The sequence below is a fragment of the Couchioplanes azureus genome (genome assembly GCF_014648355.1).
Classification (GTDB): domain Bacteria; phylum Actinomycetota; class Actinomycetes; order Mycobacteriales; family Micromonosporaceae; genus Actinoplanes; species Actinoplanes azureus.
In genome coordinates this window covers 399,744-514,109 of sequence record NZ_BMQY01000004.1, presented here as the reverse complement: position 1 = coordinate 514,109, position 114,366 = coordinate 399,744, and the positions used below count along the sequence as shown (strand labels likewise).

General features: G+C 73.6%; 100 protein-coding genes and 1 riboswitch (3 of these 101 only partly in view). Of the genes, 56 read left to right on the top strand and 44 right to left on the bottom strand.

Translation table 11 applies throughout. The annotated features are described in order from the left end of the window. From IEY99_RS17465 to IEY99_RS17440, 6 genes are all read right to left on the bottom strand, one after another. Positions 1-102: the beginning of a bifunctional 5,10-methylenetetrahydrofolate dehydrogenase/5,10-methenyltetrahydrofolate cyclohydrolase gene (locus IEY99_RS17465; RefSeq protein ID WP_189204427.1), read on the bottom strand. It extends 783 nt beyond the left edge of the window; only the first 102 of its 885 coding nucleotides appear in the window; it begins with the start codon at positions 100-102; its stop codon lies beyond the left edge, outside the window. Between the two features lie 15 nt (positions 103-117). Then, positions 118-199, bottom strand: a riboswitch (ZMP/ZTP riboswitch). A gap of 60 nt (positions 200-259) precedes the next feature. After that, positions 260-1,144, bottom strand: a complete 885-nt coding sequence (locus IEY99_RS17460; RefSeq protein ID WP_189204425.1) for a DUF1616 domain-containing protein — start codon at positions 1,142-1,144, stop codon at positions 260-262. A 5-nt stretch (positions 1,145-1,149) separates the two neighbouring features. Next, on the bottom strand, positions 1,150-4,017 hold the full coding sequence (locus tag IEY99_RS17455; RefSeq protein WP_189204423.1) for a putative glycosyltransferase family protein: 2,868 nt from the start codon (positions 4,015-4,017) through the stop codon (positions 1,150-1,152). A 301-nt stretch (positions 4,018-4,318) separates the two neighbouring features. Next, positions 4,319-5,710, bottom strand: a complete 1,392-nt coding sequence (locus tag IEY99_RS17450; RefSeq protein ID WP_229798851.1) for a glycosyltransferase family 2 protein — start codon at positions 5,708-5,710, stop codon at positions 4,319-4,321. Then, complete coding sequence (locus tag IEY99_RS17445) at positions 5,707-6,672, bottom strand: glycosyltransferase family 2 protein (RefSeq protein WP_189204421.1); 966 nt, start codon at positions 6,670-6,672, stop codon at positions 5,707-5,709. The genes IEY99_RS17450 and IEY99_RS17445 overlap by 4 nt, the downstream gene beginning before the upstream one ends. Positions 6,673-6,741: 69 nt before the next feature. Then, positions 6,742-7,755, bottom strand: a complete 1,014-nt coding sequence (locus tag IEY99_RS17440; RefSeq protein ID WP_189204419.1) for a glycosyltransferase family 2 protein — start codon at positions 7,753-7,755, stop codon at positions 6,742-6,744. 758 nt (positions 7,756-8,513) lie between these two features. On the opposite strand from IEY99_RS17440, the gene IEY99_RS17435 reads away from it, so the two are divergent. The 5 genes from IEY99_RS17435 to IEY99_RS17415 all read left to right on the top strand — a co-directional run bounded on the left by IEY99_RS17435 (position 8,514) and on the right by IEY99_RS17415 (position 13,233). Then, the gene (locus IEY99_RS17435; protein ID WP_189204417.1) at positions 8,514-9,449 is read left to right on the top strand and encodes a sulfotransferase family protein; all 936 of its coding nucleotides are present in this window, start codon (positions 8,514-8,516) and stop codon (positions 9,447-9,449) included. A gap of 79 nt (positions 9,450-9,528) precedes the next feature. After that, positions 9,529-10,443 (top strand): glycoside hydrolase family protein, encoded by a 915-nt coding sequence (locus IEY99_RS17430; RefSeq protein WP_189204415.1) that lies wholly within the window; start codon positions 9,529-9,531, stop codon positions 10,441-10,443. A gap of 495 nt (positions 10,444-10,938) precedes the next feature. Continuing rightward, positions 10,939-11,289, top strand: a complete 351-nt coding sequence (locus IEY99_RS17425; protein ID WP_189204413.1) for an S-adenosylmethionine decarboxylase — start codon at positions 10,939-10,941, stop codon at positions 11,287-11,289. Positions 11,290-11,292: 3 nt separating this feature from the next. Next, positions 11,293-12,144: a hypothetical protein gene (locus tag IEY99_RS17420; protein ID WP_229798849.1), complete on the top strand. Its 852-nt coding sequence runs from the start codon at positions 11,293-11,295 to the stop codon at positions 12,142-12,144. Between the two features lie 111 nt (positions 12,145-12,255). Continuing rightward, entirely contained in the window at positions 12,256-13,233 is a 978-nt protein-coding gene (locus IEY99_RS17415) for a serine/threonine-protein kinase (protein WP_189204410.1), read from the top strand. A gap of 19 nt (positions 13,234-13,252) precedes the next feature. On the opposite strand, the gene IEY99_RS17410 is transcribed toward IEY99_RS17415, so the two are convergent. Together IEY99_RS17410 and IEY99_RS17405 are read right to left on the bottom strand one after the other, a co-directional pair. Next, complete coding sequence (locus IEY99_RS17410) at positions 13,253-14,122, bottom strand: universal stress protein (RefSeq protein ID WP_189204408.1); 870 nt, start codon at positions 14,120-14,122, stop codon at positions 13,253-13,255. Further along, positions 14,119-15,579, bottom strand: a complete 1,461-nt coding sequence (locus IEY99_RS17405) for an amino acid permease (protein WP_189204406.1) — start codon at positions 15,577-15,579, stop codon at positions 14,119-14,121. Before IEY99_RS17405 ends, IEY99_RS17410 begins: the two co-directional genes overlap by 4 nt. Before the next feature lie 331 nt (positions 15,580-15,910). Between IEY99_RS17405 and IEY99_RS17400 the strand changes: the two genes are divergently transcribed. From IEY99_RS17400 to IEY99_RS17370, 7 genes are all read left to right on the top strand, one after another. Continuing rightward, positions 15,911-16,261, top strand: coding sequence for an STAS domain-containing protein (locus tag IEY99_RS17400; RefSeq protein WP_189204405.1), 351 nt, complete (start codon positions 15,911-15,913; stop codon positions 16,259-16,261). Between the two features lie 28 nt (positions 16,262-16,289). Beyond that, positions 16,290-17,312, top strand: a complete 1,023-nt coding sequence (locus IEY99_RS17395) for an alpha/beta hydrolase (protein ID WP_229798848.1) — start codon at positions 16,290-16,292, stop codon at positions 17,310-17,312. Between the two features lie 13 nt (positions 17,313-17,325). Beyond that, positions 17,326-18,561 (top strand): ATP-grasp domain-containing protein, encoded by a 1,236-nt coding sequence (locus IEY99_RS17390; protein WP_189204403.1) that lies wholly within the window; start codon positions 17,326-17,328, stop codon positions 18,559-18,561. After that, positions 18,554-19,819 (top strand): cytochrome P450, encoded by a 1,266-nt coding sequence (locus IEY99_RS17385; protein ID WP_189204402.1) that lies wholly within the window; start codon positions 18,554-18,556, stop codon positions 19,817-19,819. The genes IEY99_RS17390 and IEY99_RS17385 overlap by 8 nt, the downstream gene beginning before the upstream one ends. A 203-nt stretch (positions 19,820-20,022) precedes the next feature. Further along, positions 20,023-20,466, top strand: coding sequence for a DUF5990 family protein (locus IEY99_RS17380; protein ID WP_189204401.1), 444 nt, complete (start codon positions 20,023-20,025; stop codon positions 20,464-20,466). Positions 20,467-20,681: 215 nt separating this feature from the next. Then, positions 20,682-23,756 (top strand): DEAD/DEAH box helicase, encoded by a 3,075-nt coding sequence (locus IEY99_RS17375; protein ID WP_308427055.1) that lies wholly within the window; start codon positions 20,682-20,684, stop codon positions 23,754-23,756. Further along, on the top strand, positions 23,749-24,504 hold the full coding sequence (locus tag IEY99_RS17370) for an SWIM zinc finger family protein (protein ID WP_229798846.1): 756 nt from the start codon (positions 23,749-23,751) through the stop codon (positions 24,502-24,504). Before IEY99_RS17375 ends, IEY99_RS17370 begins: the two co-directional genes overlap by 8 nt. A gap of 3 nt (positions 24,505-24,507) precedes the next feature. Here IEY99_RS17370 and IEY99_RS34295 read toward each other — a convergent pair whose 3' ends face one another. Together IEY99_RS34295 and IEY99_RS17360 are read right to left on the bottom strand one after the other, a co-directional pair. Further along, complete coding sequence (locus IEY99_RS34295) at positions 24,508-27,144, bottom strand: VIT domain-containing protein (RefSeq protein WP_229798845.1); 2,637 nt, start codon at positions 27,142-27,144, stop codon at positions 24,508-24,510. Further along, positions 27,141-27,890, bottom strand: coding sequence for a MerR family transcriptional regulator (locus tag IEY99_RS17360; RefSeq protein ID WP_229798922.1), 750 nt, complete (start codon positions 27,888-27,890; stop codon positions 27,141-27,143). Before IEY99_RS17360 ends, IEY99_RS34295 begins: the two co-directional genes overlap by 4 nt. A gap of 81 nt (positions 27,891-27,971) precedes the next feature. On the opposite strand from IEY99_RS17360, the gene IEY99_RS17355 reads away from it, so the two are divergent. Then, positions 27,972-28,679, top strand: coding sequence for a cyclase family protein (locus IEY99_RS17355; protein WP_189204399.1), 708 nt, complete (start codon positions 27,972-27,974; stop codon positions 28,677-28,679). On the opposite strand, the gene IEY99_RS34935 is transcribed toward IEY99_RS17355, so the two are convergent. The 4 genes from IEY99_RS34935 to IEY99_RS17335 form a co-directional block, all read right to left on the bottom strand. After that, entirely contained in the window at positions 28,655-31,096 is a 2,442-nt protein-coding gene (locus IEY99_RS34935; RefSeq protein WP_268245122.1) for an immune inhibitor A domain-containing protein, read from the bottom strand. The two genes, IEY99_RS17355 and IEY99_RS34935, sit on opposite strands and share 25 nt — an antisense overlap. Positions 31,097-31,144: 48 nt before the next feature. Continuing rightward, positions 31,145-31,411, bottom strand: coding sequence for a hypothetical protein (locus IEY99_RS17345; RefSeq protein WP_189204398.1), 267 nt, complete (start codon positions 31,409-31,411; stop codon positions 31,145-31,147). A 445-nt stretch (positions 31,412-31,856) separates the two neighbouring features. After that, entirely contained in the window at positions 31,857-32,663 is an 807-nt protein-coding gene (locus IEY99_RS17340) for an ABC transporter permease (RefSeq protein WP_229798843.1), read from the bottom strand. Continuing rightward, positions 32,660-33,559, bottom strand: a complete 900-nt coding sequence (locus IEY99_RS17335) for an ABC transporter ATP-binding protein (protein ID WP_189204397.1) — start codon at positions 33,557-33,559, stop codon at positions 32,660-32,662. Before IEY99_RS17335 ends, IEY99_RS17340 begins: the two co-directional genes overlap by 4 nt. A 398-nt stretch (positions 33,560-33,957) precedes the next feature. On the opposite strand from IEY99_RS17335, the gene IEY99_RS17330 reads away from it, so the two are divergent. The 3 genes from IEY99_RS17330 to IEY99_RS17320 all read left to right on the top strand — a co-directional run bounded on the left by IEY99_RS17330 (position 33,958) and on the right by IEY99_RS17320 (position 37,609). Next, complete coding sequence (locus tag IEY99_RS17330; RefSeq protein WP_373293381.1) at positions 33,958-35,169, top strand: sensor histidine kinase; 1,212 nt, start codon at positions 33,958-33,960, stop codon at positions 35,167-35,169. Between the two features lie 439 nt (positions 35,170-35,608). After that, a complete protein-coding gene (locus IEY99_RS17325; RefSeq protein WP_189204394.1) occupies positions 35,609-36,307 on the top strand; it encodes a response regulator in 699 nt (232 codons plus the stop codon). Between the two features lie 390 nt (positions 36,308-36,697). After that, positions 36,698-37,609, top strand: a complete 912-nt coding sequence (locus IEY99_RS17320) for an AEC family transporter (RefSeq protein ID WP_189204392.1) — start codon at positions 36,698-36,700, stop codon at positions 37,607-37,609. On the opposite strand, the gene IEY99_RS17315 is transcribed toward IEY99_RS17320, so the two are convergent. Further along, on the bottom strand, positions 37,599-38,798 hold the full coding sequence (locus tag IEY99_RS17315) for a dipeptidase (RefSeq protein ID WP_229798838.1): 1,200 nt from the start codon (positions 38,796-38,798) through the stop codon (positions 37,599-37,601). The two genes, IEY99_RS17320 and IEY99_RS17315, sit on opposite strands and share 11 nt — an antisense overlap. Before the next feature lie 200 nt (positions 38,799-38,998). On the opposite strand from IEY99_RS17315, the gene IEY99_RS17310 reads away from it, so the two are divergent. The 3 genes from IEY99_RS17310 (at position 38,999) to IEY99_RS17300 (ending at position 44,744) form a co-directional block, all read left to right on the top strand. Then, a complete protein-coding gene (locus IEY99_RS17310; protein WP_229798835.1) occupies positions 38,999-40,600 on the top strand; it encodes a CBM96 family carbohydrate-binding protein in 1,602 nt (533 codons plus the stop codon). 78 nt (positions 40,601-40,678) lie between these two features. Next, entirely contained in the window at positions 40,679-41,941 is a 1,263-nt protein-coding gene (locus IEY99_RS17305) for an MFS transporter (RefSeq protein ID WP_189204388.1), read from the top strand. An 82-nt stretch (positions 41,942-42,023) separates the two neighbouring features. Continuing rightward, complete coding sequence (locus IEY99_RS17300) at positions 42,024-44,744, top strand: putative bifunctional diguanylate cyclase/phosphodiesterase (RefSeq protein WP_189204386.1); 2,721 nt, start codon at positions 42,024-42,026, stop codon at positions 44,742-44,744. Here IEY99_RS17300 and IEY99_RS17295 read toward each other — a convergent pair. Further along, positions 44,648-45,862, bottom strand: a complete 1,215-nt coding sequence (locus IEY99_RS17295; protein ID WP_189204384.1) for a PucR-like N-terminal domain-containing protein — start codon at positions 45,860-45,862, stop codon at positions 44,648-44,650. The two genes, IEY99_RS17300 and IEY99_RS17295, sit on opposite strands and share 97 nt — an antisense overlap. An 83-nt stretch (positions 45,863-45,945) precedes the next feature. On the opposite strand from IEY99_RS17295, the gene IEY99_RS17290 reads away from it, so the two are divergent. From IEY99_RS17290 to IEY99_RS17260, 7 genes are all read left to right on the top strand, one after another. Continuing rightward, on the top strand, positions 45,946-47,604 hold the full coding sequence (locus tag IEY99_RS17290; protein ID WP_189204382.1) for an FAD-binding dehydrogenase: 1,659 nt from the start codon (positions 45,946-45,948) through the stop codon (positions 47,602-47,604). 96 nt (positions 47,605-47,700) lie between these two features. After that, positions 47,701-49,332: a glucose-6-phosphate isomerase gene (pgi, locus tag IEY99_RS17285; RefSeq protein ID WP_189204380.1), complete on the top strand. Its 1,632-nt coding sequence runs from the start codon at positions 47,701-47,703 to the stop codon at positions 49,330-49,332. Positions 49,333-49,388: 56 nt separating this feature from the next. Beyond that, entirely contained in the window at positions 49,389-50,501 is a 1,113-nt protein-coding gene (locus IEY99_RS17280) for a winged helix DNA-binding domain-containing protein (RefSeq protein WP_229798833.1), read from the top strand. A 66-nt stretch (positions 50,502-50,567) separates the two neighbouring features. Beyond that, positions 50,568-51,944 carry a carbohydrate-binding protein gene (locus IEY99_RS17275; RefSeq protein ID WP_189204377.1) on the top strand — a complete coding sequence of 459 codons (1,377 nt, stop codon included), beginning with the start codon at positions 50,568-50,570 and terminating at the stop codon, positions 51,942-51,944. 166 nt (positions 51,945-52,110) lie between these two features. Then, complete coding sequence (locus IEY99_RS17270; RefSeq protein WP_189204375.1) at positions 52,111-53,202, top strand: LLM class flavin-dependent oxidoreductase; 1,092 nt, start codon at positions 52,111-52,113, stop codon at positions 53,200-53,202. After that, positions 53,199-53,810: a CE1759 family FMN reductase gene (locus tag IEY99_RS17265; protein WP_189204373.1), complete on the top strand. Its 612-nt coding sequence runs from the start codon at positions 53,199-53,201 to the stop codon at positions 53,808-53,810. Before IEY99_RS17270 ends, IEY99_RS17265 begins: the two co-directional genes overlap by 4 nt. Positions 53,811-53,901: 91 nt before the next feature. Beyond that, a complete protein-coding gene (locus IEY99_RS17260; RefSeq protein ID WP_189204371.1) occupies positions 53,902-54,471 on the top strand; it encodes a histidine phosphatase family protein in 570 nt (189 codons plus the stop codon). Positions 54,472-54,506: 35 nt separating this feature from the next. On the opposite strand, the gene IEY99_RS17255 is transcribed toward IEY99_RS17260, so the two are convergent. Together IEY99_RS17255 and IEY99_RS17250 are read right to left on the bottom strand one after the other, a co-directional pair. Continuing rightward, on the bottom strand, positions 54,507-55,595 hold the full coding sequence (locus IEY99_RS17255) for a carboxylate-amine ligase (protein WP_189204369.1): 1,089 nt from the start codon (positions 55,593-55,595) through the stop codon (positions 54,507-54,509). After that, a complete protein-coding gene (locus tag IEY99_RS17250; RefSeq protein ID WP_189204367.1) occupies positions 55,592-56,533 on the bottom strand; it encodes a methyltransferase in 942 nt (313 codons plus the stop codon). The genes IEY99_RS17255 and IEY99_RS17250 overlap by 4 nt, the downstream gene beginning before the upstream one ends. A gap of 125 nt (positions 56,534-56,658) precedes the next feature. On the opposite strand from IEY99_RS17250, the gene IEY99_RS17245 reads away from it, so the two are divergent. Continuing rightward, a complete protein-coding gene (locus tag IEY99_RS17245) occupies positions 56,659-57,105 on the top strand; it encodes a hypothetical protein (protein WP_189204365.1) in 447 nt (148 codons plus the stop codon). A gap of 167 nt (positions 57,106-57,272) precedes the next feature. Continuing rightward, complete coding sequence (locus tag IEY99_RS17240) at positions 57,273-57,518, top strand: hypothetical protein (protein WP_189204363.1); 246 nt, start codon at positions 57,273-57,275, stop codon at positions 57,516-57,518. Between the two features lie 59 nt (positions 57,519-57,577). Here IEY99_RS17240 and IEY99_RS17235 read toward each other — a convergent pair whose 3' ends face one another. From IEY99_RS17235 to IEY99_RS17220, 4 genes are all read right to left on the bottom strand, one after another. After that, complete coding sequence (locus IEY99_RS17235) at positions 57,578-58,585, bottom strand: TerC family protein (protein ID WP_189204361.1); 1,008 nt, start codon at positions 58,583-58,585, stop codon at positions 57,578-57,580. 82 nt (positions 58,586-58,667) lie between these two features. Beyond that, on the bottom strand, positions 58,668-59,438 hold the full coding sequence (locus IEY99_RS17230; RefSeq protein ID WP_189204359.1) for a dioxygenase family protein: 771 nt from the start codon (positions 59,436-59,438) through the stop codon (positions 58,668-58,670). A gap of 59 nt (positions 59,439-59,497) precedes the next feature. Beyond that, the gene (locus tag IEY99_RS17225; protein WP_189204357.1) at positions 59,498-60,712 is read right to left on the bottom strand and encodes a DUF1501 domain-containing protein; all 1,215 of its coding nucleotides are present in this window, start codon (positions 60,710-60,712) and stop codon (positions 59,498-59,500) included. Positions 60,713-60,724: 12 nt separating this feature from the next. Then, the gene (locus tag IEY99_RS17220) at positions 60,725-61,975 is read right to left on the bottom strand and encodes a DUF1800 domain-containing protein (protein ID WP_189204355.1); all 1,251 of its coding nucleotides are present in this window, start codon (positions 61,973-61,975) and stop codon (positions 60,725-60,727) included. 324 nt (positions 61,976-62,299) lie between these two features. On the opposite strand from IEY99_RS17220, the gene IEY99_RS17215 reads away from it, so the two are divergent. The 3 genes from IEY99_RS17215 to IEY99_RS17205 are packed head-to-tail and all read left to right on the top strand — an operon-like array spanning position 62,300 to position 65,049. Beyond that, entirely contained in the window at positions 62,300-62,947 is a 648-nt protein-coding gene (locus IEY99_RS17215) for a GOLPH3/VPS74 family protein (RefSeq protein WP_189204353.1), read from the top strand. A gap of 33 nt (positions 62,948-62,980) precedes the next feature. Next, the gene (locus IEY99_RS17210) at positions 62,981-64,468 is read left to right on the top strand and encodes an APC family permease (RefSeq protein ID WP_229798831.1); all 1,488 of its coding nucleotides are present in this window, start codon (positions 62,981-62,983) and stop codon (positions 64,466-64,468) included. After that, positions 64,465-65,049 (top strand): GNAT family N-acetyltransferase, encoded by a 585-nt coding sequence (locus IEY99_RS17205; protein ID WP_189204351.1) that lies wholly within the window; start codon positions 64,465-64,467, stop codon positions 65,047-65,049. Before IEY99_RS17210 ends, IEY99_RS17205 begins: the two co-directional genes overlap by 4 nt. A gap of 48 nt (positions 65,050-65,097) precedes the next feature. On the opposite strand, the gene IEY99_RS17200 is transcribed toward IEY99_RS17205, so the two are convergent. Then, positions 65,098-65,862: a GntR family transcriptional regulator gene (locus IEY99_RS17200; RefSeq protein WP_229798830.1), complete on the bottom strand. Its 765-nt coding sequence runs from the start codon at positions 65,860-65,862 to the stop codon at positions 65,098-65,100. A 222-nt stretch (positions 65,863-66,084) separates the two neighbouring features. Between IEY99_RS17200 and iolC the strand changes: the two genes are divergently transcribed. From iolC to IEY99_RS17150, 10 genes are read left to right on the top strand one after another with little or no spacing between them, the layout of a single operon-like run. Next, positions 66,085-67,038 carry a 5-dehydro-2-deoxygluconokinase gene (iolC, locus tag IEY99_RS17195; protein WP_189204349.1) on the top strand — a complete coding sequence of 318 codons (954 nt, stop codon included), beginning with the start codon at positions 66,085-66,087 and terminating at the stop codon, positions 67,036-67,038. Beyond that, a complete protein-coding gene (locus IEY99_RS17190) occupies positions 67,031-67,900 on the top strand; it encodes a Cgl0159 family (beta/alpha)8-fold protein (RefSeq protein ID WP_189204347.1) in 870 nt (289 codons plus the stop codon). The genes iolC and IEY99_RS17190 overlap by 8 nt, the downstream gene beginning before the upstream one ends. Continuing rightward, positions 67,897-68,775, top strand: a complete 879-nt coding sequence (gene iolB / locus IEY99_RS17185; RefSeq protein WP_189204345.1) for a 5-deoxy-glucuronate isomerase — start codon at positions 67,897-67,899, stop codon at positions 68,773-68,775. Before IEY99_RS17190 ends, iolB begins: the two co-directional genes overlap by 4 nt. After that, complete coding sequence (gene iolD / locus IEY99_RS17180) at positions 68,772-70,625, top strand: 3D-(3,5/4)-trihydroxycyclohexane-1,2-dione acylhydrolase (decyclizing) (protein WP_189204343.1); 1,854 nt, start codon at positions 68,772-68,774, stop codon at positions 70,623-70,625. The genes iolB and iolD overlap by 4 nt, the downstream gene beginning before the upstream one ends. 13 nt (positions 70,626-70,638) lie before the next feature. Next, on the top strand, positions 70,639-72,135 hold the full coding sequence (locus tag IEY99_RS17175; RefSeq protein ID WP_189204341.1) for a CoA-acylating methylmalonate-semialdehyde dehydrogenase: 1,497 nt from the start codon (positions 70,639-70,641) through the stop codon (positions 72,133-72,135). A gap of 11 nt (positions 72,136-72,146) precedes the next feature. Further along, on the top strand, positions 72,147-73,070 hold the full coding sequence (locus IEY99_RS17170) for a sugar phosphate isomerase/epimerase family protein (protein WP_189204339.1): 924 nt from the start codon (positions 72,147-72,149) through the stop codon (positions 73,068-73,070). Next, complete coding sequence (locus IEY99_RS17165; RefSeq protein ID WP_189204337.1) at positions 73,067-74,050, top strand: substrate-binding domain-containing protein; 984 nt, start codon at positions 73,067-73,069, stop codon at positions 74,048-74,050. Before IEY99_RS17170 ends, IEY99_RS17165 begins: the two co-directional genes overlap by 4 nt. Before the next feature lie 58 nt (positions 74,051-74,108). After that, a complete protein-coding gene (locus tag IEY99_RS17160; RefSeq protein WP_189204335.1) occupies positions 74,109-75,164 on the top strand; it encodes an ABC transporter permease in 1,056 nt (351 codons plus the stop codon). Between the two features lie 3 nt (positions 75,165-75,167). Beyond that, the gene (locus IEY99_RS17155; RefSeq protein ID WP_189204334.1) at positions 75,168-75,983 is read left to right on the top strand and encodes an ATP-binding cassette domain-containing protein; all 816 of its coding nucleotides are present in this window, start codon (positions 75,168-75,170) and stop codon (positions 75,981-75,983) included. Further along, complete coding sequence (locus tag IEY99_RS17150) at positions 75,980-76,996, top strand: Gfo/Idh/MocA family oxidoreductase (protein ID WP_189204332.1); 1,017 nt, start codon at positions 75,980-75,982, stop codon at positions 76,994-76,996. The genes IEY99_RS17155 and IEY99_RS17150 overlap by 4 nt, the downstream gene beginning before the upstream one ends. A gap of 85 nt (positions 76,997-77,081) precedes the next feature. On the opposite strand, the gene IEY99_RS17145 is transcribed toward IEY99_RS17150, so the two are convergent. Both IEY99_RS17145 and IEY99_RS17140 read right to left on the bottom strand, forming a co-directional pair. After that, the gene (locus IEY99_RS17145) at positions 77,082-78,203 is read right to left on the bottom strand and encodes an alpha/beta hydrolase (protein ID WP_189204330.1); all 1,122 of its coding nucleotides are present in this window, start codon (positions 78,201-78,203) and stop codon (positions 77,082-77,084) included. Between the two features lie 152 nt (positions 78,204-78,355). Beyond that, a complete protein-coding gene (locus IEY99_RS17140) occupies positions 78,356-78,955 on the bottom strand; it encodes a hypothetical protein (protein WP_229798828.1) in 600 nt (199 codons plus the stop codon). A gap of 7 nt (positions 78,956-78,962) precedes the next feature. Here IEY99_RS17140 and IEY99_RS17135 point away from each other — a divergent pair, with 7 nt between their 5' ends. Next, positions 78,963-79,121: a hypothetical protein gene (locus IEY99_RS17135; protein ID WP_189204326.1), complete on the top strand. Its 159-nt coding sequence runs from the start codon at positions 78,963-78,965 to the stop codon at positions 79,119-79,121. A gap of 151 nt (positions 79,122-79,272) precedes the next feature. On the opposite strand, the gene paaK is transcribed toward IEY99_RS17135, so the two are convergent. Genes paaK through paaI form a run of 3 tightly spaced genes read right to left on the bottom strand, consistent with a single transcriptional unit; the run spans position 79,273 to position 81,635 of the window. Further along, entirely contained in the window at positions 79,273-80,580 is a 1,308-nt protein-coding gene (paaK, locus tag IEY99_RS17130; RefSeq protein WP_189204324.1) for a phenylacetate--CoA ligase PaaK, read from the bottom strand. Positions 80,581-80,601: 21 nt separating this feature from the next. Beyond that, complete coding sequence (locus tag IEY99_RS17125; protein ID WP_189204322.1) at positions 80,602-81,234, bottom strand: TetR/AcrR family transcriptional regulator; 633 nt, start codon at positions 81,232-81,234, stop codon at positions 80,602-80,604. Then, positions 81,231-81,635: a hydroxyphenylacetyl-CoA thioesterase PaaI gene (paaI, locus tag IEY99_RS17120; RefSeq protein WP_229798826.1), complete on the bottom strand. Its 405-nt coding sequence runs from the start codon at positions 81,633-81,635 to the stop codon at positions 81,231-81,233. The genes IEY99_RS17125 and paaI overlap by 4 nt, the downstream gene beginning before the upstream one ends. Positions 81,636-81,720: 85 nt before the next feature. Here paaI and paaN point away from each other — a divergent pair, with 85 nt between their 5' ends. From paaN to paaE, 9 genes are read left to right on the top strand one after another with little or no spacing between them, the layout of a single operon-like run. Beyond that, positions 81,721-83,409, top strand: a complete 1,689-nt coding sequence (gene paaN / locus IEY99_RS17115; RefSeq protein WP_189204319.1) for a phenylacetic acid degradation protein PaaN — start codon at positions 81,721-81,723, stop codon at positions 83,407-83,409. After that, complete coding sequence (locus IEY99_RS17110; RefSeq protein WP_189204317.1) at positions 83,402-84,580, top strand: thiolase family protein; 1,179 nt, start codon at positions 83,402-83,404, stop codon at positions 84,578-84,580. The genes paaN and IEY99_RS17110 overlap by 8 nt, the downstream gene beginning before the upstream one ends. Continuing rightward, on the top strand, positions 84,580-85,314 hold the full coding sequence (locus IEY99_RS17105; RefSeq protein WP_189204315.1) for an enoyl-CoA hydratase/isomerase family protein: 735 nt from the start codon (positions 84,580-84,582) through the stop codon (positions 85,312-85,314). Before IEY99_RS17110 ends, IEY99_RS17105 begins: the two co-directional genes overlap by 1 nt. Continuing rightward, the gene (locus tag IEY99_RS17100) at positions 85,311-86,198 is read left to right on the top strand and encodes a 3-hydroxyacyl-CoA dehydrogenase family protein (RefSeq protein WP_229798825.1); all 888 of its coding nucleotides are present in this window, start codon (positions 85,311-85,313) and stop codon (positions 86,196-86,198) included. The genes IEY99_RS17105 and IEY99_RS17100 overlap by 4 nt, the downstream gene beginning before the upstream one ends. Next, positions 86,195-87,121: a 1,2-phenylacetyl-CoA epoxidase subunit PaaA gene (gene paaA, locus IEY99_RS17095; protein WP_189204313.1), complete on the top strand. Its 927-nt coding sequence runs from the start codon at positions 86,195-86,197 to the stop codon at positions 87,119-87,121. The genes IEY99_RS17100 and paaA overlap by 4 nt, the downstream gene beginning before the upstream one ends. Further along, complete coding sequence (gene paaB / locus IEY99_RS17090) at positions 87,118-87,414, top strand: 1,2-phenylacetyl-CoA epoxidase subunit PaaB (RefSeq protein ID WP_189204310.1); 297 nt, start codon at positions 87,118-87,120, stop codon at positions 87,412-87,414. The genes paaA and paaB overlap by 4 nt, the downstream gene beginning before the upstream one ends. Before the next feature lie 10 nt (positions 87,415-87,424). Continuing rightward, positions 87,425-88,345 carry a 1,2-phenylacetyl-CoA epoxidase subunit PaaC gene (gene paaC / locus IEY99_RS17085; RefSeq protein WP_189204308.1) on the top strand — a complete coding sequence of 307 codons (921 nt, stop codon included), beginning with the start codon at positions 87,425-87,427 and terminating at the stop codon, positions 88,343-88,345. A gap of 17 nt (positions 88,346-88,362) precedes the next feature. After that, entirely contained in the window at positions 88,363-88,854 is a 492-nt protein-coding gene (paaD, locus tag IEY99_RS17080) for a 1,2-phenylacetyl-CoA epoxidase subunit PaaD (RefSeq protein WP_189204843.1), read from the top strand. A gap of 1 nt (position 88,855) precedes the next feature. Then, positions 88,856-89,914, top strand: a complete 1,059-nt coding sequence (gene paaE, locus IEY99_RS17075; RefSeq protein ID WP_189204306.1) for a 1,2-phenylacetyl-CoA epoxidase subunit PaaE — start codon at positions 88,856-88,858, stop codon at positions 89,912-89,914. A 229-nt stretch (positions 89,915-90,143) separates the two neighbouring features. On the opposite strand, the gene IEY99_RS17070 is transcribed toward paaE, so the two are convergent. The 5 genes from IEY99_RS17070 to IEY99_RS17050 form a co-directional block, all read right to left on the bottom strand. Continuing rightward, on the bottom strand, positions 90,144-90,746 hold the full coding sequence (locus tag IEY99_RS17070; RefSeq protein ID WP_189204304.1) for a class I SAM-dependent methyltransferase: 603 nt from the start codon (positions 90,744-90,746) through the stop codon (positions 90,144-90,146). Between the two features lie 157 nt (positions 90,747-90,903). After that, complete coding sequence (locus IEY99_RS34285) at positions 90,904-92,598, bottom strand: hypothetical protein (RefSeq protein ID WP_229798823.1); 1,695 nt, start codon at positions 92,596-92,598, stop codon at positions 90,904-90,906. A gap of 532 nt (positions 92,599-93,130) precedes the next feature. Then, the gene (locus IEY99_RS17060; RefSeq protein ID WP_189204302.1) at positions 93,131-94,084 is read right to left on the bottom strand and encodes an Acg family FMN-binding oxidoreductase; all 954 of its coding nucleotides are present in this window, start codon (positions 94,082-94,084) and stop codon (positions 93,131-93,133) included. Continuing rightward, positions 94,081-95,064 carry an Acg family FMN-binding oxidoreductase gene (locus tag IEY99_RS17055; RefSeq protein ID WP_189204300.1) on the bottom strand — a complete coding sequence of 328 codons (984 nt, stop codon included), beginning with the start codon at positions 95,062-95,064 and terminating at the stop codon, positions 94,081-94,083. Before IEY99_RS17055 ends, IEY99_RS17060 begins: the two co-directional genes overlap by 4 nt. 247 nt (positions 95,065-95,311) lie before the next feature. After that, entirely contained in the window at positions 95,312-96,967 is a 1,656-nt protein-coding gene (locus IEY99_RS17050) for a GAF domain-containing sensor histidine kinase (RefSeq protein ID WP_189204298.1), read from the bottom strand. Positions 96,968-97,052: 85 nt separating this feature from the next. On the opposite strand from IEY99_RS17050, the gene IEY99_RS17045 reads away from it, so the two are divergent. Next, entirely contained in the window at positions 97,053-97,694 is a 642-nt protein-coding gene (locus IEY99_RS17045) for a response regulator (protein WP_189204296.1), read from the top strand. Between the two features lie 32 nt (positions 97,695-97,726). Further along, positions 97,727-98,707, top strand: coding sequence for a TIGR03885 family FMN-dependent LLM class oxidoreductase (locus tag IEY99_RS17040; protein ID WP_189204294.1), 981 nt, complete (start codon positions 97,727-97,729; stop codon positions 98,705-98,707). Here the strand turns inward: IEY99_RS17040 and IEY99_RS17035 are convergent. Genes IEY99_RS17035 through IEY99_RS17025 form a run of 3 tightly spaced genes read right to left on the bottom strand, consistent with a single transcriptional unit; the run spans position 98,680 to position 100,855 of the window. Further along, on the bottom strand, positions 98,680-99,345 hold the full coding sequence (locus IEY99_RS17035) for a lysophospholipid acyltransferase family protein (protein WP_189204292.1): 666 nt from the start codon (positions 99,343-99,345) through the stop codon (positions 98,680-98,682). The two genes, IEY99_RS17040 and IEY99_RS17035, sit on opposite strands and share 28 nt — an antisense overlap. Continuing rightward, complete coding sequence (locus tag IEY99_RS17030; RefSeq protein ID WP_189204291.1) at positions 99,345-99,890, bottom strand: TetR/AcrR family transcriptional regulator; 546 nt, start codon at positions 99,888-99,890, stop codon at positions 99,345-99,347. The genes IEY99_RS17035 and IEY99_RS17030 overlap by 1 nt, the downstream gene beginning before the upstream one ends. A 50-nt stretch (positions 99,891-99,940) precedes the next feature. Beyond that, positions 99,941-100,855 carry a GNAT family N-acetyltransferase gene (locus tag IEY99_RS17025; protein ID WP_229798821.1) on the bottom strand — a complete coding sequence of 305 codons (915 nt, stop codon included), beginning with the start codon at positions 100,853-100,855 and terminating at the stop codon, positions 99,941-99,943. Between the two features lie 122 nt (positions 100,856-100,977). On the opposite strand from IEY99_RS17025, the gene IEY99_RS35095 reads away from it, so the two are divergent. Next, positions 100,978-102,423 (top strand): aminotransferase class I/II-fold pyridoxal phosphate-dependent enzyme, encoded by a 1,446-nt coding sequence (locus IEY99_RS35095; RefSeq protein ID WP_189204287.1) that lies wholly within the window; start codon positions 100,978-100,980, stop codon positions 102,421-102,423. Positions 102,424-102,429: 6 nt separating this feature from the next. Here the strand turns inward: IEY99_RS35095 and IEY99_RS17015 are convergent, their stop codons facing one another. The 3 genes from IEY99_RS17015 to IEY99_RS17005 form a co-directional block, all read right to left on the bottom strand. Then, the gene (locus IEY99_RS17015; protein WP_189204285.1) at positions 102,430-103,917 is read right to left on the bottom strand and encodes an SDR family NAD(P)-dependent oxidoreductase; all 1,488 of its coding nucleotides are present in this window, start codon (positions 103,915-103,917) and stop codon (positions 102,430-102,432) included. 153 nt (positions 103,918-104,070) lie between these two features. Beyond that, entirely contained in the window at positions 104,071-107,145 is a 3,075-nt protein-coding gene (locus tag IEY99_RS34925) for an MMPL family transporter (RefSeq protein WP_189204283.1), read from the bottom strand. Positions 107,146-107,202: 57 nt separating this feature from the next. Next, the gene (locus tag IEY99_RS17005; RefSeq protein WP_229798819.1) at positions 107,203-108,042 is read right to left on the bottom strand and encodes a hypothetical protein; all 840 of its coding nucleotides are present in this window, start codon (positions 108,040-108,042) and stop codon (positions 107,203-107,205) included. 431 nt (positions 108,043-108,473) lie between these two features. Between IEY99_RS17005 and IEY99_RS17000 the strand changes: the two genes are divergently transcribed. Continuing rightward, complete coding sequence (locus tag IEY99_RS17000; RefSeq protein ID WP_189204279.1) at positions 108,474-109,067, top strand: FKBP-type peptidyl-prolyl cis-trans isomerase; 594 nt, start codon at positions 108,474-108,476, stop codon at positions 109,065-109,067. 18 nt (positions 109,068-109,085) lie between these two features. Here IEY99_RS17000 and IEY99_RS16995 read toward each other — a convergent pair whose 3' ends face one another. From IEY99_RS16995 to IEY99_RS16985, 3 genes are read right to left on the bottom strand one after another with little or no spacing between them, the layout of a single operon-like run. Beyond that, positions 109,086-109,871, bottom strand: a complete 786-nt coding sequence (locus IEY99_RS16995) for a YaaA family protein (protein WP_189204277.1) — start codon at positions 109,869-109,871, stop codon at positions 109,086-109,088. A 9-nt stretch (positions 109,872-109,880) separates the two neighbouring features. Then, positions 109,881-110,234 carry an STAS domain-containing protein gene (locus IEY99_RS16990; protein WP_189204275.1) on the bottom strand — a complete coding sequence of 118 codons (354 nt, stop codon included), beginning with the start codon at positions 110,232-110,234 and terminating at the stop codon, positions 109,881-109,883. Positions 110,235-110,274: 40 nt separating this feature from the next. Continuing rightward, positions 110,275-111,894 (bottom strand): copper resistance CopC/CopD family protein, encoded by a 1,620-nt coding sequence (locus IEY99_RS16985; protein ID WP_229798815.1) that lies wholly within the window; start codon positions 111,892-111,894, stop codon positions 110,275-110,277. Positions 111,895-112,084: 190 nt separating this feature from the next. Between IEY99_RS16985 and pgm the strand changes: the two genes are divergently transcribed. Further along, positions 112,085-113,728, top strand: coding sequence for a phosphoglucomutase (alpha-D-glucose-1,6-bisphosphate-dependent) (gene pgm, locus IEY99_RS16980; RefSeq protein WP_189204272.1), 1,644 nt, complete (start codon positions 112,085-112,087; stop codon positions 113,726-113,728). Here the strand turns inward: pgm and IEY99_RS16975 are convergent. Beyond that, positions 113,718-114,366 carry the 3' portion of a response regulator gene (locus tag IEY99_RS16975; protein ID WP_189204841.1) on the bottom strand. It continues 14 nt past the right edge of the window, so 649 of the gene's 663 nt are visible here — the last part of the coding sequence; its start codon lies beyond the right edge, outside the window; the stop codon is at positions 113,718-113,720. The genes pgm and IEY99_RS16975 overlap by 11 nt on opposite strands. Then, positions 114,365-114,366 carry a 2-nt sliver of an ATP-binding protein gene (locus IEY99_RS16970; RefSeq protein WP_189204270.1) on the bottom strand. The gene runs 2,365 nt beyond the window's last position, so just 2 of its 2,367 coding nucleotides fall inside the window; the start codon falls outside the window, past its right edge; the stop codon is cut by the window's right edge — 2 of its three bases fall inside, at positions 114,365-114,366. The genes IEY99_RS16975 and IEY99_RS16970 overlap by 16 nt, the downstream gene beginning before the upstream one ends.

Below are 114,366 nucleotides of genomic sequence, written 5' to 3'. Positions count from 1 at the left end.
CTTCGCCACCCGCCGGGCGACGTCGGCCAGGACCGCGTCGGCGACGGGCTTGCCGGGCAGCGACCGTGCCTCGTGAGCGGGCGCCGGAGGGGTTTCGGACATGCGCGTCTCCCAGACCGTGGGCACCCAGGCGGACGGCGCCCACGACGAGCTCCCCGATGGTGGTCCATCCTCGATGCCGCCAGTCGCGTGACGCGGACAAGTATGCCGTGCCCCCGCGAGCGACCCGGAACGTGTCACCCCCGGGGTGGCGGCGGCCCTACTCGGCCGCGCTGATGTACAGCGTCCGGTAGGCCGAGGTGTCGCCGGCCCGGAACAGGCTCACGGTCGTCCGCTCGTCGCCCGGCACGCTCAGGTTCTCGCTCCAGGTCCCGTCGGCGCCGACCGTGATGGTCCGGCGCGACGGCGCGGTGCCGGGCGTCCCGGTCACCGTCAACGTGTACGGAGCGTCCTCGGCGAGCAGCCCGGTCGCCGACACCGTCACGGTCCGGTTGCCCCGCGAGTCCACCGGGCCGGGCGGCGCGGCCGACAGGGCGGTCACCTCGGTGTCGTACAGCTCCCGCGACGTGCCGAAGGAGAGCCAGCTCGCGCCGCCGAGGATGGCGAGGACCAGCGCCAGCGGCAGCAGCTGGCGCGCCAGGCGCAGCCGCGGGGACTGCTCCGTCGCGGCGGGCTCCCGCGCGGCCTCGACCGGCGCCACCGACATGGCGATCGTGTGCGCCTCGGCCACCGCCTCCGCGTCCCGCTCGGAGAGCGGCAGGACCGGCAGCGCCTCGCCCGCCGGCGCGGCCTCCTCCTGGCCCGCCGGCGCCGCGGCGGACAGCCGGGGCCGCAGCACGGCGACGAGCAGACCCACCAGCGTCACGCCCACCGTGGCGACGGTCCACGACAGCCGGTCCAGGTCCGCGCCCGTCAGGTGGATGCCCAGGCCGGCGACGACCAGCGCGCCCAGGCTGAGCGCCGGGGCGAGCAGGGTGCGCTCGACCGGGGAGAGGGTACGGCCGGGGAACAACGCCCCGGTCAGTGCCATGCCGGGCAGCACGAAGCCCAGCAGCATCCCGCCGGCGACGGGCAGCGGCCCCGGCCCGGCGAGTACGGCGGCGCCGGCCGCCACGGTCAGCACGGCGAGGACGCGCGTGCGCATCGCGGTCACTGGGCCCCCATGCGGTAGACGCGGACGGTGCCGTTGTCGTAGAGCCGGTCGACCTCGAGCAGCGTGTCGAACTTGGCGATCTGCGCGACGCTCAGCGGCTCGGTGATGGACCCCGCGTTCGGATCGTTCTCGAAGTAGGCCCCGCCCTCCGGGAGCTGCTCCGCCAGTCGCCGGTCCACGACCAGGTACTGCAGTGACAGGCCGCCGGCGAACTGCTCCTGCTCCAGTCCCCAGTCCTCGGCGTAGTACAGCGGGCCGACCTCGCGCACCGGATCCTGGCGGCCGTAGGTGGAGGCCAGCGACACCGACGTCACGTCGCCGCCGACCCGGTTGCCCGGGCCCAGCGTGCGCCGCTGCCAGTCGGCGGCGTCCATCCCGTACGCGTCGACGGACCGCTCGAATCCGCCCGCCAGGTACGGGCCCGGCAGGATCGACTGCAGCGGCGGCCAGCCGCCCGCGCGGGCGCCGATCATCAGCAGAGTGATCATCGCGGAGCCGGCGGCGACCCGGCTGTAGAGGTTCCACCCGCCCGGATGGACGACGTCGATCGCCGGTGCGGCCGCCCGCCACCGGTGCCCCTCGGCGTCCTTGGCCGGAATGATCTGCACGCCCCGGACCAGGGCGATCGCGGCCAGGATGGAGATCGGCACATAGGTGAAGGTGGAGAGCCGCCCGGCGATCTCGGGGCCGTTCTGCCCGAGGAAGCGCACGCCGTTGCCGGCGAAGAAGATCGCGCCGCCGACGACCGCCGCCCACCGCCAGTAGTCCCGGTCGTGCCGGTGGATCATGTCGCGGACCAGGGCCACGTAGAGCACGAAGAGCCCGAGCAGGCCGGTGCCCTGCACGACGAGCTGCCCGACGCTGACCGCGGCCGTGGTGGAGGAGGCCTCCTCGCGGCCGCTGAGCAGGTTGGAGATCGTCCGGGCGACCTGGTCGACCGGGGCCTCGAGGTAGCCCAGCACGTCGCGCGCCACGGTGAGCATCCACGCCGCCACCACGGCCGCCGCCACCGCCGGCATGACCAGCGCATCCCAGCGCCGGGGCCGCCGCACGAGCAGCTCCGAGAGCGCGAGCAGGGTCAGCGTGAGCACCAGCGCGAAGGCGGTGATGTGGTGGCTGACCGTGGTCAGCGCGACGGCGGCCACCGCGAACCCCAGGTACGTCCGGCCACCGCCGGTGCGCCACCGCCGGGTCGCCCAGATCGTCAGCATGAAGAACGGCAGCGCGGCGGTCTGGTACAGGAACATCGAGTTGAAGAAGAGGTAGTGCAGCGCGGTCGCGTACGTGGCGCAGCAGACCCCGGCGACCGCGGGGGAGTTGCTCGCCCGCAGCACCACGGCGAACAGCACCGCCACGAAGAGCAGGTGCGCGATGCCGGCGACGACGACCCCGGCCGCGGTCACCGGCAGCCCGGTCATCGAGGTGATCGCGGCGCCCATCTCGGCCAGGCCGGGGAAGTGCACCGCCGGCGGCAGGGCCGGGTTCGGCTGGAACAGCTCGCCGGACTCGACGATGATCGTCGTCGCGAGCCAGTGCTGCAGCTCGTCCGGGAACCGGAACTGGTCCGGGCTGTACATCCACTTCAGCAGGTACTGGTGCAGGGCCAGGCCCATGACGAGCACGAACGACTCGGCCACCCCCGCCATGCGCCGGCTGAGCAGCCGGACCACGACCGGGGTGAACACCACGACCTGGCCCACCCAGTAAGCGAACTGGGCGTTGCCGGTGCCGACGCGGCCGCCGGCGTACGCCAGGGCGACCATGAGCACACCCAGCGCGGAGATCGTCAGCACCGCGGGGGCGTGGCCGAGGTCCAGCGGTTCCCGCCGGGGCCGCGCCGGCTTCGGCGCCCGGGCCGGGCCGGGCCCGCCGGGCAGCCAGCCGCGCATGCCGCCCTTGCGTCCCGGCACGACCGGGACGACGGCGGTGACGTCCGGGTCGGCGGGCGGGGCGAGGGCCGCGACGGGAATGGCGACGGTCTCGTCGGCGGGCCGGGCCAGGATGACCATCGTGTCGTCGGCCGTGTCCCGCGGCGTTTCGTCGCCGTCCGACTTCGTGGTGGTCTTCCCGGCCTGCTCGTCCGCGTCCGCGGGCTTGCGGGCGGGCAGCAGGACGGTGTCGTCGGCGGAGGCGGCGGGCGCGTCCTTCGCCGCGGGCGCGGGGCCCGGGGGCCGCACGCTGATCACCATGGTCTCGTCCGGGTCGGCCGTATCCCCGGCGTCCTCGCCGGCCGCATCCTCGGCCGCGTCGTCGTCGGTCGCGTGCTGGGCCGTGGGGTCGTCGGCGGTGTCCTCGGCGTCGTCGTCGGTCGCGTGCTGGGCCGCGTCGTCGCCCGCGTCCTCGGCGTCGTCGTCGGTCGCGTGCTGGGCCGTGGGGTCGTCGGCGGTGTCCTCGGCGTCGTCGTCGGTCGCGTCCTGGGCCGCGTCGTCGTCGGTCGCGTCCTCGGCCGCGTCGTCGTCGGTCGCGTCCTCGGCCGCGTCGTCGTCGCCCGCGTCCTCGGCGTCGTCGTCGGCCGTGGTGTCCTCCGCCGGGGTCTGCGGAGCCGGCGTGGTCTTCTCCGGCGTCGTGAACAGCCTGACCACCATGGTCCGGTCGGGGTCGACCTCACCCTCTACTCGAGGGTCAGGGTTGCCACCCTCAACCTCCACCTCAGGTGCAGGGTCGGTGCCCTTCTGTCGTTCGGTGTCCTTTTTCTGGGACGTCTCCGTCCCGGGCAGGGGCTTTTTGGGCACCCCGGAGGTGGTCTGCAGGTCGGCCGGGCGGTCCTTGCCCTGCGGCACGCCGGGACGCACCCGCGGCGGGGCGGGCCGCGAGCGGTCGTCGTCCTCGGCTCGTGCCGGCTCGGCCGCGCGCTGGTCAGCCATGGTTGCGGCCTCCCGGGCGTGGTCGGGGGCCCCGGACGGCCGGTTGTCGTCGCTCGGGGCCGCAGAGTGCGGGGTCTCGGGTAAGGCGGTTCTGGTGTGCGGGTTCTCCGGCTTCGGGGCCGAGGTGGCGGGTACGGCCGGCCGCAGCACCGGTTCCTCGGGTTTCGGGTCGGGCGCGGTCAGCATCCCGCCGGCCCGCCTCTCCAGCGGGCGGTGCGCGGGACACCCGCCGATCGCCACATATGTACCGAGAATGCCCGGTGGGCGGGCGACTGTCCGGAGAACGGCGGAGTCACCACGATCAGCGGCCGCTCCGGGCCTTGGCCCGGGCCGCCCGCCGGCCCTTCAGGTACGCCCGGGGACCGGCCAGCATGCCCCGGCGGTTGGCGGTCAGCAGCTCGCGCGGGAAGTCCTCGCGCAGCGTCGACACGCGCAGGCTGTCCTTGCTCGTCAGGTCCCGCAGCGCGCCCGGGACGAGCTTCAGCAGCGGCCACAGCAGAGCGGGGCGCTTCATCAGCAGGCTCGTGTACGCGGCGGTCAGCCCGGCGCCGTACCCGACCATCTGCTTGTGCAGCCCCTCGAGGTCGCGCCGGTGGTAGTGGTGGGTCACCGCGGTGGGCTGGTAGACGATCGTGCCGCCGCCGACCAGCACCTGGGTGAAGGCCAGCGTGTCCTCCGAGCCCATGGCGGGGGTGCCCGCGCCCAGCGCGGTGTCCCAGCCGCCGATGCGCTCGATGACGCCGGGGCGGAAGGTCATGTTCGCGCCGGTGCCGAACGGCGGGAGCGGGTACAGCGGGCTCTGGATGTGCGCGGTGGCCGGGCTGAACACGTCCGGCTTGAACCCGCGGCCCTTGCTGTGCCCGCCGAACTGCTCGAACCACAGCTGCGCCTGCGTCTCCAGCTCGGCCGGGACGATCACGCCGGAGACCACGTCGGCCTCGGGGTGGTCGGCCAGCGCGCGGGCGACCTCGGCGAGCCAGTGCGGGTCGGCGTACTCGTCGTCGTCGATCCAGGCCAGGATCTCGCCCGGCGCGGCGGCGACGGCGGCGTTGCGGGCGAACGAGAGACCGGCCCTCGGCTCCTTCAGGTAGCTGACCGGGCCGCGGCGGGCCGCCGAGCGGACCACCTCGGCGGTGGCGTCGGTGACCGGCGCGTTGTCCACCACCAGCACGCGGAAGTCCGGGTACTCCTGGGTGAGCAGGCTGTCGAGGCAGCGGGCCAGCGCGCCGGGCCGCTCCCGGGTGCAGATCACCACGGTGATCGGCGGGGCGTCGGCGAGCACCTCGCGGCGCCGGGCGAGGAAGGCCGGCTCGGTGTCCGGGGTGATGCCGTCCACCGGCAGCTCGCTCAGCCCCAGGGCGGCGAGGCGCGGCGCGAGCGTCGCGCCCAGCTCGCCGTCGATGGCGGCGGCCAGGCCGGCCGGGCTGAGGCCCGGGGCGGGCACGTCGGTCAGCAGGGCGCCGAGCGGCTCGGTGAACAGGCGCACCAGCACCCAGGCCCGCAGCACCCGGCGCCCGTCGGGTCCGACCGCGGCGACCGTGGGCAGCGGGTCGCCGAGGTCGACGTCGAGGATGACGGCCGGCAGCTCCGCGCCGCTGGGCTCGAAGACGGGCGCGGTGATCATCTCGTCGGCCCGCACCGGCGGCTGCCACGCGGCGCCGTTCACTCCGGTGCCGTTCAGTCCGGTGGTCATCGGGTCGCTCCCACAGTCTCCAGCCGGCCCTGCGCGCGCCGGGCGGTCACCGTCTCCACCACGCCGCCCCAGCCGGCGGCGGCGACGCCGGCGAGCACCCCGCCGGCCTTCAGGGCGTGGTGCCATCCCCGGCCGCGACCGGCGGCGAGGAGGTTGCGGATCACGGCCTTCGGCAGCGAGCGCAGGTAGTCGCGCTCCGAGCCGAGGCTCTCCGAGCCGTCGAGCAGGCCGGCCATCGCGACCTTGCCCCGGCCCTCGGCGTAGCAGCGGCGCACGAACCAGCCGAAGGTGGACCGCTCGGCGGGCACCTCGTGGCGGATCACCGCGTCGGGGACGTACATCCAGTGGCCGCCGTTCAGGCCGCTCATCCGCAGGCACAGCTCGGTGTCCTCGGGGCGGTTCTGGCTGCCGAGCTTGCCGAAGCCGGTCCGGAAGCCGCCGACCGCCAGGAACGCGTCGCGGCGCACCACCATCCCCGCCGACCAGACGTTGCGGACCCGGCTGGTGGTGGTGGGCAGCCCGGCGTACGAGCCGCCGACCGCCCAGAGGAACTCCTCGGGCATCCACCGCGGCTCGGGACCCTCCCACGCCGGGGTGATCCCGCCGCCGGCGCCGATCACCGACGGGTCGGCGAAGGGGGCGACCAGGTTGCCCAGCCAGTCGGTGTCCATGATCACGTCGTCGTCCACGAACGCGATCAGCGACGTCGAGGTGTGGAACGCACCGGTGTTGCGGTTGCCGGAGACGCCCTGGCTGTAGAGGTTCTCCAGGACGGTCACGCCGCCCAGGTCGCGGCGCGCCCGGCGGTACAGCGCCGGGTTGTGGTCGACCACGACGACGACCTCGGCCGGCGTGTACTGCTGGGACTTCACCGCCGCGACGGTGCGCACGAGCGACGACCAGCGCTGCTCGCTGTGGGTGGGGATCACGATGCTGACGGCGGGGCGGGGGGTGGGTTCCACGGGTGGTGCTCCTCGGGCGGGGTGGGCAGCGGGGGACGGCGGCGGCAGGCGGGAGGACCTGCGCGCCGGTCAGTCCTCGCGGGTGGCGCGGGCCTGCACGGCCCGGGCGTCGTCGGCGCGACGGGTGCCGGCCTCGTCGCGGCGCAGGCCCCGGTTGAGGTGCGCGACGTGCTGGCGGTCGGCCGCGGGGTTCACGGCGGCGGCGGGTGCGCGGTTGACGACCTTGTTGCGGGCCGGGGCCGGCGGGGCGTCCGGGGTCACGGCCGACGGGCGCTGGTGCACCACGACGCCGCCCCGGCGGGCACCGCTGCGGCGGGTGCGGCGCATCCGGCCGTACTCGCTGAAGATCGTGCGCAGCACCCGGAAGCCGTCGCGGAAGGTGTTGAGGTTGCTCTGGCCGTGGATCCGCTCGTGCTCGATGCTGCCGACCTCGCCGACCTTCATCCCGTCCGCCGCGGCCCGGATGTTGATCATGGTCTCGATCTCGAACCCGTCGCCCCACAGCTTCGAGCCGTCGGTCGGGCGCGGCAGCGTGATCTCCGGCAGGTCCAGGACCGGTACGACCCGGCGCCAGAAGGCGTTGTAGCCGTAGCACAGGTCGGTGAAGCGGGTGCCGAACAGCACGTTCACCACGAGGTTGAGGCCGTCGTTGCCGAGCTTGCGCAGCTTGGTGATGTCGTGGCTGTGCCCGCCCTTGGAGAACCGCGAGCCCTTGACGAAGTCGGCGCCCGCGACGAGCTGCTCGACGAAGAGCGGGATCTCGGCCGGGTCGGTGGAGCCGTCCGCATCGATCATTACGATGATGTCGCCGGTGCAGGCCGCGAAGCCGCAGGCCAGCGCGTTGCCCTTGCCCGTACGCGTCTGCTGCACGATCACCACGTCCGGCCGCAGCTCGCGGGCGACCTCGACGGTGCGGTCCACGGACCCGCCGTCGACCACGATCACCTCGTCGATGCCCTCGGGAAGCTTCGCGAAGACGTGCGGGAGATTGCGCTCCTCGTTCAGGGCCGGGATCACGACGCTCACGGTCGGTGACGAGATGTGATTACTCGGCGTGTTGCCGGTGGTCGCGGAATGCGGCATGTCGGTCCTTCCGGGCGCGGCAGATGCGGGGGAAGCGACGGGTTTCCGGGGGCTGAAACCGAGTCGTTCGCTTCTGCCGACAAATCTAGCCGCACGCTACGTAGCGTCAACTAACCGAAGAGCCAGGGTGACGAGGCCCGTGCGGTGAACCCCCACCATACGGATGAGCAGCTGCAATGCCCATGGACAACGGCAGTGATCACAAGTCTCATCCGTCACACTCCGTAAAGGGCATCGCGGTAGTGATCACCGCAGAATGGCGAAGAATGGGCATTCCCGCCGAGAAGAATGGCGGCGGGGAGGTAATCCCGGAAAAATGTAATGTCCGACTTATAGTGGTGATCCACCTCACGCCACGTAATGTCACTGTGCGTAGGGTGACGGTTGCCGGACGGTTGCATCGGCGTGGCGACGGCGGGAGCGGCGGTCGATGCCTAGGCTGTTCGCGTGACAAATCGCCGGCAAACCGCCGCCGCAGCAGGTCACCGGCACGGTCGGTGAACCGGTGGCGACCACGACAGCTCTCTGTGTCTGCGGCCACGAGCGGGCGGCCCACGAGCATCACCGTCGGGGCACCGACTGCGCCCTGTGCGGGCCCGAGGTCTGCTCGCGCTTCCGCCGCCGGACCTGGTGGCGGCGGTCCTAGCCGCCCCGGGCCGGCGCGCGGCCCACAAGACCTACTAGTTCTGTAGGCTAAGGGCACTTCCGTGGGTGCCGCGTCCCGCCCGGCACCGCTCCGCGCGCGAGGAGGGACCCCCATGCCGCTTCCGGACTTCCTGATCGCCGGCGTCCCCAAGGCCGGCACCACCGCCCTGCACGCGGCCCTGGTCCGGCATCCCGAGCTCTACCTGCCGGCGGTCAAGGAGCCCAAGTTCTTCCTCACCGACGGCCGCCCGCCGGTCACCGGTGGCCCCGGCGACGTCCAGACCTACCAGGAGCACGTCTGGCGCCGCGCCGACTACGAGGCGCTGTTCGACCCGGCGCCGCCGGGCGCGCTGCTGGGCGAGGCGACACCCTTCTACCTGTACGACAACCGCACCCACGACCGCATCCACAGCCTGCTGCCCGAGGCGCGCATCATCCTGCTCCTGCGCGACCCGGTCGACCGCGCGCACTCCAACTGGACGCACCTGTGGAACGCCGGGCTCGAGCCGGAGGCCGACTTCCTCACCGCCTGCCGCGCGGAGGAGTGGCGCAAGGCCGCCGGCTGGGCCGACTTCTGGCACTACGTCGGCCTCGGCCTGTACGGCCGGCAGGTGCAGCACCTCCTCAAGGTCTGCCCGCGCGAGCAGGTGCTGCTGCTGCGCTACCGCGAGCTCAAGGACGCCCCGGCGGCCACGCTCGACCGGGTGTGCGCGTTCCTCGGCGTGCGCACCGGCGTGCTACGGGAGATCCCGCGGGAGAATGTCAACCGGCACGTCGTCGAGGACAACGGCCTCAACACGGTGCTGCGCGGCCTGCTGCGCACCGGCGGCAGGTTCGGCCACCGGTTCCCGCGGCCGCTGCGCCTGGCCGCCCGGGGGCCGCTGCTGACGCTGCTGCACCGCAAGCGCGGCAGCCGGCCGGTCACCACGCCGGCCGAGCGGGCGGCCCTGCTGCCGCTGTTCGCCGACGACATCGCCCTGCTGCAGGACGTGACCGGGGAGCGCTACGACGACTGGCTGTCGGTGGACCGACACGCCCGCGCGTCCTAATCCCTATATCGCCCATAGATACAGCAAACTTGTGCGGGATACCTTCACTGTGCCGCCGACGCCACGGAACGGAGCCGCTTTGTCCATCGGAACCCCGACGCTGCCGCTGCCTCGCTGGGAGGACTCGATCGTGGTGGTCGAGCCTCCCGGCGCCGAGCCGGGGGCGTGGGCGGGCGCCCCCTCGTGCCTCGTGGCCGACGGGTACGTCTATCTCGCATACCGGCTCCGGCTGCCGATCGGCGAGGGGCGGGGCATCAGCAACGTCGTGGCCCGCTCCCGGGACGGCGTGAGCTTCTCCGTCGTCGCCACCGTGGACAAGGACCGCTTCGGCGCCGAGTCGCTCGAACGCCCGGCCCTCGTGCGCACGCCCGGGGGCCGGTGGCGCCTCTACGTCAGCGCGGCCACCCCCGGCACCAAGCACTGGCGCGTCGACCTGGTCGAGGCGGCGACGCCGGAGGGCCTGGCGACCGCGCCCGCCCGGACGGTCCTGGCCGGCGACGCGTCGGCCGGCGTCAAGGACCCGGTGCTGCACCACGACGAGTACGGCTGGCACCTGTGGGCCTCGGTGCATCCCCTGGATTCCTGGGACGACGCCGACCGGATGACCACCGAGTACGCCACCAGCCCCGACGGCGTGCACTGGACGTGGCGTGGCACGGCGCTCGCCGGCCGTCCGGGACGCTGGGACGCCCGCGGCGTGCGGGTGTCGTCGGTGTCGGTCGAGGGCGACACCATCCAGGCGACCTACGACGGCCGCGCGACGGCGGGGGAGAACTGGGAGGAGCGCACCGGTGTGGCCCGGGGCGTCCGCCTGCCGGACGGCAGCTTCGGGGAGCTGACCGCGGCGGACGACGACCCGCTGGGCAGTCCCCACGCGCCCTACGGCCTGCGCTACCTGAGCCTGGTGACGCTTCCGGACGGCAGCCGGCGCAGCTACTACGAGGCCACCCGCGAGGACGGCGCGCACGATCTGCGGACGGAGCGCGCGGGCTGAGAGCGGGGTCACCCCCGGCCGCCCCGGTGGCGAACGATGATCCACTTCGGCCTATCGTCGATCCCATAGCGCTCGGTCCTCTCTGCGGCCGCCCTACCCTTCGGTGGCCCGCGACCTGAGTGACCTCCCATGGCGGAGTCGTCCCACAAGGACGGCCTCCGCCATGTCTGTTTCCGCCGAAATTGCGCTTCGTCAAGGATTGATCACGCAGTGTAGTCGCCTATGGCGTGAGTTGCGTCACTCCATCGACGCGGCGGCATCTCCCGGCCCGCTGGGCTGTTGTGTCCCCGGAGCGAGGCGGGTCCCGATCTGTCGAGGTTGCCGGGCGTGCTGAGGCTGCTGGGGCGTGGCGCGGCGGCGGCGCGGGCGCCGGACCCCGGGCCGGCGGTGCCCGGGACCCGTTGACGCTCCGTAGTAACTCGCTACATTTGGTGCGAGGCGGACTTACCGCCTTGTATTCGCAAACCGGACCCCTCGTCGCCCACAAGGAAGCGGATGCTGGACTTCAAGGACCTCGCACCCACCATCACCCGTCAGCGCATGGTCGTCGAGGGATACCCGACCTTCGTCATCACCGACGAGCACATCAAGGACTACCTGCGCCGGCTCTCGGACGTCACCGACATGATCACGATCATCGACCCGGTGACCCACGTCAGCGAGCTGTACGGCTGGGCCGGCTGGATCCACTGGGAGACCTCCGGCGCCCACTTCTACTCCTGGGAACGGCCGATCTCCTTCTTCAGCGTCGACATCTACACCTGCAAGGCGTTCGACCCGCAGGCGGTCGTCGACTTCACCCGGGAGTACTTCCGCACCACCGAGATCGTCGCGAAGGAGTTCTGAGCCGTGACCGCCGCGACCGGCACCCGCTACGAGCTGAGCCCCACGACGGCGCGCTGGGTCGTCGCCGGCTTCCTGGACGCGCACCCCGCGCCGCGCGGGCGCTTCGTCAGCGCGGTCGTCGGCCCCGACTCGCAGCTCGCCGACGTCGGCCGGGCGCTGGAACGGCAGGTCTTCGAGCGGACCTTCGGCAACGACGCCGCGGTCATGGCCGGCGAGTACGGCCCGTACGAGGCGAACAGCATCTTCTTCGTCGTCCTCGACCGCCGCCGCCGCGCCCCCGCCGGGGTGGCCCGCATGATCGAGAGCACCGGCCCGGGCGTCAAGACGATCGACGACGCCCCGCGGCACATCGGCGTGGCCACCGGCGACATCCTGGCCGCCCACGGCATGGACGGCGGCCGCGTCTGGGACTGCGCCACCCTGGCCGTGCTGCCGGAGTACCGCGGCAGCCGCTCGTCGCTGCTCGTCAGCTCCCTGCTCTACCGCACCTTCCTCGTCATCGGCGCCCGCCGCGGCGTCCGGCACGCGGTCTCCATGCTCGACCGTGGTGCGTACCGCAACATCGCGATGCTGGGCACGCCGCTGCGCCCGCTCGCCGGCTCGGGGCCCTTCGCCTACCTCGGCTCGCCCGAGAACCGGGCCGTCTACATGGACTTCCCCGCGATCGCCCCCGCCGTCGCCGCCCAGTCCGCCGTGCACCGCCGCGCGGCCCGGCCGGGCCTGGCCACGCTGCGCCCGGACGGCCTGCGCCGGATGCTCACCCGCCGGGTCGCCGCCACGGTCTCGCGGCGGGTCGGCACCGGCCGCGACCTCGACCACCTCATCGTCGTCCCGGACGCCGCGATGCTGCTGTGACGCCCGATCGCCCGATCGGCAGTCGAGGCGTTTGTTCCACCCGATGCCCGGGTACCGCAGCGGAGATCACGGCGCGGGCGGGGCGCCGTGCGCAACCTCGGGAGGTGGCCGATGCGCACGCTGGGCGGGCGGTACCAGCTCGTGCAGCGCATCGGGATCGGCGGCATGTCCGAGGTCTGGCGCGGCCACGACCGGGTGCTGGACCGGCCGGTCGCCGTGAAGATCATGGCGCCGGCCGTGGAGGGGACGCTCGGCGACGTGAACACCGTCGAGCTCGTCCGCACCGAGGCGCGTTCCGCGGCCCGGCTGGCGCACCCCAACGTCGCGGGCGTGCACGACTTCGGCACGTCGCCGGCGCCGGACCGGGAGGTGCCGTACATCGTCATGGAGCTGGTCGACGGGCAGACGCTCATGGACCACCTCGCCGGCGGCCGGCTGGACTGGCGCATCGCCGTGCGGATCTGCGCCGAGGTCGCGGCGGCGCTGGCCGCCGCGCACGCCGAACGGGTCGTGCACCGCGACATCAAGCCCGCCAACATCATGCTCACCCCGTCCGGGGCGAAGGTCCTCGACTTCGGCATCGCCGCGGCCACCGGCACCCCGGACCCCGACCCGGACGGCCCGGTCATGGGTACGCCGGCCTACGTGGCACCGGAACGCTTCGAGGGCCTGCCCGCCACCCCGGCCTCCGACATGTACTCGCTCGGCGTGCTGCTCTACCACTGCCTGTCCGGCCGGCTGCCCTGGCAGGCCGAGTCCGGCACCGCACTCGTGTACGCCCAGCGCTACCGCGACCCGGACCCGCTGCCGCCGGTCGAGGGCCTCGCGCCCGAGGTGCTCGACCTGTGCTCGCGGTGCCTGCACAAGGATCCGGCGGAGCGGCCGACCGCGCTGGTCGCGGCCCTGCTGCTGGCCGAGGCGGTGGACGCCCGCGTCTACGTTCCGCTGGCCGACCTGGGCACCCGGGTCCCGCGCCCGTCGGCGCTGTCGCCCTGGGACGAGCGGGCGGCGCAGGCGCCGACGGACGTCGCGCTGCCGGTGGAGCAGGAGACGGTCCTGCAGGAACGGCCCGGCCGCCACCGCGCCTGAGCGTCCCGCCGCCGGCGGCTCAACCGCTGCGCGGGACGACGACGACCGGGCGCCGGGCCCGGCGCAGCAGCCGCGCCGACACGCCCCCGAGCAGCACCCGCCGCGCCGGGCCGTAGCCGCGCGAACCGCAGAACAGCACGTCCACGTCGTCCAGCTCGGCGAGCTGGTCGACCACGTCGCCGACGCGGATCTCCCAGTCCACCCCGGTGTGCGGCACCGACTCCGCGGCCCGCGCCAGCGACCGCTCGTAGGTCTCCCGGGCGGTGTCGAGGAACGCGCGCTCGGCGTCCTGCCCGACCAGGAACGGCAGCGCCGCGTCCGCGCCGGCCACCACCGTGGAGAGCCGGACGCGGCCGCCGGTGCGAGCGGCCCACCGCGCCGCCGCCTCCAGCGCCGCGCGGCCGTCGGGTGTGTCCACGTATGCGACGCCGATGCGGCCGTGTGTCCCCGGCGGCGTCTCCAGGCCGGACGGGGCCACCGCCACCGGGCAGACGCTGCCGGCCAGGAGCCGGTCGGCGGTGCTGCCCGTGAAGAGCCGGTGCCGGGGACCCGCCCGCCCGGAACCCACCACGATGAGCTCGGCCCGCAGCTCCTCGGCCAGGTCGTGCAGGCCGTGCGCCGCGGAGCTCGAGGCGGCGATCCGGAACTGCGTGTCGCCGCTCGCGCCGGCGAGCAGCCTGCGGGCCTCCTCCAGCACGGCGCCGGCGGCCCGGTCGCGGTCGGCCACCCACTCGGCGTCCACCCGGCCCGAGCCCAGCGCCGCCGGCGCCGGGCGCACCACCGCCACCGTCAGGCCGACGCCGAGCACCGACGCCGCCCACCGGCCCAGGACCAGGGCGTCGCGGCCGGTGGCGCCGCCGTCCACCCCCACGATCACCGGGCCGGTCACGACGTCTTCCCTTCCCCGCGGGCCCAGCCCGGGGTGCCGCTGTCCGCGCGGCGCAGCCGGGAGTTGCGGTAGCCGTACAGGAAGTAGATCAGCAGGCCGAGCGCGAGCCAGACGACGAACCGGACCCAGGTGTCCCACGGCAGGTCGCTCATCAGGTAGACGGCGAACAGGACGCCCAGGGCCGGCAGCACCGGCGACCACGGCACGCGGTACGGCCGCGGCATGTCCGGCCGGGTCCGGCGCAGGATGATCACGCCGATGTTGACCAGGACGAAGGCGAACAGCGTGCCGATGTTGACCAGCTTGACGATCTCGGAGAGCGGGACCAGCGCGGCCAGGATCGCGATCAGCACGCCCAGGACGACGGTGAGCCGCGCCGGCGTGCCGTAGCGCGGGTTCACCGTGGCCAGCCGCTGGGGGAGCAGGCCGTCGCGGCACATGGCGAAGAAGATACGGGTCTGGCCGTACATGATGACCAGGACCACGCTGGTGATCGCCACGACCGCGCCGAGCGCCAGCACGGCGGCGGCCCAGCCGATCCCGGCGCCCTGGTCGAGCGCGGCGGCCAGCGGCGCGTCGCTGCCCTCGAGCTGCTGCGGGCTGGCGACGCCGATGGCGCCGACGGCGGTCAGCACGTAGAACACGGTGCAGATCACCAGGGAGCCGATGATCGCCAGCGGCAGGTCTCGGGCCGGGTTGCGCGCCTCCTCGCTGCCGGTGGAGACCGCGTCGAAGCCGATGTACGCGAAGAAGATGATCGCGGCCGCCGCGGTCACGCCGTCGAGGCCGGACGGTGCGAACGGCTGGAAGTTGCCGGTGCCGAAGTTGACCATCGCCACGACGATGAAGAACAGCAGCACGGCGAGCTTCACCACGACCATCACCAGGTTGACCCGGGCGCTCTCGGTGACGCCGCGGACCAGCAGCAGCGTGATGGCCAGGACGATGACCACCGCGGGAAGGTTGAAGACGCCGCCGTCCTCGGGCGACCTGGCGATGGCGTCCGGCAGGGTCCAGCCGAACGCGGCGCCGAGGAAGGCGTTGAGGTTGCCGCCCCAGCCCACCGCGATCGCGGCGACGCTGACGCCGTACTCGAGGATCAGGTCCCAGCCGATGATCCAGGCGACGATCTCGCCGAGCGTGGCGTACGTGTACGTGTAGGCGCTGCCGGAGACCGGGATCGAGGACGCCAGCTCGGCGTACGACAGGGCCGAGAACGCGCAGGCGACGGCGGCCAGCACGAAGGAGAGGATCACCGCAGGCCCGGCCACCCCGGCGCCCTCGCCGATGACCACGAAGATGCCGGTGCCGATGATGGCGCCGACGCCCATGGCGGTCAGCTGCAGGGGCCCGACGGCCTTCTTCAGGCCGTGCCCCTCCTCGGCGGTCTCGGTGATCAGCGACCGGACGTCGCGCACCGCGAACATGCCCGGTCTCCGGCCCGCAGTCGTTGCCATGACGCACCCTCCGCAGGGCGGCGGCCGCGCCGGGCCCGCCGCGTGTCACCAGACCCGGCCGCGCCCCGGGTGGCGGCCACGCCGGCGCCGTACATTGTCGACCGCCGCTGTCACCGTGGCTTCCACCTGCGCGGATCGCAAGATGATCTGCGTTATCCTGCAAACTTCCCCGCCCCGCTTGCCGATCCGCGCCCGAGCGGCGTAGACAAACCGCCGGCGGGTCGGCGGACCGGCTGTCCGCCCGGCGCGCACAGTTGTGCGGCAGCCTGCGGACGGAATGGCCCGCGCGGTACCGTGGGCACACGAGCACGATCTTCTCGAGGCGGGATGCATGGGCGAAGCCGTGATGACCACCCGGCGCCAGGCGGACGGCGCCATCGTGGTCGACGTGCGCGGCACGCTGGACGCGGCCACGGTCGACGCCCTGCGCGAGGCCCTGGTCGGCGCCCTGCACGCGGAGCGGCCCACCGTCATGATCGTCGATCTCACCTTCGTGACCTTCATGGACTCGCTCGGCGTCGGAGCCCTGGTCACCGGCTACAACACCGCCCGGGAGACCGGCACCCGCTTCCTGCTGCGCAACCCCAGCGCGTTCGTGCACCGCCAGCTGCGCGTCACCGGCCTCGCCGAGATGTTCGGGCTGGACCCCGCCCCCTCCAGCCCGCAGACCTACACCCCCTGAGCGGCGGCGGAGCGGTTAAGGTTCCGACATGGAGCCAGCGGCCGGAGCGTGGTGCACCGCGACCGAGATGGGGTTCCGGCTGCGCGACCACGAGCACCGGCTGGCCGGCGTACGGCTGGAGTCCGGCGTCGCCGCCGGTGACTTCCGCTACCGCGACGAGATCCGCGCCTGGGAGCTGCGCCTGCCCCGGCCCGCGGTGCAGCGCCTCGAATACCGGCTGACCCTGCGGCATCCCGGCGGCCGCGGCGAGACCGTCGCCGACCCGGACAACCCGCGCCGGCACGGCGACGCGTCGGTGCTCTGGTGCCCGGACTACCGCGAGCCGGGCTGGCTGCAGCTGCCTCACGGCGGCGGCCGCTGGCGCGACGTCTACCTGCCGCTGCCGCCGGTGCGCGGCGAGATGGTCGCCCGCGTCTGGTCGCCCGACGTGGCCACCGACCGGGTCGTCGTCGCCCACGACGGTCCCGACTACCACCGCTACGGCGAGCTCGGCCGCTACAGCGCCGCCATGATCGGTGCCGGGCGCGTGCCGGCGTACCACCTCGTGCTGCTGCCGCCGGGTGAGCGGCTCGAGTGGTATTCGGCCAGCCCGGCGTACGCCCGCGCGCTGGCCGTCGACGTGCTGCCCAAGATCTCCGCCGAGCTGGGCACCACCCGGCCCGTGGTGGGCGTCGGTGCCAGCCTGGGCGCGCTCGCCATGCTGCACGCCCAGCGCCGGCACCCCGCCGGGTTCGGCGGCCTGCTCCTGCAGTCGGGCAGCTTCTTCCGGCCGCGCCACGACCGGCAGGAGTCCGGCTTCCGCCGCTACCTGCGGATCGTGCGCTTCACCGGCCGGGTGGTCCGGGCCGCCGACGGCCCCGCCGTGCCGGTCGCGCTCACCTGCGGCAGCGTGGAGGAGAACCTCGCCAACAACCGGGACATGGCGCGTGCTTTGCGCGATCACGGGTACGCCGTGACGTTCGCGGAAGTGGCGGACGCGCACAACTGGACCGCCTGGCGGGACGCGCTCGACCCGCACCTCACCGAACTGCTGCAGAAGGTGTTCAACTAGCAAGGAGGCGCCAATGGCCGACGTCGAACACACCATCGGACTGCTGCTGGGCACCGAGGACGACTGGCCGAGGGCGTACGAGGCCCTGCTGCGCCGGGTGGGGGCGGTCACCGACGGCGCCGGGCGTACCCATCGCATCCGCAGTGTGCGGGTCACCATCGAGCCGTTCAACCTGCGCGACTCGCCGAGGCACGACCTGGTCATCGACCGGCTCGCCTACTGGTACTACCACCCGCGCGAATGGCTCAAGAAGGTCGCGCTGATGGACGACGTGTACCTGCTCAACAGCCCTTTCACCTTCCAGTCCATGGAGAAGCACGCCGCGTACTGCGCGATGATGCGGCTCGGCCTCAAGGTGCCGGAGACCGTGCTCGTCCCGTTCAAGAACCCGCTGGACAACTCCCGCTACGCCTACACCTCGGCGCGCTACAACCAGCCGTTCGACCTGGACGTGCTGGCCGAGGGGATCGGCTATCCGATGTTCATGAAGCCGTACGACGGCGGCGCCTGGGTGGGCGTGTCCAAGATCCGCAACCCGGCCGAGCTGCACGCCGCGTACGACGCCTCGGGGGAGCGGCTCATGCACCTGCAGGCCGCCGTCGAGGACTACGACGTCTTCGCCCGCTCGCTCACCATCGGCCCCGAGACGATGGTGATGAAGTTCCGCCCCGACCTGCCGATGCACGAGCGGTACGCGGTCGACCACCACTTCCTCGGCGCCGCGGTGGGCGAGGAGGTCGTCACCATCTCCCGGCTGGTCAACGCCTTCTTCCGCTGGGAGTTCAACTCCTGCGAGTCGCTCGTCAAGGGCGACGACGTACACCCGATCGACTACGCCAACGCCTGCCCCGACGTGGCCGTGACGTCGCTGCACTACTACTTCCCGTGGGCGATGGCGGCGCTGCTGCGCTGGACCGTCTACTGCGTGGTGACCGGCCGCAAGCCCCGCCTCGACATGGACACCTCGGCCTACTTCGCCGTCGCCGACGACCCGGACCTGTCCTATCGGGAGAAACTCGGCTTCTACCGGCGGCTCGCCGACGACTACTTCGAGACCGCCCGGTACGAGGAGTTCTGCGCGAAGCACCTCTCCCACATCGACGAGATGGTCCACGAATGGGTCGGCTCGCCGGAGTTCCGGTCCCTGCTCTGCGAGACGGTCCGCGCCATGTACCCGCCGCACGAGCACGAGCGCTTCCTCGGTCACTTCGGCGGCCTCATCGACGCCTGGCTGCGCGACAATGGCTGACCTGGCCGGCACCCTGCGCTTCGCCGCGGCCCTGCACGGCCGGCGGCTCGGCTTCGCCTACCACGGGTACCTGCGCCGCGACCCGATGTCGCTGCTGCACCTGCGGCCGGGGCGCGAGGACCCGTACGCCATCTACCGCGGCATGCCGGTCCTGCGGCCCACCCGGCTCGGCCACTGGGTGACGACCAGCCACGCCCTCTGCGACAGCGTGCTGCGGGACCGGCGCTTCGGCGTACGCTCCGCGGAGCTGTCGGTGCCCACGCCGCCGGCGGACGGCTTCGACATGTCCTTCCTCGACCGCGACCCGCCCGACCACACCCGGCTGCGCCGGCTGGCCCAGCCGGCGTTCGGACCCCGGCGCATCGCCGGCTACCGCGCGCGCGTCGAGGCGACCGTCGACCGCCTGCTCGGCGAGGCGGCCGCCAGAGGCGAGTTCGACCTGATCCCCGCGTTCGCCGCGCCGCTGCCGATCGCCGTCATCACCGACCTGCTCGGCGTCCCCGACGCCGACGCCGCCCGCTTCGCCCGCTACGGCGCGGTGATCGGCAGCGCCCTGGACGGCATCCGCTCGCTGACCCACGCCGCCCGCCTCCAGGCGGCCCGCGACGACCTGCACGCTCTCTTCGAGCGCCTCTTCGCCCTGCGCCGCGCCACGCCCGCGGACGACGTGGTCAGCGCCGTCGTGGCGGCCGAGGGGGACCGCATCCGGCCCGAGGAGATGGTCCCGATGTGCATGCTGCTGCTGGTGGCCGGCTTCGAGACCACGGTCAACCTGGTCGGCAACGCGGTGAACGCCCTGCTCGCCCACCCCGGGCAGTGGGCGGCCCTGTGCGCCGACCCGGCCGGGCTCGCCCCGGCGGCGGTCGAGGAGACCCTGCGCTACGACCCGCCGGTCCAGCGCACGGCCCGCTGCGCCCAGCAGGACGTGGAGCTGGGCGGCCGGAAGATCCGCGAGGGTCAGTTCGTGGTGACGCTCATCGGGGCGGCCAACCGCGACCCGGCGGCGTTCCCGGACCCGGACAGGTTCGACATCTTCCGCAAGCCGGGGGCCGAGCACCTCGCGTTCTCCAGCGGCATCCACTACTGCGTGGGAGCGCCGCTGGCCCGGCTGGAGGCGACGGTGGCCCTGCAGCGCCTCGCCGAACGCATGCCGGACCTGCGCCGGGCCGGCCCGCTGCGGCGGCGGTCGTCGAGCACGGTCCGCGGACCGATCAGCTTGCCGGTCCGTACGTCGGCCAAGGTCATGTCCACCGGGTGAGGGGTGTCCGGCGCGCTGTCGTGCCGGTGACCCGCGACCTTGCCGTACCCGTGATCTGTGACCTTGCCGCACCGATGCCCTGTGCCCTGTGCCCTGTGACCTGTGACCTGTGACGTGTGACCGGTCACCGGTGACTCAGGGCCGGCGTCCGGTGCCGGTGCCGGTGCCGGGGAAATGTCGGTGGGGCGGCCTAGAGTGCAGGCGTGCTGATCAGGATCGAGGGCGACGACCTGCCCGGGCGGCGGGGCGGGGCCGAGGCCGACGCCCTGCGGCGCGGCAACGTGCACGTGGGCGTGCAGCGCAGGACCGAGGTCGTCGACCGGTTCCCCGCCGACGCGGCGGGAGTGCGGTGGGAGCTCGAGGTCACCAGCCGCGAGGTCGACGGGCTGCTCGACGTCGGCGGTCCCTGGGTCCACGGGCGTCCCGGCGCCCGGTTCCTCTATCTGAGCTGGGGCGCCGTCGACGGCCCGGCCTTCGCCATGTTCCGGCGGGCCAAGCTGATGTTCGGCGACGTGCCCACCGGGACGCTGCGGGCCGCCCACGACGGCGCCGGTGTGCTGGTGGGCCGGCTCGGGCTGACCGGAGCGGACGGAGGACCGCGGTGCGCCCGGGTGCGGCCGCCCGACATCGCCTGGCGGCTCGAATGACCGGCACCGGCGTGACGGTGCTGCACGGGTTCGTCACCCGCGACGGGGCCCTCGCGCTATGGCTGGAACGTGCCGGTCCGCCGGAGGACGCAGGCACGGGACGGGAGCGAGGCACGCATCCCTTCGCGGTCCCAGCGGCCGGTGGCTCTGCCGCCAGCGGTGGTCTTGCGGCCGCCGCTGGCTGTGCGGCCGCCGGTGAGCCACGGGCAGCCACCTTGCTGCTGCCCTCGACCTCTGCCGGGCCGCTGCCTTCCCCGCAGCTCGGGACGGCGCCGCGGCGGGGGCGGCCACGGTTGCGGCCCTGGCGGGTGCCCGCGGTCGCCGTGCCGTTCGTGACCGGCGAGCTGGCCGACGAGCTGGGCGCCCGGGCCGCGCCGTCGGTGACCTACCTCGCCGAGGTCTGCGCCTTCGCCGCCGACCTGGTCGCGCGCGGGCGCGTGCTGCCCGCGGTGCGACCCGCGGGTCCCCGGGCCCGGACTCTCTGGCGGCCGGTGCTCACCGGGCCGGACGCCGCGCGGCATGCCGAGCTGATCCGGGTCATGCCCGCGGCCTGCCGCGCCGAGCGCGCCCGCCCCGGCGACGTCGCCGGCCTGCCCGCCGCCGACGCGCTGCACGCGGCCCTGGAACGCCTGGTCGACGGCCTGGTCCGCACCCGGCTGGCCGAGTCCCGCGTCACCCTGGCCGGCGCGCCCTGGCTGGCCGCCCTCACCGCGGACGGCGACCCCGTCGTCGAGGCCCCGCCCGGCGACCTCGACGCCGTCGCCGACGCGCTGGACGCCTGGCACGCCGAGGCGAGCAGCGGCGCCGCCGTCCGGGTCGTGTTCCGGCTCAGCGCCCTCGACGAGCCCGACCCCGACGAGCCCGACGCCACCTCCGCTTTCCACGCTGCCTCCGCTCCGAATGCCCACACCGCTGCGAATGCCACTGTCGCTGCGAATGCCGCTGCCGCTCCGGGCGGCTCTACGGCTCCGGCAGCGCTCGCGGCTTGCGACGCCATCGCCGCTTCGGATGCCATCGCCGCTTCGGATGCCGCTGCCGCTTCGGATGCCGGTGCCGCTTCGGATGCCGGTGCCGCTTCGGATGCCGGTGCCGCTTCGGATGCCGGTGCCGCTTCGGATGCCGGTGCCGCTTCCGTGGCGGACGGCGTCGACGGCGGCGGTGCGTGGTTGCTGGAGTTCCTGCTGCAGCCGGTCGACGAGCCCAGCCTTCTCGTTCCCGCCGCCGACGTGTGGCGTGATGCCGCCGCTCCGCTGCGGCGGTGGACGCACCGGCCCCAGGAGCGGCTCATCGCCGGGCTCGGGCGGGCCGCGCGGTGGTGCGGCGAGCTCGACGCCGCGTTGCGCCTGCCCCGCCCCGCCGAGCTGGTTCTCGACACCGCGGGCGCCCACCGCTTCCTCGGGCACGCCGCGCTGCTCGAGCAGGCCGGGTTCGGCGTGCTGCTGCCCGCCTGGTGGCGGGAGCCGCAACGCCTGGGGCTGGCCCTCGAGGTGCGCAGCGCGCCGGCCGCCGCGCCGGTGCTGCGCGACGAGGCCGCCGATCTCGCCACGATCGTCGGGTACGACTGGGGGCTGTCGCTCGGTGGCCGGGTGCTCACCGAGACCGAGCTCGCCGACCTGGCCCGGGTCAAGGTGCCGCTGGTCCGGATGCGGGGCCGCTGGGTCTACCTCGACCCCGAGCGGCTGCGGGCGGGCCTGGAGTTCCTGCGGCGCGGCGGCGGCACGACGACCGCCGGGGACGCCCTGCGCCTGGTGCGGCTGCTGCCCCCGGAGGAGGTGCCGCTGCCGGTGACCGAGGTGCGCGGCAGCGGGTGGGTCGCCGACCTGCTGTCCGGGCGGCTCGGCGAGCGGCTCGAGTTGCGGGAGCCGCCGCGGGGGCTGACCGCGGTGCTGCGGCCGTACCAGAGACGGGGTTTCTCGTGGCTGGCCTTTCTCGACGGCCTGGGCCTGGGCGCCTGCCTCGCCGACGACATGGGCCTGGGCAAGACCGTGCAGTTGCTGGCGTTGCTGCTGCACCGCGGCGACGGGCCGGCGTTGCTGATCTGCCCGCTGTCGGTGCTCGGCAACTGGCAGCGCGAGGCCGCCCGGTTCGCGCCGTCGCTGCGGGTGCGGGTGCTGCACGGCGCCGACCGGCCGGATCCGGCGCGGCTGGCCGACGGCGCGGACGTCGTGCTGACCACCTACGCGACCGCGACCCGCGACGCCGACGCGCTCGCCGCCGTGGCGTGGGACCGGGTCGTGCTGGACGAGGCGCAGCACATCAAGAACAGCGCGGGCGGGGCGGCGCGGGCGGTGCGCCGCTTCCCGGCCCGGCACCGCGTCGCCCTGACCGGCACCCCGGTCGAGAACCGCCTCGACGAGCTGTGGTCCATCCTCGACTTCCTCAACCCCGGCCTGCTGGGCAGCGCGCACACCTTCCGCAACCGCTACGCCGTGCCGATCGAGCGGTACGCCGACGAGGACGCCGCCGCCCGGCTGCGCCACGCCACCCGGCCGTTCCTGCTGCGCCGCGTGAAGTCCGATCCCGCGGTCGCCGGCGACCTGCCCGACAAGCGTCACACCCGCCACCTGTGCGGGCTGACCGCCGAGCAGGCCACCCTCTACCGCGCCGTGCTCGACGACATGCTGCTGCGGCTCAAGGAGACCACCGAGACCCGCCGCAAGGGTCTCGTCCTGGCCGCGATGACCAAGCTCAAGCAGGTCTGCAACCATCCCGCCCACCTGCTCGGCGACGGCTCGCCGCTGCCCGGGCGCTCGGGCAAGCTGGAACGTCTGGAGCAGATCCTCGACGCCGCGCTCGGCGAGCGGGAGAGCGTCCTGTGCTTCACCCAGTTCACCCGCTTCGGCGCGATGCTGGTGCCGCATCTCGCCGCCCGTTTCGGCGTGCCGGTCCGTTACCTGCACGGCGGCACCCCGCGCGGCGCCCGCGACGAGATGGTCGCGGCCTTCCAGGCGGACCGGCGGCCGGGGATCTTCGTCCTGTCGCTGAAGGCCGGCGGCACCGGCCTCAACCTCACCGCCGCCAACCACGTCGTGCACGTCGACCGCTGGTGGAACCCGGCCACGGAGGCGCAGGCGACCGACCGAGCCTTCCGCATCGGCCAGCACCGCGACGTGCACGTGCACACCCTCGTGTGCCTCGGCACCCTGGAGGAGCGCATCGACCGGCTCATCGCCGGCAAGGGCGTGCTCGCCGAGCGGGTGGTCGGCAACGGCGAGGGCTGGCTCACCACGCTCTCCACCGACGAGCTGCGCGACCTGGCCCGGCTGGATCCGGAGGCCGTCGGTGACTGACCGGTACTCCGCGCCCTTCGTGGCGATGTTCGAGGCGCTGCGGATGGCGCCGACCTTCGCCCGCGGCCGCCGCGACGCCCGCGCCGGGCACGTCCGCAGCCTGACGATCTCGAGCAGCCTGGTCGTCGCCCAGGTCCGCGGCCCCGACGACGCCCATGCCTTCCGCGCCCGCATCGCGGTCCGGGCCTTCGGCGCGGCGGAGTGGGCGCGCGTCGAGGACGACCTGGCCGCGCAGGTCCGCTACGTCGCCGACCTGCTCGCCGGCCGGATGCCGGACGACATCGACACGGTCTTCTCCGCCGCCGGCCTGACCTTGCTGCCGCTGTCGCTCGACGAGGTCGCGATGGACTGCAGCTGCGAGCGGTGGCCGATGCCCTGCGCCCACCTGGCGGCGACCTGTTACGCCCTCGCCGCCTCGTTCGAGAGCGACCCCTTCGGCGTCTTCGCCTGGCGCGGCCGCGGCCGCGACGAGCTCCTGGTCCGGCTGAGCCAGCTGCGGGGCACGTCGGCCCACGAGGCGGACGCGGCCCCGGCGGCCCCCGAGGCCGGGAACGCGGGTCTCGGCGACCCGGCCGACTTCTGGGGCGCGGGTACGCCACCCGCGCTCGCCCCGCCCCTCCCGCCGACGCGTCCCGACCTGCTGCTCGACCAGCTCGATCCGCCGGCGTTGCGCTACGGCGGCCGGCCGCTCGCCGAGCTCCTGCGGCCGGCCTACCTCGCGCTCCCACCGGCCGATCCGCCCCGGTGAGGGTCAGCGTCTCCAGAACGCCTTGTGCCCCCGGCCGGCCGGGGTGAAGCCGTCCAGGACCTCGCGGGCGTAGGCCCAGTCCGCGGCCAGGTCGCCCGGCGCACGCAGCCGTTCGACCAGCTCGCGCAGCGCGGCGACCTCCGGCCCGGTCATGCCCTCCAGCACGGCGGCGAGCCGGCTGCCCAGGTCGGCCAGCAGGTCACGCCGTTGCGCCGCGGGCCGGTCCTGCGCCTGGCGCAACCTCGTCGCCTCGACCGCGACGATCTCCGCCAGGCTTTCGAGGGTCACGCCCGAGGCGCTCGCCGCCGTCTTTCCCCGGCCGCGCGCCATGACCGCCGACGGCAGGGCCGCGAACGGCTGCGGTCCCCGCGCGAACCCGGCCCGGGCGGGCGCGAACCGCGGACCGCCGGGCGCCGCCGGCGGCGGGGGTGGCGGCATGCCGGGTGCGGGCGGCGCCGGTGGCATGGACGGCGCGGGCATGCCGGGCGCGGGCGGGCCGGGAGGAAATCCGCCGGGCGCGGGGCTGCCGGGCGCGGGGCTGCCGGGCGCGGGGCTGCCGGGCGCGGGGCCGCCGGGCGCGGGGGCCGCGAGCGACATCGGGGCGGCGGCTCCGGCGATCAGGAACGGTGCCGCCTGGTCGGCCATCTCCCATCCCGACGGCGCCTCCACCGGCTGGGTGACCCGGCGCCGCTCGCCGCCCTCGTGGACCACCCGGCTGTCCACCGCGACGAACGCCGTGAACCGGCACAGCACCCCGTACCGCAGCGATGTCCCTACGATCTCCTTCTCCAGGCCGTTCTCGCCGGCGGCGTAGCGGTCCTCCAGCTCCCGCAGCCGGGCGCGCGCCCACTGGGCGGTGACCGCCGGCTCGTCCCGCAGGTCGGCCGGGACCTCGACGGTGAAGGTCTCGTCGTCGCGGGTGCGGCCATGGACGGTCAGCGAGCCCGGGGCGGCGCCGGAGTACCGGCCGAAGAGGACCAGCGGCACCCCCGGGAAGATCGATTGCGGCCGGACGGGGTCGACGCCGGTCACGGTCACGTCGGTGGCCACCGGGGCGCCGATCCGGCGGTGGATCCGCTCCATCGCCTCGTCCAGCCGGTCCTCGCTCTCGACCAGTTCGCAGCGCCCGGCGCCGAGGGTGGCCAGGCGGCCGAGGAAGCCCGCGTTCACCGTCCGGTCGATGCCGACGGTGTGCACCCGGGTCGTGCCGACGAGCGCGCTGACCTCGGCGAGGATCTGGTCCTCGTTGCCCACCTGGCCGTCGGTGACCAGCACCAGCACCCGATCGCGCCCGGCCGCTGCCGACCCTTGCGAGCCGGCGGCCGCGGGCTGCTCCGATCCGGCGGCCGGGGTCTGCTCCGATCCGGCGGCCGGGGTCTGCTCGGCCCCGGCCGCCGGGGACCGCTCGGAATTCGCGGGCGCGGCTCTGTCGGACCCGGCCGTGCGGGGCCCGGCCGGCGTGGCGAGCAGGGAGAGGCCTTCGCGCAGGGGGGCGAGGAGTTCGGTGCCGCCGCGGGCGTCGGCGCGGGCGAGGTGCTCGACCGCGCGGAAGCGGTGCCGGTCGGTCGCCTCCGCCAGTTCGCCGCCGAGGTCCTGCGGGTAGTCGATCTGGTGGTCGAAGGTCAGGACCGCGAACCGGTCGGCGGCCGTGAGCGTGTCCACCACCCGGGCGGCGGCGCGCCGGGCGGCGACCATCTTCCAGCCGCGCATGCTGCCCGAGCGGTCGAGCAGCAGGACGACGTCCTTGGGCCCGGCCGGGGCGTCGGCGGCGGCCGGTGGCAGCACCACGAGCTGGTACGTACCGCCCGGCTCGTCCGCGGCCGGGTCCGGCACGCACACCGCGCCGGAGCCGTCGCCGGCGTACGGCAGCCGCAGGACGAAGTCGCGGTCCGCCCGCTCGCCGGGGGCGATCTCGAACCGGGTGCCGGCCGTGGTGACCGTGTGCAGGCTGGACCGCACCTCGTCCAGGGGCAGCCCGGCGGTGTCGATGTCGACGCCGATCGACAGGCGCAGCGGGTTGGGGAAGCCGGGGAGCAGCACCGGGGGAGTGATCCGCGAGGCGTCCGGCACGGCGTCGGTGTCGCGGGCCTGGCCGTCGCCGACCGGCGTGCCGGGCAGCGGGACGCCGGGCACGTAGCGGGGCGCCACGACGAGCGGGAACCGGAACGTCGCCGCGCCGTCCTCCCACGGCAGGGGGCCGACCAGGGCGAGCTCGACGACGACCCGCTCGCCGGGCACGATGTTGCCGACCCGCATGGTGAAGACGTCGGGACGTTCCTCCTCGGCGATGGACGCCCGCCGGCCGGCCTCGACGGCCCGGTCGTACGCCTCGCGCGCCGCGCCGCGCTCCTGCAGCTCGGCCTCGACGGTGCGCCCGTCGGCCGTCATCGTCATGCCGGTGACGGCGGCGCGGTCGGGCAGCGGGAAGACGTACGTGGCCTCCAGTGCGGTGTCGTAGGCGTTGACGAACTCGGTGGTGACGGTGGTCCGGGCGACGAGCCCGCTGATCCGGGTCTGGACGTCGAGCCGGTCCAGGGGGAGGTTGCCCCGGTCGGTGCGCAGAGCGCCGAGGCCGGCGCCGGGCAGGACGCGGATGCGGCCGAGCTCCGCCGGCTCCATCGGCGTGACGGACAGGGTCATGACGGGCTCCCATCATCGGTGTGCTGCTCACCGTCGGCATGCTGCTCGTCGCCGGTGTGCTGCGGAAAGTCGGCGTGCTGCGGAAAGTCGGTGAGCTGCGGAGAGACGGTGTGCTGCGGAGAGACGGTGTGCCGAGGACGGTCCGTGTGCCGCTCGTCGCAGGCGCGCGGGTCGGCGGGGGTGTGCGGGTCGGTGGGGGAGCCGGCGAGCAGGCCACGGGTGGCGAGCAGGTCCAGCAGGGGCGCGGCGGCGGCGGCGATGGCGGGGTGGTCGGCGCTCTGGGGGCGTACCGGAAGGATCAGGATGGCGCCGCCGCCCAGCGCGACGCCACCGACCTCCTGCACCGCGACGGCGGCCGGGGGCGGCGGAGCCGGAGGTGCCGGGGGAGCCGGCGGCGTCGCCCAAAAGCGGGGACGGGCCGGCGCGAGCGGGGCCGGCGGCGGGGGGACCAGCGGCAGCCGCGCCACGGCCGCGAGCTCGGCGTCGGTCGCGCCGGCGAGCTCCGCCTGGATGGCGGCCAGCGAGTGCCCCTGCGCCTGGCGCCGCTTGAGCGCGACCAGTTGCAGCAGGTGCCGCGGGCCGTAGAGGGCGATGCGGCCGCGCATGCCGGACGGGCGGTCGACGAGTCCGGTCGTCGTGTACCACCGGATGGCGCGCCGGTCGGGCACGTCGCGGACCCGGCCGTTGGGGGCGCCGGGATATTCCGCCGCGAGTGCCCGGCGTACCTGTTCGACGAGCTCGTCCATCGTCCACACGCCGACATCCTGACACTGTCAATGTGACAGTGTCAACGTGCGGGTCGGGGCCGCGACCGGCAGACTGGCCGGATGCGGCTCGATCTCGTCAACCTGTCGCACGTCGCCGACCCCGCGACGACCTGCCTCTATCCCGGCGATCCCGCCTTCGAGATGGAGCCCGTCGCGACCATCGCCGAGCACGGTTTCCGCCTGCACCGCCTGCGGCAGGGCGAGCACACCGGCACGCACTGGAGCGCGCCCGGGCACTTCACCGACGGCGCCGCGCTCGCCGACGACCTCGACGTGGACGACCTCTTCCGGCCCGCGGTCAAGATCGACGTCCGCGAGCGGTGCGCCGCCGACCCGGACTACGCGCTCTCGCGGGCCGACCTGCTCGCCTGGGAACGCCACCACGGCCCCATCCCGCCGGAGTCGGTCGTCGTGCTCTGGACCGGCTGGGACGCGAAATGGGGAACGGACGCCTACTACGGCTACGACCGCGACGGCGTCATGCACCAGCCCGGCTTCGGCGAGGACGCGGTCCGGTGGCTGATCGGCACCGGGCGCCTCGGCCGGCGCGGCGGCACCGGCACCGACACCTTCGGGCCCGACCGCGGCGCCGATCCGACGTACGCGGTCTCCCGGCTGGTCCACCGCGAGCACCGGATCAGCGTCGAGGTCCTGGCCAACCTGGCCGCGCTGCCGGCGACCGGGGCATTCCTGCTGTGCGGCGGCCAGATCGTCCGGGGCGGCGCCGGCTCGCCCGCCCTGATCTACGGAGTGCTGCCGCCGGGCTGAGAAACCCCGTTCACCGTCAAGGTGTACGGGGCGTACTGCGCGAGCTCCCCGGTCGGCTCGTCGTACGCCACCACCGCGACCACCTTCGGATACGACCGCAGCGCCGCGAACCGCTCCACCGGCACCTGCCGCGCCCGCCGCCCCGCGTCGTCGAGGCCGATCAGCCGGACGTGCCACGCGTGCACCGCCACCGGCAGGATCTGCGACGGCGACCGGAACCCGCGCAGGCTCGAACCGTCGCTGATCCGGTGCGATTCCACGGCCAGGTCGTCGACGTACCAGCCGCCCTCGTTCACCGCGCCGTCGCTGACGTAGCGCAGACCGAGGAGGACGGTCGTGCCGGCGTACGCGGAAAGGTCGTAGCGGTGCGGCACGAAACCGTCGGTGTGCCCGGTCACGCCGGGACCGAGCGGGCCGCGGACGGTCCGGTCGCCGGGGATCGCCCGGTACGTGCGCCCGCCGTCGGTCGACACGGTCACGTACCCGTAGTCGTAGCCTTCCTCGGCGCCGTAGCGGGCGCGCAGCGTCAGGGCGGGCCGGCCCTCGGGCACCCGCACCGACACGACCGCGGACGCGTCGGTGTTGCTGGCGTCGCCCGAGAACAGGGCGCCGTCACGGACCTGCCAGGTCAGCGGAAGCGGGGGCAGGGTGCGGGCGCCGCGGAACCGTACGGACCGCAACGCCGCTCCGGTCAGCGACCGCCCGGCGGCATCGCGCAACCGTACGTAGTCCGCGCCGTTGGGGGCGGCGCCCGGGCGCTCGTACGAGGCGGGGTTGGCCAGGTTGACCGTGGACCGCAGCCCGGGCACGCTGACCCGCTCGCGGGGCACGCCGGTCATGGTCCCGTCGCCGACGACCTTGTCGACCAGCGTCATCGTCTGGAAGTCGTGCAGGACGGCGTGCAGCCGTACGCCCGGGCCGAGCGCCTCCTGCACCGCGGCCAGCCCCTGGTGCGCGCGGTCGCGGTGCAGCCGCGACAGCACCGCCGGGCCGAACCGGTCGCGAAGATAGACCATGAACTGGTACGCGTGGCCGTAGTCGGACAGCACCTCATCGGGCTTGCCCTCGTCCCACAGGTTCAGCGAGCCCTGCGCCCCGCCGCACTCCCGCGGGTTGGCGTTGAAGGGAGTCCGCACGACGGCGAAGCCCTGGAAGCACACCAGATGGCTGTCCGCGCCGCGGTGGTACACGGTGGCGGTGGTGTCGGCGTAGCCCACCAGGCTCTGGGCGTAGTCGGACAGGCCCTCGTTCACCCAGAGGTCCTCGCCCGGATCGGTGTAGTACTGCAGCAGGTGCTGCCACTCGTGCGCGAACGTGCCCTCGTACATCCGGGGCCGGGCCGGGCGGCTGGTGCACAGGTCGTCGGTCGGCTCGTCCGCAGGGGTGGCCCCGGTGCGGTGCTTCCAGTCGTACGCGTCGATGGTCATGACGTTGCGGTCCACGAGCTCATTGAGCTGCGACGAGAAGAAGCCCGCGATGTACGTGGCCGCCTCGGGGAAGTCGTAGTAGTTGTCGTCGCGGACGTTGTCGACGAGGGTGACGGTCCGCTCGCCGGCGCCGGTGAAGTCGCCGGAGAGCAGGGGATCGGTGCCGTCGCGGTCCGGCGGGGTGCTGAAGGCGGCGGTCTCCCGGGGGTGGATCGTCGTGTCGAACTCCCGGACCAGGTCGGCGACCTGGGCGTCGGTCACGTCGGTCGAGCCGGCGGGCCGGCAGTCACCGGCGGGAAAGGTGAGGTCGTTCGCCACCCAGACCTCGATGTGCGCGCCGACGCCCCGCAGCGTGTAGTCCTTGCGGTAGAACCGCCCGCCGACGTCGTCGAGGGCGAGCCACTCCCGTACGGTGCCGGCGGCCGGGGTCGGCCTGGCGGCGCGGCGGGCGAAGCCTCGCGGGCGGGTGCCGAGCCCTGCGGTGGAGAAGGTCTTGCGGGAGGGGGGTCGGACGTCGTCGATGGGGGTCGAGGGGGCAGGCGCGGCGGTGATGTTTCTCCGGGTGGTGGCCGTTGTGGTCGCCGTGCCCGTCTCGTTCGAGGCGACGGCCGAGCGTGCGTCGGCTGCGGTGCCTCCGGCGGCTGCCGTGCCGACCGGGGTGTCTTGGATGGGTCCTCTACCAGCTGGGGTGCTTTGCGTAGCTTCTGTGCCGGTATGGCCTCTTGTGCCGTTGTGGCCCGCAGAGCCCTCGTGGGCGGCTAGGCCTGTGGTGGCCGCAGAGCCCTCCTGCGCCGCTGGGCCTGTGGAGGCCGCAGAGCCGTCGTGGCCCGATGGGCCTGTGGTGGCCGGAAAGCCCTCGTGGGCCGCCAGGCCCGTGGCGACCGCCAGGCCCGCGTCGGCGACCTTGCTCGCGTGGACCGGCGAGGCAGGCGACAACAGCAGGGGTGTGATCAGGAGGGCAGCGGCGGAGAGGCGAAGTGAGGCGCGCACAGCACAGGACGCTACCGCCACGTAGCGGTCAAAAGGTGCAAGACGCGGCTACTCGAAAAGCGAGTGGTGCCGCCCGCCCTCCGCCCGCGACCGAGCCCGCCGCCGCAACTGCACCACGACGGCGTCCCCGGCGGCGACCACCGCCCATCCGGCCAGCAACCACCCGGGCACCGTCCACCCTCGCCGAAACAGCAGGACGGCCAGCCCCGAGCAGACGACGACACCGAAGAGGGCCAGGACAAGCCGTAAGTTGAGCGCGCTGTACGGCTTGTCCACGGTTCCCCGACGGCCGGGAGGCTGCGCACCGATCGGCATGCCCTCAGCCTAAGACCGCCGCCCCGCCCGAGCGAGAGCGCGCGGCGCAGGCGTGCGGTCCCGCTCGGGCGGGGCGGCAGCCGCGGACCAGGCGGCCGTCCTCGTCCCCGTGCCGGCTCGAGGGGGCCGCCGGAGCCGCGGTCACCGAGGCTTGCCGTCCGGGCCGGAACTAGTCCGAGGTGCCGTCCGGGCCGGAACTAGTCCGAGGTGCCGTCCGGGCCGGAACTAGTCCGAGGTGCCGTCCGCCGTCGATGCCGACGTGTCGTCCACCTGGCGGCCGCGAAGCGCGGTACCGCAGCCGGCCAAGGCGGCGGTACCGACGCTAGGAGGCAGGGCTTCGACACATGGGCCGGGGCTCCCGACGCACGGACCTTGACTCCGACCCTCCGATCGGGGCTCCACGACGCACGGACCGTTGTGCCCACGCGCCTGCCGGGTCCAGCGGTCAGGACACCTCGCGGCGCAGGACCCGCACAGTGCCGAGCGCCAGTGGCATGGCTACCCAGAATGCGCAGGCCACGCCGAGCCGGCCCCACTGCCCGGCGCTCATCGTCGGTTCGCTCAACGCCAGCGACGTGACGTTGACGTCGAGCCACTCGGCCGCGCGCTGCAGCCACTTGACCATCCCGCCGATCACCGACCATGCCGTCGGGATGGCGAAGTACAGCACGATGGCCACCGGGGAGTTCAACAGCAACGCCCCGAACGCCGAACCCATGAGCACGAACATGACCTGGTTGAGCAGCAGCCGGCCGAGCTGGTCGGCGGTGATCTCCCAGCTGCCGTCCCCACCCGTACCGATGGCGACCAGGTTGGCCACCGCGGACAGCGCGGCCGCCGCTGCCGTCGCGGCCACCGCGATGAGCACCGCCGCCACCAGCTTCGCCACGATGACCCGCCCGCGGGCCGGAGTCAGGGTGAACGTGCCGAGCGCCGTCCGCTGCGACCACTCGCTGGTCATGGACAGGATGCCGAGCACGGGCAGCAGCACGCTCGCCGGCGCCAGGCCGAACGCGAGCAGCCCCCGGTACGTCTGCTCGGCATCCGGCGCCGCGGCGATCATGATCACGGCCGTGGCCGCCGCGGCCAGGCCCATGGCGATCAGCAGCCACAACCCCGACCGGGTGTCTGCCAGCTTGCGCAACTCCACCTGGACGAGCCGGATCAAGGACACCCTTTCCCCCGTACGGCCACCGGACGATCCAGGCGCAACACCGGGCGCGGAGGTCGGCGGATTCTGGACGGTGGTCATCGCACGGCCTCCTTCGCCGGCTCACCGGCGGTCAACGTCAGGAACAGGTTCTCCAGGCCGCTGCTGCCGGCCGGGCGCAGTTCGACCAGCACCACCCCCGCGTCGGCGGCCGCCCGCCCGACGGTCTCGGCGTCCGCCTGCACCACGACGCCCCCGTCGGTCGTCGCGGTGCCGATGAGCCCGGCGCGACGCAGTGCCATCTCCAACGCACTCGCGTCGAGCGCGCGTACCACCGTGCCCGACGCGGCGAGCAGTTCCTCCTTGGCTCCCTGCGCCACGATCCGGCCGCCGCCGATGACGACGAGCCGGTCCGCCACCGCCTCCACTTCGCGCAGCAGGTGCGAGGAGAGCAGTACGGTGCCGCCCCGGTCGGCGAAGTCGCGCAACAAGCCGCGCATCCAGAAGATGCCCTCCGGGTCGAGACCGTTGGCCGGCTCGTCGAGGACGAGGATGCCCGGATCGCCGAGCAGGGCGTATGCCAGCCCGAGCCGCTGTCGCATGCCGAGCGAATACGCCTTGATCCGCCGCTTGGCGGCAGTGCGGTTGAGGCCGACGCGTTGCAGGCTCTCGTCGACCCTCCGCGTGTCGACGCCCATGGTCAGCGCGGCCAAGGTCAGCACCTCGCGGCCGGTACGCCCCGCATGCTGCGCCGAGGCGTCGAGCAGCACGCCGACGCGCCGCCCGGGATTGCCCAGCCGCCGGTAGGGGACGCCGTCCACGGTCGCCGAGCCGGACGTCGGCGGGGTGAGACCGCAGATCATCCGCATCGTGGTGCTCTTGCCGGCACCGTTGGGTCCGAGGAAGCCGGTCACCGTGCCGGGCGTGCAGGTGAAGGAGACGTCATCGACAGCGGCGTGGGGCCCGTACCGCTTGCTCAGGTTGTGAACCTCGATCATGCGACTCAGCGTGCCGTGACCGGCCGGCGTGGCGCGTCGGCCACAGGTCGGCGCCGGCGAACCTTGGTCTAGAGCAACCTTCGACCTTGGTCGGTATCGGGCCTTGCGGCGGCAACCCTACGATGGCCGCCATGGGAGAGCTCGCGCCGGTACGCCCACACGGGCAGCCGGATCCGGTAGGCCTACATGGGCAGCCGGATTCGGAGAGCCCGCTTGGGCAGCCGGAGTCAGGGCGCCCGCATGGGCAGGCGGAGTCGGTGGACCTGCATGGGCGGCCGAAGTCGGTGGACCTGCATGGGCGGCCGGAGTCGGCCGACCTGCATGGGCAGTCGGATTCGGCAGGCCCGCACCAGCAACGGGATTCGGCGCGCCCGCCTGAGCAGCCGGAATACCACTGGCTGCTCCCGGCCGTCCTGCGCGACGAGGCGGATGCGCCACCCGGGCCGCGCTCGACCCGCGACTGGATCATCGACATCCTCTGCTTCGTCCTGAGTCTCGGCTGGACGCTTCTCGCAACGGCCGACCTGCTCAGCCCGGTTCAGGAGGTGATCCCGCAGTGGAGTTCCACCCCGGACTGGCTGGTCTTCACCGACCTGGCCATCGGTCTCGTGTTCTCCGTCGCGCTGTGGTGGCGCCGGCGATGGCCGGTGCAGCTCGGCGTCGGAGTGCTGATCTTCGGAACGATGTCGGTCACCATCGCCGTGGTCGGCTTGATCAGCCTGTTCTCCGTCGCGGTGCACCGCCGGTTCGCGGTGACCGGCGTGGTGACGGTGGGCGCGATGCTGACCAATGTGGCGTTCTGCCTGATCCGGCCCGAGCAGGGCACCGCCGTCGTGGAATCGGTGGCCTGGAGCCTGGCCATCGTGAGCATCGTGGTGCTCTGGGGAATGATCGTGCGGGCGCGCCGGGAGCTCGTGGTGTCGTTGCGCGACCGCGCGGAGCGGGCCGAGGCCGAGCAGCAACTGCGCGTCGCCCAGGCTCGTGCCCTCGAGCGCACCCGCATCGCCCGGGAGATGCACGACGTCCTCGCCCACCGCATCTCGCTGCTCAGCCTGCATGCCGGTGCCCTGGAGATCCGGCCGGACGCGTCGCCCACCGAGGTCGCGAACGCCGCCGGGGTGATCCGCGCCAGCGCGCACCAGGCCCTGCAGGACCTGCGCGAGGTCATCGGCGTGCTGCGCGATCCGGCCGTCGAGGCTCCGCCGGAGCGCCCCCAACCGACCCTGAGCGAGCTGCCCGCCCTCGTTGACGAGTCCCGCGCGGCCGGCATGAAGGTGAGCCTGTCGCTGACCGTCGACCGGCCCGGCGAGACGCCATCGGGCATCGGGCGCACGGCGTACCGGATCGTGCAGGAAAGCCTGACGAATGCCCGCAAGCACGCCCCGGGCACCGCGGTCCGGGTGTCCGTCAGCGGCGCGCCCGGCGAGGGGCTCACCATCGACGTCCGTAACCCGGCGCCGGTGGGCCGCCCGGTGTCGGTCATCCCGGGTACCGGCACCGGGCTGATCGGCCTCACCGAGCGAGCCACCTTGGCAGGCGGAACGCTGACGCACGGCCACGGTCCCCAAGGCGACTTCGTGCTGGTGGCATGGCTGCCGTGGCCCGACTGAGCACCGCCGCCGGACGGGCCGCCAAGCTACAGCGACCGGACAGGTGCGGAGCTGCCGGAGGGGCGCTGGGCCGGGAGGCCGCCGGGCGGGAGGAGCTGGGACGCCGCTCGGTTGGCGCGCTGGAAGGCCGCTGGCTGGAGAAGCTGGGAGGCCGCTGGGCGGGAGCTGTCGGCGGGCCGCTGGGCTGGAGGGGCTGGGAGGCCGCTGGGCTGACGTCGCCGGAGGCCGCCAGGCGAGAGCCGCCGGACGGCCGCCAGGCTAGGCGGCGGCCGGAAGGCTGAGCGCGTTGCCGGGCGACGAGGGACGTGTCTGAAACGTGGTGTGTTGGTTGCGAAGGAAGGTTCGGTGAACGGGGATGGGAGATGCGTTGCTCGGGGAAGACGGTGACCGTTGCGGCGGTGGACCGGTGCTTGCGGGCGGGGGAGTTGCGGCGCTGCCAATGCCGGACGGAGCAGTGCCCGTTTCCGGCAGCGTCCCGCAGTCCCCGCCGGTGCGGGTGCTGATCGTCGATGACGACGCGCTGGTTCGTGCCGGTCTGACCATGATCTTGTCGGGAGCCAGTGACGTCCGGGTCGTCGGTGAGGCGGCGGACGGCTCGCAGGTGCCCCAGGCAGTCGCGGAGCACCGGCCGGACGTGGTGCTGATGGACATCCGCATGCCGCGGGTCGACGGGCTGGCGGCGACCGAGGCGTTGCGCTCGCGAGCCGGTGCTCCCGAGGTGATCGTGCTGACCACGTTCGACGCCGACGAGGACGTGCTCCGGGCGCTGCGGGCGGGGGCCAGCGGTTTCCTGCTCAAGGACACGCCGCCGATCGACATCCTGCAGGCGGTTCGCCGGGTGGCCTGCGGTGAGGCGACGCTCTCGCCGACGGTGACCCGGCGGCTGATCGCCCATGTGGCCGCCCCGGACGGCAACGCCGGCCGCCTTCGTGCCCGCCGGCTCCTGGAGACGTTGAGCGAGCGCGAGCGTGACGTGGCGCTCGCCGTGGGGCAGGGCCGGACGAACGCGGAGATCTCGGCCGAACTGTTCATGAGCGTGGCCACGGTGAAGGCCCACGTGTCTCGCCTCCTGACCAAGCTGGACCTCGACAACCGCGTCCAGATCGCCCTGCTCGTCCACGACGCCGGCCTGGTGTAGACGCCCCCGGCGCGGCCGGCACCCGCGCCGAACGGCGGCGATTCACCACCGCCGCCGGCCTGGGCGTCGTCCTGACGGACGCGCCCGCCGTGCGCCCTCGGCCCGGTCGCGCGGACGTGGTGTGTGGTCGGGGTCGCGTCGCGCGGACGTGGTGTGTGGTCGGGGTCGGGTCGCGCGGACGTGGTGTGTGGTCGGGGTCGGGTCGCGCGGACGTGGTGTGTGGTCGGGGTCGGGTCGCGCGGACGTGGTGTCTGGTCGGGGTCGGGTCGCGCGGACGCCGTGTCTGGTGGAGTCCAGTAGCGCGGACCCCGCGCCGAGCGCACGCCGGCCCCACGGGCACGCCCGCTGACCGCGGCCGGTGCCGGTTCCGCCGCTCGGCTAGCGTGTCGTGTGATCTCCGCTCTCTCCGGTTTCGCGCTCATCGGGGCCATCGTGCTCACCGGGTGGGCCGTCGGCCGGTGGGGTGCTCTGCCGGATAACGCGGAGGCGGTCCTCGGCCGCCTCGTCTACTCCGTCCTCACGCCGTGCCTGCTCTTCACCGTCGTCGCCGCTGCCGACCTGCGCGTCCTGCTCAGTGCATCCCTGCTCGTCTCGGCCGCCTCGGCGCTCCTGTGCTTCGGGGCGTTCGCGGCGACCGCCCGGCGCTTCGGCCGGGGGGCCAGGATCGTGGGTGCGCTGGCCGCCGGCTACACCAATGCGAACTACATCGGCATTCCGGTCGCGACCTACGTGCTCGACGACGCCGCGCTGGTCGTGCCGATCGTGATGTGGCAGCTCCTCGTGGTCACGCCGGTCGCGCTCACCCTGCTGGAGATCGCCGTCACGGGGCGGACGTCGGTGCGTTCGACCGTGACGGCGCCGCTGCGTAATCCGCTGATCGTGGCGGTTGTTCTGGGCCTCGCCGTCTGCGTGACCGGCCTGCGGGTGCCGGCGTTGCTCGCCGAGCCGGTCGCCACGATCGGGTCGGCGGCGGTGCCCGTGGTGCTGATCGCGTTCGGGATGTCGCTGTCGGGCCGGCGCCTGCTCGAGCCCGGGACCGGCCGGGTCGCCACGGTCGCGGCCGTCGTCCTCAAGACGGCGGTCATGCCGGCCTTCGCCTTCCTGCTGGCCGTCGCGCTGGGCCTGCCGCGCGACGCGACCTACGCCGTGGTGGTGCTGGCGGCCCTGCCCACCGCGCAGAACATCTTCCTGTACGCCCAGCGCTTCCGGACCGGCCTGGTGCTGGCCCGCGACGCCGTCTTCCTCTCCACCCTGGCCTCCGTGCCGGTGCTGCTGCTGACAGCGGTGCTCTTCACCCGGTGAGCCGCGACGGCGCCGCCGGCCACATCGGCTCGGTGGCGTGCTCCTCGGCCGCCCGCAGCACGCGCAGCACGTTGCGGCCGGTCAGCTTCTCCAACTCCGCCCCCGTCCACCCGCGCGCGGCGAGCTCGGCGAGCAGCCGCGGATATCCCGAGACGTCCTCCAGCCCCTCCGGCAGCCGGTCGCATCCGTCGTAGTCGCCGCCCAGCCCGACACCGTCCACCCCGGCCGCCTCCCGCAGGTGATCGACGTGGTCGGCCACCTGGGCGACCGTCGCCGACGGGCGGGGATGGGCGGCCAGCCACGGCCGCAGTGCCTCCGGTGTCTCCGGGACCGCCGAGTCCGGGATCTCCTCGCCGGGGCGGGGGGCGCGGGGCCACGGTTCCGGATCCGGCGGCAGGCCCAGCCGCCGGCATTCCTCCTCCGCGGCCGCGGCCCACGCGGAGACCTCCGCGGAGACGAACGGCGGCACGAACGTCGCCATGCACACGCCGCCGTTGCCGCGGAGCCGGTCCAGCACCTCGTCGGGGACGTTGCGGCGGTGGTCGGTGACGGCACGGGCGGAGGAATGGCTGAAGATCACCGGCGCGGTGGCGACGTCCAGGGCCGCGTGCATCGTCGCCACCGCGACGTGGGACAGGTCCACGAGGACGCCGATGCGCTGCATCTCGGCGACGACGGCGCGGCCCTCGCCGGTCAGCCCGCCGTGGCGGGACGCCTCCGCGGCGGAGTCGGCCCAGCCGGTGTGGTGGTTGTGGGTGAGGGTCACGTACCGCACGCCGAGGCGGGCGAAGGCGCGCAACACGCCCAGCGACGAGGCCAGGCTGTGCCCGCCCTCGATGCCGAGCAGCGAGGCGATTCGGCCCGCGCCGACGGCCGCCAGCACGTCCGCCGCGGTGTACGCGATGGCGAGGTCGTCCGGGTACGCCGCGACGAGCCGGTACACCGCGTCGACCTGCTCCATCGTCGCCACGACCGCCTCCGGCTCGCTCAGGTGCGACGGCACGTACACGGACCAGAACTGCCCGCCCACCCCGCCGGCGCGCAGCCGGGCGATGTCCGTGTGGAACTGCGGCCGGCCCGCGGCGAGGCCGCCGACCCGGTAGCCGGCGCGGGCGCGCAGGGCCCAGGGCAGGTCGTTGTGGCCGTCGATCACGGGCATGGCCGCCAGGACGGCACCGACGTCGCTCACGGGCACTGCGCTCCTTCGTACGGTCGACGCTCGCGAGCGAAGCATATGACCGCGGAAAGCCCCCGAAATCCTCAAGTGCCGCCGTTCGGTTCGTTCGCAACCGGCTCGCACCTGGCCGGGACCGGTACGTGCACCGCACGCCCCGGATTGTTTCTCCCATGCCCGGCCGAGACGCGGCCGGACAACTCGGGGGAGAAAAATTGCGTCGCTCGAAGCCGCTCACGTCCGTCACCGCCCTGGCCGCCCTGTTCGCGGGTGCCGGCAGCCTGCTGGCCGCCGCCCCGGCCGCCGCCGCCCCGGCCGGTGCGGACCTGCAGCTGACCGCCACCGACGACACCTACGTGTCGAGCGGCCGGCAGAACGCCGGCTTCGGCGCTGAGGGCAAGCTCTCCGTCGGGCGCCTCGAGCGCGACTCCAAGATCGCCTTCCTGAAGTTCCTGGTCCCGGCCGGTGCGCAGGTCACCGGCGCCCGGCTGAAGCTGACCACGGTCGGCGCGGTCGGCGGCCGGCTGACCGCCCACCGGGTCGCCGACACGGCCTGGTCCGAGGCCAAGCTGACCGCCCGTACCGCTCCCGCGCTCGGCGCCGTCGCCGCCACGGCCAAGCCGGCCGCCGACGCCACCGAGGTGAGCTTCGACCTGGACGCCGCGGTCTCCGGCCCGGGCGCGTACACGTTCGCGATCCAGTCGACCGGCGCCGTCACCCGCTTCCGGTCCAGCGAGGGCAAGGGCGGCCCGGTGCTCGCCGTCAGGCTCGCCGCCCCGGCCGCCCCGGTCGTCCCGCCGGTGGAGGCGCCCGCCGACGTCACCGTTCCCCCGGTCGCCCCGGTCGAGGAGGACATGCCGCCGCCGGCGCCGGCGACCGGCGAGTGCAAGACCGGCAAGCTGCTCGTGCCGTCCTGCGGGGTGCTCTGGGGCGCCGCCGCCGGCGGTTTCACCGACGCGCCGCGCGACGCCGCGCTCAAGGACTGGGAGAACCTCAGCGGTCGCACCGCCACCATCTTCCACGCCTACCACAAGGGTGACGAGCCGTTCCCCACCAAGTCCGAGATGGCCATGGCCCGCGACGCCGCCCGCCCGCGCGTGCTGCTGCTCAACTGGAAGATCGCGTACGGCTCGACGTGGGCCAAGGTCGCCAAGGGTGAGCAGGACGCCCGCATCGACCGCTTCGCCGCCCGGGTCAAGGCCACGTTCCCCGAGAAGTTCTTCCTCGTGCTCAACCACGAGCCGGAGAACGACGTGATCGCCAAGGCCGGCTCCGGCTGGGAGGCCAAGGACTTCGCCGCCATGTACCGCCACACCGTCGAGCGGCTGCGCGCCAAGGGCGTCGACAACGCGATCAACGTGATGGCGTACATGGGCAACGAGAAGTGGATGGCGCAGTCGTGGTGGAAGGACCTGTACCCCGGTGACGACGTCGTCGACTGGATGGGCCTGGACTCGTATGTGAGCGCGGAGAAGGGTTACTACCACTACGGCACCTTCGCCGACCTGCTCGACCGCAAGGCCCCCAACGGCCCCACCTTCTACGACTGGGCGACGAAGCAGCACCCCACCAAGCCGCTGATGGTCGCCGAGTGGGGCGTCTACCACCGCGTCGGCAAGATCGCGGACAAGACCGAGGGCTTCAAGAGCGTGCTGCCGGAGCTGGCCAAGCGCCCGAACATCAAGGCCATCGTCTACTTCGACACCAAGCACGACGACCAGGGTGACCGCGACATCAGCATCGACAGCACCAAGGCCAACCTCGCCGCCTTCCGCACCCTGGCCGCGAACCCCCTCTTCGACGTCAAGCTCTCCTGACGAGCGAACCGCCACCGCACGACGAGCCGCCCGGCGAACTGCCGGGCGGCTCGCCGCGTTCTGGGTACGCTCGGCCGCATGGGTGAGGTCACCGGTACGCCAGCCCCCTCCCGGCAGGCACGCCACGCCCGCGCCGCCGTCGCCGCCGTGTTCCTCACCAACGGCGCCCTGTTCGCGAACGTCGTCCCGCGCTATCCGCAGATCAAGGCCGACCTCGACGTCAGCAACGCGCTGCTCGGCACGGCGCTGGCGGCGATGCCGCTGGGCGCGCTGCTCGCGGGCCTGCTCGCCGCCCCGGCGATCCGCCGGCTGGGCTCCGCCCGGGTGGCGGCGTGGGGCATCGTGGCGCTGGCCGCGGCGAGCCTCGCGATCCCGGCCGCCGGCCACTGGACCGTGCTCGCCGCCGTGCTGGCGGTGGCGGGCGCCCTCGATGCGATGGTGGACGTGGCGCAGAACGCGCACGGTCTGCGGGTGCAGAGGCTGTACGGACGTTCCATCGTCAACTCCTTCCACGGCGTGTGGAGCGTCGGTGCCGTGCTCGGCGGCCTGATGGGTTCCGCCGCGGCCGGCCTCGGTCTCCCCCTCGCCGCGCACCTGGCCCTCTCCGCCGCCCTCTTCAGCCTGGTGGCGCTGGGCGCCCTGCGGTTCCTGCTGCCCGGCGCGGAGGGCGCCGACCGGGTGGCCGAGGCGCGGGATCTCGCCGCCGGCGACGGGCACCCGGCCGCCCCGGCCGCCGGTGGCACCGGCGTACGCACGGTCACCGGGCACGCGGTCCGGATGCTGGCCGTCCTCGGTGTGCTCGCCGCCTGCGGTTCCCTGGTCGAGGACGCGGGAGCGTCCTGGGGTGCCCTCTATCTCGGCGGCGAGCTGCACGCGGGCGCCGCCACGGCGGGCCTGGCCTTCGTCGCGTTGCAGGTCGCCATGACGCTCGGCCGGCTCACCGGCGACCGTGTCGTCGACCGCTTCGGCCAGCGCCGGGTCGTCCGTGCCGGGAGCCTGCTGGCGGCCGCGGGCATGGGCGTGGCCCTCGCCCTGCCCTCGCTGCCCACGGCGCTCGCCGGGTTCGCGCTCGCCGGGCTCGGCGTCGCCACCCTCGTACCCGCCGCCATGCACACGGCCGACGAGCTTCCGGGCCTGGCTCCCGGCACGGGTCTCACCGTCGTGAGCTGGTTGCTGCGGGGCGGCTTCCTGCTGTCGCCGCCGCTGGTCGGTGCCGTGGCCGATCTCACCAGCCTGCGGATCGGCCTGCTCGGCGTGGTCCTGGCCGGTGTCGTCACCGCTGTGCTGGGCCGGGTGCTCGCCCGCGGCGTCGCGGAAAAGGCCGCGCCGGTACGCGCCTGACGCCGATTCCCTCAAGTGCACCGCCGTACGCCCGATCTCAAGACTTCGTCAAGGCATCGGCGACAGACGGGGAGGACGAGCGATGGTCGGCAGCCGCCGCCCGGGAGTGCTCACGGCACTCGTCGCGCTCCTCACCGCGGTCTTCGTCGGGTTCATGATCGTCGGTGGCACCACGGGCGCCGTCGTCTCGGACGTCGGCACCGTGATCATTCTGGTGCTCGCCAGCGGCGCCTGCCTCGTCCGGGCCCGGGCCCGCCGCGGCCGGCTCCGGGCGGCCTGGGCCGGCATCGGGCTGGGTTCGATGACGTACGCGTTCGGCGAGGCCACCTGGACCTGGATCGAGACGGTACGCGGCCAGGCGGTGCCCTTCCCCGGCCTGCCCGACATCGGCTACCTCGGCTCGACGCCGATCCTCGCGGCGGCGCTGTTCCTCGTCCCGACCCCCCGCAAGTCGGCGGCCAACCGGATCCGCGGCCTCGTGGACGTCGCGATGATGGCCTGCTCCCTGCTGCTGGTGTGCTGGATCCTCGTCCTCGACCCGATGATCAGTGCCGGCGAGTACACCGCGCTCGGCCTCGGCGTCTCGCTCGGCTACCCGCTCAGCGGCGTGGTGCTGATCACCGTGGTGCTGCACATGTTCGCCGTGCTGCACCGCGACGGCCCGGACTCCGGCCCGCTGACCCTGGTCGGCGTGGCCATGCTGGTCGTGGGCGGCTGCGACAGCGCGTACGCGTACGCCTCGTTGTCCAGCGAGTACACCTCCGGCGGCCTGATGGACGCGGGCTGGTTCCTCGGCTTCGCGCTGGTGTTCCTCGCCGCCCGGTATCCCGGAAAGACCGCGACCGCGCCCGCGCCGGCCGTCGCGCCCGACCAGGCCGAGCCGCGGGCGTTCGCCATGCTGGTCCCGTACGGGGCGGTGCTCGCCGCGCTGATCTGCCACGCCGTCTCGTACGCGACGACCGGCAGCTCGGACGCCTTCGTCGCGTGGGGTCGCTCGGCGCTGATCCTGCTGATCGTCTGCCGCCAGGTGCTCACCCTCCTGGAGAACCGGCACCTCACCCGCCACCTCGAGGCGCGCGTGGTCGAGCGCACCGCCGAGCTGCAGGCGAGCGAGCAGCGGTTCCGCGCGCTGGTGCAGCAGAGCTCCGAGTCGGTGGCCATCATCGACGCGGACTCGACGCTGGTCTACCAGAGCGAGTCCGTCGAGCGCATCTTCGGCTGGCCGGCCCACGTGCTGCTCGGCCACCGGCTCGTCGAGATCGCCGGGCGCAAGTCCGGGCCGCGCATCGCCGCTGCCATCGAGTCGGTCATCGCCGGCCCGGAGACCGTCACGGTCATCGAGGTGCCGATGCGCCACCAGGACGGCCGGGTCCGGCTCGCCGAGATGACCATCACCAACCTGCTCGACGACCCCGCGGTCGGTGGCCTGGTGCTCAACACCCGTGACGTGCACGACGCCAAGGAGCTGCAGGACCGGCTCATGTACGAGGCGTACCACGACACGCTGACCGGCCTGCCCAGCCGGGCGCTGTTCCGCGAGCGGCTGGTCGAGGCGATCGCCCGGTGCGAGGGGCGCGACGAGGTCGCGATCCTCTTCCTCGACCTGGACGGCTTCAAGGAGGTCAACGACAGCCTGGGGCACGCGGCGGGCGACGCCCTGCTCGTGCAGGTGGCCGCCCGGCTCAGCGCCGCGGTCCGCGAGGAGGACACGGTGGCCCGCTTCGGCGGCGACGAGTTCGGCGTGATCGTCGAGTCGCTCGCCGCCCGGGCCGACGCGGAGGCGGTCGCCGGGCGCATCGCCGCGGCCCTGGAGGAACCGTTCGAGGTCGGCGAGCGCGAGCTGCACGTCGCGGTGAGCATCGGGCTGGCCTGCGCCGCGGACGCCGACGACGTCGAGCAGCTGCAGCGCAACGCCGACCTGGCCATGTACCGCGCCAAGTCCGGCGGCGGCGACCGGCTGGCCGCCTACGACCCTGCGATGCTCGCCGGCCTGGTCCAGCGCCTGGAGCTGGAGGCGGACCTGCGCGTCGCGCTGGCCCGCAACGAGCTGGCGCTGCACTACCAGCCGACCGTCGACCTGCGCACCGGGGAGATCACCGGCTTCGAGGCGCTGGTCCGCTGGTACCACCCCACCCGGGGCATGGTCTCCCCGCTGGAGTTCATCGGTACGGCGGAGGCGACCGGCCTCATCGTCCCCCTCGGCCGGTGGGTGCTCACGGAGGCCTGCCGGCAGGCGGTGGCCTGGGGCGCGGGTACCACCCGCCGGCTGAAGATGGCGGTCAACGTCTCGGTGCGCCAGTTCGAGCACGGCGACCTCGCCGCGATGGTGGCGGAGGTGCTGGCCGAGACCGGCATGCCGGTCGACCAGCTCTGCCTGGAGATGACCGAGAGCGTGCTGCTCACCGACACCGACGAGAACCTCGCTCAGCTGCACCGGCTCAAGGAGCTCGGCGTCACCCTGGCCATGGACGACTTCGGTACGGGCTACTCCTCGCTGGCGTACCTGCGCCGGTTCCCGATGGACACGCTCAAGATCGACCGCTCGTTCGTCGACCGGCTCGGCGGCGAGCACGAGGACGAGGCCCTGGTCAGCACGATCGTGCGGCTGGGCCGCAGCCTCGGCATGACCACGGTGGCCGAGGGCATCGAGGACTCGGTGCAGCTGGCCGTCCTCAAGGAGCTGCGGTGCGACTACGCGCAGGGCTACTACCTGTCGCGTCCGCTGCCCGCCGCGGAGGCCGGGCGGGTGCTGGTTGAGGGGCTCGCCACGGAGGTCGGCGAGCCGGTGGCGTCGCCACGGTGACCCACCGCGAGCCGGTGCCGCAGCGCCAGCTCCAGCCGTAGCCGCGCGTCCGGGTCGTCCAGGACGGCGCCGAACGCCCGGCGGATCTTGCGCATCCGGTACCGGACCGTCTGCGGATGCGCGTGCAGCGCCGCGGCCGCCGCCACCACCTGGCCCTGCTCGCGCAGCCAGGCGTGCAGCGTCTGCAGCTCCGGCTCGCGCAGCTGCCCGGCGGCGGCCAGCTCGCGGTCGGCGAGCCGGTCCATGAGGCCGGGCTCCCAGCCGGTGACGAGCTCCAGCATCCGGTCGTCGCAGCGGATGAGCCCGTCGCCGGGCAGGATGCGCAGGGCCCGGCGCGAGATCCGGTACGACAGCCGTGCCGAGGCGAGCGCCACCGCGGGCCCGAGCGCCGCCCGCCGTCCCGCCAGCACCGCCGCGACGCGTGCCAGCCGGCCGGCGGTGCCGGGAGACGGGACGACCATGCGGGTGGCGTCGTCGATGACCGTGGCGATCACGCCGTTGCCCGCCGTCCGTGCCAGGTGCTCGGCGTCCGTACCCTCGACGCTCACGACCGCGACCGTGCCCGGCAGCGGCCAGCGGGCGGCGTCGGCGGCCGCCTGCAGCGCCGCGCCGCCCGGCGGGTCCGGCTGCACCAGCAGGGTGATCAGCCGGCGCCGCACGGTGTCCCAGTCACGGGCGTTCTTCTCCTGCTCGTCGAGGTAGCCCTCGACGGCCGCGCCGGCGAGCTCGTCGACGTAGCCGAACAGCGCCGAGGCCAGCACGTACAGCGCGGCGGGCGGCAGGTCCTGCGCGACGAGGAACGCCCAGAGGTCCCGGCCCCCGGCGGTGAGGATCGTCCGCAGGGCGTCGACCCGGTGGCCCTCGCGGAACTCCGTGCGGCCCAGCCGGGTGAACACCGCCCGGCTCGGCGCCAGGTCGGGCGAGGAGGACCCCGCGGCCTCCACGAAGGCGTCCACCGCGGTCTCCACCCCGAGGACCAGGCCGCGGCCCTGCCCGCCGGTCAGCGACCGGCCCTGCGCGCTCATCACCGTGCGGATCGTGTCCAGCACACGCCGGTGCAGCAGCGGCTTGAGCGCCCGCAGGCGGGCGGCGACGCCGTCGGGCAGATCCTCGAGCATTTGTCACCTCAGTGATAAGAAGGCCGCCGTTTTGTGCGCCGCAGACGCATCATCCTGCCATCCACGGCTCCTAGCGTGGAGACATGAACGCGGATGTGATCGTGGTGGGCGCGGGCCTGGCCGGGCTCGTCGCCACCGCCGAGCTGGCCGACGCCGGGCGCCGGGTGCTGCTGCTGGACCAGGAGCCGGAGCAGAGCCTCGGCGGCCAGGCCTTCTGGTCCTTCGGCGGGCTGTTCCTCGTCGACTCACCCGAGCAGCGGCGGATGGGCGTGCGCGACAGCGAGGAGCTGGCCTGGCAGGACTGGCTCGGCAGCGCCGGCTTCGACCGCCCCGAGGACCACTGGCCCCGGCAGTGGGCGCGGGCGTACGTGAGCTTCGCCGCCGGCGAGAAGCGGGCCTGGCTGCGCGCCATGGGCCACCGGCTCTTCCCGGTGGTGGGCTGGGCGGAGCGCGGCGGCGCGGCCGCCGACGGCCACGGCAACTCGGTGCCGCGGTTCCACATCACCTGGGGGACCGGTCCGGGCGTGATCGAACCCTTCGAGCGACGGGTACGCGACGCCGCCGCGCGCGGCCTGGTCACCTTCGCCTTCCGGCACCGCGTCGACGCCCTGGTCACCACGGCCGGGGCGGTCACCGGCGTGCGCGGTCGCGTCCTGGAGCCCAGCGACGTCGCCCGCGGGCGCAGCAGCTCCCGCGTGGAGATCGGCGACTTCGAGTACGCCGCCCAGGCGGTCGTCGTCACCTCCGGCGGCATCGGCGGCGACCACGACCTCGTCCGCAAGGCCTGGCCCGCCCGGCTCGGGACGGCGCCGGAGCGGATGGTGTCCGGCGTGCCGGCGCACGTGGACGGACGCATGCTCGCCATCACCGAGGCCGCGGGCGCCCAGATCATCAACCCGGACCGGATGTGGCACTACACGGAGGGCCTGCGCAACTGGGACCCGATCTGGCCCGGGCACGGCATCCGCATCCTGCCCGGACCGTCCTCGCTGTGGCTCGACGCGACCGGCCGGCGCCTGCCCGCGCCCCTGTTCCCGGGCTTCGACACCCTCGGCACGCTGAAGCACCTGATGGCGACCGGCCACGCCTACAGCTGGTTCATCCTGACCCAGAAGATCATCGAGAAGGAGTTCGCGCTCTCCGGCTCCGAGCAGAACCCGGACCTCACCGGCCGCAGCATCCGCCAGGTGCTGGGCCGGATCCGCCCGGGCGCCACCCCGCCGGTCGAGGCCTTCAAGCAGCACGGCGAGGACTTCGTCGTGGCCCGCGACCTGCCCGCCCTGGTCGAGGGCATGAACAAGCTGGCCGCGGCCGACGGCGGCCCGGCGCTCGACCTCGACGCCGTCCGCGGCATCGTCGAGGCCCGCGACCGCGAGATCGCCAACCCGTTCGGCAAGGACGCCCAGGTCACCGCGATCCACGGCGCCCGCCGCTACCGCGGCGACCGGCTGATCCGGGTCGCCACCCCGCACCGCCTGCTCGACCCGGCGGCGGGCCCGCTGATCGCGGTCCGGCTGAACATCCTCACCCGCAAGACCCTCGGCGGCCTGCACACCGACCTCGACGCCCGGGTCCTGCGCGCGGACGGCACCCCGCTGCCCGGCGTGTACGCGGCCGGCGAGGCGGCCGGCTTCGGCGGCGGCGGGATGCACGGATACAACTCGCTCGAGGGCACCTTCCTCGGCGGCTGCCTCTTCTCGGGCCGCACCGCCGGCCGTGCCGCCGCCAGGGCGGTGAGCTGACCGGCGGTGACCGAGCACGCCCCGGGCGATTCACGGCGGGTGGCGGCGATCCGTGCCACGATGGCACCGATAGTTCGGTTCCGGGTGGGAGTGGCAATGAGCGAACACGTTTCCGACAGCGCCGAGTGGCAGGCGGTGCAGGGTCACGCCGAGAAGATCGCGGGCGTGCACCTGCGCGAGCTGTTCGACAGCGATCCGCGGCGCGGCGAGCGGCTCACCGCCCAGGTCGCCGATCTGTACGTCGACTACAGCAAGAACCTGGTGACCGACGAGGTGATCGAAGCGCTGATCGCGCTGGCCGAGCGGGCCGGGCTGCGCGAGCGCACCGCGGCCATGTTCGCCGGCGAGCACATCAACGTGACCGAGGACCGCGCCGTGCTGCACACCGCCCTGCGGCTGCCGCGCGACGCCAGCCTCGTGGTCGACGGCCAGGACGTCGTCCGCGACGTGCACGAGGTCCTCGACCGGATGGGCGCGTTCAGCGACAAGGTCCGCTCCGGCGAGTGGAAGGGCGCGACCGGCGAACGGATCAGGACCGTCGTCAACATCGGCATCGGCGGTTCGGACCTCGGACCGGTCATGGCGTACGAGGCCCTCAAGGCGTACGCGGACCCCGCCATCGAGTGCCGCTTCGTGTCCAACATCGACCCCACCGACCTGTACCAGAAGACCCGCGACCTGGACCCGGCGAGCACCCTGTTCATCGTGGTCTCCAAGACCTTCGGCACCCAGGAGACGCTGACCAACGCCACCGAGGCCCGCAACTGGCTGCTGGCCGGGCTCGGCGGCGACCAGGCCGCGGTCGCCAAGCACTTCGTCGCGGTCAGCACCAACGCGCAGCGGGTGGCGGACTTCGGCATCGACACCGAGAACATGTTCGGCTTCTGGGACTGGGTCGGCGGGCGCTACTCGCTGCCCTCCGCGGTCGGCCTCTCGGTCATGATCGCCGTGGGCAAGGAGCAGTTCGCCGAGATGCTCGCCGGCTACCACGCCGTCGACCAGCACTTCCTGACCACGCCGCTGGAGCGCAACGTGCCGGCCCTGCTCGGCCTGCTCAACGTCTGGTACGACACGTTCCTCGGCGCGCAGTCGCACGCGGTGCTGCCGTACTCGCAGTATCTGCACCGGTTCGCCGCCTACCTGCAGCAGCTCACCATGGAGAGCAACGGCAAGCAGGTGCGGCTGGACGGCTCCCCGGCGGGCTACCAGACCGGCGAGGTGTTCTGGGGCGAGCCGGGCACCAACGGCCAGCACGCCTTCTACCAGCTCGTCCACCAGGGCACCAAGCTCATCCCGGCCGACTTCATCGGCTTCAGCGTGCCCAACCACGACACCGGTGAGATGCACGACCTGTTCATGAGCAACTTCTTCGCCCAGACGGGGGCGCTGGCCTTCGGTCGTACGGCGGAGCAGATCGAGGCCGAGGGGGTCGCGCCGGAGATCGTGCCGCACAAGGTGATGGCGGGCAACCACCCGACGACCACCATCCTGGCCGAGAAGCTGACCCCGTCCACGCTGGGCCAGCTCATCGCCCTGTACGAGCACATCACCTTCACGCAGGGCACCCTCTGGGAGGTCAACTCGTTCGACCAGTGGGGCGTCGAGCTCGGCAAGGTCATGGCCAACCAGCTCGCGCCGTTGCTGACCGCGCAGGCGGCCCCGGAGGCGGCCAACGACTCGTCCACCGACACGCTGATCGCCCGGTACCGCTCGCAGCGCGGCCGCTGACCACGCGGGCACGAGGGCGGCCCTTTCTGTCGGAGGGTCGCCCTACGCTGCATCCCGTGGACCTCACGACCGCGCAGGCCCTGGCCCTGCGGATGCACAGCCTGCTGCTGACGCCCGCGTTCCGCCCCGGCACGGTGGCGGGCATCGTGGAGTGGTTCGGCGCCATGCAGGCGCAGGACATGGCGAGCGGGCTCTGGTCGCTCGGTGCCCGCCTGCCCGGCGCGGGCGTGGCTGACGTCGAGGCGGCCCTCGAGCGGCGCGAGGCGATCCGCACCTGGCCGATGCGGGGCACCGTGCACCTCGTCCCGCCCGCCGACGCCCGCTGGATGCTGGAGCTGATGGGCGTGCGCGCGCTGGCGGGCGCGGCGAAGCGCCGCGCCGCGATCGGGCTGTCCGAGCAGGCCGCCGACCGCGGCGTCGAGCTGCTCGGCGAGGCCCTCGCCGGCGGCAAGCGGCTCACCCGCGCCGAGTGCCTGGCGGCCGTCGCCGCCGGGGGCGTCGAGTTGAGCGGCCAGATGGGCTACCACCTCCTCTGGTATGCCAGCCAGCGCGGCGTCACCTGCATCGCCCCGCACATCGGCAAGGAGCAGTCGTTCGTGCTGCTCGACGAGTGGGCGCCGGAGCCGCGCCGGCCGTCGCGCGAGGAGGCGCTCGCCCTGATCGCCACCCGCTTCCTCCGCAGCCACGGCCCGGCCACGAGGGCGGACCTCGCCCGCTGGACCGGCCTCACCATGACGGACGTGCGCGCGGGCATCGCGGCGGCCGGACCGGCGCTCACCACGGTCACGGTCGAGGGCGCCGAGATGCTCGCCGACCCGGCCGTGCTGGACGCCGGCACCACCACCCGCGACGAGTGGGCGGCGCTGCCCGGCTTCGACGAGTACATGCTGGGTTACCGGGACCGCACGATGATGGTCGACAGCCGGCACCTGGACGCCATCGTCCCGGGCGGCAACGGCATCTTCCAGTCCACCCTGGTCGCGTCGGGACGGGTCGTGGGGACGTGGAAACGCAAGCTCGGCAGGACGGCGGTCACCGTGGACGTCACACCGCTGACATCATTGCGGCCGGCGGCGCGCCGGCGCGCGGAGGCCGCCTTCGCGCCGTATGCCGAGTTCGTGGGGCTGGCGCCGCGGATTCACTGGAGTCCATCTGTTAACAACCCTTGATATTTAAGTTCACAAACGTCAAGCTGTGGAGGACCTGCCTGGGCCATCGATCCGCCGGGAGCCGCCATGAGAAGACGACGCACCGTGTTCGCGCTGGTAGCCGGCGCGGCGATGACCTTGGGGACGGCGGTGCTGGCGGCACCGGACGGCATGGCCGCCGTCTCCGGCGGCGCCGTGCGGGCGGCCGCCGAGGCATGCTCCGCGCCCGCGTGGGCCGAGGGTGCCACCTATCCGGCCGGCGCCCAGGTGACCTACCGCGGCCGTTCGTACGCGGCCCTGGTGGCCCACACCGCCCACGCCGGGGCGGGCTGGGACCCGGCCTCGGCGCCGTCGCTCTGGCGCGACCTCGGCGCCTGCGCCGGCGGCACCGCGCCGCCGACCACCGCGCCCACGACTCCGCCCACCGCGCCGCCGACCACCGCGCCCACGACTCCGCCCACCGCACCGCCGACCACCGGGTCTCCCGGCTCGCCGCCGCCGGGCGGGAGCACCTGCGCCGTGAGGTCGCGACCGGCCGGAAAGGTCCTGGTCGGCTACTGGGAGAACTGGGACGGTGCCGCCAACGGCGTGCACCCGGGCCTCGGCTGGATCCCGATCACCGACGGCCGGCTCGCCCAGCACGGCTACAACGTCATCAACGCGGCCTTCCCGGTGATCCGCTCCGACGGCACGGTGCTGTGGGAGGACGGCATGGACGCCGGCGTGAAGGTCGCCACCCCGGCGGAGATGTGCCAGGCCAAGGCCGGCGGCGCGACGCTGCTGATGTCCATCGGCGGCGCGGCGGCCGGGATCGACCTGAGCTCCAGCGCCGTCGCCGACCGGTTCGTCGCCACGATCGTGCCGATTCTGCAGCGGTACAACTTCGACGGCATCGACATCGACATCGAGACCGGCCTCACCGGCAGTGGCAGCATCACCACGCTGTCCGCCTCGCAGGCCAACCTGATCCGGATCATCGACGGGGTGCTCGCCCGGATGCCGGCGAACTTCGGCCTCACGATGGCCCCGGAGACGGCGTACGTGACGGGCGGCAGCGTCACCTACGGGTCCATCTGGGGCGCCTACCTGCCGATCATCAAGAAGTACGCGGACAACGGCCGCCTCTGGTGGCTGAACATGCAGTACTACAACGGCAGCATGTACGGCTGCTCGGGTGACTCGTATCCGGCCGGCACGGTGCAGGGCTTCGTCACCCAGACCCAGTGCCTGCACAACGGGCTCACCATCCAGGGCACGACGATCCGCGTCCCGTACGACCGCCAGGTGCCCGGCCTGCCCGCCCAGCCGGGAGCGGGGGGCGGCTTCATGGAGCCGGCGCTGGTGGCGCAGTCCTGGAACGGTGTCAACGGCAACCTCAAGGGCTTGATGACCTGGTCGGCCAACTGGGACGGCTCCCGCGGCTGGAGCTTCGGCGACAATGTGAGATCCCTGCAGCACCGCTGACCCGCACCCCGCCGCCCGCCCCGCTCCGCCGGAGAGGGGCGGGCCGTTGCGCTGTGACGGACGCCCTGCTGACCGAGTTCCTTGACTGTGAAATAATTGCTGCGTCAACGAGGTTGTGCGGGGCAGTCCGGGGCCGGTGGTCCCGACCGAGAGCTCAGGAGCCGTCATGCAGTTCGGGATCTTCACCGTCGGCGACGTCACGCCCGACCCCACGAACGGGCGGACGCCGACCGAGCACGAGCGGATCACGGCGATGGTCACGATCGCCCGCAAGGCCGAGGAGGTGGGTCTCGACGTCTTCGCGACGGGGGAGCACCACAACGAGCCCTTCGTGCCCTCCTCGCCCACCACGCTGCTCGGCTACGTCGCCGCGCAGACCTCCACGCTGCTGCTCAGCACGTCCACCACGCTGATCACGACCAACGACCCGGTCAAGATCGCCGAGGACTACGCGATGCTGCAGCACCTCTCCGGCGGGCGGGTCGACCTGATGATGGGCCGCGGCAACACCGGGCCGGTGTACCCCTGGTTCGGCAAGGACATCCGCGCCGGCATCCCGCTCGCCGTCGAGAACTACGCGCTGCTGCACCGCCTCTGGCGCGAGCACGTCGTCGACTGGAAGGGCAAGTTCCGCACGCCCCTGCAGTCCTTCACCTCGACGCCGCGGCCGCTGGACGGCATCCCGCCGTTCGTCTGGCACGGCTCGATCCGCAGCCCGGAGATCGCCGAGCAGGCCGCGTACTACGGCGACGGCTTCTTCGCCAACCACATCTTCTGGCCGGCGTCGCACACCCAGCGGATGGTCGCGCTCTACCGCGAGCGCTTCGCCCACCACGGCCACGGCGATCCCGACCAGGCCATCGTCGGCCTCGGCGGGCAGGTCTTCCTGCGCCGCAACAGCCAGGACGCGGTGCGGGAGTTCCGGCCGTACTTCGACAACGCCCCGGTCTACGGCCACGGTCCGTCGCTGGAGGACTTCATGCGCGAGACCCCGCTGACCGTGGGCAGCCCCCAGCAGGTCATCGACCGTACGCTCGGCTTCCGCGAGTACGTCGGCGACTACCAGCGCCAGCTGTTCCTCATGGACCACGCCGGGCTGCCGCTGAAGACCGTCCTGGAGCAGCTCGACCTGCTCGGCGAGGAGGTCGTGCCGGTGCTGCGCAAGGAGTTCGCCGCCCTCAAGCCGGCCCATGTCCCCGAGGCGCCGACCCACGCGTCGATGCTGGCCGCGGCCACCACCACGGAGGCCGTCGCATGACGTCGCGCGATCTGGTCGTCGTCACGGCGGGGCTGAGCCAGCCGTCGTCCACCCGCCTGCTCGCGGACCGGCTGTCCGCGGCGGCGGTGGACCAGGCCGGGCGCGCCGGCGTGGACCTGCGGGTGCGGGTGGTCGAGCTGCGCGACCTGGCCCACGACCTGATGAACCACATGCTGACCGGCTTCCCCCCGGCTCCGCTGCGCGAGGTCCTGGACGCGCTGGCGGCGGCCGACGCTCTGATCGCCGTGACGCCGGTCTTCCACGCGTCGTACAGCGGCCTCTTCAAGTCGTTCTTCGACGTGCTCGACAAGGACGTCCTGGACGGCAAGCCGGTGCTGATCGCGGCGACCGGCGGCTCGGCCCGCCATTCGCTGGCCCTCGAGCACGCGGTCCGGCCCATGTTCGCCTACCTGCGCGCGGTGACCGTGCCGACGGCGGTCTTCGCGGCCCCGGAGGACTGGGGCGGCGACGAGACCGAGGGCCAGTTGCGCCGGCGCGCCGAGCGGGCGGCGGCCGAGCTGGCCGGCGAGATCGCCCGCCGCGAGGCGGCCCGCCCGGTGGACCCGTTCGCGCTGACGACCTCGTTCGAGGACCTGCTGGCCGGGTAGGAGCCGGAGGACCCGCCGGCCGGGCCGGAGCGGGCGGTGTCGTTCGAGAACCTGATCGCGGGGTAGAAAGGGCGGGACGACAGGGGGAATCATGGCGGAGATCGTGCTCGTCCGGCACGGGCAGACCGAGTGGAGCGCGGCTCGGAGGCACACCTCGTACACGGATCTCGACCTCACCCCGGTGGGGGAGCAGGAGGCCCGCCGGGCCGGGGAGCGGCTGCGTGGCCGCGCGTTCGCCGCCGTGATCTCCAGCCCCCGCCGCCGGGCGGCGCGCACCGCCGAGCTGGCCGGGCTGGCCGTCACCGAGACGACCGAGGACCTGGCCGAGTGGCACTACGGCGACTACGAGGGCATCACGACCGCCACCATCCGCGAGACCCGCCCCTCCTGGTCGCTCTGGACCGACGGGTGCCCCGGCGGTGAGTCGCCGTCGCAGGTGGGGGAGCGGCTCGACCGGGTGCTCGCCCGGGCCAGGGACCACCTCGACCGGGGCGACGTGGCGCTGATCGCGCACGGGCACTGCCTGCGGGTGGCGGGCGCGCGGTGGATCGGCCTGCCGCCCAGCGGCGGAGGACTGCTCCGGCTCGACACGGCGACCCTCTCGGCACTCGGCTTCGAGCACGGCCGCCCGGTCATCACCTCCTGGAACGCCGCCACCTGACCGACACCCCGGGCGGACCGGAGCCCCCTCGGTAGCTACGGCACGACGGCCACCTCCGCCAGGGCCGCCGGGATGCCGCCGGTGGACATCGCCCGGCGCTGGCGTGCGGCGCCGGTGCCCTCGTCGCGGATCCGGTCCAGCCCGGCCGCGACGGTGCGGGCGTCGCCGAGGCGGCGCAGCGCCGGCCGCACCGCCGTCACCAGGTCCGCGACCACGTCCCAGGCCGGACGGGCCGTGCCGGTGTGCAGGTCCAGCAGCGTGCCGTCCATTCCGGAGTGCGCGGCGTTCCAGTGCGCGGCCGCCACGAGATGGTCCGGGAGCGGCGCGGCGCCCTCCGCGGGATCGTCGCCGTCCGCCAGGCAGGTCGCCACCAGCGCCCGGACCAGCGCGGCCAGCAGCGTCGTGCCTTCGGGTGCCGGACACACGTCGGCCACCCGGATCTCCACCGTGGGGTACGTCGCCGACGGGCGGGCGTACCAGAGCACCATGCTGTCGTCGAGCATCGCGCCGGACGACACCAGCAGCGCCACGGCGCGGTCGTAGTCCGCGGCCGAGGCGAAGGCCGGCGTGGGCCCGAGCGCCGGCCAGCGGGCCAACTGCAGCCCGCGCCAGCTGGCGTGGCCGGTGTCGGCGCCCGCGTAGAGCGGGGAGTTGACGGTCAGCGCCTGCAGGACGGGCAGCCAGGGCCGCAGCCACGTGCAGACCCGCACGGCCGTCTCCCGGTCCGGCACGCCGACGTGGACGTGGCAGCCGCACACCGCGGCGTCGTACGCGATCGGGCCGTAGTGCCGGGCGATGGCGTGGAAGCGGGGGTCGTCGGTCGGCTCGCGCACCGGCTCGGCGACCGGGGTGGCGCCGGTCGCCACCAGGCGGGCACCCGCCGTCGCGGCCGCCTCCGCCGCGGCCCGGCGCAGGGCGGTGAGCTGCGCGGCCAGCTCGGCCAGGTCCGTGCAGACCGGGGTGACCATCTCGACCATGCTGTGCCGGAACTCCAGCCGGCTCTGCGCGCGGACGGCGTCCGGCAGCGCGGCGAGGACCTTCTCCACCACCGGCGCGTTCTCGCCGGTGTCCGGGTCGAGCAGCAGGAACTCCTCCTCGACGCCCAGCGTGGGTGCGCCGGTCATGGACGGGTCGCGGTGAGGACCACGACGGCGATGCGCTCGGCGTGCGCGTACGCCTCGCCGTCGAGCTCCTCGCCGTACACGTCGGGGTCCACCTCGCGGTAGGTCCAGCTCAGCCCGGTGTCCTTGAGGCGCGCCGCGGCCGCCTCGCGCAGCGGGTCCTGGCCGGCCACGATGCCCGTGCCGCTGAACAGCACGAGCGAGCCGCCCGGGGCGAGCCGTTCGGCGGCCGCGTCGAGGACGGCGAGCGACAGCTCGTTGCCCTCCGGGCCGCCGCCGTCGCGGTAGGCCCGGCCGGCCGGGTCGATCATGAACGGCGGGTTGGAGACGATCATGTCGAACTCGCCCTCGACGCCGGAGAGCAGGTCGCTGTGGCACCCGCGTACGCCGGTCGTGCCGGCCAGCGCCACGTTGACCTCGGTGAAGCGCAGCGCGGCGGGGTTGATGTCGACCGCGAGGACCTCGGCGCCGGGAGCGCGCTTGGCGATCGTGATCGCGCCCGCGCCGGTGCCGCACCCGATGTCCACCGCCCGGCGGACGGGGCGCTCGCGGGCGGCGAGGTGCGCGGCGGCGGCGTCCGCCATCCGGTACGTGTCCGGGCCGAAGAAGACCGAGCCGGGGTCGGTGGTGGGGAAGGCGGAGTGCACGTACAGCTCACCGTCGTACGTGGAGAATCGCACGCTGCTGCGCACCAGGTCGCCGTCGCGTTCCAGCACCCCGGCGGCGTCCATCAGGTCGGCCAGCCCGGCGGGCAGCACCTCGCGCGGGCCGGGGCGGCTCCAGCCGAGGACGTCGCGCAGGTCGCGGGCCACTGCGTTCTCCGGACGGGCGTTGACCCGGGCGTGCGTCGCGGGGGTGACGGTGGTGAAGGCGTACCCGAGGTCCTTGAGCGCCGTGCCCAGTTCCCGGAGCGCGGCCACGGCATTCGTCGTCGTGATCATGGCCAGCTGTGTGCCCCGCCGTGCGCCGGATATTCCCGCCACCGCGTGCCGGCGGCGCGGAATTGTCATCCGACGCACAGGTGCGGCACAAGAACAGTTCAGGCTGGGGGTGAAGGCTGTCCGGCATGCGCGTCCAGCTCAATCGCAGCGACCGGAACGAGGCGTTCGTGCCGAACTCGACGGCCCTGCCGGTCCCCGGCCTCGACCGGCAGCGTCCCGGCGCCGCCGTGGTGGTGCTCGGCCAGGCGGGACGCGTCGCCGCGCTCGCCGCACAGCTGCCCGCGGGCTGGTCGGTGCGGTTCGCCGCCTCCGCCCGCGAGGTGGATCCCGGCGAGATCGTCCTGATCAGCGGCGCCCGGGAGGGCGCCGTGCGCGACGCGCGGGCGGTGGTCGCACGCCGTACCCGCATCGTCGCCCTGGTCGACGAGGACGCCGCGGCGGACCTGGTGACCGCGGTGCTGACCGCAGGCGCGGACGCCTGCGTCCGCGGCGGACAGCCGGCGATCCTGGCGAGCCATCTGGTGGCGTGCCGTCGCCGGCAGCTCGCGGACCGCTGGACGAACGTGCCGTGAGCTTTTTACTCTGCTGTGGCGTAAAACACCGGGGGTCCTGACCAGGCGTAAGACGACGGAGAGTGACCTGGGATACCTCCGGGATTTGCCGAGGTGAGGCGGGACCCGGAGGCTGGGGCGCGGAAGCGACGAGGCTTTCGCCATCACTTTCCGTAAGGAGACGGACGATGCCTTTTCCCACCACGATCCGCGACGCCCGCCTGGCCCTGTCGCACCGCCGCACCCGGCGGCGCGCCTACCGGCAGTTGAGCGCCGAGCTGGCGGCCTTCCGAACGCCCGCCGAGCGCGCCGAGCTCGACCTCATCCTCGGCCGGCACGAGGAGGCGGAGACCGCGGAGATCCGCGCGATCCTCAACCGGCAGGACTACGAGCGGCAGCGTGCGCAGATGGCCGTGGGCGGCTTTCGCGCCTGACGGCCCCGCGCGTCCCCGGCCCCGGCGACGCTGCCGGGGCCGCGGCGTGCCCGACGTGCTCAGCGCTCGGCGCGATCCTCCTGCGGCGCGCGGGCCCGCAGGCTGCCGGCGTGGGCCCGGGCTTCCGGATCCCGGCGGGTCTTCGCCAGGCTGGCCACCGTCGTGATCACCAGGACCACGAGGATCACCGCCAGCGACACCGGGGTGCTGATCTGCGGGGCGTCCTTCCACACGTCCTCGTGCAGCCAGTGCAGCACCAGCTTGGCGCCGATGAAGGCGAGGATGAGCGACAGCCCGGTCGACAGGTAGACGAGCCGGTCCAGCAGGCCCTTCACCAGGAAGAAGAGCGCGCGCAGGCCGAGCAGTGCGAAGGCGTTGGCGACGAAGACGATGTACGCCTCCTCGGTCACCCCGAACACGGCGGGGATCGAGTCGAGCGCGAAGAGCAGGTCCGTGCTGCCGATGGCGATCAGCGTGATGAACAGCGGCGTCGCCGTCCGGCGCCCGTCGATCCGGGTGAACAGCTTGCCCCCGGCGTACTGGTCGGTGACCGGGAAGAGCCGCCTGCTCGCCTTGACCAGGGCGTTGTCCTCGACGCTGGGATCCTCGTCGCGGTGGCGGAAGAGCTGGACCGCGGTGTAGATCAGCAGCAGGCCGAAGATCAGGAACATGAAGCTGAACAGCGACAGCAGCGTCGCGCCGAGGGCGATGAAGACGACCCGCAGCGCCAGCGCGATGATGATGCCGAAGGTGAGCACCTCCTGCTGGTACTTCTCCGGTACCGCGAAGGTGCTCATGATGATCACGAAGACGAAGAGGTTGTCGACCGACAGGCTCTTCTCGACGATGTAGCCGGCGAAGTACTCGGTGCCGTATTCCCATCCCGCCACCTGGGCGAAGACGACGCCGAAGACGAGCGCGACGGCGATGTAGAAGATCGACCAGATCGTGGCCTCGCGGAACCCGACGGCGTGCGGCCGCAGCACCCCGAGGGTCAGGTCGAGGGCGAGCAGGGCGACGATGACCGCGATGGTCAGCGTCCAGCCGAGCGCGGTGACCTCCAGCATGGGTGAGCAACCTCCGTGCGTCGTGGGTGGTTCACCCAGAATCCCTGCTTACGCTGGGAGAATCCTGAAAAGGGACCGCTGGTCACCCCGCCAGGAAGGAGCGCTTGGCCAGTCCCATCCAGAAGCCGTCGATGGGCTGGCCGGGGCTCTGCCCGGGGTCGCCGGAGGCGCCCAGCGTCAGGAACATCGGGGCGAAGTGCTCGATCGTCGGGTGCGCGTACGGCATGCCCGGCGCCCGGGAGCGGAAGTCGGCCAGCTCGTCGACCGCGCCGCGGGCCAGCGTCTCGGCGGCCCAGGCGTCGAACTCGCGCGACCAGCCGGGTGCGGGCGCGTCCGTGCGGAAGTCGCGCAGGAACGGCAGGCCGTGCGTGGTGAAGCCGGAACCCACGATCAGCACGCCCTCGTCGCGCAGCGGGGCGAGCCGGCCGCCCAGCTCCAGCAGGCGGTCGGGTTCCAGGGTCGGCAGCGACATCTGCAGCACCGGGATGTCGGCGTCGGGGTACATGACGCTCAGCGGCACGTACGCGCCGTGGTCGAGGCCGCGGCCGGTGCGGGCCACGCGCTCGTGGTCGGGCATGAGCTTCTCGACGCGCGCCGCCAGCTCGGGCGCACCCGGTGCCGGGTACTGGGCCTGGTAGTAGCGCGGGGCGAAGCCGCCGAAGTCGTACACCAGGGGCGCGGGCTCGGTCGCGCCGAGCATCAGGGGCGCGGACTCCCAGTGCGCGGACGCCATGAGGATCGCCGTGGGGCGGGGCAGCCCGGCGGCGAGGTCGCGCAGTTGCGACACCCAGACCGGGTCGTCGACCAGGGGCGGGGCGCCGTGGCTGAGGAAGAGCGTGGGCATGGTGCTCATGGCGACCTCCGTTGAAGCTTCAACTGATCCTTCGACGGTACGGTCATTTAATTGAAGTGTCAACTAAATGTGAGGCGCCCCGGCCACCCGCCCAGGATCGGCTCCGGGTCCGCGCCCAGGACGTCGGCGAGCAGCATCGCGTACACGTCGCGGAAGTCGGTGGTGTGGCGCAGGTCGCCGTCGTCGAGGTCGGTGAGGCTCGGCGCGTGCCCGTGCAGGCCGCCCGGGACGCCGGCGCCGAGCAGCAGGACCGGCGCGGCCGTGCCGTGGTCGGTGCCGTCCGACGCGTTGGCCCGTACCCGGCGGCCGAACTCGGAGTAGACGGCCACCACCACCTCGCGGCCGGCCATCCGGTCCACGAACGCGGCGAGCGGCCCGTCCAGGCTCGCGAGAATCGCCTCCTGGGCCTTCTTCTCGTCGGCGTGCAGGTCGAAGCCGCCGAGCGAGACGGAGTAGACCCGGGTGGCCGCTCCCGCCTCGATGCACCGGGTCACCAGGGCGAGCTGCCGCTCCAGCGCGGGGGCCTGGCCTCCGGTGGCGGTGGCCGGTTCCCCGGCCTCCTGCTCCTGGTCGTCCTCCTCCGGCGCGGTCCCGGCGACCAGGTCCCGCACCCGGGCCAGGTCGGCGAAGCACGCCGCGGCGCGCGCCCGCTCCGGCGACTCGCCGGCCGACGGCGCGCCCAGGCCGGTGAGGACGTCGCCCGTGACGCCCGGGGGAAGCTCGAGCGTTCCGCCCGGCACGGTCGCGCCCGCACTGCGCGCGCCCGCCAACAACGGCGGCAGTACCGGCTCGAAGGACACCGCCAGCCGGGGGTCCCCGCCGGCGGTGTCCAGCCAGCGGCCCAGCCAGCCGGTCGTGGCGGGGCGCTCCGGGCTCGCCGTCTGCCAGATGTCCATGGACCGGAAGTGGCTGCGGTCCGGCCTCGGATAACCCACGCCCTGCACGACCGCGAGGCGCCCGTCGCCGTAGAGCCGGTGCAGGCCCGGCAGCGCCGGGTTCAGCGCCAGGCCCCCGTCCAGCGGCAGAACCTCGTCCGCCGGGTAGGCCAGCTGCGGCCGGTTGGCGGCGTAGGCGGGATCCGCGTACGGGATGACGGTGTTCAGCCCGTCGTTGCCGCCGTACAGCGTGACCACCACCAGGATGCGCCCCCGCGGTTCCTCGCCGGAGAAGCCCAGGATGTCCCGCAGGGTGTACGCGGTGGCCCCGGCGGCGAGGGCGCCGGCCGCGACCACGCCGCCCGCGGTCAGGAACCGGCGCCGGGTGAGGGTGTCCATCTCGCTTCCTCCTCAGTGGACGGCGTACTCGGGGCTCGCCAGGCCCAGGGTCAGCAGCAGGCGGGGGTCGCCGGCGGCCCGCGAGAGCACGGCCGCGGTCCGCGCGGTCCACTCGTCGACGACGAGCAGCCGGGCCAGCGCGTCCGGCCGGTCCGGGCGGGCCACGCCGTCGAGCCGGTCGACCGCCGCGGGTGCGAGCGCGGCCAGCGCCCGCCCGGACGCGAGCCGGGCGCGGGCCGACGAGGTCGTCAGCCAGGCCGTGCCGGCCGGCCAGCCGCCGACGCTGGGCGGGCGGAACGGGACCTGGCCGAGGGCGCGCAGCCCGCCGAGGATCCGGGCCCGGCCGCGCTCCGGGTCGATGCCGAGCTGGCGGGCGGCCCCGGCCATCCACTCCACCGGTTGCTTCACCAGCCTCCCGCGGCACGCCGCGAAGGTCGGATCGGTCACCAGGGCGCGCAGCATGGCGACCGTGGAGCCGCCCCGCGCGGCCAGCCGGGCGGTCGTGGCCGCGTCCGGTGCGGTGTCGGCGCCGTACCGCGCCCAGAGGCGGCCGGCGAGGAACGGCAGGTGGGCCGGGTGGGTCACGAGCAGGTCGGCGTACGCGTCCGCGTCGAACGTGCCGGTGCGCCCGAGCAGGGTGACCGGCGCGGGGTCGTGGTGCCGCGCGGAGAACCTCGCGGGCCCGCCCGTCCGGTCCGCCCGCCAGCCGGTGAGCACCCGGGCGCCCGCCTTCACGTCGGCCTCGGTGTAGCCCGCGCCGGCGCCGAGCGTGAACAGCTCCATCAGCTCGCGCGCGAGGTTCTCGTTGGGCGCCGTACGGGTGTTGCGCTGGGCGTCCAGCCAGATGATCAGGGCGGGGTCGCGCAGCATCGCCCGGACCAGCGGCCCGGTGCCGCCCGCGCCGTAGCGCCGCAGCGTCTCCTGCTGCCGGAGCATCAGGGCGGCCGAGCGCACCTTGCGGATCGAGGTCGCCCAGTGCCCGTGCCAGAAGAAGGTGAGCTTCTCCGCGGCGCCGGGCTCGGTGATCATCCGGGCGACCCACCACCCGGTGGCCTCGGCGGCCTGTCGCCGGGCGTCGGCACGTCCTTGCTTGCCCGGGCGGAACGCGCCGGCGGCCGGAGGGTCCGCGGGACGGCCGGCGGGGGCCAGGACCTTGTCGAGCGTCGCCGGCACGCCGGCCCGCACGGCCGCGTCGACCTCGGCGGCGGTGGGTCCGAACGTCAGCCGGCGGAGCAGGTGGGAAACCGTGCTGCGGTCCGTCATGCCCCGACGCTAGGAGAGGCATGTCAGCGTCGGGTAAGGGCGATGTTCGGTGCGCGTGCGGGCCCTGCGGTCCGGCGCCCGCGCCGGCCGTCCACTGTGGCGTGCCGCGCCACCGCAGGTCGAGCCCTTGCGGAACAATGCATTCCAGGTTTGCCCACTGAGGACATTGCGCCCGGTGGCCGGGCGCTGGCAAGCTACGCGGAGTCGTGCATGCGCCGCTCACCGTAACGGTCAGCGGTCGCTGCGCACTGCCCGTGCCCGTAAGCCCCGTGACCGGCGGTCACCGCGACCGGCGGTCAGTCCGTCATGCGCTAGGGGAACTCCGTGCCGTCGTCGCAGCTTCCGCTCGCCGATGACCTGTACCTCGCCGCCCATGACTCGGCGCGCGGCCGCGCCCTGCTCAGCGACGCCACCCTCGGCCTGGGCCTCGCCGCCGCCCTGCTCGCCGAGCTCGTCCTGTGGCGGCGCCTCGACCTGCGCGACAACCACCTCGTCGTGATCGACGACGAGCCCACCCGGGACCCGGCCACCGCCGCCGTCCTGGGCCAGCTCCTGCGCGAACCCGGCCACCGCCGGATCCGCGACTGGATCTCCTTCCTCGCCACCGGGGTCGCCACCGAGCTGGTCGAGCGCCGTCTCTCCCGGGCCGGGCTGGTGCACCGCAAGGAGAAGCGCGGGCTGCTCGGCACCAAGGTGCGCTTCGTCCCGGCCGACTCCTCGACCGCCGGCTGGCCCGGCACCCGGATCCGCATCGCCGCGACCCGCGGCGAGCTGCTCGACACCTCCGATCTCGTGCTGACCGGGCTGGTGCTGGCCACCGGTCTCGACCAGCACGTGCTCGTCACCCTCGAACCCGCCGAGCGCGACCACCTGTTCGACCAGCTCCGCCGGCGCCTGCCGGCCATGTTGCAGCACCTCGTCGGCCACGCAGAGGCCGCCGTGGGCGACGCCGTGATGGCCCGCCGGGCCTGAACGCCCCTCCCCTCCACCCCCCTTGGAGCCCCCGTGTCCGCAACCACCGCCCCGGCCGGAACCAGCCAGTTGTCCACCGCCCTCGCCCGCGACCGCCTGGGCGTCGCGGCCGTCGTCTTCTTCGTCATGTCGGCCGCCGCGCCGCTCACCGTGGTCGCCGGGGTCGTGCCCACCGGGCTCGCGGTCACCGGGCTCACCGCGATCTCCATCGCGTTCCTGGCGGTCGCCGTCGTGCTGGCCGTCTTCGCCGTCGGCTACGTCGCCATGGCCCGGCACATCGCGAACGCGGGGGCGTTCTACGCGTACATCGCGCAGGGGCTCGGCCGGCCGCCGGGCGTCGGCGCCGCGTGGGTGGCGCTGGTGGCCTACAACAGCTTCCAGCTCGGCTCGTACGGCGGCTTCGGCGCCATCGCCGCCCCGCTGTTCGCCGAGTGGTTCGGCGTCGACCTCCAGTGGTGGGTGATCGCGCTGGCCGCCTGGGCCCTGGTCGCCGTCCTGGGCGTGCGCGACGTGGCGGTCAACGGGCGCGTCCTGGCCACCCTGCTGGTCGCCGAGATCGTGCTCGTGGTCGTCTTCAGCTTCGCCGACCTGCTCGCGCCCACCTTCACCGCGTCGGCGGCCCCGCTGGACGCCGGCAGCCTGGCCGGCGCCGGCGCCGGCGCGCTGCTGGTCATGGCCGTCACCGGCTTCGTCGGGTTCGAGCAGTCCGTGGTCTTCAGCGAGGAGTCGCGCGACCCCCGCCGGACCGTGCCGCGGGCCACCTACGTCGCCGTCGCGCTGATCGCGGTCCTGTACGCCTTCTCCGCCTGGGCGATGATCTCCGCGGCCGGTGGCCAGGCCGTCGAGCGCGCCGGCGCCGAGGGCCCGGAGCTGTTCTTCAACCTCGCCTCGGCCCGGCTGGGCGGCTCCGCCCTGCACCTGGGCCACGCGCTGTTCCTGACGTCGCTGATCGCGGCGATGATCTCGTTCCACAACATCATCGCCCGGTACACCTTCTCGCTCGGGCGCGAGGGGGTGCTGCCGCGGGCGTTCGGGCGTACGGTGCCCGGCACGGGGGCGCCCAAGAACGGCTCGCTCGCCCAGTCGGCGCTCGGTCTGGTCGCCATCCTCGGGTACGCGATCATGGGCTGGGACCCCCTCGTCCAGCTCTTCTTCTGGGGCGGCACCACGGGCGGCATCGGCGTGCTGCTGCTCATCACCATCACCTCGGTCGCGGTGATCGGCTACTTCGCCCGCCACCCGTCCGGCGAGGACGGCTGGCACCGCCTCGGCGCCCCGGCGATCGGCGCGGTGCTGCTCGTGGTGATGTCGTACCTGGCCCTGACCAACATCGAGACGCTCTTCGGCGTCGCGCCCGGCTCGGCGCCGACCTGGGTGGTGCCGCTCGGGTACGGGGTCCTGATGCTCGCGGGCGTGCTGTGGGCCCTGGTCCTGCGCCGCACACGTCCCCAGGTCTACGCCGGCATCGGCCTCGGGGCACGCAGCGCCGCCACCTTCTCGTTCACCGAGGCCACCCGATGACGCCGCGGATCCGGCCCGCCGCCGCCGCGGAGATCCCGGCGGTCGGACGCCTCATCGCGCGTTCCTTCGACCACCTCCCGCAGAACCGCTCGCTGGTCCCGGACGACAACGAACGGCTGGCCGTGATGAGCGCCTTCTTCGCGCTGGTGTCGGAGTCGGCGCCGCCGGCCGGCAAGGTCGACGTCGTCGAGGACGCGGACGGCCGGGTCGTCGCCACCGCGGTGTGGTTCGACCGGACCCGCGAGCTGCCCGGGATCCCCGCGTACGAGGAACGGATGAGCGCGCTGGCGGGCCGCTGGCTGCCCCACTTCCAGGCCCTCGACGAGCTGTTCGGCAAGCACCACCCGCTGGAGCCGCACTGGCACCTCGCCTTCCTCGCGGTCGACCGGACCCACCAGGGCGCGGGCCTGGGCAGCGCGCTGATGCGGCACACGCACGACCGGCTGGACGTGCCGGCCTACCTGGAGGCGACCAACGCCGACAACATCCGCCTCTACCGCCGCCACGGCTACGCGGACATGTCCCCGTTCGACGTCCGCCTGAGCGACGGCACACCCTTCTACCGCATGTGGCGTCGGTGACGAACCGGCGGGTGGGCGCAGCTCGGCGGGCCGTGCCCACCCGACCGTTCAGCCGGCGGACAGGTTGAGCTCGAAGCTGTAGCGGCTCGCGCGGTAGACGTGCGAGCCGTACTCCAGCGCCCGGCCGCCCGCGTCCCAGGCCGTACGCGTCATGGTCAGCAATGACGCGCCGCGCTTCTCGGCCAGGATGCGGGCCTCGGCGGCGCCGGCCGAGCGGGCGCCGATGACCTGGGTCGCTATCCGGGGCTGGTGGCCCGCCCGGCGCAGGAGCTCGTAGAGGCCGTGCGCGGCGAGGTCGCTCGCCTCCAGGTGGATGACGCCGAGCGGGATCGCGTTGTGCATCAGGGCGAGCGGTTCGCCGCCGGCGTAGCGCAGCCGCTCGATCCAGGTGACCTCGGTGCCGTCCGGCAGCTCGAGGGCGGTGGCCACCTCGGCCGGGGCCGGGACCACCTCCAGCCGCAGCACCTCGGTGCGCGGCTTGCGGTCCGCGCTGACCAGGTCGTCGTAGAGGCTGGAGAGCTCGACCGGCCGCCGGACCTTCGGGTGCACGACCTGGGTGCCCACGCCGCGCTTGCGCACGAGCATGCCGCGCTCCACCAGGTACTGGATCGCGCGGCGGATCGTGGGGCGCGAGACGCCGAGGCGCCCGGCGAGGTCCACCTCGTTCTCGATGCGGTCGCCCACGCCGATCTCGCCGGCCTCGATGAGCTCCTGCAGCCGGCTGGCGACCTGGAAGTAGAGCGGCACCGGGCTGGTCCGGTCCAGCTCGGCGGGGCGTAACGGACCGCGCGACGCGGGGGGATCGGGTGCCACGGGCCCTCCTCACCATGTGAGTTTGTCAGGACAAAGTATTGACGTGGAAGCACTCACGCTATTACATCGAATCCAGCCGAGGCACCCCCCTCCCGAGTCACCGGCCCGGCCACACACCTTCTCCTCGCGCCGTAATCCGCACGGCATCGCGGGCGCCGCCGCGCGCCCGGAATCACCGCTATCGCCGGCCACACGTTCCGACCGCTTCCACAAGGGGGACGCATGCCCGCAGACGAGGTACTGACGATGGGACGTATCGGCGTCGACCTGTACCCACAACAGGTCGGTGTGTCCCTGCGCGACGTCCGGACGTTCGGGAAGTTCCTCGGTGGCAGCCCGACCAACGTCGCGGTCGCCGCGGCCCGCCACGGCCGTCGCAGCGCGGTCATCACCCGCACCGGGGACGACCCGTTCGGCGCGTACGTGCACGACGCCCTGCGGGCCTTCGGCGTCGACGACCGCTACGTGAGCGCGGTACCGGGGCTGCCCACGCCGGTCACGTTCTGCGAGATCTTCCCGCCCGACGACTTCCCGCTCTACTTCTACCGCTACCCCAAGGCGCCGGACCTGGAGATCGACGAGTCCGAGCTGGACCTCGGCGCGATCAGGGCGGCCGGGATCTTCTGGGTGACCGGCACCGGCCTGTGCCAGGAACCGTCGCGGACCGCGACGCTCACCGCGCTGCACGCCCGCGACCGCGCCGGCATCACCGTGCTCGACCTCGACTACCGGCCGATGTTCTGGGAGTCGCGCGAGCAGGCGCGGCGCTGGGTGCAGGAGGCCCTCGCGTACGTCAGCGTCGCCGTCGGCAACCTCGACGAGTGCGCCACGGCGGTGGGGGTCCGCGAGCCGCACAAGGCCGCGGCCGCCCTGCACGACCTCGGCGTCGAGCTCGCCGTCGTCAAGCAGGGCCCGGACGGCGTGCTCGCCTCGCGCGCCGGGGAGCAGGCGCAGGCGGCGCCGATCCCGGTCGACGTGGTCAACGGCCTGGGCGCCGGGGACGCCTTCGGCGGCGCGCTGTGCCACGGGCTGCTGTCCGGCTGGGACCTGCCGCGGATCCTGCGCTTCGGCAACGCCGCGGGCGCCCTCGTCGCCTCCCGCCTGGCGTGCGCCGACGCCATGCCGACCGAGGCCGAGGTCGGCGAGCTGCTCGCCACCGGAGCCGGCCATGACTGACCTGCACGAGATCGTCGCGGCCCGCGTCGACCGCCCGTACGCCATCGCCTCGGCCGCGAAACGGCGCCGCCGACCGCCGTCCTGGCGCGGCGAGCACGGCCGCCTGATGATCATCGCCGCGGACCACCCCGCCCGGGGTGCGCTGCGCGCCGGCGCCGACGCGCTGGCCATGGGCAACCGGGCCGACCTGCTCGCCCGGCTGTGCACCGCGCTGGAACGCCCCGGCGTCAACGGCGTGCTCGGCACCCCGGACATCCTCGAGGACCTGCTGCTGCTGGGCGCCCTCGACGACAAGGTGGTCATCGGGTCGATGAACCGCGGCGGGCTGGCCGGGACCAGCTTCGAGATCGACGACCGGTTCACCGCGTACGACGCGCCGAGCATCGCCGCCTGCGGGTTCGAGGGCGGCAAGATGCTGCTGCGCATCGACCCCTCCGACGCCGGCACGGTGACCACGCTGGAGGGCTGCGCCCGGGCGGTGGGCGATCTCGCGGGGCGCAAGCTCATGGCGATGGTCGAGCCGTTCATCTCGCACCGCGACGACGGCCGGGTCCGCAACGACCTCACCCCGGACGCGATGGTGCGGGCCATGACCGTGGCCGCCGGGCTCGGCACGACCTCGGCGTACACCTGGCTCAAGGTGCCGGTGGTGGACGACATGGAGCGGGTGATGGCGGCGACCACCCTGCCCGCGCTGATCCTCGGCGGCGAGGTGGCGGCCGACGCCGGCGCCGCGTACGCCCGGTGGGGCAAGGCCCTGACCCTGCCCACGGTGCAGGGCCTGGTGATCGGGCGCAGCCTGCTCTACCCACCCGGCGGCGACGTGGCCGGCGCGGTGGACCGGGCGGTGAGCCTGCTATGAGCCATCTGCTGCGCCGCGGCCAGGCCGCGAGCAAGCCGTTCGACCTGGTCGTCACTCCGGAGAGCGCGGGCTGGGGGTTCAGCGGCCTGCGGGTGCTCGACCTGACGATCGGGCAACGGGTCAGCTTCACCACCGGCGACGCCGAGACCCTGGTGCTGCCGCTCACCGGCGGCTGCGACGTCACCTGCGACGACGAGCGGATCACGCTGACCGGACGGCGGTCGGTCTTCTCCCGTGTCACCGACTTCGCGTACGTCCCGGCCGACTCCGCCGTGACCATCCGGGCGGGCAACGGCGGCCGGTTCGCGCTGCCCTCGGCGCGGACCACCCGGCGGCTGCCGTTCCGCTACGGCGCCGCCCAGGACGTGCCCGTCGAGCTGCGCGGGGCCGGCCAGGCCAGCCGGCAGGTCAACAACTTCTGCACGCCCGAGTCGTTCGAGGCGGACCGGCTCATCGCCGTCGAGGTGCTGACGCCGGGTGGCAACTGGTCGTCGTACCCGCCGCACAAGCACGACGACCCGGGCGCGGGCGAGACCGCCCTCGAGGAGATCTACTACTTCGAGGTCGCCGGCTCGCCGTCGGGTGCGCCCGGGTCGGCCTACCAGCGCGTGTACGGCCACCCGGGCCACGACATCGACGTGTGCGCCGAGGTGCGCAGCGGCGACGCGGTGCTGATCCCGCACGGCTGGCACGGCCCCTCGATGGCCGCGCCCGGCTACGACCTCTACTACCTCAACGTCATGGCCGGGCCGGGGGAGCGCCGGTGGCTCTTCTCCGACGACCCGGCGCACGCCTGGGTCCGGGGCTCGTGGGGCCACCAGGAGCTCGACCCGCGGCTCCCGCTGACCTCCACCACGGAGAGGAGACGATCGTGAGGCTCACCGTCGCCCAGGCCGTCGTGCGGTTCCTGGCCAGCCAGTGGACCGAGCGCGACGGCGCCGAGCAGCGCGCGGTCGCGGGCACGTTCGGCATCTTCGGGCACGGCAACGTCGCCGGCATCGGGCAGGCCCTGCTGCAGGCGCAGCGCACCGGCGACGCGGACATGCCGTACCACCTGGCCCGTAACGAGCAGGCCATGGTGCACGCCGCCGTCGGCTACGCGCGGATGAGCAACCGACTGTCCGCGATGGCCTGCACCGCCTCGATCGGGCCCGGCTCGACCAACATGCTGACCGGCGCCGCGCTGGCCACCGTCAACCGCATCCCGGTCCTGCTGCTGCCCAGCGACGTGTTCGCCACCCGGGTCGCCGCGCCGGTGCTGCAGGAGCTGGAGGACCCGCGCTCGTACGACGTGTCGGTCAACGACGCCTTCCGCCCGCTGTCGCGCTTCTTCGACCGGATCTGGCGGCCCGAGCAACTGCCCTCCGCCCTGCTGGCCGCGATGCGCGTGCTGTTCGACCCGGCCGAGACCGGGGCGGTCACCCTGTGCCTGCCGCAGGACGTGCAGGCCGAGGCGTACGACTTCCCGGACGCCCTGTTCGCCCGGCGCGTCTGGCACGTCGCCCGCCCGGTGCCGGAGCCCGCCGCGCTGGAGCGGGCGGCCGGGGTCATCCGCGCCGCCGAGCGCCCACTGATCGTCGCGGGCGGGGGAGCCGTCTACGCCGGGGCCTCGGCGGAGCTGGACGCCTTCGCCCGGGCCACGGGCATCCCGGTCGCCGACACCCACGCCGGCAAGGGGGCGCTGAGCTGGGACCACCCGAACTCGGTCGGCGGAGTGGGCGCGACCGGCACCCCCGTCGCCAACCGGCTCGCCCGCGAGGCCGACGTGGTCATCGGCGTCGGCACCCGGTACAGCGACTTCACCACCGCCTCGCGGACCGCGTTCGCGCACCCGGACGTGCATTTCGTGAACCTCAACGTCGCCGCCTTCGACGCTCACAAGGAGTCCGCCACCGCGCTCGTGGCCGACGCCCGCGCGGGACTCGCCGCCCTGACCGAGGCGCTCGCCGGCAAGCGCTTCGACCTGGACTTCGCCGCCGACGTGGCGGCCTGGCAGGCGCGCGTCGAGCGGGCGTACCGCCTCGGGCACGGGCCGCGGCCGGCGCAGAGCGAGGTGATCGGCGCGGTCAACGAGGCCTGCGGCGAGCGCGACGTCGTGGTCCAGGCGGCCGGCAGCATGCCCGGCGACCTGCAGCTGCTGTGGCGCGCCCGGGACCCGAAGCAGTACCACGTCGAGTACGGCTACTCCTGCATGGGCTTCGAGATCGCCGGCGCGCTCGGGATCAAGATGGCCGATCCGTCCCGCGAGGTGTACGCCCTGGTCGGCGACGGCTCGTACCTGATGATGGCGCAGGAGATCGTCACCGCGGTGGCCGAGGGCGTCAAGCTCGTCGTGGTGCTGGTGCAGAACCACGGCTTCGCGTCGATCGGCGCGCTGTCGGAGTCGGTCGGTTCCCAGCGCTTCGGCACCAGCTACCGCTACCGCGGCGCCGACGACGACTACGACGGCGGCCTGCTCCCCGTCGACCTCGCGGCCAACGCCGAGAGCCTGGGCGCCGCGGTGATCCGCTGCCGCACGGTCGCCGACCTCACCGAGGGGCTCAAGCGGGCCCGCGAGGCCGACCGGCTCACCGTCGTGCACATCGAGACCGATCCGCTGTCGCCCGTGCCTTCCTCGGAGTCCTGGTGGGACGTCCCCGTCGCCGAGGTCTCCGCGCTGGACAGCACCCGCGCCGCCCGGGCCGCCTACGAGAGCGCCAAGCGCGGCCAGCGCCCGTACCTCTAGAAGGGACCGCGACTTGTCCACCATCGAGCACTGGATCGGCGGCCGGTTCACCGCCGGCGCCGCCACCCGCCGCGGCGCGGTCTTCAACCCCGCGACCGGGCAGCGCCGGCACGAGGTGGTGCTGGCCGGACCGGCCGACGTCGACGCGGCGGTGGCGGCCGCGACGGAGGCGTTCGCCTCCTGGAGCCAGGCCTCGCTGAGCGCCCGCACGAAGATCGTGTTCAACTTCCGCGAGCTGCTGAACGCGCACGTCGCCCCGCTGGCCGAGATCATCTCGGACGAGCACGGCAAGGTGCTCAGCGACGCGGCGGGTGAGGTGCGGCGCGGCCTGGAGGTCGTGGAGTTCGCCTGCGGCATCCCGCACCTGCTCAAGGGCGACTACTCCGACCAGGCCTCCACCGGCGTCGACGTGTTCAGCTTCCGTGAGCCGCTCGGCGTCTGTGCCGGGATCACCCCGTTCAACTTCCCGGCCATGGTGCCGATGTGGATGTACCCGGTCGCCATCGCCTGTGGCAACACCTTCGTGCTCAAGCCCAGCGAGCGCGACCCCTCCGCGGCGAACTTCGTGGCGGACCTGTGGCGGCGGGCCGGCCTGCCGGACGGCGTCTTCAACGTCGTGCACGGCGACAAGGTGACGGTCGACGCGCTCCTGGACCATCCGGGCGTGGCCGCCGTGTCGTTCGTCGGCTCGACGCCGATCGCCCGCTCCATCCACCGGCGGGCCTCGGCGTCCGGCAAGCGGGTCCAGGCCCTCGGCGGCGCCAAGAACCACGCGGTGGTCCTGCCCGACGCCGACCTGGAGTACGCCGCCAGCCACCTCACCGCCGCCGCGTTCGGCTCGGCCGGCGAGCGCTGCATGGCCATCTCCGCCGCGGTCGCCGTCGGCGGCGCGGGGGACCCGCTGACCGACATCCTGACCCGCAGGGCCCACGACGTCGTGGTCGGCTCCGGCCGCGACCCGCGAAGCGACATGGGCCCGGTCGTGACGGCCGCGGCGCGCGACCGCATCGAGGGCCTCATCGGCGCGGGTGAGCGGCAGGGCGCCAAGGTGCTCGTCGACGGACGGGGCCACCGCGTGACCGGCTTCGAGGAGGGCTTCTTCGTCGGCCCGACGGTCCTCGACCGGGTCGACACCTCGATGGACGTCTACACCGAGGAGATCTTCGGGCCGGTGCTCTCGGTCGTGCGCGCCGACCGCGCCGAGGACGCCATCGCCCTCATCAACGCCAACCCGTACGGCAACGGCACCGCCATCTTCACCGCCAGCGGCGAGGCCGCGCGCCGGTTCCAGCGGGGGGTGCACGTCGGCATGATCGGCGTCAACGTCCCGATCCCGGTGCCGATGGCCTACTACTCGTTCGGCGGCTGGAAGGACTCGCTCTTCGGCGACCAGCACATCCACGGTCCCGAGGGCGTCTCGTTCTACACCCGCGGCAAGGTCGTCACCTCCCGCTGGCCGCACGTCGAGGCCCCGCACGGCGCCTCCCTGCATTTCCCCACGTCGAGCTGAAGGGCAGAGCCATGACCACCTCGACCCGTCACCTGCGGCTCGGCAGCTGCCCCGACTCGTGGGGCGTCTGGTTCGCCGACGACGTACGGCAGACGCCCTGGCAGCGGTTCCTCGACGAGCTGTCCGGGGCCGGCTACCGCTGGCTGGAGCTGGGCCCGTACGGATATCTGCCGACCGACCCGGCCCGGCTGCGCGACGAGCTGGACCGGCGCGACCTCTGCTGTGCCGGCGGCACCGTGGCCGGCGTCGGCGGGCCGCACAAGGACTTCGCCGACGTGGTCGCCGAGACCCGCAGGGTGGCGGAGCTGACCCGTGCCCTGGGCGCCGAGAACCTGATCTTCGTCCCGGTGCCCGGCTACCGCGACGACGCGACCGGCGCCTACCGCGAGCCCGCCGAGCTGAGCCCGGAACGCTGGCGCGCCCTGGTGGACAACAGCAACACCCTCGGCCGGATGCTCGCCGAGGAGTACGGCCTCGCGATGCGGTTCCACCCGCACGCCGACTACCACGTCGAGACCCAGGAGCAGACCGAGCGGTTCCTCGCCGACACCGACCCGCGGTGGGTGTCGCTGTGCCTCGACACCGGCCACCTCGCCTACCGGCAGGCCGACGTGCCCGCGCTCGTCCGCAAGTACCCGGAGCGGATCGGTTACGTCCACGTCAAGCAGATGGACCCGGCGGTCGCCGCCCGCGCCGCCGCCGAGGACCTGCCGTTCGGCCAGGCCGTGGCACAGGGGGCGAGCGTCGAGCCGCCGGCCGGCGTCCCCGACATCCCGTCCGTGCTGACCGCGCTCGCCGAGCTCGACGCCGAGCTGTTCCTGGTCGTCGAGCAGGAAATGTACCCCGTCGACTTCGACGTGCCCCTGCCGGTCGCCACCCGTACCCGTGCCTACCTGAACTCCGTGTCCACCTTCGAGGAAAGGGCGAACCGATGAAGACGCGCCGATACCTGACAGCCCTCGTGGCGGTGGTGACCCTCGGGGCCACCGCGTGCAGCGGCGGCGGCCGGGAGCAGACCGACGACACGACGGGCGGCGGTGGCAACGCACCGGGCAGCTCCGGCTACACGATCGCGTTCGTCACGCACGAGACGCCGGGCGACACCTTCTGGGACAAGATCAAGGCCGGTGCCACCCAGGCGGCCAAGGACCAGGGCGTCACCCTCAAGTACTCCAACGACCCGGCCGCCGACAAGCAGGCCGTCCTCATCCAGAACGCGGTGGACTCCAAGGTCAGCGGGATCGCCACCACGCTCGTCACGCCGAACGCGCTGGCCGGGGCGGTGAAGGCGGCCACCGACGCGAAGATCCCGGTGGTCGGCCTGAACTCCGGCATCGATCAATACCAGCAGCTCGGCGCGCTGATGTACTTCGGCTCCGACGAGTCCGTGGCGGGACGGTCCGCGGGCCGGCGCCTCGCCGAGGCCGGCGCCAAGCACCCGCTCTGCGTCATCCACCAGGCCGGCTCGGTGGCCCTCGAGGCCCGCTGCGCCGGCGTCGGGAGCGCGGTGCCGGGCACGGAGAACATCCAGGTCAACGGCGCCGACGACGCGTCGGTCGTGTCCACCCTGCAGGCGAAGCTGTCGCAGGACAAGTCCATCGACTCCATCGTGACCCTGGGCGCGCAGATCGCGCAGGACGCCATCAAGGCGAAGGACGCCTCCGGCAGCAAGGCGAAGCTTGTCACCTTCGACCTCAACGCCGAGATCGCCCAGAACATCCAGGACGGCAAGGTCGAATTCTCCATCGACCAGCAGCCGTACGTGCAGGGCTACCTGGCCGTGACGTCGCTGTACCTCTACCTGAAGAACGGCAACGACATCGGCGGCGGAAAGCCCGTACTCACCGGGCCGTCCTTCGTCGACAGGAACAACATCGCCACCATCCTGCCCTTCACGAAGAACAACACGCGCTGACGCGACGCGCGGAGGCTGCCGCGGCGGCCTCCGCGGGAAATCGAACGGAGTCCCCTCCATGAGCCACAGCGTCCAGGCGGCGCCACCCGTGACAGTGCCGTCGCGAACAACCCGGAGCCCGTCCCAGCGGCTGCTCGCCCGTCCCGAGGTGGGCGCCCTGGTCGCCGCCGTACTCATCTTCGTCTTCTTCCTCGCCATGGCCCCGGCATTCCGGTCCGCCGAGTCCTTCTTCACCGTGCTCTACCAGTCCTCGACGATCGGCATCGTCGCCGTCGGCGTCGGCATGCTCATGATCGGTGGCGAGTTCGACCTCTCCGCGGGCGTCATCACCACCACGGCGGGCCTGGCCAACTCCATGTTCTGCTGGTACTTCGGGGTCAACCTGTGGGTCGGCGCGCTGCTCTCGCTCGCCTTCTGCCTGGTCGTCGGGTTCCTCAACGGCTACCTGGTGATGAAGACCGGCATCCCGAGCTTCCTCATCACGCTGGGCACCTTCTTCGTCCTGCAGGGCGCCAACCTCGGCCTCACCAAGCTGGTCACCGGGTCTGTCTCGAGCCCCGACATCAGCCGGATCGACGGGTTCGGTTCGCTGAACACGATCTTCGCGTCCAGCTTCAAGATCGGCCCGGTCACCGTCTGGATCACGGTGATCTGGTGGGCCCTCTTCGTCGCGCTCGCCGCCTGGATCCTGCAGCGGACCCACATCGGCAACTGGACCTTCGCGGTCGGCGGCGCCCCGGACAGCGCCCGCGCGGTCGGGGTACCGGTGGTCAAGACGAAGATCGGCCTGTTCATGGCCGTGTCGTTCCTCGGCTGGTTCGTCGGCATGCACACGCTCTACCGGTTCAACACCCTGCAGGCCGGCAACGGCGTCGGCAACGAGTTCCTCTACATCATCGCCGCGGTCGTCGGCGGCACGCTGCTCACCGGCGGCTTCGGCAACGCGACCGGCGTCGCCATCGGCGCCTTCATCTTCGGCATGACCAGCCTCGGCATCGTCTACGCCGGCTGGGACCCGAACTGGTTCCGGGCCTTCCTCGGCGTCATGCTGCTGCTCGCCGTGCTCGTCAACCTCTACGTCAAGCGCATGTCGACCTCCCGGAAGGTGGGCTGAGCCATGACCGACACCCTCGCGCACCACGCCGACAGCGGACTGCAGAAGGGCGAGCCGCTCATCGAGATGAGCGGCGTCGGCAAGTCGTACGGTGCGATCCGGGCCCTGCGCGGCATCGGCCTGCGGGTCAACGCCGGCGAGGTCACCTGCGTGCTGGGCGACAACGGCGCCGGGAAGTCCACGCTGATCAAGATCATGTCGGGGCTGCACCCGCACAACGAGGGCACGCTGCGGGTCGACGGCCGGGAGCTGACCTTCTCGTCCCCGCGCGAGGCCCTCGACCACGGCATCGCGACCGTCTACCAGGACCTCGCCGTGGTCCCGCTCATGGAGGTCTGGCGCAACTTCTTCCTCGGCTCCGAGCTCAGAGCCGGCCGGTTCCCGCTGGCCGGACTCAAGATCCGCGACATGAAGCGGATCGCCGACGAGGAACTGCGCAAGATGGGCATCGTCGTCAACGACATCGACCAGCCGATCGGCACCCTCTCCGGCGGCCAGCGGCAGTGCGTGGCCATCGCCCGCGCGGTCTACTTCGGCGCCCGCGTCCTGATCCTCGACGAGCCGACGGCCGCGCTGGGCGTCAAGCAGTCCGGCGTCGTGCTCAAGTACGTCGCCGCCGCCCGCGACGCCCGCCTGGGGGTCGTCTTCATCACCCACAACCCGCACCACGCATACCTGGTCGGCGACCACTTCGTCATTCTCAAGCTCGGCGCCACCGTGCTCGACAAGACCCGCGAAGAGGTCGGCCTCGACGAGCTGACCGCCCAGATGGCCGGCGGCGACGAACTCGCCGAGCTCTCCCACGAACTGGGGCGATGATGCTGAAGGTAGGAGTCGTCGGCACGGGGATGATCGGGCAGGACCACATCCGGCGGATGACCACGGTCCTGGCGGGGGTCGAGGTCACCGCCGTCACCGACGTGGACGTGGACACCGCCAAGCGGGTCGCCGACGCGCTGCCGGGCGCGGTCGTGCACGGCAGCGGCGAGGACCTGATCGCCGACCCCGGCGTCGACGCGGTCGTCGTCTGCTCCTGGGGACCCACCCACGAGCAGTACGTCCTCGCCGCCATCGCGGCCGGTAAGCCGGTGTTCTGCGAGAAGCCGCTGGCCACCACCGAGCGGGCCTGCCGGCGCATCGTCGCGGCCGAGGTCGCGCACGGTCGCCGGCTGGTCCAGGTCGGCTACATGCGACGGTACGACGCCGCGTACCGCGCGCTGAAGGCCGTGGTCGACAGCGGCCGGATCGGTACGCCGCTGATGATGCACTGCGCCCACCGCAACCCGGGCGTGCCCGCCTACTACGAGAAGGAGAGCGCCATCACGGACACGGCGGTGCACGAGATCGACATGGTGCGCTGGATGTTCGGCGAGGAGATCGCGGCGGTCCGCGTCCTCGTGCCCCGCAGGAGCCGCAACGGCGGCGGCCTGCAGGACCCGCTGCTGTTCCTGCTGGAGCTGCAGGGCGGCGCGATCGTCGACGTCGAGATCTCGGTCAACATCCGCTACGGCTACGACATCCGCGGCGAGGTCGTCGGCGAGGACGGCACCGCGGCGCTCGGCGAGCTCAGCCCGGTGACGGTGCGCGGCGGCGGCCAGGTCGCCACGCCGGTGCCGGCGGACTGGCGGCAACGGTTCCTCCGCGCGTACGACGTGGAGCTGCAGGAATGGATCGACTCGAGCGCCGCGGGCGGCCCGCCGGTGGGCCCGAGCGCCTGGGACGGCTACGCCGCGGCGGTGGTCTCGGACGCGGGCGTCGCGGCCCTGCGCGGCGGGGACCGGGTCGCCGTGACGCTGATGCCGCGCCCGGCCCTGTACGAGATGGCTCCGTGAAGATCGCACTCGACCCGACCACCGCGGGCCGTCGGGGCTGCGCTCCGTCGTGAACCCGCCGGCTTGGCCGCGTAGGTGCGGGGCGCTACGGCAGCCGGTCCACGGTGGTGTCCACGCCGGGGACTCCGCGGGCGCCGGTGAGGACCGGCATGCCGCTCCTGTCGTCCTTGAGGGCCAGCCGGTAGTAGGCCGTGAGGTAGGCGACGGCGAAGTCCTGCTGCTGCGCGGCGGTCGGCCGGTCGGGCGTACCCGGGCAACCGGTGTCGTCGCCGTCGACCGAGCCCGGTCCGGTGGTCCAGGCGGTGTTGAAGAAGTTGTGGTTGGCCCGCGCGACCCGGACGAGGAACGTCGGCAGCCTGGTCCGGCCACGGGCGTTGTCGAAGAACTCCCGGTCGCCCTCCCGCCAGCATTCCGAGGAGACGACCGCGAACGAGGTCCTGGTCACCCGCGATTCGTCGTCCGGGCTCCGGCCGCCGGCGGAGGCGAGGGTCACCACGCCCCGGATCCGCACCCCGGCCGGAACCTCGCCGCGGCGGTCGTCGCCGGCCGCGAACATGACGGCCTGGCCGCCGACCGAGTGCCCCATCAGCCCGACCCGCGTCATGTCCACCCGGCCGCGGAAGTCGGCACCGGCCGGCCTGCCGGTGACCGCATCGATGAGCTTCCCGGCCAGGGGTCCGGTCCCGGAGGAGGTCAGCCTCTGCCACAGGCCGAGATGCTCGGCGATGAGCTTGGCGCGTTGCGTGGCGACTCCCATGAAATGGTTGATGCCGTTCGCGCTGAGCGAGACGACGACGAATCCGTCCTGCGCCAGCGCCTTGCCGAGGTAGTCGTATCCGCGGAAGCTGGGATACGGCTTCACCCCTGGCGGGCACGGCCATCCCGACGGGCCGTGGTCCGGGACGTAGCAAGGACTGTTCTGGCCGTGCAGCAGCACGATCAGGGGCATCTTCTCCCTGGGGAACCGGCGGGGGTAGTGGACGACGGCCCTCATCTCGGAGTACCCCGGCCAGTCGGGTTCGTCGGTGAACGCCTTGTCGCCCAGGTGGTACTCGGCCACGGCGACGGCCGCGAGCACGTGCCCCGGGCGCTTCTGGTCGGTGGCCGCGTCGGCGGTCAGAAATCGGTTCGTCATCAGGCTGCTGGCGGCAAGGGCGGCGAGCGAGAAGACAGCGGCACCGATGCGTAGGCGTCGGCTACGAGCCATGACGGGTCCCTCCGGCGAGCGGATGTGCATGTGCCCGCAGACCGTAGAGACGCAATGTCAGAAACCTGTGAGCCTCGGCGATCTGCCCGGCATCCCGCGGCGGCCTGGCGCCACTGACTCCGCGGTCGCCTCGCGGCACCTGCGGGCCTGTCTCAGTGTCCGGTGCCTGCGGTGATCCGGCGCAGCTCCGCTGCGCTCCCGATGGCGGCCCGGCGCTCGGGATGGTTCACGTACTCGTGGATGACCCGCGTGAGGAACGCCGGGTCGACGGTGGCCGCCAGGGTCTCACGACCGAAGAAGATCCCTCGGCACCGCACGAGGTCGGGCCGCAGGTAGTAGGCGGCGAGGCCGCCCCGGCCGTCCGGGGAAACCGGAAACGCGGGAACGAAGGCATCCCACGGAATGAAGCGTGAACCCAACGGCTGGCGGTCGAACACACCGTCGGGTCGGAGGCGAACCCCGAACCTGTCCCGGCTCAGGTGCCAGCCCACTGCCACCTGGAGGATGCACATCGCGGCCAGGACGCCGTCGACAGGCCACGACGACCCGTGGTCGACGATGCCGCGGATCTTGCCGATCACCGTGGCCCCGCCGAGAATAACGAAGGCAGCGCCCTGCAGAATGTTCGATGCGCCGACCGGCGCGAGGAAGGTGCCCCCGTCCCGCGACACGGTGAGGATGGCGGGGCGGTACCGCAACGAGGCCACGGAAAGCCCGATCGCCGCCCCGACGAGCGTCACCAGAATCAGCACGGCGGGCATGGACGACCCCGCCCGGTGGCTCTCCGAGGCCGCACCGAGTCCCACGGCGAGCATGAGCACGCCGGCCAAGAACGGCCGCCGCCACCGGACGATCGCCGCGAAAACCCTGGTCAACACCGCTGCAGAGTACGGGCTGCCCGCGGGTGCAGCGAGCTGACGCCTCGGTCGGCGACCGGCCGGATGAGGCTGTACCGGCCATCCGTCCGGTCTCACGAGCGACCATTTGCCCCGGCGCAGAGCCGACCGACGCCCCTTACCGGCCGGCCGAGCGTTGCGGTCAGGTGCCCCGAACCAGCCTCGGCCGTGAGTCAGTCCGCCCGCCGCTGGTCCACGATGCGCCGCATCTTGCCCGCGGACCGCTCCACGCCGTCCGGATCGATCACCTCGACCGCCACGCTGACCCCGATCGTGTTCTTCACCAGTGCCGCCAGCTCCGCGCCCGCCTGCGCCGCCGCCTGCGGACCCGTCTCGGGACGGCGCTCCACCCGGACGGTCATCGCGTCGAGGCGGTCGGTGCGGCTCAGGACGCACTGGAAATGCGGGGCGAGCGGCGGCGTACGCAGAATGAGCTCTTCGATCTGGGTGGGGAAGAGGTTGACGCCCCGCAGGATGATCATGTCGTCGGTGCGGCCGGTGATCTTCTCGATGCGGCGCATCGGGCGTGCGGTGCCGGGCAGCAGCCGGGTCAGGTCCCGGGTGCGGTAGCGGATGACCGGCATGGCCTGCTTGGTGAGCGACGTGAGGACCAGCTCGCCCATCTCGCCGTCGGGCAGCACCTCCCCGGTCCGCGGATCGGTGATCTCCGGATAGAAGTGGTCCTCCCAGACGTGCAGGCCGTCCTTGGTCTCCACGCATTCCGTCGCCACGCCGGGGCCCATCACCTCCGAGAGCCCGTAGATGTCGACCGCGTGGATGTCGACCTGCTCCTCGATCTCCGTCCGCAGCTCCTCGGTCCACGGCTCGGCGCCGAAGATGCCGACCGCCAGCGACGTGCTCCGCGGGTCCACTCCCTGGCGGCGCATCTCGTCCACGATGGCGAGCATGTAGCTGGGCGTCACCATGATGACGTCGGGCTCGAGATCTCTGATCAGCATGACCTGGCGCTCGGTCATACCGCCGGAGACGGGGACCACCGTGCAGCCGAGCTCCTCCGCGCCGTAGTGCGCGCCGAGCCCGCCCGTGAACAACCCGTAGCCGTAGGCGACGTGCACCCGGTCGCCCGGCCGTCCCCCTGCCGCCCTGATGGATCGCGCCATCAGGCGCGCCCAGGTCGTGATGTCGTCGCGGGTGTAGCCGACCACCGTGGGCCGGCCGGTCGTTCCCGACGACGCGTGCAGCCGCGAGACGCGCTCGCGCGCGACGGCGAACATGCCGTAGGGATACGTGGTCCGCAGGACCTCCTTGTCGGTGAGCGGAAACCTCGCCAGGTCACTCAGCTGGCGCAGATCCCCGGGATGCACCTGGAGCTCCTCGCACATGCCGCGGTAGGGCGGCACGTTCTCGTAGGCGTGCCGCACCGACCATTGCAGGCGCTCCAGCTGGAGTTCCCGCAGCTCGTCGACGGAGGCGCGTTCGATGGGTTCGAGGTCCTCGGGGCGAGCGGAGCGATCCGGCATCGTGTCTCTCCTAACGGAGCCTCACTGCCTCGTGCGCAGCCCGTCGAAGGCGAGCGCGGTGACGGTGGCGGCCATCTCGTCCGCACCGCCGCGGTCGGGGCTGTACCACTCGATGAGCGAGTTGACCATGCCGAAGAGCAGGCGGGAGGCGGTGGCGGGATCGACGTCGGCGCGGACCGTCCCCTCCGCCTGGGCCTGCTTGACCAGCGCGGTCACCTGGTGATCGAAGAGCCGGCGGCGGCGCAGAGCCTCCGTCTCGACGTCCGAGTTGCCGCGGACGCGCAGGAGCAGGGTGACGTAGGGCAGGCGCTGCGCCAGCACCTGCACGCTGAGCCGGATCAGCGACTCGAGGCGGTCCAGAGCGGTCGCCTCGTGCATGCGCAGCACCTGCGCCATCGCCTCGTCGAGCCCGTCCAGGGCGTGGTCGACGGCGAGCCGTAGCAGCTCCTGCTTACCGCGTACGTGGTGATAGATGCTTGATTTGGTGATTCTGAGTCTTTTAGCGAGGTCGTCCATGCTCGTCGCGTCGTAGCCGCGCTCGTTGAAGAGCTGGACGGCCGCCGTCAGCACCGCCTCGAGGTCGTGGCCGGGACGTCCCCGCCGGGCGCGGATCTCCTGCTCGATGAGCAGCCCGAAGGTCTCCTCGGGGTTCATTGCGGCCGTCCCGGGCTGATCACGCGGCTGCGCCCGCGGAACTCGGCGACCACGTCGCCGTCGCGGGTCACCGTGACGTCGTAGATGCCGCTGCGCCCGCTGGTGGCCCGTTCCTGCGCCCGTGCCTCCAGCACGTCGCCCTCGCCCGTCGGCCGCAGGAACGCCACGTCGGCCCCCGCGGAGACGGTGACCGGGCCTAGGCTGTTACACGCGCAGGCGAAGGCGGTGTCGGCCAGCAGGAAGACGAACCCGCCGTGGGTCATGCCGTGGCCGTTCACCATCGCGGCGGTGACCTTCATCCGTACGACCGCAGCGCCGTCACCTGCGGAAACGAGCTCGATCCCGAGTGCCTGCGAAGCCTTGTCACGCCCGAACATGTCGTGCGCCGCCGTCTGTGCCATCCGTCCCCCCGATCACGGCTGAGGGCTTGATTACCGACCGAACGGACGGTAGATAATAAGCACACCCAACCGCAAAGGAGCGCCGGTGACAACCCCCGCCGAGTTCTACGAGACGCACCGTGAGCTGCTCGACAAGGCGATCGAGGCCGCCGGCGCTCGCGACTACTGGTCGGCCTATCCCGAGTCGCCGAGCAAGTCGATCTACGGCGAGACCGCGGCCGCCGACGGTGAGCGGGCGTTCCAGGCTCTGCTCGGCAAGGACTTCCCGGTCGAGGTGCCCGGCGCGACCACGCACGTCGCGACCGAGCGCTCGCCCTACGGCATCGAGCTGGGCATCCGCTATCCCAAGGGTGACCCGGGCGAGCTGATCGCCGCGGCCCGCGCGGCGCTGCCCGGCTGGCGGGCGGTGGGCCCGCACGGGCGCGCCGGGATCGCCGCCGAGATCCTCCGCCGGATCAACGCGCGCATCTTCGAGATGGCGCATGCCGTGCAGCACACCTCCGGGCAGGCGTTCGTCATGGCGTTCCAGGCCGGCGGTGCCCACGCGCAGGACCGTGCGCTGGAGGCCATCGCGGTCGCGCTGGCCGAGTCCACCCGGATCCCCGGCACCAGCACGTGGTCCAAGCCGCAGCGCGGCGGCGACCCGCTGCGCCTGGAGAAGACCAGCACCGTGGTCGGGCGTGGCGTCTCGCTGATGATCGGGTGCAACACCTTCCCGACCTGGAACGGCTACCCGGGCCTGTTCGCGAGCCTCGTCACCGGCAACCCGGTGATCGTCAAGCCGCACCCCGGCGCCGTGCTGCCGCTGGCCATCACGGTGCAGATCGCCCGCGAGGTGCTCGTCGAGGCCGGTCAGGACCCCAACGTGGTCACGCTCGCCGTGGAGGAGCCGGGCGAGGGCATCGCCGCCACCCTGGCGACGCACCGCGACGTGCGCATCGTCGACTTCACCGGCTCCAGCGAGTTCGGCAACTGGCTCGAGGCCAACGCCCGCCAGGCCGTGGTCTACACCGAGAAGGCGGGCCTCAACACGGTCATCGTCGACTCCACCGACGACTACAAGGCGATGCTGCGCAACCTGGCGTTCTCGCTCTCGCTCTACAGCGGCCAGATGTGCACCACCCCGCAGAACCTGCTCGTGCCCGCGGGCGGCATCGAGACCGACGCCGGGCACCGCAGCCCCGACGAGTTCGCCGCCGATCTCGGCGCCGCGGTCGGCAAGCTGCTCGGCGACCCGAAGCGCGCCGCCGGCACGCTGGGCGCGATCGTCAACGAGGGCGTGCTGGCCCGCCTGGCCGAGGCCGGCTCGCTGCCCGGCGTCGTGCACCCCTCCACCGAGGTCGCCGACGAGCAGTTCCCGGACGCGACCATCCGCACGCCGCTGATCGCCCGCCTGGACGCCTCCGACGAGAAGGCGTACACCCGGGAGTGGTTCGGGCCGATCTCCTTCGTGATCACCACCGAGTCGACCGAGCACAGCCTGCGCCTGTTCACCGAGACGGTGCGCGACCACGGTGCCCTCACCGCCTCCGTCTACTCGACGTCCGCGGAGGTGCTCGCCGCGGCCCGCGAGGCCGCGCTCGACGCCGGCGTGCACCTGTCGCAGAACCTCCTGGGTGGCGTCTTCGTCAACCAGACCGCGGCATTCAGCGACCTGCACGGCACCGCCGCCAACCCGGCCGCCACGGCGTCGCTGAGCGATGCCGCCTTCGTGACCGGGCGCTTCTTCACCCTGCAGTCGCGGCACCACATCAGCGAGCAGAACGATGCCTGAGGCGTTTCTCGTCGGCGGCGTCCGCACGCCCCAGGGCAAGTACGGCGGCGCGCTCTCCGGCGTGCGTCCCGACGACCTCGCCGCCCTGGTCGTCGGGGAGGCCGTGCGCCGCGCCGGCGCGCCGGCCGAGGCGATCGACGAGGTCGTGCTCGGCGCGGCCAACCAGGCCGGGGAGGACAACCGCAACGTCGCGCGCATGGCGGTGCTGCTCGCGGGTCTGCCCGAGACCCTGCCCGGCTACACCGTCAACCGGCTGTGCGCCAGCGGGCTGACCGCGATCGTCTCGGCGTCCCGCGCGATCCGCAGCGGCGAGGCCGACCTCGTGGTCGCGGGCGGCGTCGAGTCGATGACCCGGGCGCCGTGGGTGATGGCCAAGCCCGGCACCCCGTGGGCGAAGCCCGGCGAGGTGGCCGACACCTCGCTCGGCTGGCGCTTCACCAACCCGGCGTTCAGCGCGCAGCAGACGCTGTCCATGGGCGAGACCGCCGAGGAGGTCGCCGCTCTCGACGGCATCACCCGCTCGGACAGCGACGCCTTCGCACTGCGCAGCCACGAGCGAGCTCTCGCCGCGATCGACGCGGGCCGCTTCGACGCGGAGATCGTCCCCGTCGCGGTCAAGGACGGCGAGGTCACCAAGGACGAGGGCCCGCGTCGCGGCACGACCCTGGAGCGCCTCGCCGCGCTCAGGCCGGTCTTCCGCAAGGACGGCGTGGTCACCGCGGGGTCCTCGTCACAGCTCTCGGACGGCGCCGCCGCCATCGTGGTCGCCAGCGGCGAGGCCGTCGAGCGGTACGGTCTGACGCCGCGTGCCCGCATCGTCGTCTCGGCCAGCGCGGGCGTGGCGCCGCACGTCATGGGCCTCGGCCCCGTGCCGGCCACGGAGAAGGCGCTGGCCCGGGCCGGCTGGAGCGTCGGCGACCTGGACGCCGTCGAGCTCAACGAGGCGTTCGCCGTCCAGTCGCTGGCGGTCGTCCGCCGGCTCAAGCTGGACGACGAGCGGGTCAACGCCGACGGCGGCGCGATCGCGCTCGGCCACCCGCTCGGCTGCTCGGGCGCCCGCCTCGCCGTCACGCTGCTCGGCCGCATGGAGCGGGAGGACGCCCGGCGCGGCCTCGCGACCCTCTGCGTCGGGGTCGGGCAGGGCGTGTCGATGCTGGTGGAGCGGGTCTGATGGCCGAGACCCTGCGCATCGAGGAGCGCGACGACCGGATCGTCGTCACGCTGCACCGCCCGGAGGCGCGCAACGCGATCAACGCCGCCATGGTCCGCGAGCTGCACGATGTCTGCTCCCTGCTCGAGCAACGGCCGCGGCTGCTGCTGCTCACCGGCGACGGCGGCACCTTCGCCGCCGGAGCCGACATCGCCGAGCTGCGCGAGCGTGGCCGCGAGCAGGCGCTGCAGGGCATCAACAGCCGCCTCTTCGACCGCATCGCGCGGCTGCCGCTGCCCACGGTCGCCGCGGTCGACGGGTACGCGCTCGGCGGCGGCGCCGAGCTTGCGTACGCATGTGACCTGCGCATCGCCTCGTCCGGCGCGGTGTTCGGCAACCCCGAGCCGGGGCTGGGCATCCTCGCCGCCGCGGGCGCCTGCTGGCGCCTGCGCGAGCTGGTCGGCGCCTCCGTGGCCAAGCAGGTGCTGCTCGCGGGCCGGCGCCTCGACGCCGACGACGCGTACCGGCTCGGGCTGGTCGCCGAGGTGGTGCCGGCGGGTGAGCTGCTCAAGCGCGCGCACGCCATGCTCGACCGGATGGCGCGTTCCGGGCCGCTCGCGCTGCGGCTCACCAAGCTCGTCGCCGACGCGCCGGGCGGGCACCCGGTCACCGACGACCTGGCGCAGGCCATCCTCTTCGAGTCCGAGGACAAGCGCTCCCGCATGGACGCCTTCCTGGCGGGGGAGCGGCGATGACGGGCGGGGGAGCGGCGATGGGCGTGCCGAAGCGGGTCGGGGTCGTCGGCGGTGGCCGCATGGGTGCGGGCATCGCCCAGGTCTTCGCGGCCGCCGGGGCGGTCGTGACCGTCGTGGAGCGGGACGAGACCGCGGCGGTCGCCGCCCGCGAGCGGGTCGCCACCGGGCTGCGCCGCGCGGCCGAGCGCGGCAAGCTCGGCGAGGAGCCTTCCGCCGTCCTGGAGCGGATCGAGCTGGCCGGCGAGCTGCCCGCCGATGCCGAGCTGGTGGTCGAGGCCGTGCCCGAGGACGCGCGGCTGAAGGCCGGCGTGCTCACGGCGGCCGAGGCGCTGGTCGGCGACGGGGCCGTCCTCGCCACCAACACGAGCTCCCTGTCGATCGCCGGCCTCGCCGAGGGACTGCGGCGGCCCGAGCGCTTCGTCGGCATGCACTTCTTCAACCCCGTACCGGCCAGCGACCTCGTCGAGATCGTCGTGGGCCCGCAGACCACCGACGCGGTCCGGGACGCCGCATCCTCGTGGGCGGCGGCGCTGGGCAAGACCGCGATCGTCGTGCGCGACTCGCCCGGCTTCGCCACCAGCCGCCTCGGCGTGCTGCTCGGGCTGGAGGCGATCCGCATGCTCGAGGAGGGGGTGGCCGACGCGGCGTCGATCGACCGGGCGATGGAGCTCGGCTACCGGCATCCCATGGGACCGCTGCGCTCCACCGACCTCGTCGGGCTCGACGTGCGCCTGGCCATCGCCGAGCACCTGCACCGCGAGCTGGGCGACCGGTTCGCGCCGCCCCGGCTGCTGCGCGAGAAGGTGGCCCGCGGCGAGCTGGGCCGCAAGAGCGGGCAGGGCTTCTACGAGTGGGCATCCGGATCGTCTGGGGAGGGCCGATGAACGGCGAGCAGGTCTTTGCCGACACCATCGCGAAGGATCAGCGGGTCGAGCCGCGCGACTGGATGCCGGACGGCTACCGCAAGACGATGATCCGCCAGATCGCCCAGCACGCGCACTCCGAGATCATCGGCATGCAGCCCGAGGGCGAGTGGATCACGCGGGCGCCGTCACTGCGGCGCAAGGCGATCCTGCTGGCCAAGGTGCAGGACGAGGCCGGACACGGGCTCTACCTGTACTCGGCGGCCGAGACGCTCGGCGCCGATCGCGGTGACCTGACCCGGCGGCTCATCGAGGGCCGGCAGAAGTACTCGTCCATCTTCAACTATCCGACTCTGTCGTTCGCCGACGTCGGTGTCATCGGGTGGCTCGTGGACGGCGCCGCCATCTGCAACCAGGTGCCGTTGTGCCGTAGCTCGTACGGGCCGTACGGGCGCGCCATGATCCGCATCTGCAAGGAGGAGTCGTTCCATCAGCGGCAGGGTTACGAGCTGCTGATGACGATGATGGGCGGCACGCCGCAGCAGCGCGAGATGGTGCAGGACGCGGTGAACCGGTGGTGGTGGCCGTCGCTGATGATGTTCGGCCCGCCCGACGACCAGTCGCCGAACTCGGCGCAGTCCATGGCGTGGAAGATCAAGCGGCACAGCAACGACGAGCTGCGGCAGCGCTTCGTCGACATGAGCGTGCCGCAGGCGGAGGCGCTGGGCGTCACGCTGCCGGACCCGGAGCTGAGGTGGAACGCCGACCGCGGCCACTACGACTTCGGCACCCCGGACTGGGCCGAGCTGAAGCGGGTGATCTCCGGCGACGGGCCGTGCAACGCCCAGCGGATCGCCCACCGTCGCCGGGCCGACGAGGACGGCGCCTGGGTGCGCGAGGCAGCCGCGGCGCACGCGGCGAAGAAGGCGGGAGTGGCGGCATGAGCGACGAGGTCAAGCACGAGTGGCCGCTGTTCGAGGTGTTCGTCCGGGCCAAGCGCGGCCTCAACCACGTGCACGTCGGTTCGCTGCGTGCCGCCGACCACCAGATGGCCCTGCACCACGCACGGGACCTGTACACCCGGCGCAACGAGGGCGTGAGCATCTGGGTGGTGCGTTCCGACGACGTGGCCGCCTCCGGCCCCGGCGACAAGGACGCGTTCTTCGCGCCGAGCGGCGACAAGATGTACCGCCACCCGACGTACTACGCGATCCCCGACTCCGTACCGCACATCTAAGGCGATCACCATGTCCTTCGACGCCGCCTACGAGGCGCTGACCGACCACGACGACGATGCGCGGTGGGCGTACGGCACCGGATTCACCGATCCGCTCGCCGGGGTCGACACCGCCGTGCCGGCGGGTGTGGACCGGGCCGAGCTGGCGGCGTACTGCCTGATGCTCGGCGACGATGCGCTGATCATGTCGCATCGGCTGCAGCAGTGGGTGACCCGGGCGCCCGAGCTCGAGGACGAGCTCGCGATCGCCAACATCGGCCTCGACCTGCTCGGCCAGGCGCGTCTGCTGCTCTCCCGCGCCGCCGAGGTCGAGGGAGCGGGCCGCGACGAGGACGCCCTCGCCTACCTGCGCGACGAGGCCGACTTCCGCAACGTACGGCTGGCCGAGCGGGCGGACGCGGACTTCGCGCACCTGGTCGCCCGGCTCCTCGCCTTCGCGACCTGGCGCCTCGCGCTGCTCGACCGGCTGACCGCCTCGGCGGACCCGGTCCTCGCCGCGATCGCCGCCAAGGGCGTCAAGGAGGTCACCTACCACCGCGACTATGCGGCCCAGTGGGTGGTCCGCCTGGGCGACGGCACCCCCGTGTCCCACGACCGCATGCAGGCGGCCATGGACGCGGTGACACCGCTGACGGGCGAGCTGTTCGCCCGCCACGAGACCGAGCTGAGCCTGGCGGCGGCGGGCGTCGCCGTGGATCCGACGGCGCTGCGCCCGGAATTCGACGCCGTGTGGGCGCAGGTCCTCGAGGCCGCGACCCTGCGCCCGGCGCCGGCCAGCGGCGCTCCGGCCGCGGACGATGCCTCGGCCTCGGCCGGCGTTTCCTCCGCTCCCGGCGCGGGCGGGCGCCACGGCGTGCACACCGCGGCCATGGCGGAGATCCTCGCCGAGCTGCAGGGGCTGGCCCGGGCGGTGCCCGGAGGTGCCTGGTGACCGGCACGGGTGCGTGCGTGCGGACCGCCGCCGAGGTCGCCGCGCAGGTCGGCGATCCCGAGCTGCCCATGCTCACCCTCGCCGACCTGGGCATCCTGCGTGACGTCCGGGAGACGTCCGACGGGGTGGTCGTCACGATCACGCCCACGTATTCGGGGTGCCCGGCGATGCAGACCATCCGCGACGACCTCACCCGGGCGTTGCGGGAGGCCGGCTTCCCGCGGGTCGAGGTGCGTACCGTGCTGACCCCGGCGTGGACCACCGACTGGATCACCGAGGCCGGCCGCGCCAAGCTGGCCGCCGCCGGGATCTCGCCGCCCGGCCCGGCGCCGCGCCGGGCCGCCGGTCCGGTGCCGCTGACGCTCGGGACGACCCGGCGGTCCATCCCGTGCCCCCGGTGCGGCACCGCGGAGACCGAGGAGATCGCCGCGTTCAGTGCGACCGCGTGCCGGTCACTGCGGCGGTGCCCGGCCTGCCGCGAGCCGTTCGAGCACGTGAAGGAGATCTGACGTGGTGGTCCGCGAGTTTCATCCGTTGCGGGTCGCCGCGGTCGAACGGCTCTGCGACGACGCCGTCGCGGTCACCTTCGACGTGCCCGACGAGCTTGCCGAACGGTACGCGTTCCGGCCCGGGCAGTCGGTGACCGTGCGGCACGGCCGCAACGGATCCGACGAACGCCGCACCTATTCGATCTGCGCGCCCGCCGGAGCCCGGCCGCGGATCGGCGTGCGTGAGGTGCCCGGCGGGGTGGTGTCCTCCTGGCTGGTGCGGGAGGTGCGCGTCGGGGACGAGGTCGAGGTGGCGCCGCCGACCGGAACGTTCACGCCCGACCTCGACGCCGGCGGCCGGCACGTGCTCATCGCGGCCGGCTCCGGCATCACGCCCCTGCTGTCCATCGCCGCGTCCCTGCTCCAGCGGCCGGAAGCCCAGATCAGCATCCTGTACGGCAACCGGCGCGCGGATTCCGTCATGTTCGCCGAGGAGCTCGCCGACCTGAAGGACCTCTACCCGTCGCGGCTGGAGCTGGTGCACCTGCTCTCCCGGGAGGCGCGCGAGGTCGACCTGCTCACCGGGCGGCTCGACGCGGACAAGCTGCGCACGCTGCTGCCGCTCCTGATCGACGTACCGGCCGTGGACCACTGGTGGCTGTGCGGCCCGTTCGGCATGGTCACCGACGCGACCGAGGTGCTCGGCCAGGCCGGTGTGGCACCGGAGCGGATCCACCGCGAGCTGTTCTGGGTGGACGAGGCGCCGCCCGAGCCGCTTCGCACCGAGCGCGAGCCGTCCGGCCCGAGCAGCGACGTCACCGTCGTGCTCGACGGCCGGTCGACGACCGCCAGCATCCCCGAGGGGCAGACCATCCTCGAAGGAGCCCAGCGCTCCCGCCCCGACCTGCCCTTCGCCTGCAAGGGCGGCGTCTGCGGCACCTGCCGCGCCCGGGTGGTGGAGGGCGACGTGCAGATGCGGCGTAACTTCGCGCTGGAACCGGGCGAGGTCGAGGCGGGCTTCGTCCTGACCTGCCAGTCGGTGCCCCGGTCACCCAAGGTCATCGTCGACTTCGACGACTGACACCGCCCCGACGCCGCGCCGGCGATGGCGTAGCGCCGCAGGCTCCCACAGCACCGGTCCCGTTGTGCTGCAGTGTCTGAACCGGAGGAGATGCTGCTGCACCGGGAGCGGATGTGGGCGTGTTCTGCTGCGCTGCTGCGCCGCCCGGTGAACATGGGGGATTCTGCCACCCGGCGATGGTGGACGGTTCACTACCGGCCGCGGGTCGGTGTGCCGGGTGGCGCGGCGCTCAGCTCGGGCGGCGGCCGAGTGCGAAAATCTGGCTTTCCGGCGGGCCGTTCGGCGGGGTGAAGTCGACCGTCTCGATGCTCACGATCTCGAGGCCCGCCTCCCGTACGCGCGCGGCGAGGGCGTCCTGCGGATAGCCGGAGACGGTGACCGGTACGCCCATGAACTCGACGGGGAGGCTGTCGGCGTCCAGGTTGACCATGCCCAGCCCGAGGTAGCCGCCCGGCTCCAGCCAGCCCGCGATGCGCCCCAGCGTCCTCTCGATGTCGGCGCGGCTGAGCATCAGCAGCGAGAAGAACGCGGTCACGGCGCCGAAGGGGCCGAAGTCGTCGGGCAGGTCCCTGACGTCGGCGCGGACGAACTCGGCCGCCGGGACCTGCTCGCGGGCCAGCCGCAGCATTCCCTCGGCGATGTCGACGCCGACGACCCGGTGCCCCGACTCGGTGAAGATCTTGGCGGTGGGCACGCCCGTGCCGCAGCCCAGGTCGAGGATCGCGGCGGTCGCGGGCACCAGGGACTCGATCTTCTCGATGAGCGCGTTCTGGTGGGGGTTGTGGCTGTGCTCGCCCTGGTAGAGCTCGGCGAGCTGGTCGAAGGCCTCCATGGGCGCAACCTACCCGCTGCGCCGAGCGAGATCTATCACCCCCGTGTCCTCATCGGACACGCCGTCCGGCGGAAACCGGCAGGGGGAAGGACCCGTGGAACGGTCCGGGCCGTCGTCGACGACCCGGACCGTTTCGTCCGTGCTCTTCTTCCGGATGTCAGTCCCGGTGCGTCTCCGCGCGGCGCCGCCGGGTGGCGCTCAGCGCCAGCAGTCCGCCGAGGATCAGCACCGCGCCACCGAGGCCGACCGTCATGACGTTCGCGCCGGTGAGGGCGAGCCGGTTGTCGGTGTTCGCCTGGACGTCGCTCGCGATCTCGGTTTCCTCCGTGGCCTCCGGCTCGTCCGGTGCCCCGGTGTCCTCGTCGCCGGAGGCCTCCGCGGCCTGCGTCGACTTGCTCGGCTTCGGGGTGGCGTTGCGGCCCGCCGCGTTCTGCGCCGGGGGCTTCTCCGCTTCGGCCTCTTCCTTGTCCTGCGACGCCGCCGGCTTGGTGGCCGTCTTGGCGGGCTTCGGCGCGGTGGCGGGCTGCTCCTCGCCCTTGCCGTCGTCGTCGCCGGTGCCGGTGCCGGTCTTCGGCGGGATGGTCACGGTCGGTGCCTTCGGCGGCGTGGTACCGGCGTCGGTCTTCGGCGTGGCGGGCGTCGTCGGGCTGCCGGGAGCGGCCGTGCCGCCACCGTTCTGCCCGTCACCCTGGCCTGCACCGTCACCCTGGTCGCCACCGTTGTCGCCCTGCCCGGCGCCGTCACCCTGGTCGCCGCCGTTGTCGTCCTGCCCAGCACCGTCGCCCTGGCCGTCGCCGTCGCCCTGACCGTCGCCCTGGTCGCCACCGTTGTCGGCCGGGGGAGCCGGCTGATCCTGGCCACCGTCGCCGCCCTGGTCGCCGCCGTTGTCGTCGCCAGCGCCGTTGTCGTCGCCAGCGCCGTTGTCGCCGCCGCCGTTGTCGTTGCCGCCGTTGTCGTTGCCGCCGTCGCCCTCGACGGTGAGGCGGACCGCGTCGATCGCCGGGGTCTGGTTGGCGCGCTGCATCATCGGTACGCGGTGCGAGCCGTCACCGGCCCACGAGGCGCACTGCGCGATACCCGCCTGCGGCATGCCCGGGACCTGGATCGTCACCGTGTCCGGCTGCGCGCCGCCCTGCTTGTCCTCGGTCGCCACGAAGAACGCCGGCACCGGCGACGGGTCGACCGCCGCGGAGGTGCTCTCCAGCATCCGGCATGCGGTGTGGAAGTGGCCGCGGACCAGCCCCTCTGCGGTGAGTACGGAGCTTTCCACGTAGTAGCCGCCCTGACCGGCCGCCAGGAAGCGGTCGCGGACCAGGTTGCGGGTGCTCACCTTGAGGGTGAACGGCTGGCCGACGCGGACCCGCTCCGGGAACTCGGTGATCAGCAGTGTCGGGTTCTTCGCCGCTTCGCCGACCTCGCCGAACTCGGTCGACACGCAGCGGTCGCCCTTCTGGAAGCCGTCGTGCGGCTGCAGCTGGCTGTCCGCGCAGGTGTCGGTGGTGATCTCGAGGTTGTTGACCGTCTTCTTGACGGTGTTGCCGTCCTTGCACTCCGCGGCCGGCACCGGCGCCTGGGCCTGCTCGCCCTTGGCGAGCTGGCCGTCGCCCTTGTGCTGGACGTCGCCGTCCTTGTCCGTGTAGGTGCCGACCCGGGGGTCGGTCGCCGCCTTCGTGCCCGTGGGCGCCGGCTGTCCGGCGGCGGGTGTGCACGCCGCGAGCCGGGTCTCGCCCGCGTTCGAGATCTGGGTGATGCCGATGACACCACCGAACGCGACGAGGACCGCCACGGCGGCGATGACACGACGGTCGGGGCCCCGGCGGGTAGCGGCCCGGCGGTAAGACGACCTTCGCATGGGTGATACCTCTTCTGTAGTCTCGCGCTCATCGTCAGCGACCATTCACAGATCGACCGACGCCGTTTCCGGCCCCCTTCTGAGCTGGCTACCAGACGGTAAGAGTCCGAGGTCGCGAAAGCCATTGGCCGCCATATTCTTCAGGCATTCTTATGGCCGAATTAAGGAAGAAATATGTGAGGATCCCCGATCCGGAGAGCATCCTCCGAACGGATGATGCCCGGGGGTTCAACGCCGGCCCGGAAATTTTCCGCAAGCGGGAAGATCGGCTTCGCACCGAGGGCACGGCAACCACGCGCAGAGCTAGGCGCGGCGGTGCACGAGAGAGGACACGGCGGGTACGACAAGGACACGCACGCGCAAAGTACGAACCCGCGGCAGCGTAGTAGCAAGCGCGCGGCGGCGTAAGGGGCAAGAGGCCGCGGGCGCGGAGAACGGGGGCGCCGCGGCGTAGGAGGGGAGAGGCCGCGGAGGGAGAGAAGGGGGGCGCGGCGGCGCAGGGAGGGGGACGCAGCCGCACACCAAAGGCGGGTCAGGGGTTCGGCCCGAGAACCTCGTCCACCGGCCGCCGCGGCGCCGGGTGGCCGGCCTGGCCGTACCCGATGCGCAGCGCCATCTGCGGCATGCCGGAGCGGCCCAGCGACCGCCGCACCTGCTCGCGCGCGGCCGGCACCTCGATCGGCTGGGAGATCAGCGACGTCGCCAGGCCGGCGTCGGTCGCCGTCAGCAGCACCCGTTGCAGCGCCTGCCCCGCGGCGACCTGGTCCACCGGGCGGTCCGTGGCCGTGCCGAGGACCGCGAGCAGCGGCTCCGGCTCGAAGTCCCGGCCGGCCGCCCGGCGGTGCTCGGAGTACGCCCGCTGCGGCAGCAGGTCCTGGGGTTCGACGGCCGGCGCGCCCGCCGAGACCGGGACGCCGTCGCTCGCCGCGTCCGCGTGGGCCCAGGCGAAGAACTCCGCCTGGTACGCCGGGTCGCGGCGCAGCACCCGGTCGGCGCCGCGGGCGATCTCGCCGAAGGCGTTCAGCGCGGCGCCACCCACGAGCAGGTCGAGCCACGCTCCCTCGGCGCGCGCCGCCTCGATCAGCCGTACCCGGATCTCCGAGGGCACGGGGTCGGGCCAGAACGGGCGGCGGTTGCTGAAGCGGCGGGCGATCGCGGCCGCGAGATCCGTCTCGGCGTAGGTCGCCGGGCGTGGCCGTCCCGGCGTGAGCCGGGCGACGAGGTCGCCGTGCGGGCGCAGCAGCACGTCGGCGGGGCGCCCGGCGGCGGCCAGCGCGAGCCGGGCGTTGCAGGTCGCCGCGCCGCAGGCGAGCCGGACCGCCCAGCCGCTCACGTCGGCGACGCTGAGCTGCCGGGAACGGTCCGCGAGGACCTCGACGGCGCCGTCGCGCAGCCGGAAGCGCCACGGCTGCGAGTTGTGCAGCGAGGGGGCGCGGATCCCCGCCTCGGCGGCGAGGCGCAGGTCGGCGTCGGTGTACCCGGTCATGGCCGGGCCTCGATCTCGATCACGCCGGCCGGGTCGCGGCGGGGCGCGGCGGGCAGCGGCTCGGCCGTCTCCGGGTAGCCCAGGCGTACGGCCACGTAGGGTTCGCCGACGTCGGCGAGCAGGCCGCGGAGCAGGTGCCGGGGCCACTCGACCTCGACCACGTCGCTCAGCGGGTCGGTCGCGAGGCCGTCCGCGGTGGCGGCCAGCAGCAGCGCCGACAGCGCCTCGCCGCCGCGCAGCAGGTCGCCCGGCAGGTCGGTGAGGCCGAAGAGGATCACGTACGCGGCGCCCGCGTCGAACCCGGCACCGGCCTCGAGCCCGGCCTCGCCGTCCGGCACGAAGTCACGGACCGGCACGCGGCGCAGCGCCGGCCGCACCGCGGTCGCGGGCGGCACCCCGTCCCCGGCCGCGGCCGGCCGGTTCGTCCAGCGGGCGAGTTCCCGCCGGTACTCCGGGTCGAGCCGCTCGGCCTCGCCGGCCAGGTCGGCGGAGATCGCCAGCATCGGCATCTGGTCGCGGCGCACCGCGTGCAGGTACGCGCCCTCCGCCTCGACCGCCCGGCGCAGGGCGGTGATCTGGCCGTCGGTGACCGGACGGTCGCCGTACGCCCGGCGGTCGGTGCGTCGCCGCGGCACGGCCGCGACCAGCCGCGCCGCCGCGGAATCCCCGGGCCGCTCGCCGGTGAAGGTGATCCGGGCCAGCAGGTCCGGCTCGGCCGGCTCGGGCAGCCGTTCGACCGCGGCGTGGTGCCCGGCCGCGGCGAGGGCGACGCGGGCGTGGTACAGCGCCGCACCGCAACTGAGCAGCAGCAGGCGGCCGTCCGGGTCGGTGACCGGCAGGGCGCGGGACCGGTCGGCGTGCAGGGTCATCGTGTCGCCGCTGATCCGCCAGCGCCACGGCTGGGTGTTGAAGACGGACGGGGCGTGCAGCGACGTGCGGGCCGCGGCAGCCAGGGCCTCGGACGGGGTGGTCTCACTCACCCCACCACCGTCGCGTGCGGCCGCCGCCGCGGTCAGGGCCGAAGGTCCCGACCTCGGGCCCCCAACGGCACCGCCTCGCGGAGACGGTCGAGGTGCCGGGCTCCAGCCCCGGGCCCCACCGGCACCCGCACCCGGCGGAGACGGTCGAGGTGCCGGCCTCCAGCCCCGGGCCCCACCGGCACCCGCACCCGGCGGAGACGGGCGGACGGCCACGTCCGGGCCCGGGAAGAGGCGCCGGGTTGTTGCCTCAGGCTCCCAGCGGCACCCGCCAGGTCAGCACCGTGCCGCCGGCGGGGGCCGCCGCAACGGCGCAGTCGCCGCCCAGGTCGCGGGCGCGCTCGCCCATGTTGACCAGGCCGCCCCGGGCGGCCGCCGGGTCGGTGCCGACGCCGTCGTCCTCGACACGGATCGTGACCTCGCCTCCGGCGGTGCGGACCGACACGCGTACGGCGGAGGCCCGGGCGTGCCGCGCGACGTTGGACAGCGCCTCGCGGAGCACGGCGAGCAGCTCGGGCACCACGTCGTCGGGGACCGCGCTGTCGACCGGCCCGGACACGTCGAGGACGGGCCGGAAGCCGAGGGCGCCGGCGGCCGCCTCGACCGCGTCGCGCAGCTCGGTGCGCAGCGAGGCGCCGGCCGGCGCGCGCAGCTCGAAGATCGACCGGCGGATGTCGCGGATGGTGGCGTCGAGGTCGTCGACGGCCGCGTTGACGCGCGCGGTGGCCTCGGAGCCGAGCGGGTGCGCCGCGACGCCCTGCAGGTGCATGCCGGTGGCGAAGAGCCGCTGGATGACGACGTCGTGCAGATCCCGCGCGATCCGTTCCCGGTCCTCCAGGACCACCAGCAGCTCGCGTTGCTCCTGGGCGCGGGCGCGCTCCAGGGCCAGCGCGGCCTGCCCGGCGAAGCTGGCGAGCAGGGCCGCGTCGTCGTCGCCGCCGAAGGAGGCACCGGCGACGATCAGCACGCCCTGCGGCAGGTCGGCGCCGGCCAGCGGCGCGGCCAGCGCGGGGCCGTCGGGCACCGGCACCGGCCAGTCCGCGACGTCCCGCAGCGTCGTGCCCTCCACGGCCAGCGCGTCGACGTCGACGCCGAGCGTGCGGCCGACCATGCCGTCCGCGCCGTCGGCGACCTCGATGGTGTGCCGGGCGCCGTCCGGGCCGGCCAGCAGGACCAGCACCAGCTCGGCCTCGGCGATCTCGCGGGCGCGGCGGGCGATGAGCTGCAGGGCCTCCTTGCGGCGGACGGTGCCGAGCAGCACGGAGGTGATCTCGCCGGCGGCGGCCAGCCAGCGCTCCCGGCGCCGCGCGAGGGCGAACAGCCGGGCGTTGTCGATGGCGACGCCGGCGGCGGCCGCGAGGGCGACGACCAGCTCCTCGTCGTCGTCGGTGAACTCGGTGCCGCCCTGCTTCTCGGCGAGGTAGAGGTTGCCGAAGACCTGGTCGCGGGTGCGCACCGGCACGCCCAGGAAGCTGTGCATCGGCGGGTGGTGCGGCGGGAAGCCGTACGAGCGGGGATGCCGGGTGATGTCCGACAGCCGTACCGGATGGGGGTGGCTGATGAGCACGCCCAGGACGCCCCGGCCGTGCGGCAGGTCGCCGATCTTCGCCCGGCCGGCCGGGTCGATGCCGTGGGTGATGAAGTCGGACAGCCGGCGGCGGTCCGGGCCGAGCACGCCCAGGGCCCCGTAGCGGGCGCCGGCCAGGGCGCACGCCGACTCGACGATGCGCTGCAGGGTGCTGCGCAGGTCGAGGTCGGTGCTGATGCCGACGACCGCGTCGAGCAGGGCGCGCAGGCGTTCGCGGCTCGTGACGACCTCGCCGACCCGGTCGAGCATCTCCTGCAGCAGCTCGTCCAGGCGTACCCGGCTCAGCGGGGTCAGCCCGAGCGAGGGCGGCTCGTTCATGCGCCGATGCTATCGCCGAGCCGGCGCGGCGACACGGGACCTTGGACCCTTGGGTGCACCCCCGGGATCGGGGTAGTAAGGAGGCATGATCCGTGTCTTCCTGCTCGACGACCACGAGGTGGTCCGCCGGGGCCTCGCCGACCTGCTGCACGCCGCCGGCGACATCGAGGTGGTCGGGGAGTCGGGGTCGGCGCCGGAGGCGGCCCGCCGGATCCCCGCGCTGCGGCCCGACGTCGCCGTCCTGGACGCCCGCCTGCCCGACGGCAGCGGCATCGACGTGTGCCGCGACGTGCGGGCGGTGGACTCGTCGATCAAGGGGCTGATCCTCACCTCGTACGAGGACGACGAGGCGCTGTTCGCCGCGATCATGGCGGGCGCGTCGGGCTACGTGCTCAAGCAGATCCGCGGCACCGACCTCGTGGACGCCGTCCGGCGGGTCGCGGCCGGTCAGTCGCTGCTGGACCCGGCCGTGACGCAGCGCGTGCTGGAGCGCATCCGGCACGGCGTGGAACAGCCGCGCGAGCTCGCGTCGCTCACCGACCAGGAGCGCCGGATCCTGGAGTACGTCGCGGAGGGGCTCACCAACCGCGAGATCGCCGGCAAGATGTTCCTCGCCGAGAAGACCATCAAGAACTACGTGTCGAGTCTGCTCGCCAAGCTGGGCCTGGAGCGCCGCACCCAGGCGGCGGTGCTGGCCACCCGGCTGCTCGGCGAGCACCCACGTTAGGACCGGGGGTCTGCCGGGGTAGGTAGGCGGCCATGACGGACTATGGCATCCACTGTTCCCACGAGCAGATTCCGCCGGCCGAGCTGCTCGCCGCGGTCGTCGCCGCGGAGCGGGCCGGCTTCGACGCCGCGATGTGTTCCGACCACTTCTCGCCGTGGAGCGAGCGGCAGGGTCAGTCCGCCTTCGCCTGGTCGTGGCTCGGCGCCGCGATGCAGGCCACCAACCTGTCCTTCGGCGTGGTGAACGCGCCCGGCCAGCGCTACCACCCGGCGATCGTCGCCCAGGCGGTCGCCACCCTCGGGGCGATGTTCCCCGGCCGGTTCTGGGCGGCGCTGGGCTCGGGGGAGTACAGCAACGAGCACATCACCGGCGGGCCGTGGCCGCGCAAGGAGGTCCGCAACGCCCGGCTGCGGGAGTGCGTCGGGGTCATCCGGGACCTGCTCGACGGCGCCGAGGTCAGCCACGACGGGTTGGTCACCGTCGACCGGGCCCGGCTGTGGACGCGGCCCGAGACCCCGCCGCCGCTGATCGGGGCGGCGGTCAGCACGGAGACCGCCGCCTGGTGCGCCGAGTGGGCCGACGGGCTCGTCACCGTGAACGCGCCCGAGGAGCATCTGCGCGCCATGATCGCGGCGTACCGCGGCGCCGGCGGGCGCGGTCCCGTGTGCCTGCAGGTGCACCTCAGCTGGGCGCCGACCGAGGCCGAGGCCGAGGCGATCGCGTACGAGCAGTGGCGCAGCAACGTCTTCCCGCCGCCGGTCTGCTGGGACCTCGAGCTGGCCGAGCACTTCGACGTGGTCTCCGAGCGGGTCCCGCTCGCGCAGGTGCGTGAGGTCGTCAACATCTCCGCGGACCTGGACCGCCACGTCCAGTGGCTGCGCGACTATGCCGCGCTGGGGTTCGAGCGCATCTATCTGCACCACGTGGGGCAGGACCTGACCGGGTTCGTGGAGACGTTCGGCGCCAAGGTCCTGCCCGCGCTGCGTCAGGACGTACCGGAGAAGGCGTTGTAGTCGCCGGCCCGCTCCTGGCCGGACAGCGCCGCGATGGCGTCCATGACGCGGTCCGTCGCCTCGCGGCGGGCCCGTGCGGCGCTGCCCGCCGGCGGGCCGAAACGCAGCGGCTCGCCGAAGCGGACGGTCACCCGGCCGGGGCGCGGCAGTGGGGCGCCGACGGGCTGCACCCGGTCGGTGCCGAGCACCGCGACCGGTACGACCGGCGCGCCCGAGGCGAGCGCCAGCCACGCCACGCCGGTGCGCCCGCGGTAGAGCCGTCCGTCGCGGGACCTGCTGCCCTCCGGGTGGATGCCGAACGCGTGCCCGTCCTGCAGGACGCCCAGGGCGATCTGCAGCGCCTCCTGCGCCGCGCGGTGCGCACCGCGGGGCACGGCGACGGCGCCGACGGCGGTCATCGTGGTGCGGGTCAGCCATCCCCGCGGCCCCGGCCCGGTGAAGTACTCCTGCTTGGCCAGGAACGCCACCGGGCGCGGCGCCACCAGGGGGATGAGGAAGCTGTCCAGGAAGGACAGGTGATTGGCGGCCAGGATCACGGCGCCGTTGCGGGGGACGTGCTCGCGGCCCTCGACCCGGGGCCGGAAGGCGGCGTGCGCCAGCGGGACGAACATGGTCCGGGCCAGGCGGGGCAGCAGCATCAGTGCTCCAGGTACGCGTCGACGGCGGTGCACAGCAGGGTGTCGGCGTCGGCGTCGCCGACCACCTCGAGGCTGCCCCAGGCCCGGAGCTGGGCGATGCCGTGCAGGTTGGCCCAGAACGCGGCCGCGACGGTGGCGGCGTCGGCGCGACCGGGACCGAACAGGCTCACCAGCAGGGCGAACAGCGGCCGGCTGGTGCCGCGCAGGTCCTCGGTGTTTCCGCGCAGCAGCTCATGGCGGAACATCAGCTCGAACATGCCGCGCTCGTCGCGGGCGAAGCCCAGGTAGAGCCGGCCGAGGGCGAGCAGGTCGGCCCGCGGCTCACCGAGCGGCACGAGCGCGGTCAGGCGGGCGGACAGCCGCTCGTAGCCGACCCGCGCGACGGCGGCGATCAGATCGCGGTGGGTGGGGAACCAGCGCCGCGGCGCGCCGTGGGAGACCCCGGCCCGCCGGGCGACCTCGCGCAGCGACAGCGCGCCCGTGCCTCGCTCGGCGACCAGCTCGACGCCGGCCGCGACCAGCCGGGCGCGCAGGTCATCAGACATAGACAGTGTCTACCAGCCGGGGGTAGACACTGTCTACTGCGGCCGTGCGCCTAGAGGTCGAGCTGGTAGACCACCGACCGGTGGGTGGGCTCGTAGCCGAGGCTGTCGTTGACCCGGCGCATCGCCACGTTGCCCTCCGCGGTGTCGGTGAGCAGCCCCTCGATCCCCGGGTGGGCGTCGCGGACGTGCAGCACCGCGGCCGCCTTCATCCACCGGGCCAGGCCCCGCCCGCGATGCCCGGGCAGCACCCCGGTGCCGTAGTGCTGGGCGTCGCCGGTGCCGTCGCCCGGCACCACCAGCTCGGTGAAGCCCACGATGGCGCCGTCGGGCTCGTGCATCGCCGCGACGGTGCAGAGGATGTCGCCGCGCTCGGTCACGGCGGCGGCGATGGCGCGTACCCGGTCGACGTCCCACTCCTCGGCCGCGACGTCCGCCTCGGCCGTCGGCATGTCGTCCATCGCCCGCCGGGAGGCGGCGAACGTCGGTGCCAGGTCACCGGCGACCGTGCCCTCCCAGCTGTGCAGCCGGTAGCCGGGATGCGGCTCACCGGCGAGCGCGGCCAGCCGCGGGTCCCCCGCCCGGGACATCGGCAGCCGCGAGAACGTCAGGTTGAGCACCGGGCGGAATCCGCGGGCGACCAGAAACGGACCGTCGCCGCTGACCGGCCCGCCGGCCACCGGAGCGCCGGTCACCGGCCCGGCGGTGACCGGCGCGGTGATCAGAGTGCGGCGCCCGAGCTTGCGGGCCGCCTCCACCGCCGCGTCGAGCAGCGCGCTGCCGGTGCCGCGCCGCCGCTCCGCCGGGTGCACCTGCACCTCGACCTCGGCGCGGTGCTGCGCGCCGGCGGCGGTCGGCACCCGCAGGTACGCGATGCCGAGCGGATGCCCGCCCTCGCCGGTGGCCACCCAGGCGAGCCGGTACGACGACGGTCCGGCCTCGGGCTCACGCCACGCGCTGATCTGCACCCCGCCATTATCCAACGGCCCCGCCCCGCCTCGCCGCCGATGCCCGATCGGGGGCCACCGGCGCCGTGCGTGCCGCGACGGGGGCGAGATTGACATTGCAGGTCGCCGGGTACGCAAGCGCCATGGATCAAGAGACGACTCCCGTCCTCGACGCCATCGAGCGGTACCGGCGCGACGACCACTACACCTTCGCCCTGCCCGGGCACCGGCTCGGCCGCGGCATCGACGACCGCACCGCGGCGGTGCTCGGCCGCGACGCCTTCGAGGCCGACGTGATCATGGCCAAGGAGGCGGCCTCCGACGCCGAGGCGCTGCTCGCCGAGGCGGTCGGCGCCCGCCAGGCCGTCTTCACCACCTGTGGGTCGAGCATCTCCATCCACACGGCGATGCTGACCGTGACCGGGCCGGGCAAGAAGATCCTGGTCGACCGCAACGTGCACAAGTCGGTGGTCGCGTCGCTGATCCTGGCCGGCGCCGAGCCCGTGTGGCTGCGCCCGCGCTGGGACGCCGAGAACCAGATCGCCCATCCGGCGAGCGCCGACGACGTGGCCGCGGCGCTGCGCGAGCACCGCGACCTCAGCGCCGCCCTGATGATCACGCCGACCGAGTACGGCACCGGGGCCGACGTCGAGGGCATCGCGGACCTCTGCCACCGGTACGGCATCCCGCTGCTGGTCGACGAGGCCTGGGGCGCCCACTTCCCGTTCCACCCCGCGATGCCCACCGCGGCGATCAAGGCCGGCGCCGACCTCGTGGTGCAGAGCCTGCACAAGGCCGACGGCGGGCTGTGCCAGGCGTCGGTGATCCTGGTCGGCGGCCACCTCGTCGACCCGGTCGACCTGCGGCTGCGCCTCGACCTGATCACGACGACCAGCCCGTCGGCGCTGCTCTACGGCTCCATCGACGGCTTCCGGCGCCGCATGGTCCAGGAAGGCCGGGAGCTGCTGGAGGCGGCGATCAAGCGGACGAACGACCTCCGGAAGCACCTCGCCGGGGTGCCGCGGCTGCAGGTCATCGACGAGTCCATCATCGGGCACGACAGCGTGGCCGAGTGGGACCCGATGAAGCTCTGCGTCGACGTCTCCGGCCTGGGTCTGACCGGCTACCAGGCCCGGGACTGGCTGGAGGAGCGGCACCGGCTGACCGCCCAGCTGGGCGACTCCCGCCGCCTGATCTTCTCGCTCACCTACTCCGACGACGACGCCGCCTTCGAGCGCCTGCGCGGTGCCCTCGACGACCTCGCGGAGAACCCCCCGCAGCCGGACCGGTCGGCGCCGCGAATCCCGCCGCTGCAGGAGCTCGACCTCGAACAGGCGATGAACCCCCGCGACGCCTACTTCGCCGAGACCGAGCAGGTGAGCGACCCCGTGGGGCGGATCGCGGCCGAGATGATCAGCCCGTACCCGCCGGGGGTGCCGGCGATCCTGCCCGGCGAGCGGTTCGACGACGCGGTGGTCACCTACCTGCGCAGCGGGCTCGAGGCCGGGATGATCCTGCCGGACGCGTCCGACCCGAAGCTGGAGACGTTCCGCGTGGTCACCCGCGAGGCCGAGCGCCCGCTGCGCTGAGCGCCGTCACCAGGCGACGGGTGCGTAGTCCTTGAGGAAGCAGCCGTACACGTCCTCGCCCCGCTCGCCGCGCACGATCGGGTCGTAGACGCGGGCGGCGCCGTCGACCAGGTCGAGGGGGGCGTGGAAGCCCTCCTCCGCCAGCCGCATCTTGGTCGGGTGCGGGCGCTCGTCGGTGATCCAGCCGGTGTCCACGCTGGTCATCAGGATGCCGTCGGCGAACATGTCCTCCGCGCTCGTGCGGGTGAGCATGTTCAGCGAGGCCTTCGCCATGTTCGTGTGCGGGTGCCCGGCGCCCTTGTAGCCCCGCTGGAAGACGCCCTCCATGGCGGAGACGTTCACGACGTACCGGCGGGGGAAGGGCGAGCGGGTCATCGCCGCCCGCAGGCGGCTGACCAGGATGAACGGCGCCGTGACGTTGCACAGCTGCACCTCGAGCAGCTCCAGGGGCTCGACCTCGTGCACCCGGTCGCTCCAGCTGTTCGTCGGTGCCAGGTCCGGCACCAGGCCGCCGGCGTCGACCGCGGACGCGGCGGCGATCCGCTCGGGGCTGGCCGACCCACCGGTCAGCGCCAGCGCCGTGAGCGCGTGCGGGCTGAACGTGGGCGCCGCGCCGCCGTCCAGCTCACCGCCCGTGAGCGCCTGGGGGTGCAGGGTGGCGGTGTGCCCGCCGAGGTACTCCAGCTCCGGCAGCGTGCCGCCGGGCAGCGGTGCCGACTCCGCGGCCACCAGGGCCGCGTACGAGCCGGGCGAGCGGCGTACGGTCTGGGCCGCGTTGTTGATCAGGATGTCCAGCGGCCCGCGGGCCGCGACCGACTCGGCCAGCGCGACCACCTGGGCGGGGTCACGCAGGTCGATGCCGACGATTCGCAGCCGGTGCAGCCAGTCCGCGCTGTCCGGCATGGCGGCGAACCGGCGCACCGCGTCGTTGGGGAAGCGCGTGGTGATCGTCGTGTGCGCGCCGTCGCGCAGCAGCCGCAGCGCGATGTACATACCGATCTTCGCGCGGCCGCCGGTGAGCAGCGCCCGGCGCCCGGTCAGGTCGGTACGCGCATCGCGGCGGGCGTGGTTCTCCGCGGCGCAGCGCGGGCAGAGCTGGTGGTAGAACGCGTCGACCTGCGTGTAGCGCTGCTTGCAGACGTAGCACCCGCGCGCCTGCTTGAGCACCCCGGCGATGCCGCCGGTGGTCGCGGTGCTGAGCGGAAGACCGGCGGTCTCGTCGTCGATCCGGGTGGGCGCGCCGGTCGCGGTCGCGGCGGTCACGGCCCGGTCGTTGGCGAGTACGGCCTCACGGCGGTCCCGGCGGCGGCGCATCTTCACCGTCTTGAACAGCCCCGCGGTCGCCCGGCGGACGGCGATCGCGTCAGGGTGCTCCGGGTCCAGCGCCTCCGCCTCGGCGATCACGGCGAGACACAGGGCAAGCCGCTCGGGGTCGATCCCGGGCGTCTCGGGGTGGCCGTCCGGCCGGGCGGTCTCGTCAACTGTCGCGGTCATGCTCATCCCGTCGCGGTAGTACCCATGGTCCGCAGGGCACTGTACTTTCCGCGGGGCCCGCACGGCCGCCCGGCGGGGGACAGCGCGCCCTTTCCGCCCGTATCGGCCATGACGCACCGGCCGCCCGGCCGGTGCCCGCCGCCACCCGGACGGTCAGGAGGCGGGTTCCCGGCGGCTGGGCGAGTCGGCCACCGGCGCCAGCTCGGACAGGTCCCGCGGCCGGCGGCGCGGCGACGGGGGCTGCGCAGCATCCCCGAAGGCGGGTGGCGCCGTCGCGGGTGCCGCGGGTGCCGCTGGTGCCGCTGGTGCCGCCGGGGCCGGTGGAGCCGCTGCCGGGGCCAGTGGTGGCGTTGCGGGGACCAGTGGTGGCGTCGCGGGTGCCGGCGATGTTGGCTGGCGGTCCGGCAGGGTGCGCGGCACCGACGCCGTGGCCCGCACGGGCCCGAAGAAGGCCGGGCCGGCGGGCGACAGCGGCGCCACAGACCCGGCGGACGTCGCGGGCCTGGCGGGCGGGTTCACAGACCCAGCGGGCGGCGTGACCGGTGGCACGGGTCGCCTGGGCAGCGGGTCGGGCGACACGGGCCGCCGGGGAAGCGCGCCCCCGGGTGTCTGCGGCCGCGAGGCGAAGGGGAAGTCGGGGACCTGTTCCTGCACCCAGACCCGCTCCGGCAGCGGCACCGGCGCGGCGCCTGCCACCGGCAGACCCGGCACGACCGCGCCGGAGACCCACCCGGCCTCCGCCGCCGAGGCGGGTGCGGATTCGGACGGCGGCGGTGGAAATGACAACGATGGCAGCAGCGGCGAGGCCATGCCCGGCATCTCGGTCGGCCCCGTCGCGGCCAGCGTCTCCGCGTGCACGGATGCAGCGGCCGGCGACGATGCGGCGAGCGGCGATGCTGCTGGCGGCGACGCGGCCGGGGACGACGCAGCCGGCGGCGATGCGGCCGGCGGCGATGCGGGAAGGGCCGGGGCGGACTCGGGCGAGGCCGACGCGGGCGCGACGGGCGCGGGCGAGGTCAGCGAGGCCGACGCGGATGCGGGGGAGGCGGGCGGGAGGGCGGCGGGCGCGGGGGAGGCGGGCAGGGCCGCGGCGGCCGCGTGGCGGCCCGCCGGCGCCGCCGGGTACAACTCCTCGTCCTCGTACTCCGCCAGTCCCGCGCGCTGCTGCAGCCGCCGCAGCGGGCCCGGTGCCCACCAGGCCGCGTCGCCCAGCAGGCGCAGGACCGCCGGCACCAGCAGCATGCGGACCACGGTCGCGTCCAGGAACAGCGCGACGATCATGCCGATGCCGACGAAGCGCATGGTCGTCACCGAGGACAGGGCGAAGGCTCCGGTCACCACGATCAGCAGGATCGCCGCCGCGCTGATCACCCGGCCGGTGCGGGCCAGGCCGGTGGTCACCGCGTCGGCCGTCGAGGCACCGCGGGTGCGGGCCTCGACCATGCGGGACAGCAGGAAGACCTCGTAGTCCGTGGAGAGGCCGAAGACGACCGACGCCATCAGGATGACGATGCCGATCTCCAGCGGCGCCGGCGTGATCCGCAGCAGGTCCGCGCCATGGCCGTCCTGGAAGATCCAGACGAGGATGCCGAAGGTCGCGCCCAGGCTCAGGGCGCTCATCAGCACCGCCTTGACCGGCAGCAGGACCGAGCCGAACGCCAGGAACATCAGCAGTAGCGTGGCGCCGACGAGCAGGCCGATCACCAGCGGCAGGCGGTCGGCGGTGGCCTCGAGGCTGTCGACGCTGCGGGCCGTGGTGCCGCCGACCAGGACGCGGGTGCCGGCCGGGGGCGGCAGGTCGCGGATGCGATCGACGGCCGTACGGGCCTGCGGGCCGAACGGGTCGGTGGCGGTGAGCGTCGCGGTGTACGTGACCGCCGTGCCGCCCGACCCGGTGGGCGTGACCGCCGCGACGCCGGGGATCCTGCCGACCTGCGCCGCGAAGGCCTCCGGTCCCTTCGGCGCCGCCTCGGCGCCGTGCAGGACGATCTGGATCCCCGCGCTGCTCAGGGCGGGGAAGTCGGTCCTGAGCGTCTCGACCGCGCGGCGGGCGGGGTCGCCGGCCGGCAGCACCCGCTCGTCGTTCTCGCCGAACTGCACCCCGAGGATCGGCGCCGCGAGCACCGCCAGGCCGGCCAGGATGGGCAGCGCCACCAGCACCGGGCGGCGCAGGACGAACCCGGCCAGGGCGGTCCAGCCCGTGCCGTCCGGACGGCCCGCGCGGCGGCGCGGCAGCCGTACCGGGAGCTTGTCGACGCGGTGACCGAGGACGGCCAGCAGCGCGGGCAGCAGGGTGAGCGACAGCAGGGCCGCGAGGGCCACGGCGGCGAGGCCGCCGTAGGCCAGCGACTTCAGGAAGTTCTGCGGGAAGAACAGCAGCCCGGCCAGCGCGATCATGAGCAGGGACGCGGAGAACAGCACGGTACGCCCGGCGGTCGCGACGGTCCGGCCCACCGCATGCGCCGGCGTACGCCCGAAGCCCTGCTCCTCGCGGAAGCGCCCCACCATGAACAGCCCGTAGTCGATCGCCATGCCGAGCCCGAGCAGGCTCGCCACGTTGACCGCGAACGGGTTGACGTCGTGGCCGGACGCGATGGCGTTCAGCACGCCCAGCGAGCCGAGGACCGCGCAGCCGCCGACCAGCACCGGCAGGGACGCGGCGACCAGCGAGCCGAAGATGAACAGCAGCAGGATCAGCACCACGGGCAGCGAGATCACCTCGGCGAACGCGAGGTCCCGGGTCGAGCGGCTGCCGGAGGCGTCGCTCAGCGGCGCGGAGCCGGCGAGCTGGACGGTGGCGCCCGGCACGGCCAGCTTGTCGTCGATCTCGCGGAAGGCCTCGAGCTTCTCGCCCTCGTCCGCGCCCGCCAGGGTCAGTACGGCCACGGCGCTCTTGCGGTCCGCCGCGGCGTACTGCGGCAGCCGGCCGGGCCAGTAGCCGGTGACGGCGGTGACCTCGGTCTCGGGCAGCGCGGCGAGCCGCTCCTCGATGCGGCCGCCCAGGGCGGCGTCGTCGATCGTGCCCGTCGCGGGCCGGTAGATCACCACGACGTCGCCGCTGTGCGTGCCCAGCTCCGCGGCGGCGACCTCGGCGGCCCGGCTCGACTCGCTGCCCGGGTCGGTGTAGCCGCCCTCGGAGAGCTTGTCGAAGACACCGGTGCCCCAGGCGCCGGCCGCCGCGACGGCGGCGACGGTGCAGACGAGCACGGCCCAGCGGAACCGGGCCACGAAGGAACCCCACCCGGCGAACAAAAGAACCCCTCTTCCCGAACCCTGCGTACGGGCTCAGCGCAGCGTCGCCGCCTCCAGCGCGACGCCCCCGCAGTCGGAATCGAACGAGTCCTCCGTGACCCAGCTCAGATTGATCTTGCCGTTCTTCGGCGCGCGATAGGTCACGACGAACGCGACCGTGGCCAGGTTGCTGCCGCGCTCCTCGAAGCTGGCGGTGGCGGTCGGCCCGCCGGTGGACAGCTTGGCGGTCAGCCTGCCCCGCCCGGCGAGGGCGCCGGCGTAGAGCTTCAGCGTCAGCGTCGAGGTGCCCGCCGGGGCGGACAGGGTGAAGCCGTTGCCCTTGCCGCAGGTGCGGATGCCGGTCGGCGTGCCGTCGGAGTTGCTCACCGGGGAGCCACCGCTCCAGAGGAAGCGCTGGGGGCTGAAGGCGTGCCGGAAGCGGGGCGCCGTCGGGGGGCCCTCCAGGATGGCGAAGTCGCCGTCGGACTTGCGTTCCATGGAGAAGGTGCCCTGCTCGCCCCAGTGCACCCAGTCGCGGGTGCCCTCGTTGGTCAGGTTGACCCCGCCGGGGATGGCGGCCCGGGCGATCGTGACCGACCCGGTGAACGGCGCCGGCGGCTTGCTGGTCGGCGGCTTCGAGGTGGTCTTGCTGGGCGTCGGCGACGGGTCCGAGGCGCTCGGCAGCGGGATCGGGAACTGGTCGGGCGGGTTGAGCGGCACGTCGGCGAGCGCCGGCGGCTGCACGGGCGGCATCGCCTGCTTCTTGTCCCGCGAGATGCCGCTGAGGACGAAGGCGAAGGCCAGCACGACGAGCACCCCGGTCAGGATCACCGCGGCGGGCACGAAGACCTCGCTGAGCCGCCTCGTGCGGCTGTCGAGCAGCTCGGGTGGCACCGCCGCGCCTCGCCGGCCAGCGCTGCGGTAGCCGTAACCGGACCGCGGTGCGGCCGGATAGGGGCGGCGGTACCCCGGCTCGGAGGGGTGTCCCTCGGGCTGTGGCTGGCGACCTGTCGAACGGTCGTCGTCCGGCACCGACCCTCCCGGTCGTTCGCGGGTCTACGCGCGGGCGACGCCGTCGGCGCCCGCTGCGGGATGTCCCTGGTACAAGATGCATTCTGCGCAGTAGGAGGTACACCGTCTCACCTTGTGTGAGTGATGGAGAAGAGCGAATTGAGTAACCATCCGTTTTGTTGATCACCCGGCTCGGCGGTTCGGTGGAGGTACGCGCCGTCCGGGCGGCCAGGGCGAGTACGGTGTCCGAAGTTTCCCGCGTGTCCTTTCCGGCGCCGGTCCGGTCCCATCCGATGAGGGAGAAGTCAGAGCAGATGAGTGTCCAGGACAAGACCGCCGGCAAGCGTCGCGGCCAGGCGCTCACGGGCGCGCTCGCCGGAGTCGCCGTGATCGCCGTCCTCGTCGCGGTCTTCGTCGGCATCAAGGTGTCGGGCGACGACGACAAGGAGCAGGCCGCCGCGCCCGCCGCCACGACGCCGGCCGCCGCCGCGTCCGCGCCGCCCGCGCCGGGCGAGCCGCCCGCGCAGGCCCCGGCCGACCCCGCGCTGCAGCAGAAGCCGGTCGTCAAGGCGGGCTCGGGCGACGTCACGAAGCTCGTGGTCAAGCAGCTCATCGTCGGCAAGGGCCCGAAGCTGACCGCCGGCCAGACGATCCGGGCCAACTACATCGGCGTGACGTACGCCGACGGCAAGCAGTTCGACTCGTCCTGGGACCGCGGGCAGCCCGCCGAGTTCCCGGTCGGCGTGGGCCAGCTCATCAAGGGCTGGGACCAGGGTCTGGTGGGCGTGCCGGTGGGCAGCCGGGTCCAGCTGGACATCCCCGCCGAGCTGGCGTACGGCGAGAACGCCACCGGCGGGCGTCCCGCCGGCGACCTGCGGTTCGTCGTGGACGTGCTGGCCGCGCAGTAGCCGCTGCCGCGCGAGCCGCTACAGCTCGCGCACGACCACGTCCGCCTGCCGGGAGCGGCCCGCCGCGACGGGCCGCTCCTCGACGGTGTACTTGAGGTCGCGCAGCGCGGTGAGCAGCGCGTCCACCGAGTCCGGTGCCGCGCCCGCCTCGGCCAGGGCCCGGACCAGCCGGCCCTTGGTCGCCTTGTTGAAGTGGCTGACCACCGAGCGGCGCGGCTCGCCGTCCACGGTCCGCTCGTGCAGCACCCGCAGCGCGACGGCCCGCGGTCCGGGCGCCGCCATCGCGGCGTAGGCCCCCGAGCGCAGGTCCAGCACCGGGCCGTCGTCCGGCAGCGCCCCGGCCAGCGCGGTCCGCCAGTACGGCGTCAGAGCGCCGATCCCGGGCAGCGTGACCCCGGCCGAGCAGCGGTACGCGGGTATCCGGTCGGTGAGCCGCACGACGCCCCACAGTCCGGAGAAGACGACGGCCCGCCCGTCGACCCACGCCCGGGCCTGCGGGGCGAGGGTGGCCACGTCGAGCGCCTCGTAGAGCACCCCGCGGTAGACCTCGGCGGCCGGCGCGGCGGGCGCGGTCTCCAGGGCCGCGTTGCGCGCGAGCTCGCTGCGCTGGCCGGCGCTGAGCCCGAGGCTCTCCAGCGACTCGGCGACCGCCCGGGCGCTGGTGCGCCGGCTCATCGCGACCAGCCGGCGCAGCACCCGGCGGCGGGCGGTGGCGAGCTTCGGCAGCCAGAGCGCGGCCGGGTCGACCGGTTCCCCGGTGGTGGGGGCGGTCTTGCCCTCGGAGGGCGGCAGCAGGATCAGCACGCCGCGAGGCTACAAGCCGGACGCCTCGGCATCGTCGGCGAGGGCCTCCGCCACGCTCGGATAGACGGCGAGGGTGGGGACCAGGCCCACCGTCCGCAGCAGACCGTCGAGCCAGGCGCCCGGCGCGGCGAGGCGCAGCCAGCCGCCCACCGCGGCCGCGCGGCGATGCCCGGTCACGAACGCGCTCAGCCCGGTGGAGTCGCAGAACCCGACGCCGGACAGGTCGATGACGATGCGCGGCAGCGGCCGGTCGAGCACCTGGTCGAGGGTGGTGCGCAGGACCGGTGCGGTGTCCAGGTCCAGATTGCCGCGCACGGTCACGACGACGGTGTCGTCCGGGTTGCCGATGACGGACACGTGCACGGCGGTCTCCTCGCATCGACGGAGACTTCAGTCTGCCCGCTCAGGGACGTCGGGGAACCTGCGGGACCGTGATCGTCGTGCGGACGGTGGCCTGGTCGATCTCCGTGGTGCGGACCGTGAACGTCACGTCGTAGGTGCCCGGCAGCGGGAAGGTCAGCGCCCCGAGGGCGTCGTTGCGCGGGTGCAGCGGCAGCATGGGCTGGGTGACCGGCTCGAGGTCCTGCCCCTGCAGCCGGGTCGTCACGGTCCACTCCTGCGCCGGCAGCGGCTTGCCCTCGGGGGTGTAGGTGAAGCCGTGCACCGTGTTGTTCTCGCCCAGCTCGACGGGATAGACGGAGTACTGCAGCGTGAAGAGCGGCGAGGTCAGGGTCTGCGACACGCCCCGCTCGGAGGTCGCCGCCCGCTCCGGCACCGCCGTGCGGCCGGGCGTCGTCTGCACCAGCACCGCGCTGAGCCCGAGGACCACCACGGTCGCGGCGACCTCGATGCGCACCATCCGGCGCAGGGGTTCGGGCCCCGCCGTGGCGACCCGCGCGCGCTGCACGAAGGTGCGGGCCACCGCCGCGAGCGCGAGGACCGCGGCCAGGATCGCGATCTTGCCCAGCAGGAGGCGGCCGTACGCGGTGCTCCACAGCGCGCCGACGGAGCCGAGCTGGACCACCGCCTGGACCACGCCGGCGCCGACCAGCCAGACCACGGCCAGCGCGGCCCAGCGCGACCATACCGGCAGGATCCGGCCGAGCACGCGCGGGTGCGCCCGGCGCAGCAGGAAGCACGACAGCGTCACCAGGCCGCCGAGCCAGCCGGCCATCGCGGCCATGTGGATCACGTCGGCGGCGACGATCGCGCCGGTCAGCGGCGACTCGGTGGCGTGCCCGGTCAGCGGCCAGGTCGCCAGCCCGCCGAGGCCGAGCAGGATCAGCGCCGCCCCGCGCCGGCGACCGCCGGCGCCGCGCAGGACCGGGGGCAGCAGCGCCGCGACCGCGGCCAGCACCGCCAGGCGGGCGAGCAGGGCCAGCCCGAACGGGCTGGCCAGCACGTCGGCGAGCTCGGTCACCGAGACGTCCCACCAGGGCGCGCCGCTGCTGGCCGGTGCCTGGGTCCACAGCGCGCCGAGGGTCGCCGCGGCGGTGCCGACCAGTCCGGTGCGCACCAGCAGCACCGGGCCGCGCCGGGAGACCCGCCGGGGCCACAGCAGGGCGAGCAGCAGCGCCGGACCGGCGATCAGCGTCAGGCCGACGTACCCGAGGAGCTTGAAGGCCGGGCCGGCGACCGAGACCGACGGGTGCACGCCGGTGGGGTCGCCCTCCGCGGGCCGCGCCGACGGCGCGCCCACCGAGAACGTCATGGCCCCGCCGATCGGGTGGCTGTCGGCCGACACGACCCGGTAGCTGACCAGGTAGGTGCCCAGCGGCTGGGCGGCACGGCGGACCTGGATGCGCAGCGTGGACCCGGACGCGGTGACCGTGCCGGTGATCCGCTTGCCGTCCGGGGCCAGCACCTGGATCCGGCCCGTGACCGGCGTGACCGCCTCGGTGAACTGGACCACGATCTCGGCCGGGGGAGAGCCGATCACCGACCCCGGCTCGGGCGTGGCCCCGACCAGCGCCGCATGCGCGCTCACCGGCGCCGCGGGCAGGACCAGCACGGCGAGTCCCACGACGAGCAGGATGAGTACGCGTATCGCCCGCGGCCCCCCAGCCGCCCGAACCCGTGTCACGACAGGTAGTTCGGATCTCCATCGGCAAAGGTTCAATTCCGCGGCCGCCGGCTTACGGATCGTGGTGGCCGGGTACGGCAGCGACGATACGATCCCCGGGCATGTCCGCGCCCCGAAGGAGGCTCCCTCGATGTCTGTCCACCCCCGCGCCGGCACTCCCGCCGACCCCCGTGACACCATCGACGTGCCCCGGGTGGTCCTCAGCTACTACACCGAGCACCCGGATCCGGCCGTCACCGCCCAGCGGGTCGCGTTCGGCACCTCCGGTCACCGGGGCTCCAGCCTGCGGACGGCGTTCACCGAGGACCACATCGTCGCCACCAGCCAGGCCATCGTCGAGTACCGCCGGAACCAGGGCACCGACGGCCCGCTCTTCCTCGGCCGCGACACCCACGCGCTGTCCGAGCCCGCGCTCGTCTCCGCCCTCGAGGTGTTCGCCGCCAACGACGTCCAGGTGCTGGTCGACAGCCGCGACGGCTACACCCCGACGCCGGCGCTCTCGCACGCCGTCCTCACGTACAACCGGGGCCGCACGTCCGGGCTCGCCGACGGCGTCGTGGTGACCCCGTCGCACAACCCGCCCGACGACGGCGGCTTCAAGTACAACCCGCCGCACGGCGGACCCGCCGGCACCGACGCCACCTCGTGGATCCAGGACCGGGCCAACGCGCTGATCGCCGGCGGCCTCAAGGAGGTACGCCGGATGGGCGCCGCCCGCGCGCGGGCCTCCGAGTGGGTGTCGGGACACGACTACCTCTCCGCGTACGTGGACGACCTGGGTTCCGTGATCGACATGGCGGCGATCCGCGCGGCCGGCGTGCGCATCGGCGCCGACCCGCTGGGCGGGGCCTCGGTGGCGTACTGGGGTGAGATCGGCGCCCGGTACGGGCTGGACCTGACCGTGGTCAACCCGCAGGTCGACCCGACCTTCCGGTTCATGACCCTGGACTGGGACGGCAAGATCCGGATGGACTGCTCGTCGCCGTACGCGATGGCCTCGCTGATCGAGCAGAAGGACCGGTTCCAGATCGCCACCGGCAACGACGCCGACGCCGACCGGCACGGCATCGTCACGCCCGACGGCGGCCTGATGAACCCCAACCACTACCTGGCGGTGGCCATCTCCTACCTGTTCCGGGTGCGCACCGACTGGCCGTCGGGCGCCGCGATCGGCAAGACCCTCGTCTCCTCCTCGATGATCGACCGGGTCGCGGCGGACCTGGGCCGCCCGCTCGTGGAGGTGCCGGTGGGGTTCAAGTGGTTCGTGCCGGGCCTGCTGGACGGCTCGGTCGGCTTCGGCGGCGAGGAGAGCGCGGGCGCCTCCTTCCTGCGCCGGGACGGCGGCCCGTGGAGCACGGACAAGGACGGCATCCTGCTGAACCTGCTCGCCTCGGAGATCCTGGCCACCACCGGGCGCACGCCCAGCGAGCACTACCGCGACCTCACCGGGACCTTCGGCGCGCCCGCGTACGCCCGCATCGACGCCCCGGCGACCCGCGAGGAGAAGGCGATCCTGGGGAAGCTGTCGCCGTCGCAGGTCTCCGCCCGGGAGCTGGCCGGCGAGCCGATCACGGCGGTGCTGACCACCGCCCCGGGCAACGACGCCCCGATCGGCGGCCTCAAGGTGGTCACCGAGTCCGGCTGGTTCGCCGCGCGCCCGTCGGGCACCGAGGACGTCTACAAGATCTACGCGGAGTCGTTCCGGGGCCCCGAGGCGCTGGCCCGCATCCAGGAGGAGGCGCGGGCCGTGGTCTCCGCCGCCCTCAAGGGGTAGGGCGCACCAGGCCGAGGTTGTAGGCGACGATCGTCGCCTGCACCCGGTCGCGGACGCCGAGCTTGGCCAGCAGGGCGTTGACGTGCGCCTTCACCGTGCCCGTCGTGATCCCCAGCGCCGCGCCGATCTCGGCGTTGGACATCCCCCGGGCGATGCTCACCAGGACCTCCCGCTCGCGCGGGGTCAGCCCGCTCAGCCGCGGATCGTCGCCGGGGGCGGCGATCACCGCGCCGCCGGCGAAGGCGTCGATCAGCCGCCGGGTGACGGCCGGGCTGAGCATCGCCTCGCCGTCGGCGACCACCCGGATCGCGGCCAGCAGGTCGGCCGGCTCGGTGTCCTTGAGCACGAAGCCGGACGCGCCCGCCTTGAGCGCCTCGAAGACGTAGGCGTCCTGGTGGAACGTGGTGAGCACCAGCACCCGCGGCGGCTGCGGCGCGGCCGTCAGCCGGGCCGTGGCGGTCAGCCCGTCCATGCCCGGCATCCGGATGTCCATCAGTACGACGTCCGGGCGGACCCGGGCGGCGACCTCGAGGGCCGCCGCGCCGTCGCCGGCCTCGCCGACGATGGTCAGGTCGGCCTCCGCGTCGACGATGGCGGCGATTCCCGCCCGCACCATCAGCTGGTCGTCGACGACCATC

Excerpts from the sequence above, each read along its gene's own strand:
- paaC (WP_189204308.1), top strand. The coding sequence starts at position 87,425 with ATGTCCTTCGACGCCGCCTACGAGGCGCTGACCGACCACGACGACGAT.
- IEY99_RS35095 (WP_189204287.1), top strand. The coding sequence starts at position 100,978 with ATGGATCAAGAGACGACTCCCGTCCTCGACGCCATCGAGCGGTACCGG.
- IEY99_RS17045 (WP_189204296.1), top strand. The coding sequence starts at position 97,053 with ATGATCCGTGTCTTCCTGCTCGACGACCACGAGGTGGTCCGCCGGGGC.
- IEY99_RS17305 (WP_189204388.1), top strand. The coding sequence starts at position 40,679 with ATGGGTGAGGTCACCGGTACGCCAGCCCCCTCCCGGCAGGCACGCCAC.
- IEY99_RS17235 (WP_189204361.1), bottom strand. The coding sequence starts at position 58,585 with ATGCTGGAGGTCACCGCGCTCGGCTGGACGCTGACCATCGCGGTCATC.
- IEY99_RS17435 (WP_189204417.1), top strand. The coding sequence starts at position 8,514 with ATGCCGCTTCCGGACTTCCTGATCGCCGGCGTCCCCAAGGCCGGCACC.
- iolC (WP_189204349.1), top strand. The coding sequence starts at position 66,085 with ATGCCCGCAGACGAGGTACTGACGATGGGACGTATCGGCGTCGACCTG.
- IEY99_RS17165 (WP_189204337.1), top strand. The coding sequence starts at position 73,067 with ATGAAGACGCGCCGATACCTGACAGCCCTCGTGGCGGTGGTGACCCTC.
- paaK (WP_189204324.1), bottom strand. The coding sequence starts at position 80,580 with ATGCCGGATCGCTCCGCTCGCCCCGAGGACCTCGAACCCATCGAACGC.
- IEY99_RS17155 (WP_189204334.1), top strand. The coding sequence starts at position 75,168 with ATGACCGACACCCTCGCGCACCACGCCGACAGCGGACTGCAGAAGGGC.
- IEY99_RS17170 (WP_189204339.1), top strand. The coding sequence starts at position 72,147 with ATGACCACCTCGACCCGTCACCTGCGGCTCGGCAGCTGCCCCGACTCG.
- IEY99_RS17400 (WP_189204405.1), top strand. The coding sequence starts at position 15,911 with ATGGGCGAAGCCGTGATGACCACCCGGCGCCAGGCGGACGGCGCCATC.
- IEY99_RS17220 (WP_189204355.1), bottom strand. The coding sequence starts at position 61,975 with ATGACGGACCGCAGCACGGTTTCCCACCTGCTCCGCCGGCTGACGTTC.
- IEY99_RS17405 (WP_189204406.1), bottom strand. The coding sequence starts at position 15,579 with ATGGCAACGACTGCGGGCCGGAGACCGGGCATGTTCGCGGTGCGCGAC.
- IEY99_RS17340 (WP_229798843.1), bottom strand. The coding sequence starts at position 32,663 with ATGACCACCGTCCAGAATCCGCCGACCTCCGCGCCCGGTGTTGCGCCT.
- IEY99_RS34285 (WP_229798823.1), bottom strand. The coding sequence starts at position 92,598 with ATGCGAAGGTCGTCTTACCGCCGGGCCGCTACCCGCCGGGGCCCCGAC.
- IEY99_RS17290 (WP_189204382.1), top strand. The coding sequence starts at position 45,946 with ATGAACGCGGATGTGATCGTGGTGGGCGCGGGCCTGGCCGGGCTCGTC.
- IEY99_RS34295 (WP_229798845.1), bottom strand. The coding sequence starts at position 27,144 with ATGACCCTGTCCGTCACGCCGATGGAGCCGGCGGAGCTCGGCCGCATC.
- IEY99_RS17035 (WP_189204292.1), bottom strand. The coding sequence starts at position 99,345 with ATGCTGCTGCCCCGCCTGGCCCGGACCATGTTCGTCCCGCTGGCGCAC.
- IEY99_RS17240 (WP_189204363.1), top strand. The coding sequence starts at position 57,273 with ATGCCTTTTCCCACCACGATCCGCGACGCCCGCCTGGCCCTGTCGCAC.
- IEY99_RS17345 (WP_189204398.1), bottom strand. The coding sequence starts at position 31,411 with ATGCCGATCGGTGCGCAGCCTCCCGGCCGTCGGGGAACCGTGGACAAG.
- IEY99_RS17255 (WP_189204369.1), bottom strand. The coding sequence starts at position 55,595 with ATGACCGGCGCACCCACGCTGGGCGTCGAGGAGGAGTTCCTGCTGCTC.
- pgi (WP_189204380.1), top strand. The coding sequence starts at position 47,701 with ATGAGCGAACACGTTTCCGACAGCGCCGAGTGGCAGGCGGTGCAGGGT.
- IEY99_RS17000 (WP_189204279.1), top strand. The coding sequence starts at position 108,474 with ATGAGTGTCCAGGACAAGACCGCCGGCAAGCGTCGCGGCCAGGCGCTC.
- IEY99_RS17060 (WP_189204302.1), bottom strand. The coding sequence starts at position 94,084 with ATGACCGGGTACACCGACGCCGACCTGCGCCTCGCCGCCGAGGCGGGG.
- IEY99_RS17190 (WP_189204347.1), top strand. The coding sequence starts at position 67,031 with ATGACTGACCTGCACGAGATCGTCGCGGCCCGCGTCGACCGCCCGTAC.
- IEY99_RS17070 (WP_189204304.1), bottom strand. The coding sequence starts at position 90,746 with ATGGAGGCCTTCGACCAGCTCGCCGAGCTCTACCAGGGCGAGCACAGC.
- IEY99_RS17110 (WP_189204317.1), top strand. The coding sequence starts at position 83,402 with ATGCCTGAGGCGTTTCTCGTCGGCGGCGTCCGCACGCCCCAGGGCAAG.
- IEY99_RS17440 (WP_189204419.1), bottom strand. The coding sequence starts at position 7,755 with ATGCCGCATTCCGCGACCACCGGCAACACGCCGAGTAATCACATCTCG.
- IEY99_RS17355 (WP_189204399.1), top strand. The coding sequence starts at position 27,972 with ATGCGGCTCGATCTCGTCAACCTGTCGCACGTCGCCGACCCCGCGACG.
- IEY99_RS17135 (WP_189204326.1), top strand. The coding sequence starts at position 78,963 with ATGGACGACCCCGCCCGGTGGCTCTCCGAGGCCGCACCGAGTCCCACG.
- IEY99_RS17385 (WP_189204402.1), top strand. The coding sequence starts at position 18,554 with ATGGCTGACCTGGCCGGCACCCTGCGCTTCGCCGCGGCCCTGCACGGC.
- IEY99_RS17335 (WP_189204397.1), bottom strand. The coding sequence starts at position 33,559 with ATGATCGAGGTTCACAACCTGAGCAAGCGGTACGGGCCCCACGCCGCT.
- IEY99_RS17425 (WP_189204413.1), top strand. The coding sequence starts at position 10,939 with ATGCTGGACTTCAAGGACCTCGCACCCACCATCACCCGTCAGCGCATG.
- IEY99_RS17040 (WP_189204294.1), top strand. The coding sequence starts at position 97,727 with ATGACGGACTATGGCATCCACTGTTCCCACGAGCAGATTCCGCCGGCC.
- IEY99_RS17295 (WP_189204384.1), bottom strand. The coding sequence starts at position 45,862 with ATGCTCGAGGATCTGCCCGACGGCGTCGCCGCCCGCCTGCGGGCGCTC.
- IEY99_RS17360 (WP_229798922.1), bottom strand. The coding sequence starts at position 27,890 with ATGGACGAGCTCGTCGAACAGGTACGCCGGGCACTCGCGGCGGAATAT.
- paaB (WP_189204310.1), top strand. The coding sequence starts at position 87,118 with ATGAGCGACGAGGTCAAGCACGAGTGGCCGCTGTTCGAGGTGTTCGTC.
- IEY99_RS17145 (WP_189204330.1), bottom strand. The coding sequence starts at position 78,203 with ATGGCTCGTAGCCGACGCCTACGCATCGGTGCCGCTGTCTTCTCGCTC.
- IEY99_RS17325 (WP_189204394.1), top strand. The coding sequence starts at position 35,609 with ATGCCGGACGGAGCAGTGCCCGTTTCCGGCAGCGTCCCGCAGTCCCCG.
- IEY99_RS17225 (WP_189204357.1), bottom strand. The coding sequence starts at position 60,712 with ATGGACACCCTCACCCGGCGCCGGTTCCTGACCGCGGGCGGCGTGGTC.
- paaI (WP_229798826.1), bottom strand. The coding sequence starts at position 81,635 with ATGGCACAGACGGCGGCGCACGACATGTTCGGGCGTGACAAGGCTTCG.
- iolB (WP_189204345.1), top strand. The coding sequence starts at position 67,897 with ATGAGCCATCTGCTGCGCCGCGGCCAGGCCGCGAGCAAGCCGTTCGAC.
- IEY99_RS17395 (WP_229798848.1), top strand. The coding sequence starts at position 16,290 with ATGGAGCCAGCGGCCGGAGCGTGGTGCACCGCGACCGAGATGGGGTTC.
- IEY99_RS17265 (WP_189204373.1), top strand. The coding sequence starts at position 53,199 with ATGACGTCGCGCGATCTGGTCGTCGTCACGGCGGGGCTGAGCCAGCCG.
- IEY99_RS17245 (WP_189204365.1), top strand. The coding sequence starts at position 56,659 with ATGCGCGTCCAGCTCAATCGCAGCGACCGGAACGAGGCGTTCGTGCCG.
- IEY99_RS17015 (WP_189204285.1), bottom strand. The coding sequence starts at position 103,917 with ATGACCGCGACAGTTGACGAGACCGCCCGGCCGGACGGCCACCCCGAG.
- IEY99_RS17030 (WP_189204291.1), bottom strand. The coding sequence starts at position 99,890 with ATGTCTGATGACCTGCGCGCCCGGCTGGTCGCGGCCGGCGTCGAGCTG.
- IEY99_RS17100 (WP_229798825.1), top strand. The coding sequence starts at position 85,311 with ATGACGGGCGGGGGAGCGGCGATGGGCGTGCCGAAGCGGGTCGGGGTC.
- IEY99_RS17455 (WP_189204423.1), bottom strand. The coding sequence starts at position 4,017 with ATGGCTGACCAGCGCGCGGCCGAGCCGGCACGAGCCGAGGACGACGAC.
- IEY99_RS17125 (WP_189204322.1), bottom strand. The coding sequence starts at position 81,234 with ATGAACCCCGAGGAGACCTTCGGGCTGCTCATCGAGCAGGAGATCCGC.
- IEY99_RS17275 (WP_189204377.1), top strand. The coding sequence starts at position 50,568 with ATGAGAAGACGACGCACCGTGTTCGCGCTGGTAGCCGGCGCGGCGATG.
- IEY99_RS17150 (WP_189204332.1), top strand. The coding sequence starts at position 75,980 with ATGATGCTGAAGGTAGGAGTCGTCGGCACGGGGATGATCGGGCAGGAC.
- IEY99_RS17105 (WP_189204315.1), top strand. The coding sequence starts at position 84,580 with ATGGCCGAGACCCTGCGCATCGAGGAGCGCGACGACCGGATCGTCGTC.
- IEY99_RS17230 (WP_189204359.1), bottom strand. The coding sequence starts at position 59,438 with ATGAGCACCATGCCCACGCTCTTCCTCAGCCACGGCGCCCCGCCCCTG.
- paaA (WP_189204313.1), top strand. The coding sequence starts at position 86,195 with ATGAACGGCGAGCAGGTCTTTGCCGACACCATCGCGAAGGATCAGCGG.
- IEY99_RS17390 (WP_189204403.1), top strand. The coding sequence starts at position 17,326 with ATGGCCGACGTCGAACACACCATCGGACTGCTGCTGGGCACCGAGGAC.
- IEY99_RS17415 (WP_189204410.1), top strand. The coding sequence starts at position 12,256 with ATGCGCACGCTGGGCGGGCGGTACCAGCTCGTGCAGCGCATCGGGATC.
- pgm (WP_189204272.1), top strand. The coding sequence starts at position 112,085 with ATGTCTGTCCACCCCCGCGCCGGCACTCCCGCCGACCCCCGTGACACC.
- IEY99_RS17160 (WP_189204335.1), top strand. The coding sequence starts at position 74,109 with ATGAGCCACAGCGTCCAGGCGGCGCCACCCGTGACAGTGCCGTCGCGA.
- IEY99_RS17250 (WP_189204367.1), bottom strand. The coding sequence starts at position 56,533 with ATGATCACGACGACGAATGCCGTGGCCGCGCTCCGGGAACTGGGCACG.
- IEY99_RS17050 (WP_189204298.1), bottom strand. The coding sequence starts at position 96,967 with ATGAACGAGCCGCCCTCGCTCGGGCTGACCCCGCTGAGCCGGGTACGC.
- IEY99_RS17270 (WP_189204375.1), top strand. The coding sequence starts at position 52,111 with ATGCAGTTCGGGATCTTCACCGTCGGCGACGTCACGCCCGACCCCACG.
- IEY99_RS17260 (WP_189204371.1), top strand. The coding sequence starts at position 53,902 with ATGGCGGAGATCGTGCTCGTCCGGCACGGGCAGACCGAGTGGAGCGCG.
- IEY99_RS17460 (WP_189204425.1), bottom strand. The coding sequence starts at position 1,144 with ATGCGCACGCGCGTCCTCGCCGTGCTGACCGTGGCGGCCGGCGCCGCC.
- IEY99_RS17450 (WP_229798851.1), bottom strand. The coding sequence starts at position 5,710 with ATGACCACCGGACTGAACGGCACCGGAGTGAACGGCGCCGCGTGGCAG.
- IEY99_RS17300 (WP_189204386.1), top strand. The coding sequence starts at position 42,024 with ATGGTCGGCAGCCGCCGCCCGGGAGTGCTCACGGCACTCGTCGCGCTC.
- IEY99_RS17205 (WP_189204351.1), top strand. The coding sequence starts at position 64,465 with ATGACGCCGCGGATCCGGCCCGCCGCCGCCGCGGAGATCCCGGCGGTC.